The organism is Streptomyces sp. CNT372 (assembly GCF_000377145.1).
The window spans coordinates 1-99709 of sequence record NZ_KB897793.1 but is presented as its reverse complement, the minus strand read 5'-3'; the positions used below and the strand labels follow the sequence as shown (position 1 = coordinate 99709).

At 73.9% G+C, this 99709-nt stretch carries 91 protein-coding genes and 1 pseudogene; 38 read left to right on the top strand and 54 right to left on the bottom strand.

Annotated elements, in window-relative coordinates; translation table 11 throughout:
• Positions 1 to 854 precede the first annotated feature (854 nt).
• Positions 855 to 1853, top strand: a complete 999-nt coding sequence (gene trpS / locus C593_RS0127340) for a tryptophan--tRNA ligase (protein ID WP_018850514.1) — start codon at positions 855 to 857, stop codon at positions 1851 to 1853.
• Positions 1854 to 1908: 55 nt separating this feature from the next.
• Here the strand turns inward: trpS and proC are convergent, their stop codons facing one another.
• The 5 genes from proC to C593_RS0127315 form a co-directional block, all read right to left on the bottom strand.
• Positions 1909 to 2718, bottom strand: coding sequence for a pyrroline-5-carboxylate reductase (proC, locus tag C593_RS0127335; RefSeq protein ID WP_018850513.1), 810 nt, complete (start codon positions 2716 to 2718; stop codon positions 1909 to 1911).
• A gap of 148 nt (positions 2719 to 2866) precedes the next feature.
• Positions 2867 to 3604: an ABC transporter permease gene (locus C593_RS0127330; RefSeq protein WP_018850512.1), complete on the bottom strand. Its 738-nt coding sequence runs from the start codon at positions 3602 to 3604 to the stop codon at positions 2867 to 2869.
• Positions 3601 to 4419 carry an ABC transporter ATP-binding protein gene (locus C593_RS0127325; RefSeq protein WP_018850511.1) on the bottom strand — a complete coding sequence of 273 codons (819 nt, stop codon included), beginning with the start codon at positions 4417 to 4419 and terminating at the stop codon, positions 3601 to 3603. The genes C593_RS0127330 and C593_RS0127325 overlap by 4 nt, the downstream gene beginning before the upstream one ends.
• 417 nt (positions 4420 to 4836) lie before the next feature.
• Positions 4837 to 5388 (bottom strand): hypothetical protein, encoded by a 552-nt coding sequence (locus tag C593_RS0127320; protein WP_018850510.1) that lies wholly within the window; start codon positions 5386 to 5388, stop codon positions 4837 to 4839.
• 105 nt (positions 5389 to 5493) lie between these two features.
• Positions 5494 to 5877, bottom strand: a complete 384-nt coding sequence (locus C593_RS0127315; RefSeq protein ID WP_018850509.1) for a hypothetical protein — start codon at positions 5875 to 5877, stop codon at positions 5494 to 5496.
• A 134-nt stretch (positions 5878 to 6011) separates the two neighbouring features.
• Here C593_RS0127315 and C593_RS0127310 point away from each other — a divergent pair, with 134 nt between their 5' ends.
• Complete coding sequence (locus tag C593_RS0127310; protein ID WP_026278124.1) at positions 6012 to 8408, top strand: serine/threonine-protein kinase; 2397 nt, start codon at positions 6012 to 6014, stop codon at positions 8406 to 8408.
• A 67-nt stretch (positions 8409 to 8475) separates the two neighbouring features.
• Here C593_RS0127310 and ilvD read toward each other — a convergent pair whose 3' ends face one another.
• The 4 genes from ilvD to C593_RS0127290 all read right to left on the bottom strand — a co-directional run bounded on the left by ilvD (position 8476) and on the right by C593_RS0127290 (position 13064).
• Positions 8476 to 10326, bottom strand: coding sequence for a dihydroxy-acid dehydratase (ilvD, locus tag C593_RS0127305; RefSeq protein WP_018850507.1), 1851 nt, complete (start codon positions 10324 to 10326; stop codon positions 8476 to 8478).
• 96 nt (positions 10327 to 10422) lie between these two features.
• On the bottom strand, positions 10423 to 11124 hold the full coding sequence (locus C593_RS0127300; RefSeq protein WP_018850506.1) for a TetR/AcrR family transcriptional regulator: 702 nt from the start codon (positions 11122 to 11124) through the stop codon (positions 10423 to 10425).
• Between the two features lie 37 nt (positions 11125 to 11161).
• Positions 11162 to 12016: a sugar phosphate isomerase/epimerase family protein gene (locus tag C593_RS0127295; protein WP_486591195.1), complete on the bottom strand. Its 855-nt coding sequence runs from the start codon at positions 12014 to 12016 to the stop codon at positions 11162 to 11164.
• A 118-nt stretch (positions 12017 to 12134) separates the two neighbouring features.
• Entirely contained in the window at positions 12135 to 13064 is a 930-nt protein-coding gene (locus tag C593_RS0127290) for a Ppx/GppA phosphatase family protein (protein ID WP_018850504.1), read from the bottom strand.
• Positions 13065 to 13103: 39 nt separating this feature from the next.
• Between C593_RS0127290 and C593_RS0127285 the strand changes: the two genes are divergently transcribed.
• A complete protein-coding gene (locus C593_RS0127285; RefSeq protein ID WP_026278123.1) occupies positions 13104 to 13997 on the top strand; it encodes a DUF3109 family protein in 894 nt (297 codons plus the stop codon).
• Between the two features lie 58 nt (positions 13998 to 14055).
• Here the strand turns inward: C593_RS0127285 and C593_RS0127280 are convergent, their stop codons facing one another.
• The gene (locus tag C593_RS0127280; protein ID WP_018850502.1) at positions 14056 to 15789 is read right to left on the bottom strand and encodes a sigma-70 family RNA polymerase sigma factor; all 1734 of its coding nucleotides are present in this window, start codon (positions 15787 to 15789) and stop codon (positions 14056 to 14058) included.
• A gap of 808 nt (positions 15790 to 16597) precedes the next feature.
• On the opposite strand from C593_RS0127280, the gene radA reads away from it, so the two are divergent.
• Together radA and disA are read left to right on the top strand one after the other, a co-directional pair.
• Positions 16598 to 17992 (top strand): DNA repair protein RadA, encoded by a 1395-nt coding sequence (gene radA / locus C593_RS0127275; RefSeq protein ID WP_018850501.1) that lies wholly within the window; start codon positions 16598 to 16600, stop codon positions 17990 to 17992.
• 81 nt (positions 17993 to 18073) lie between these two features.
• Positions 18074 to 19198, top strand: coding sequence for a DNA integrity scanning diadenylate cyclase DisA (gene disA, locus C593_RS0127270; RefSeq protein ID WP_018850500.1), 1125 nt, complete (start codon positions 18074 to 18076; stop codon positions 19196 to 19198).
• 93 nt (positions 19199 to 19291) lie between these two features.
• Here the strand turns inward: disA and C593_RS33145 are convergent, their stop codons facing one another.
• Positions 19292 to 20122 carry a hypothetical protein gene (locus C593_RS33145; protein ID WP_078521939.1) on the bottom strand — a complete coding sequence of 277 codons (831 nt, stop codon included), beginning with the start codon at positions 20120 to 20122 and terminating at the stop codon, positions 19292 to 19294.
• 277 nt (positions 20123 to 20399) lie between these two features.
• On the opposite strand from C593_RS33145, the gene C593_RS0127260 reads away from it, so the two are divergent.
• The 6 genes from C593_RS0127260 to cseC all read left to right on the top strand — a co-directional run bounded on the left by C593_RS0127260 (position 20400) and on the right by cseC (position 25964).
• Positions 20400 to 21074 (top strand): phosphatase PAP2 family protein, encoded by a 675-nt coding sequence (locus C593_RS0127260; protein ID WP_018850498.1) that lies wholly within the window; start codon positions 20400 to 20402, stop codon positions 21072 to 21074.
• Between the two features lie 89 nt (positions 21075 to 21163).
• Positions 21164 to 22171 (top strand): adenine glycosylase, encoded by a 1008-nt coding sequence (locus C593_RS0127255; protein WP_018850497.1) that lies wholly within the window; start codon positions 21164 to 21166, stop codon positions 22169 to 22171.
• A gap of 496 nt (positions 22172 to 22667) precedes the next feature.
• Positions 22668 to 23258 carry a SigE family RNA polymerase sigma factor gene (locus tag C593_RS0127250; protein ID WP_018850496.1) on the top strand — a complete coding sequence of 197 codons (591 nt, stop codon included), beginning with the start codon at positions 22668 to 22670 and terminating at the stop codon, positions 23256 to 23258.
• Positions 23246 to 23935, top strand: a complete 690-nt coding sequence (locus C593_RS0127245; RefSeq protein WP_018850495.1) for a hypothetical protein — start codon at positions 23246 to 23248, stop codon at positions 23933 to 23935. The genes C593_RS0127250 and C593_RS0127245 overlap by 13 nt, the downstream gene beginning before the upstream one ends.
• 2 nt (positions 23936 to 23937) lie before the next feature.
• Positions 23938 to 24636, top strand: a complete 699-nt coding sequence (gene cseB, locus C593_RS0127240) for a two-component system response regulator CseB (RefSeq protein WP_018850494.1) — start codon at positions 23938 to 23940, stop codon at positions 24634 to 24636.
• Positions 24637 to 24647: 11 nt separating this feature from the next.
• Positions 24648 to 25964 carry a two-component system sensor histidine kinase CseC gene (gene cseC / locus C593_RS0127235; protein WP_018850493.1) on the top strand — a complete coding sequence of 439 codons (1317 nt, stop codon included), beginning with the start codon at positions 24648 to 24650 and terminating at the stop codon, positions 25962 to 25964.
• Between the two features lie 187 nt (positions 25965 to 26151).
• On the opposite strand, the gene C593_RS0127230 is transcribed toward cseC, so the two are convergent.
• Positions 26152 to 26829, bottom strand: a complete 678-nt coding sequence (locus C593_RS0127230) for a M23 family metallopeptidase (protein WP_018850492.1) — start codon at positions 26827 to 26829, stop codon at positions 26152 to 26154.
• 546 nt (positions 26830 to 27375) lie between these two features.
• Here C593_RS0127230 and dacB (C593_RS0127225) point away from each other — a divergent pair.
• Complete coding sequence (dacB, locus tag C593_RS0127225) at positions 27376 to 29040, top strand: D-alanyl-D-alanine carboxypeptidase/D-alanyl-D-alanine endopeptidase (RefSeq protein WP_018850491.1); 1665 nt, start codon at positions 27376 to 27378, stop codon at positions 29038 to 29040.
• A gap of 161 nt (positions 29041 to 29201) precedes the next feature.
• On the opposite strand, the gene C593_RS0127220 is transcribed toward dacB (C593_RS0127225), so the two are convergent.
• Positions 29202 to 31730, bottom strand: coding sequence for an ATP-dependent Clp protease ATP-binding subunit (locus C593_RS0127220; protein WP_018850490.1), 2529 nt, complete (start codon positions 31728 to 31730; stop codon positions 29202 to 29204).
• Positions 31731 to 32161: 431 nt separating this feature from the next.
• On the opposite strand from C593_RS0127220, the gene C593_RS0127215 reads away from it, so the two are divergent.
• Complete coding sequence (locus C593_RS0127215) at positions 32162 to 32770, top strand: SCO3374 family protein (protein ID WP_018850489.1); 609 nt, start codon at positions 32162 to 32164, stop codon at positions 32768 to 32770.
• On the opposite strand, the gene C593_RS0127210 is transcribed toward C593_RS0127215, so the two are convergent.
• From C593_RS0127210 to C593_RS0127165, 10 genes are all read right to left on the bottom strand, one after another.
• A complete protein-coding gene (locus tag C593_RS0127210) occupies positions 32701 to 33036 on the bottom strand; it encodes a histone-like nucleoid-structuring protein Lsr2 (protein WP_018850488.1) in 336 nt (111 codons plus the stop codon). The two genes, C593_RS0127215 and C593_RS0127210, sit on opposite strands and share 70 nt — an antisense overlap.
• 181 nt (positions 33037 to 33217) lie before the next feature.
• Entirely contained in the window at positions 33218 to 33745 is a 528-nt protein-coding gene (locus tag C593_RS0127205) for an amino-acid N-acetyltransferase (protein WP_051093813.1), read from the bottom strand.
• A gap of 9 nt (positions 33746 to 33754) precedes the next feature.
• On the bottom strand, positions 33755 to 34150 hold the full coding sequence (locus tag C593_RS0127200; protein ID WP_026278121.1) for a BlaI/MecI/CopY family transcriptional regulator: 396 nt from the start codon (positions 34148 to 34150) through the stop codon (positions 33755 to 33757).
• Between the two features lie 99 nt (positions 34151 to 34249).
• Positions 34250 to 34420 carry a hypothetical protein gene (locus C593_RS33475; protein WP_018850485.1) on the bottom strand — a complete coding sequence of 57 codons (171 nt, stop codon included), beginning with the start codon at positions 34418 to 34420 and terminating at the stop codon, positions 34250 to 34252.
• 14 nt (positions 34421 to 34434) lie between these two features.
• Complete coding sequence (locus tag C593_RS0127190; RefSeq protein ID WP_037747308.1) at positions 34435 to 35097, bottom strand: hypothetical protein; 663 nt, start codon at positions 35095 to 35097, stop codon at positions 34435 to 34437.
• Between the two features lie 175 nt (positions 35098 to 35272).
• The gene (locus C593_RS0127185; protein WP_018850483.1) at positions 35273 to 36070 is read right to left on the bottom strand and encodes a type III pantothenate kinase; all 798 of its coding nucleotides are present in this window, start codon (positions 36068 to 36070) and stop codon (positions 35273 to 35275) included.
• Positions 36070 to 37080, bottom strand: a complete 1011-nt coding sequence (nadC, locus tag C593_RS0127180) for a carboxylating nicotinate-nucleotide diphosphorylase (protein ID WP_037747305.1) — start codon at positions 37078 to 37080, stop codon at positions 36070 to 36072. The genes C593_RS0127185 and nadC overlap by 1 nt, the downstream gene beginning before the upstream one ends.
• Positions 37077 to 38744: an L-aspartate oxidase gene (locus C593_RS0127175; RefSeq protein WP_051093820.1), complete on the bottom strand. Its 1668-nt coding sequence runs from the start codon at positions 38742 to 38744 to the stop codon at positions 37077 to 37079. The genes nadC and C593_RS0127175 overlap by 4 nt, the downstream gene beginning before the upstream one ends.
• Before the next feature lie 125 nt (positions 38745 to 38869).
• The gene (gene panC / locus C593_RS30650) at positions 38870 to 39907 is read right to left on the bottom strand and encodes a pantoate--beta-alanine ligase (protein ID WP_486591196.1); all 1038 of its coding nucleotides are present in this window, start codon (positions 39905 to 39907) and stop codon (positions 38870 to 38872) included.
• Positions 39908 to 40131: 224 nt separating this feature from the next.
• Positions 40132 to 41052, bottom strand: coding sequence for a DUF2520 domain-containing protein (locus C593_RS0127165; RefSeq protein ID WP_018850479.1), 921 nt, complete (start codon positions 41050 to 41052; stop codon positions 40132 to 40134).
• 384 nt (positions 41053 to 41436) lie between these two features.
• Between C593_RS0127165 and C593_RS30645 the strand changes: the two genes are divergently transcribed.
• Together C593_RS30645 and C593_RS0127155 are read left to right on the top strand one after the other, a co-directional pair.
• Complete coding sequence (locus tag C593_RS30645; protein ID WP_078521943.1) at positions 41437 to 42765, top strand: beta-eliminating lyase-related protein; 1329 nt, start codon at positions 41437 to 41439, stop codon at positions 42763 to 42765.
• A gap of 344 nt (positions 42766 to 43109) precedes the next feature.
• Entirely contained in the window at positions 43110 to 44219 is a 1110-nt protein-coding gene (locus C593_RS0127155) for a DUF5937 family protein (protein WP_026278120.1), read from the top strand.
• A gap of 40 nt (positions 44220 to 44259) precedes the next feature.
• Here the strand turns inward: C593_RS0127155 and C593_RS0127150 are convergent, their stop codons facing one another.
• On the bottom strand, positions 44260 to 44937 hold the full coding sequence (locus tag C593_RS0127150) for a response regulator transcription factor (protein WP_018850476.1): 678 nt from the start codon (positions 44935 to 44937) through the stop codon (positions 44260 to 44262).
• An 88-nt stretch (positions 44938 to 45025) separates the two neighbouring features.
• Positions 45026 to 46228 carry a sensor histidine kinase gene (locus tag C593_RS0127145; protein WP_018850475.1) on the bottom strand — a complete coding sequence of 401 codons (1203 nt, stop codon included), beginning with the start codon at positions 46226 to 46228 and terminating at the stop codon, positions 45026 to 45028.
• A 98-nt stretch (positions 46229 to 46326) separates the two neighbouring features.
• Here C593_RS0127145 and C593_RS0127140 point away from each other — a divergent pair, with 98 nt between their 5' ends.
• Positions 46327 to 47313 (top strand): SAM-dependent methyltransferase, encoded by a 987-nt coding sequence (locus C593_RS0127140; protein WP_037747336.1) that lies wholly within the window; start codon positions 46327 to 46329, stop codon positions 47311 to 47313.
• Between the two features lie 180 nt (positions 47314 to 47493).
• A complete protein-coding gene (locus C593_RS0127135) occupies positions 47494 to 48636 on the top strand; it encodes an NADH-quinone oxidoreductase subunit D-related protein (RefSeq protein ID WP_018850473.1) in 1143 nt (380 codons plus the stop codon).
• Between the two features lie 116 nt (positions 48637 to 48752).
• Here C593_RS0127135 and C593_RS0127130 read toward each other — a convergent pair whose 3' ends face one another.
• From C593_RS0127130 to C593_RS0127115, 4 genes are all read right to left on the bottom strand, one after another.
• Complete coding sequence (locus C593_RS0127130; RefSeq protein ID WP_026278118.1) at positions 48753 to 49856, bottom strand: hypothetical protein; 1104 nt, start codon at positions 49854 to 49856, stop codon at positions 48753 to 48755.
• Between the two features lie 124 nt (positions 49857 to 49980).
• On the bottom strand, positions 49981 to 50961 hold the full coding sequence (locus tag C593_RS0127125) for an ABC transporter substrate-binding protein (RefSeq protein WP_018850471.1): 981 nt from the start codon (positions 50959 to 50961) through the stop codon (positions 49981 to 49983).
• 87 nt (positions 50962 to 51048) lie between these two features.
• On the bottom strand, positions 51049 to 51756 hold the full coding sequence (locus C593_RS0127120) for an ABC transporter permease (RefSeq protein WP_018850470.1): 708 nt from the start codon (positions 51754 to 51756) through the stop codon (positions 51049 to 51051).
• On the bottom strand, positions 51753 to 52454 hold the full coding sequence (locus C593_RS0127115) for an ABC transporter permease subunit (RefSeq protein ID WP_018850469.1): 702 nt from the start codon (positions 52452 to 52454) through the stop codon (positions 51753 to 51755). Before C593_RS0127115 ends, C593_RS0127120 begins: the two co-directional genes overlap by 4 nt.
• A 170-nt stretch (positions 52455 to 52624) precedes the next feature.
• Here C593_RS0127115 and C593_RS0127110 point away from each other — a divergent pair, with 170 nt between their 5' ends.
• The 7 genes from C593_RS0127110 (at position 52625) to C593_RS0127080 (ending at position 59293) form a co-directional block, all read left to right on the top strand.
• On the top strand, positions 52625 to 53770 hold the full coding sequence (locus tag C593_RS0127110) for a betaine/proline/choline family ABC transporter ATP-binding protein (RefSeq protein ID WP_018850468.1): 1146 nt from the start codon (positions 52625 to 52627) through the stop codon (positions 53768 to 53770).
• Between the two features lie 327 nt (positions 53771 to 54097).
• Positions 54098 to 56134, top strand: coding sequence for a phosphatidylglycerol lysyltransferase domain-containing protein (locus tag C593_RS0127105; RefSeq protein WP_018850467.1), 2037 nt, complete (start codon positions 54098 to 54100; stop codon positions 56132 to 56134).
• 46 nt (positions 56135 to 56180) lie between these two features.
• Complete coding sequence (gene folP, locus C593_RS0127100; RefSeq protein WP_018850466.1) at positions 56181 to 57038, top strand: dihydropteroate synthase; 858 nt, start codon at positions 56181 to 56183, stop codon at positions 57036 to 57038.
• The gene (locus C593_RS0127095) at positions 57035 to 57487 is read left to right on the top strand and encodes a nuclear transport factor 2 family protein (protein ID WP_018850465.1); all 453 of its coding nucleotides are present in this window, start codon (positions 57035 to 57037) and stop codon (positions 57485 to 57487) included. The genes folP and C593_RS0127095 overlap by 4 nt, the downstream gene beginning before the upstream one ends.
• A gap of 281 nt (positions 57488 to 57768) precedes the next feature.
• A complete protein-coding gene (gene folB / locus C593_RS0127090; protein ID WP_018850464.1) occupies positions 57769 to 58128 on the top strand; it encodes a dihydroneopterin aldolase in 360 nt (119 codons plus the stop codon).
• Positions 58125 to 58724 (top strand): 2-amino-4-hydroxy-6-hydroxymethyldihydropteridine diphosphokinase, encoded by a 600-nt coding sequence (gene folK, locus C593_RS0127085; protein ID WP_018850463.1) that lies wholly within the window; start codon positions 58125 to 58127, stop codon positions 58722 to 58724. The genes folB and folK overlap by 4 nt, the downstream gene beginning before the upstream one ends.
• A 77-nt stretch (positions 58725 to 58801) precedes the next feature.
• On the top strand, positions 58802 to 59293 hold the full coding sequence (locus C593_RS0127080) for a DUF3180 domain-containing protein (RefSeq protein WP_018850462.1): 492 nt from the start codon (positions 58802 to 58804) through the stop codon (positions 59291 to 59293).
• 24 nt (positions 59294 to 59317) lie between these two features.
• Here C593_RS0127080 and folE read toward each other — a convergent pair whose 3' ends face one another.
• The 6 genes from folE to dacB (C593_RS0127050) form a co-directional block, all read right to left on the bottom strand.
• Positions 59318 to 59923 (bottom strand): GTP cyclohydrolase I FolE, encoded by a 606-nt coding sequence (gene folE / locus C593_RS0127075; RefSeq protein WP_018850461.1) that lies wholly within the window; start codon positions 59921 to 59923, stop codon positions 59318 to 59320.
• Between the two features lie 120 nt (positions 59924 to 60043).
• Complete coding sequence (gene ftsH / locus C593_RS0127070; RefSeq protein WP_018850460.1) at positions 60044 to 62068, bottom strand: ATP-dependent zinc metalloprotease FtsH; 2025 nt, start codon at positions 62066 to 62068, stop codon at positions 60044 to 60046.
• A 198-nt stretch (positions 62069 to 62266) separates the two neighbouring features.
• On the bottom strand, positions 62267 to 62806 hold the full coding sequence (hpt, locus tag C593_RS0127065) for a hypoxanthine phosphoribosyltransferase (RefSeq protein ID WP_037747325.1): 540 nt from the start codon (positions 62804 to 62806) through the stop codon (positions 62267 to 62269).
• 40 nt (positions 62807 to 62846) lie between these two features.
• Complete coding sequence (gene tilS / locus C593_RS0127060) at positions 62847 to 63929, bottom strand: tRNA lysidine(34) synthetase TilS (protein ID WP_018850458.1); 1083 nt, start codon at positions 63927 to 63929, stop codon at positions 62847 to 62849.
• 296 nt (positions 63930 to 64225) lie between these two features.
• Positions 64226 to 65362 carry a zinc-dependent metalloprotease gene (locus C593_RS0127055; RefSeq protein ID WP_018850457.1) on the bottom strand — a complete coding sequence of 379 codons (1137 nt, stop codon included), beginning with the start codon at positions 65360 to 65362 and terminating at the stop codon, positions 64226 to 64228.
• A 96-nt stretch (positions 65363 to 65458) separates the two neighbouring features.
• Positions 65459 to 66862, bottom strand: a complete 1404-nt coding sequence (gene dacB, locus C593_RS0127050; protein WP_018850456.1) for a D-alanyl-D-alanine carboxypeptidase/D-alanyl-D-alanine endopeptidase — start codon at positions 66860 to 66862, stop codon at positions 65459 to 65461.
• A 96-nt stretch (positions 66863 to 66958) separates the two neighbouring features.
• On the opposite strand from dacB (C593_RS0127050), the gene C593_RS0127045 reads away from it, so the two are divergent.
• Positions 66959 to 67453 carry an inorganic diphosphatase gene (locus C593_RS0127045; protein ID WP_005314187.1) on the top strand — a complete coding sequence of 165 codons (495 nt, stop codon included), beginning with the start codon at positions 66959 to 66961 and terminating at the stop codon, positions 67451 to 67453.
• Between the two features lie 135 nt (positions 67454 to 67588).
• Positions 67589 to 69259 carry a threonine/serine exporter family protein gene (locus tag C593_RS0127040; protein ID WP_018850455.1) on the top strand — a complete coding sequence of 557 codons (1671 nt, stop codon included), beginning with the start codon at positions 67589 to 67591 and terminating at the stop codon, positions 69257 to 69259.
• A gap of 355 nt (positions 69260 to 69614) precedes the next feature.
• On the opposite strand, the gene C593_RS0127035 is transcribed toward C593_RS0127040, so the two are convergent.
• On the bottom strand, positions 69615 to 70325 hold the full coding sequence (locus C593_RS0127035) for a VTT domain-containing protein (protein ID WP_018850454.1): 711 nt from the start codon (positions 70323 to 70325) through the stop codon (positions 69615 to 69617).
• Positions 70326 to 70455: 130 nt separating this feature from the next.
• Here C593_RS0127035 and C593_RS0127030 point away from each other — a divergent pair, with 130 nt between their 5' ends.
• Positions 70456 to 70821 carry a YbjQ family protein gene (locus C593_RS0127030; protein WP_018850453.1) on the top strand — a complete coding sequence of 122 codons (366 nt, stop codon included), beginning with the start codon at positions 70456 to 70458 and terminating at the stop codon, positions 70819 to 70821.
• Between the two features lie 89 nt (positions 70822 to 70910).
• Positions 70911 to 72332 carry a glutamate decarboxylase gene (gene gad / locus C593_RS0127025; RefSeq protein ID WP_018850452.1) on the top strand — a complete coding sequence of 474 codons (1422 nt, stop codon included), beginning with the start codon at positions 70911 to 70913 and terminating at the stop codon, positions 72330 to 72332.
• A 22-nt stretch (positions 72333 to 72354) separates the two neighbouring features.
• On the opposite strand, the gene C593_RS0127020 is transcribed toward gad, so the two are convergent.
• The gene (locus C593_RS0127020; RefSeq protein WP_018850451.1) at positions 72355 to 72996 is read right to left on the bottom strand and encodes a PadR family transcriptional regulator; all 642 of its coding nucleotides are present in this window, start codon (positions 72994 to 72996) and stop codon (positions 72355 to 72357) included.
• Positions 72997 to 73040: 44 nt separating this feature from the next.
• On the opposite strand from C593_RS0127020, the gene C593_RS0127015 reads away from it, so the two are divergent.
• Positions 73041 to 73745, top strand: a complete 705-nt coding sequence (locus C593_RS0127015; protein ID WP_018850450.1) for a bleomycin resistance protein — start codon at positions 73041 to 73043, stop codon at positions 73743 to 73745.
• A 61-nt stretch (positions 73746 to 73806) separates the two neighbouring features.
• On the opposite strand, the gene C593_RS0127010 is transcribed toward C593_RS0127015, so the two are convergent.
• The 3 genes from C593_RS0127010 to C593_RS0127000 all read right to left on the bottom strand — a co-directional run bounded on the left by C593_RS0127010 (position 73807) and on the right by C593_RS0127000 (position 77060).
• Positions 73807 to 74391: a DinB family protein gene (locus C593_RS0127010; protein ID WP_018850449.1), complete on the bottom strand. Its 585-nt coding sequence runs from the start codon at positions 74389 to 74391 to the stop codon at positions 73807 to 73809.
• Positions 74392 to 74580: 189 nt separating this feature from the next.
• Entirely contained in the window at positions 74581 to 76038 is a 1458-nt protein-coding gene (locus C593_RS0127005) for an aldehyde dehydrogenase family protein (protein WP_018850448.1), read from the bottom strand.
• A gap of 80 nt (positions 76039 to 76118) precedes the next feature.
• A complete protein-coding gene (locus C593_RS0127000; RefSeq protein ID WP_037747298.1) occupies positions 76119 to 77060 on the bottom strand; it encodes a helix-turn-helix domain-containing protein in 942 nt (313 codons plus the stop codon).
• A gap of 303 nt (positions 77061 to 77363) precedes the next feature.
• Between C593_RS0127000 and C593_RS0126995 the strand changes: the two genes are divergently transcribed.
• Positions 77364 to 77882, top strand: coding sequence for an ATP-binding protein (locus tag C593_RS0126995; RefSeq protein WP_037747295.1), 519 nt, complete (start codon positions 77364 to 77366; stop codon positions 77880 to 77882).
• Positions 77883 to 77912: 30 nt separating this feature from the next.
• On the opposite strand, the gene C593_RS0126990 is transcribed toward C593_RS0126995, so the two are convergent.
• The 5 genes from C593_RS0126990 to rpmG form a co-directional block, all read right to left on the bottom strand.
• Positions 77913 to 78149, bottom strand: a complete 237-nt coding sequence (locus C593_RS0126990) for a DUF397 domain-containing protein (RefSeq protein WP_018850445.1) — start codon at positions 78147 to 78149, stop codon at positions 77913 to 77915.
• A gap of 145 nt (positions 78150 to 78294) precedes the next feature.
• On the bottom strand, positions 78295 to 78540 hold the full coding sequence (gene rpsR / locus C593_RS0126985) for a 30S ribosomal protein S18 (RefSeq protein WP_018850444.1): 246 nt from the start codon (positions 78538 to 78540) through the stop codon (positions 78295 to 78297).
• Between the two features lies 1 nt (position 78541).
• On the bottom strand, positions 78542 to 79708 hold the full coding sequence (locus C593_RS0126980; RefSeq protein WP_018850443.1) for a GTP-binding protein: 1167 nt from the start codon (positions 79706 to 79708) through the stop codon (positions 78542 to 78544).
• Positions 79705 to 79959, bottom strand: a complete 255-nt coding sequence (locus tag C593_RS0126975; RefSeq protein ID WP_018850442.1) for a type B 50S ribosomal protein L31 — start codon at positions 79957 to 79959, stop codon at positions 79705 to 79707. Before C593_RS0126975 ends, C593_RS0126980 begins: the two co-directional genes overlap by 4 nt.
• A gap of 3 nt (positions 79960 to 79962) precedes the next feature.
• Positions 79963 to 80127, bottom strand: a complete 165-nt coding sequence (rpmG, locus tag C593_RS0126970) for a 50S ribosomal protein L33 (RefSeq protein ID WP_018850441.1) — start codon at positions 80125 to 80127, stop codon at positions 79963 to 79965.
• Between the two features lie 78 nt (positions 80128 to 80205).
• Between rpmG and rpmB the strand changes: the two genes are divergently transcribed.
• From rpmB to C593_RS34000, 5 genes and pseudogenes are all read left to right on the top strand, one after another.
• Positions 80206 to 80427 (top strand): 50S ribosomal protein L28, encoded by a 222-nt coding sequence (gene rpmB, locus C593_RS0126965; RefSeq protein WP_018850440.1) that lies wholly within the window; start codon positions 80206 to 80208, stop codon positions 80425 to 80427.
• Positions 80427 to 80732, top strand: coding sequence for a 30S ribosomal protein S14 (rpsN, locus tag C593_RS0126960; RefSeq protein ID WP_018850439.1), 306 nt, complete (start codon positions 80427 to 80429; stop codon positions 80730 to 80732). Before rpmB ends, rpsN begins: the two co-directional genes overlap by 1 nt.
• Positions 80733 to 80770: 38 nt before the next feature.
• The gene (locus C593_RS0126955; protein WP_018850438.1) at positions 80771 to 81259 is read left to right on the top strand and encodes a hypothetical protein; all 489 of its coding nucleotides are present in this window, start codon (positions 80771 to 80773) and stop codon (positions 81257 to 81259) included.
• 263 nt (positions 81260 to 81522) lie between these two features.
• A complete protein-coding gene (locus tag C593_RS0126950) occupies positions 81523 to 81963 on the top strand; it encodes a VOC family protein (protein ID WP_026278117.1) in 441 nt (146 codons plus the stop codon).
• Between the two features lie 266 nt (positions 81964 to 82229).
• Positions 82230 to 82514 (top strand): annotated as a pseudogene (locus C593_RS34000) (eCIS core domain-containing protein); the annotation flags it as partial.
• A 576-nt stretch (positions 82515 to 83090) separates the two neighbouring features.
• Here the strand turns inward: C593_RS34000 and C593_RS0126940 are convergent.
• The 3 genes from C593_RS0126940 to C593_RS0126930 form a co-directional block, all read right to left on the bottom strand.
• The gene (locus C593_RS0126940) at positions 83091 to 84236 is read right to left on the bottom strand and encodes a DUF2786 domain-containing protein (RefSeq protein WP_018850435.1); all 1146 of its coding nucleotides are present in this window, start codon (positions 84234 to 84236) and stop codon (positions 83091 to 83093) included.
• 145 nt (positions 84237 to 84381) lie between these two features.
• A complete protein-coding gene (locus C593_RS0126935) occupies positions 84382 to 86175 on the bottom strand; it encodes a SpoIIE family protein phosphatase (protein ID WP_018850434.1) in 1794 nt (597 codons plus the stop codon).
• A 462-nt stretch (positions 86176 to 86637) separates the two neighbouring features.
• A complete protein-coding gene (locus tag C593_RS0126930; RefSeq protein WP_026278116.1) occupies positions 86638 to 87366 on the bottom strand; it encodes a lipoprotein in 729 nt (242 codons plus the stop codon).
• A 170-nt stretch (positions 87367 to 87536) separates the two neighbouring features.
• Between C593_RS0126930 and C593_RS0126925 the strand changes: the two genes are divergently transcribed.
• On the top strand, positions 87537 to 89207 hold the full coding sequence (locus C593_RS0126925) for a bifunctional 3'-5' exonuclease/DNA polymerase (RefSeq protein WP_018850432.1): 1671 nt from the start codon (positions 87537 to 87539) through the stop codon (positions 89205 to 89207).
• Positions 89208 to 89347: 140 nt separating this feature from the next.
• Here the strand turns inward: C593_RS0126925 and C593_RS0126920 are convergent, their stop codons facing one another.
• Both C593_RS0126920 and C593_RS0126915 read right to left on the bottom strand, forming a co-directional pair.
• Complete coding sequence (locus tag C593_RS0126920; RefSeq protein ID WP_026278115.1) at positions 89348 to 90247, bottom strand: AfsR/SARP family transcriptional regulator; 900 nt, start codon at positions 90245 to 90247, stop codon at positions 89348 to 89350.
• Between the two features lie 256 nt (positions 90248 to 90503).
• Positions 90504 to 92765 carry an excinuclease ABC subunit UvrA gene (locus C593_RS0126915; RefSeq protein WP_018850431.1) on the bottom strand — a complete coding sequence of 754 codons (2262 nt, stop codon included), beginning with the start codon at positions 92763 to 92765 and terminating at the stop codon, positions 90504 to 90506.
• A 1322-nt stretch (positions 92766 to 94087) separates the two neighbouring features.
• Between C593_RS0126915 and C593_RS33995 the strand changes: the two genes are divergently transcribed.
• On the top strand, positions 94088 to 94420 hold the full coding sequence (locus C593_RS33995; protein WP_486591194.1) for a hypothetical protein: 333 nt from the start codon (positions 94088 to 94090) through the stop codon (positions 94418 to 94420).
• Between the two features lie 163 nt (positions 94421 to 94583).
• Here the strand turns inward: C593_RS33995 and C593_RS0126905 are convergent, their stop codons facing one another.
• Positions 94584 to 95981, bottom strand: a complete 1398-nt coding sequence (locus tag C593_RS0126905) for a helix-turn-helix domain-containing protein (RefSeq protein ID WP_018850430.1) — start codon at positions 95979 to 95981, stop codon at positions 94584 to 94586.
• Between the two features lie 46 nt (positions 95982 to 96027).
• Positions 96028 to 96441: a hypothetical protein gene (locus C593_RS33140; RefSeq protein ID WP_158686877.1), complete on the bottom strand. Its 414-nt coding sequence runs from the start codon at positions 96439 to 96441 to the stop codon at positions 96028 to 96030.
• Between the two features lie 245 nt (positions 96442 to 96686).
• On the opposite strand from C593_RS33140, the gene C593_RS0126895 reads away from it, so the two are divergent.
• Complete coding sequence (locus C593_RS0126895; RefSeq protein ID WP_018850428.1) at positions 96687 to 97586, top strand: LuxR C-terminal-related transcriptional regulator; 900 nt, start codon at positions 96687 to 96689, stop codon at positions 97584 to 97586.
• A gap of 49 nt (positions 97587 to 97635) precedes the next feature.
• Here C593_RS0126895 and C593_RS30625 read toward each other — a convergent pair whose 3' ends face one another.
• Together C593_RS30625 and C593_RS30620 are read right to left on the bottom strand one after the other, a co-directional pair.
• Positions 97636 to 98538, bottom strand: a complete 903-nt coding sequence (locus C593_RS30625) for a thioesterase II family protein (RefSeq protein WP_018850427.1) — start codon at positions 98536 to 98538, stop codon at positions 97636 to 97638.
• A gap of 10 nt (positions 98539 to 98548) precedes the next feature.
• Positions 98549 to 99709, bottom strand: a 1161-nt coding sequence (locus tag C593_RS30620; RefSeq protein WP_037747290.1) for an AMP-binding protein, incomplete at its 5' end; no start/stop codon positions are given.

Below are 99709 nucleotides of genomic sequence, written 5' to 3'. Positions count from 1 at the left end.
CAGGGAGCGGAACCAGCCGGGCGGAAAATACCCGACGGTTCACAGCGTCCTCGCTGTTGTGTTTCTTCAAAGGAACCTCGACCAACCAACAACTCACGTCGGCTGGACGGGGTATCAACTAATCTGGCGTTGATTTTTGGCACGCTGTTGAGTTCTCAAGGAACGGACGCTTCCTTTGTACTCACCCCCAGAACTTCTGCGGGCTTTCCTCCGGGCGCTTCCCTTCGGTCTTGCGTTTCCGACTCTATCAGACCGTTTCCCGATCCGATTTCCTCGGTTTCACTCTCCGCTTTCCGGCCCTTTCGGCCTTCCGGCGGTTCCGACTCTATCAGACTCTTTCGGGCCTGATTCCCAGTCAGCGGGGTTCGCCTTCCCGGCCGTTGAGCCGTTCCGACGAGGTGAGACCTTAGCGGATTCCTTCGCCCCGAAGCCAATCGGGGCCGAATCCTCGGACAGTGCGCGAATCGAAATTCGAACGCGCCGACCGCATTTCGCAGGAGTGCACGAAAGGACGGGCGACAGTGAATGCCGCTCGTTCTCGGTGGTCTTGCGGAATGGCTGTCCGGGGCCGACCGGGGTCGGTGCTCACGTCGGACAACTCGGAGAACACTACGGATCTGGTCCGGCGGTGTCAAACCCGCACCTGGGAGCCGCGCGACGAGTAGCCTGAGGCGCATGACCTCGCGTACGTGCCGCACCCTCTGGTGGGCCGCCTGACGGCGGCCGGCGCTCACGTACGCACTCAACGGCCGCCGCCTCGGCGGCCGTTCGCGTTTCTCCCTCCCGAGGGGGCCGGCCGCCGGTGCGGCGGCTCCGACCAGGACGATCACCACGATCGGGAGACGGAGCCAGGAATGACGCGCATCTTCAGCGGGATCAAGCCGAGCGGGCACCTCACTCTGGGGAACTACCTCGGCGCGATGCGGCGGTGGGCCGAGGTCGACCAGCACGGGACGGACGCCCTGTTCAGCGTCGTGGACCTGCACGCCCTCACCGTCGAGCACGATCCGGCGCGGGTCCGCAGACTCACCCGCCAGTCGGCGACGCTGCTGCTGGCCGCCGGGCTCGACCCGGAGCTGTGCACCCTGTTCGTGCAGAGCCATGTCCATGAGCACACCCGGCTGTCGTACCTGCTGGAGTGCACGGCCACCGACGGCGAGCTGCGTCGCATGATCCAGTACAAGGAGAAGGGGGCGCGGGCGCAGAGCGCGGGGCAGGGGGTGCGGCTGTCGCTGCTCACCTATCCGGTGCTGATGGCGGCCGACATCCTGGCGTACCGGACGGACGAGGTGCCGGTCGGCGAGGACCAGACGCAGCACGTGGAGCTGACCAGGGATCTCGCGGTGCGCTTCAACCAGCGTTACGGGCACACCTTCACCGTGCCCCGGGCTACCCACCCGCCGGTCGCCGCGCGGGTCATGGACCTTCAGGACCCGACGTCCAAGATGGGCAAGTCCCATGAGCCGGGGACGGGGATCGTCTATCTGCTGGACGAGGCGGACCTGGTGCGGAAGAAGATCATGCGGGCGGTGACCGACAGCGGGACGGACGTGGTGTACGACCGGGCCGAGCGGCCGGGGCTCGCCAATCTGCTGGAGGTCCTGGCCGCGTGCACGGGCGCCGACCCTGCGGTCCTCGCGGGGGACTACAGCTCGTACGGGGACCTGAAGCGGGACACGGCCGAGGCGGTGGTGGAGCTGCTGGCGCCGATCCGGAAGCGGCACGCGGAGATCGCCGCGGACCACGGGTACGTCGACGCGGTGCTGCGTGAAGGTGCCGAGCGGGCCACCGCTCTCGCGCGTCCGCTGGTCGACGACGCGTACCGGGCGATCGGGCTGCTGCCGGCGGGCTGAGAGAGGCGGGCGGCGGGGCCGGGGGCCCGCCGCCCGGCCCCGCCGGACCCGCCGGTCAGCCGTTGCCGGAGGCCAGCTCGCGGCTGCGGTCGCGGGCCGCCTCCAGCGCGGCGATCAGGGCGGCCCGCACCCCGTGGTTCTCCAGCTCCCGGATGGCGCTGATGGTGGTGCCCGCCGGGGAGGTGACGGCCTCGCGGAGCTTGACGGGGTGCTCGCCGCTGTCGCGGAGCATCACCGCGGCGCCGATGGCGGCCTGCACGATCAGGTCGTGCGCCTGCGCGCGCGGCAGGCCGAGCAGGATGCCCGCGTCCGTCATCGCCTCGACGAGGAAGTAGAAGTACGCGGGGCCCGAGCCGGAGAGCGCGGTGGCCGCGTCCTGCTGGGACTCGGGGACGCGGAGCGTCTTGCCGACGCCGCCGAAGATCTCCTCGGCGTGGGCCACATGCGCGGTGGTCGCGTGACTGCCCGCGGAGATGACGGACATGCCCTCGTCGACGAGGACGGGAGTGTTGGGCATGACGCGGACGACGGGGGTGCCGGCTGCGAGGCGCTCCTCGATGAAGGCGGTGGTGATGCCGGCCGCGGCGCTGACGACGAGGCGGTCCGGGGCGACGTGGGGACCGAGCTCGTCGAGCAGTCGGCCCATGTCCTGGGGCTTGACGGCCAGGATGAGGGTGTCGGCGCGCTTGGCGGCCTCGGCGTTGGTGACGGGCTCGACGCCGTAGCGGGCGCGCAGTTCCTCGGCGCGGTCGGCGCGACGGGTGGTGACCAGCACGTCGGCGGGCCGCCAGCCGGCTCGGATCATGCCGCTGAGCAGGGCCTCGCCGATCTTCCCGGTACCGAGGACTGCGACTGTCTGGGTCATTGCTTCGTTCACCTCGCCGGTGGGGATGCGTCCACGCACATCCTTTCACCGGGGGCGGGCGGGCGGCGGGGCTGTCCGGACGGCGGACGGGCGGCAGGCGGACGGGCGGCAGGCGGACGGGCGGACGCGGGCCCGGGGCCGGGGCGTTTCAGGCGGTGCGCCGGCGGAGGGTCGCGGCGCCGAGGACGAGGACCAGGGCCGCGCAGCCCGCCACCACGAGGACGTCCCGCACGAAGACGCCTGTGGGGTCGGCGTTGCGCAGGACCTCGTTCATCGCGTCCACCGCGTAGGACATGGGCAGCACGTTGGAGATCGCTTCGAGGACGGGCTGCATGGTGTCGCGCGGGGCGAACAGGCCGCAGAGCAGCAGTTGGGGGAAGATCACGGCCGGCATGAACTGGACCGCCTGGAACTCGGAGGCGGCGAACGCGGAGACGAACAGCCCGAGGGCGGTGCCGAGGAGCGCGTCGAGCAGGGCGACGAGGAGGAGCAGCCAGGGCGAGCCGATGACGTCGAGGCCGAGGGCCCAGAGGGCGAGGCCGGTGGCGAGGAGGGACTGGAGGGCGGCGACCAGGCCGAAGGCGAGGGCGTAGCCGGCGATGAGGTCGCCCTTGGCGAGGGGCATGGCGAGCAGGCGTTCCAGGGTGCCGGAGGTGCGTTCGCGCAGGGTGGCGATGGAGGTCACCAGGAACATGGTGATCAGGGGGAAGATCCCGAGCAGCGAGGCGCCGACCGAGTCGAAGGTGCGGGGGTCGGCGTCGAAGACGTAGCGGAGCAGGAAGAGCATCACGCACGGCACGAGCAGCATCAGGGCGATGGAGCGCGGGTCGTGGCGGAGCTGGCGCAGTACGCGGGCGGCTGTGGTGAGGGTGCGGGAGACGCTCATCGGGCGCTCTCCTTCGGGGTGTCGGCGGGGGCCGGGGCGGGACGGGTGCCGTCTTCGCCGCCGGGGGCGGCCGCGGCCTCGTCGACGAGGCGGAGGAACGCTTCCTCGACGGTGGCGCTGCGGGTGCGGGTGCGCAGGTCCCCGGGGGTGTCCTCGGCGAGGATCGTGCCCTCGCGCATGAGGATCAGCCGGTGGCAGCGCTCGGCCTCGTCCATGACGTGGGAGGACACCAGGATCGTGGTGCCGCGCTCGTCGGCCAGGCGGTGGAAGAGGTTCCACAGGTCCCGGCGGAGGACGGGGTCGAGGCCGACGGTCGGTTCGTCGAGGACCAGGACCTCGGGGGTGCCGAGGAGGGCGACGGCGAGCGAGACCCGGCTGCGCTGGCCTCCGGAGAGCCGGCCGGCCAGGGCGTCGGCGTGTGCGGTGAGGGCCACGTCCTCGATGGCGCGGGCCACGGTCTCGCGGCGGGCGTCCCGGGCGGCGCGGCCGGGGAGCAGCACGGCGGCGAAGTAGTCGAGGTTCTGCCGGACGGTGAGGTCGTCGTAGACGGACGGGGCCTGGGTGACGTAGCCGATGCGGGCGCGCAGCCCGGCGTCGCCGGCGGGGCGGCCGAGGACCTCCAGCGTGCCGGTGACCTTGGCCTGGGAGCCGACGACGGCGCGCATCAGGGTGGACTTGCCGCAGCCGGAGGGCCCGAGGAGGCCGGTGATGCGGCCGGGGTGGACGGTGAAGTCGAGTCCGCGCAGGACGGTGCGGTCTCCCCGGGCGACGGTGAGGCCGCGGGCGAGGACGGCGACGCGGGAAGAATTCATCATGTGATGAATACTGCTCCTGCGTGTGCCGTGCGTCAAGGGACGCGCCCGGGCCGAGCTCGGCCAGGGGAGGGCCAGGGGGGCGGTGGAAAGGGGTGGTGCAGGGGATCGGTGGCCGCAGGGGGTTCGGAGGTCGCAGGGGCTGGGGTCAGTCCGCCGGGCGGCGGGTGGCCATCAGCTCCACCGCGTAGACCTCCTCGACCGTGTCGTCCGGAAAGTCGCGCAGCAGCAGTTCGCGGGCGAGGGCGCGGGCACGGAAGGCCGGGGCGCAGCTGACGAGGTCGAGGCTCGACGAGGCGAGGGGCGGTGCGTCACCGAGGCCGCCGGTGACGGGGATACCGGGGGTGGCGCGCCGGAGCTGCGCGGCCGTCCCGGCGCCCGGTTTCCCAGGCCGCCGGGGTCCGCACCGCCCGGGGGTTCTCAGGACTGCTTGCGACGGGCCCTGCCCGGCGGCCGGTCGCGGTTGGCCGGGTTGCCGGAGCGGGTGGTGCGGCGCTTCTCGTACTGGCGCAGGGCCGCCTCGTACTCGGTGCGGCGCAGCTGCTCGCCGGGGGCCTCCTTGAGGCAGCGCAGGGCGTAGGCGATGAGGGAGCCGATGAAGCCGATCGCCTTCAGGCTGCGCAGCGCGTCCTCCGAGGTGGAACCGGAGGGGCGGCGGGTGTAGCTCTCCCAGGTCTTGCGGAAGGCGATGGCGCTGCACACCGCGAACATGACCACGACGATCGCGTTGACGAAGCCGCCGACCTGCGCGATGGACAGCCCGTCGTAGGCAAGGCGCAGGATCAGGGCGGCCGCGAAGGCGGTGACGAGCGAGCCCGTGAAGACGGCGGCGCGGCGCAGGGCGTAGTGGCCGTCGTGGTCGACCCAGGTGGTACCGAAGTAGCGGATCGGCTCGGGCTGCGGACCGGTCGGCGCGGTGGTGGCGCCGGGCTTGTCGTAGGCGCCTGAGGTGTTCCGGGAGTGCTCGCTCACGGAATCGATTATCCCCGGTCCGCTCCCCCGGCCGGCCGCGCGGCACACGGCGGCGGTCGGCGAGCGGACCCGGGAGCGGGCCGGGGAGGGGAAGCGGGTGGCCGGTCAGGCGCAGCGGATCGCCACGTAGCCGTCGCTGCCCGTGCGTACGTACGCGTCGGAGACGAACTCGCCGTTGCCGATGTTGTCCCAGATGTTGGAGGTGCCGTAGGTGCCGGTGACGCGCTCCCCCGGGCACTGGCAGTTGATCGGGACGGAGGCGCCCAGGGGCAGTACCCGGACCAGCGCGTACTGCGTCCCCGGTCCGGAACGCACATTGAGCCGCACGCCCGGGGCGACCGGGTAGCGGCGCACGCCGGAGGCGGCGGCCGTCTCCGCGGCGGGCCCGACTCCCGTGTGCGCGGACGCTGTTGCCGCGGTCCGCGTCCCGTCCTGCACCGCGTCCCGTGTCCCGTCCTGTACCGCGTCCCGTGTCTCTTCCACGGCCACTGGCCGACCCCCGTCACTACACAGGGCGGGCCGGTGTGCCCGCCGCGCGCAGGCTAGCAAGCGGTGGCTGGATCGCACGCATCATCGACTAGGCTCCGAGCGTCGCGAGTGGGCACCATCGGACGGGGGTGGAGATGCCACCGCTGCGGAGCGCCGGGCCCTTCCCGGAAGCGGAACATCCGGAACAGGCCGGGCAGTACCGGCTGGAGGGCTGTCTCGGCACCGGGGGCATGGGCGTCGTCCACCTCGCCACGTCCGCCTCGGGCCTGCGGCTCGCGGTCAAGGTCATTCACGCGGAGCACGCCTCGGACCCCGAGTTCAGGGCGCGTTTCCGGCAGGAGGTGGCGGCGGCGCGGCAGGTGAGCGGGGCGTTCACCGCGCCGGTCGTGGACGCGGACCCGGACGCCGGGCGGCCCTGGATGGCGACCCTGTTCATCGACGGCCCGACGCTGGCCGACGAGGTGAAACGGAACGGGCCGCTGGACCCGGTGCGGCTGCGCCGGGTCGGCGCGGGGCTCGCGGAGGCGCTGCGGGACATCCACCGGGCCGGTGTGGTGCACCGGGATCTCAAACCCGGCAACGTCATGCTGGCCCAGGACGGGCCGAAAGTCATCGACTTCGGGATCTCCCGGCCGCGCGACAGCGATCTCCGCACGGAGACGGGCAAGTTGATCGGCACACCACCGTTCATGGCGCCCGAGCAGTTCCAGCGGCCGCGTGAAGTGGGGCCGGAGGCCGACGTGTTCGCGCTGGGCGCGGTGCTGGTCCACGCGGCGACGGGGCGGGGGCCGTTCGACTCGGACAGCCCGTACATCGTGGCGTACCAGATCGTCCACGACGAGCCGGACCTCACGGGGGTGCCGGACGACCTGGTGCCGCTGCTGTCCCGCTGCCTGGCGAAGGATCCGGCGGACCGGCCGGCGCCGTACGACCTGATGGTCGCGCTGCGGGCGGCCTCCCCCTCGGCGGTCTGCGACACGGAGGCGCACATTCCCGCGCAGCGGGAGGCGGTGGGGGACGGAGTTCCGGGCCCCGGCGAGGCCCCGGGCCGCCCGGAGGGCCCGGGCCGGACGTGGCCCGGCGCCGACGGGGGCGCGGGCCCGCGGGGCCGGGACGCCTACGGGACGGGCACGGGCCGGGGGGTCTCCGGACGCAGGCCCGGTTCGGCCGGGGGCCGCGGGACCGAGAGCCGCGGGGCCGGGAGTGCCGCCCGGGTGGGCGCGGACCCGGCACGGCGTGATCCGGGCGGAACCGGCCACCCCGGACCGGCTGCGGACGCGGGCCCTCGGGGCTTGGCGTCCGGGGCACCCGGCGGAGGGCGTACCCGGCGGCGACGCGTCGCCGTGCTCGGGGTGCTCGGGGTGGCGGTCGCGCTCGCCGCCGCGGGCACCGTCACCGCCGTGACGATGACGGGCGGGGACGAGGGGCGGGCCGCGGCTCCCCGCTCGGCGGCCTCCGAGCCTCCCACCGCCTGGGACGTACCGCTCGGCGACCGGGAGGCGAACCGCGTTCCCGTGTGCACAGCCGCGGACAAGGCGGTCTACTGCGCGGCCCCCGGGGTCGCGGCCGCCCGGCTGGACCCCGGCACGGGTGCCGTGCACTGGTCCGTCCCGTGGCGGGCCGGCGCCGCGGGGCCCCGGGACGCCGACGGCTCCGCCCCCGTGCTCGCGGGCGGGCTGCTCCAGGTGACGACCCCGGGCGGGGCCCGCCACGAGGCGCGGGACCCTGCCACCGGCGCGGTGCGCTGGCACCGGGACGTGTCGGGGCGGGCCGTAGCGGTCCGGCAGGACGGCGGCACCGTGCTGCTGGCCTCCGCCGACGGCCGCGTCCGCGCACTGGACGCGGCGACCGGCGCCCAGCGGTGGACGCGCCCCGGCCCGCCCGGTGCCCAGTGGATGCTCCCGCCGGGCCCGGACGAGCCCGCGCTCGCGGTCGCGCCGTCCGCCGACGGAACCTCCACCGTGCTGCGCGCCCTCGCGCCCGACAGCGGGCGGACGCTGTGGGAACGCCGGCTCCCGGGGCTGCTCACGCCGGTGGAGAGCACGGGCGAGGGGCTGTACCTGCTGGCCTCGGACCACGAGGGCTACACGACCGCCGTCGTCCGGGTCGGCACCCGCGGCGCCGGTGGCACGGTCCGGCGTGTCCTCCTGGACGCGCCCGTGGACCAGGCGCAGGCCGCCGTCGTCGGCGGCACCGCCTATGTGACGGGGCGCGGCGGCTCGCTGCTCGCCGTGGACACCGGCACCGGCGGCGGACGGGGCGCCGAGCGCTGGCGGCTGGAGACCTCGGTCGCCCAGCTGTCCCGTCCGGTGGCGGACGCGCGCACGGTGTACGTCTCCGCGGGCGACGGACGCCTGCTGGCCGTGGACGCGGTGGACGGGAAGCTCGTCGGCCAGAGCCGGCCGCGCATGGGCGACGGGCGCTACCCGCCGCTGCTGCCCGCGCCCTCGCTGACCCCGGGCCGGGTCCACGCGGCCGCGCCGGACGGCACGGTCTTCTCCCTGAGCACCGCGGCGCCCGCCGCCTGGTGACGCCGCCCGCGCGACAACGGCCGGGCGACAACGGCCGCGGGCCCGGAGGCCGGAGCGAAGCGGCGGCTCAGCCCAGCTTGGAGACGTCCCGCACCGCGCCCTTGTCCGCGCTCGTCGCCATCGCCGCGTAGGCGCGCAGCGCGGCCGAGACCTTGCGCTCCCGCTGCTTCGGCGCGTACACCCCGCCCAGCGCCTCGCGGCGGGCGGCGAGCGTCGGCTCGTCGACGAGCAGGTCGATCGAGCGGTTCGGGATGTCGATGCGGATGCGGTCGCCGTCCTCGACGAGGGCGATCGTGCCGCCGGACGCCGCCTCCGGTGAGGCGTGGCCGATGGAGAGGCCCGAGGTGCCGCCGGAGAACCGCCCGTCGGTGACGAGCGCGCACGCCTTGCCCAGGCCCCGGCCCTTCAGGAAGGAGGTCGGGTAGAGCATCTCCTGCATACCCGGTCCGCCGCGCGGGCCCTCGTAGCGGATGACGACGACGTCGCCCTCCTTCACCTCCTTGCGGAGGATCTTGTCCACGGCCTCGTCCTGGGACTCGCAGACCACGGCCGGGCCCTCGAAGGTCCAGATCGACTCGTCGACGCCCGCCGTCTTCACCACGCAGCCGTCCTCGGCGAGGTTGCCCTTGAGCACCGCCAGGCCGCCGTCCTTGGAGTACGCGTGCTCCACGTCCCGGATGCAGCCGCCGGCCGCGTCCAGGTCGAGGGAGTCCCAGCGCTCGGACTGGGAGAACGCCTCCGCGGAGCGCCTGCAGCCGGGGGCCGCGTGCCACAGCTCGACGGCCTCCTCGGAGGGGGAGCCGCCGCGCAGGTCCCAGGTGTCCAGCCACTCCTTGATGGAGGGCGAGTGGACGGTGTGCACGTCCTCGTTGAGCATCCCGCCGCGGTACAGCTCGCCCAGGATCGCGGGGATGCCGCCGGCCCGGTGCACGTCCTCCATGTAGTACGTGCCGCCGGGGGCGACGTTCGGCGCGACCTTGGCCAGGCAGGGGACGCGGCGCGACACGGCGTCGATGTCGGTCAGGTCGTAGTCCAGCTCGGCCTCCTGCGCGGCGGCGAGCAGGTGCAGGATCGTGTTGGTGGAGCCGCCCATGGCGATGTCGAGGGCCATGGCGTTCTCGAAGGCGGCACGGGTCGCGACCGAGCGGGGCAGGACCGAGGCGTCGTCGTCCTGGTAGTACCGGCGGGTGATGTCGACGACGGTGCGGGCCGCGTTCTCGTAGAGGGCGCGGCGGGCGGTGTGGGTGGCGAGGACGGAGCCGTTGCCCGGGAGGGAGAGGCCGATCGCCTCGGTCAGGCAGTTCATCGAGTTGGCGGTGAACATGCCGGAACAGGAGCCGCACGTGGGGCAGGCGTTCTCCTCGATGCGGAGGATGTCCTCGTCCGAGACGTTCTCGTCGACCGCGTCCGCGATGGCGTTGATCAGGTCGAGCTTGCGGACGGTGCCGTCGACCAGGGTCGCCCGGCCGGCCTCCATCGGGCCGCCGGAGACGAAGACGGTCGGGATGTTGAGGCGCATCGCGGCCATCAGCATGCCCGGGGTGATCTTGTCGCAGTTGGAGATGCAGATCAGGGCGTCGGCGCAGTGCGCCTCCACCATGTACTCCACGGAGTCGGCGATCAGGTCCCGCGAGGGCAGGGAGTAGAGCATGCCGCCGTGGCCCATGGCGATGCCGTCGTCCACGGCGATGGTGTTGAACTCGCGCGGCACCGCGCCCGCCGCCTTGATCGCCTCGGAGACGATCCGGCCGACCGGCGCGAGATGGGTGTGGCCGGGCACGAACTCGGTGAAGGAGTTGGCGACGGCGACGATCGGCTTGCCGATGTCCTCACTGGCTACGCCCGATGCCCGCATAAGGGCGCGCGCGCCCGCCATGTTGCGGCCGTGGGTGACAGTGCGGGACCTCAGCTCGGGCATCGTCGCTCGCTCCTCGTCGTGATGGGTGTACCTGCATCGAGCGTACGCCGCCACTCCAAGATCTGGACACCTCGTCCGGAATGCGGGACGCGCTGCTCAGTCGGCGGTCGCTTCGCCGGACCCGGGGTCCGGGCCCGGGGGCGCCCCGGGGGCGGGTGTCGGGTCCGGCGCCGGGCCCCGTGCCGGGTCCGGCTCGGTCAGGTAGCGCTGGAGGGTCGGCGCGACGGTCCGCACGATGTCCTCCGGGTCCTTCGACGCCAGCGGCTCGACCTTCAGCACGTACCGCAGCAGCGCGATGCCCAGCATGTGCGAGGCCGCCAGCTCGGCCCGGAACCGCGGGTCCGGCACGTCCAGCTCACCGGCCACCCGCTCCAGGAGCCGGCGGAGCACGAAGCCGCTCAGCACCTTGGCCGCCGCCTCGTTGGTGAGCGCGGAGCGCAGCACGGCCAGCAGCGGGGCCCGGGTGGACGGGTTCTCCCAGATGCCGATGAAGAAGCGGGCCAGCCGCTCGCCGATGCCCTCCGGTCCCCCGCCGATGATCTGCGGGACGACGAGGGCGGGCTCGAAGGACAGCTCGATGGCCGCCGCGAAGACCTCGTCCTTGGTGCCGAAGTAGTGGTGCACCAGGGCCGCGTCGACGCCCGCCGCCCGGGCGATCCCGCGCATGGTGGCCTTGTCGTAGCCCCGGTCGGCGAACTCCGCGCGGGCGGCCAGCAGGATCCGCTCCCGGGCGCCCGGCCCCTCGGCCGCTGCCCCGCGGGCGGGACGGCCGCGCCGCTTCGGCTCGCCGCCGGTCACCGGAGGCACCTCCGGACGGCCCTGCTCCGTGCGCGGGTCACCGGACGCGGCCGGCGGAGGCCAGATGGAGCCGGGTGAAGGCGAGCGCCTCGGCGAGGTCGGCCTCGCGTTCGGCGGCGGACATCGCACGGCGGGTGTTGACCTCGATCACGACATGGCCGTCGAAGCCGGTGCGTGCCAGGCGCTCCAGCAGCTCGGCGCAGGGCTGGTCGCCGCGGCCGGGCACCAGGTGCTCGTCCTTGGCGGAGCCCTTGCCGTCGGCGAGGTGGACATGCCCCAGCCGGTCGCCCATCCGGTCCACCATGGCGAGGGTGTCGGTGCGGGCGGTCGCGGTGTGGGACAGGTCGATCGTGAAGTGGCGGTAGTCGTCCTTGGTGACGTCCCAGTCGGGGGCGTACGCGAGCATCTCGCGGTCCCGGTAGCGCCACGGGTACATGTTCTCCACGGCGAAGCGCACCTCGGTCTCGTTCGCCATCCGCCAGATGCCGCTGACGAAGTCCCGCGCGTACTGGCGCTGCCAGCGGAACGGCGGGTGGACGACGACGGTGGAGGCGCCCAGCTTCTCGGCGGCGGCCCGGGCGCGCTGGAGCTTGGCCCACGGGTCGGTCGACCAGACCCGCTGGGTGATCAGCAGGCAGGGGGCGTGCACGGCGTGGACCGGAACCTGGTGGTGGTCGGAGAGCCGGCGCAGCGCCTCGATGTCCTGGCTGACAGGGTCCGTCCAGACCATGACCTCGACCCCGTCGTAGCCGAGACGCGCCGCGATCTCGAAGGCCGTCGCCGTGGACTCCGGGTAGACGGAGGCCGTGGACAGGAGGACCTTCGCGTCGGGGATGCGCACCAGGGGGTCGGCCGCCGTGCCTGCCGCTGGGTCTGCCGATGGATCTGACACGCACCACAGCCTACGGGGCCGAACTGGCCGGTAGGGAGGCGATCGCGGGCCCGGGGGCCCCGTCCGCCTCCCGGGGTGGGAGGCGGGCCACCAGGCCGGGGTCGCCTGAGCTGGGCGACTAGGCCGGGAGGTGGTCGAGGCGGCGCAGGATGACGCCCTCACGCAGCGCCCAGGGGCAGATCTCCAGCTCGTCGGCGCCGAAGAGGTCCATCGCCGCCTCCGCGACCAGCGCTCCCGCCAGGAGTTGCGCGGCCCGGCCCGGGGAGACGCCGGGCAGCGCCGCGCGCTCCTCGACGGTCATCGCGGTGAGCCTCGGCACCCAGTCGGCGAGTGACGAACGACTCAGCTCCCGCTGCACGTACAGGCCCTCGGCGGAGCGGGCGGCGCCGGTGATCCGGGCGAGCTGCTTGAAGGTCTTGGAGGTGGCGACCATGTGGTCCGGCCGCCCGAGGCGGCTGAACTCGCCGACCGTACGGGCGATCTCGGCGCGGATGTAGCGGCGCAGGGCGCGTACGTCCTGCGGGTCCGGCGGGTCGCCGGGCAGCAGGCTCGCGGTGAGCCGCCCGGCGCCCAGCGGCAGGGAGACGGCCGCGTCGGGGTCCTCGTCCTGGCCGTAGGCGATCTCCAGGGAGCCGCCGCCGATGTCGAGGACCAGGAGCTTTCCGGCCGACCAGCCGAACCAGCGGCGGGCGGCGAGGAAGGTGAGCCGGGCCTCGTCCTCGCCGGAGAGGACGGTCAGGTCCACCCCGGTCTCCTCCTTCACCCGGGCCAGGACCTGGTCCGCGTTGCCCGCCTCGCGCACGGCGGAGGTCGCGAAGGCGATGACCTCCTCGCAGCCCTTGTCCTCGGCGGCCTGGACCGCCTCGGCGATGGTCTTCGACAACAGGTCGACCCCGGCGCAGGAGATGGCGCCCTCGTCGTCGAGCAGCTCCGCGAGGCGCAGTTCGGCCTTGTGGGAGTGGGCGGGCAGGGGACGGGCGCCGGGGTGCGCGTCCACCGCCAGGAGATGCACCGTGTTCGAACCGACGTCGAGGACTCCGAGTCTCATGGACGGAACGCTACTGCGATTGGCGCATACGCTGGAGTCGTGCCTAAGACGAAAAAGACGAAGCCGGGCAAAGCAGCACCCGAGGCGAAGCCGGCCGTGCCCGGGGCGGCCCCGGCGGCCGTCCCGGACGGGAAGGGCCCGGACCACAAGGGGCCGGACGGGACGGGCCCCGACGAGAAGGGCCTGGACTTCGCCCGCGCCTGGGTCGAGTTCCCGGACCCGGCCGACGAGGAGCAGGTCTTCCGCTGCGACCTGACCTGGCTCACCTCCCGCTGGACCTGCATCTTCGGCAGCGGCTGCCAGGGCATCCAGGCGGGCCGCGCGGACGACGGCTGCTGCACCCTGGGCGCGCACTTCTCCGACGAGGAGGACGAGGAGCGCGTGGCGGGCCATGTCGCGCGCCTCACCCCGGACCTGTGGCAGTTCCACGGCGTCGGCACCAAGTCCGGCTGGGTGGAGGAGGACGAGGACGGCGAGCGCCAGACGCGGCGCTGGCAGGGGTCCTGCATCTTCCAGAACCGCCCGGGGTTCGCGGGCGGCGCGGGCTGCTCGCTGCACATCCTGGCGCTGCGGGAGGGCCGGGAGCCGCTGGAGACGAAGCCGGACGTGTGCTGGCAGCTCCCGGTACGGCGGACGTACGACTGGATCGACCGGCCGGACGACACACGGGTGCTCCAGATCTCGATCGGCGAGTACGACCGCCGGGGCTGGGGCCCGGGCGGCCACGACCTGCACTGGTGGTGCACCTCGGCGACCTCGGCGCACGGCGCGGGCGAGCCGGTGTACGTGACGTACCGGCCCGAGCTGACGGAGCTGATGGGCAAGGCGGCGTACGACGTGCTGGTGGAGCTGTGCGAGGCGCGCCTCGCCTCCGCCCTGCCGCTTCTCGCCCCGCACCCGGCGGACCCGCCGGCCCACCCCACGGCGCGCTGAGGCGCGCCCCGGCCCCGGTGCGCGGGCACCCGGCCCCCGGCCCGCGTCATGGCCCGCGTCATTCCGGTGGCGGCGGGGAGCCCGGGCCGGACGGCGGCTCCGAGCCGGACGGGCCCGGGTCCCCGGACGCGGGCGGCGGCTCGGACGGCGGGGGCTGCGAGGACGGCGGCGGCTCGGACGGGTCCGGGTCGCCCGACGAGGGCGGCGGGCTGGTCGGCGGCGGCGTGGGGTCCGGGTCCTGGGAGGACGGCGGCGGGCTCGACGGCGGGGGCGTGGTCCCGGGGCGGGTGGGCCGCGGCGGGCGGTCCGTCGGCGGGGGCGGCGGACCGCCGTTCCCCCGGATGACGACGGCCTCGCCCGAGGGGTCGACGCCCACGGTGGCCCGCCAGGGCCCGGCCGGCTCTAGGGAGGTGTCGACCCGCACGTACAGAGTGATCGTTTCGCCGGGTTCCAGGGTGCCCGAGGAGAGGCTCGGGACCAGCCAGTACGCGTCCGTCCACAGCGTCCAGGTGACCGGTGCGTCACCGGAGGCGGTGAGGGTGAGCAGGGTGGTGTCCCCGGCGGACCGCGCCGCCACCGCGAGGCGGCCCGCGCCGAGGCCGGAAGGGGAGTCGGGGCGCGGGGAGCCGGTGCTGATCACCTCGACGGAGACGGCCGGCGCGTGCCGCCCGGCCGTGAAGCGGGGGTCGGGCTCGGCGCTCGCGTTGCCGGCGTTCTCGTAGCGGCCGTAGGGGCCGCTCTCGCCGGCCGCTTCTCCGTCGGCGGCGTCGGCGGCGCTCACCGAGGGGCCGCGCTCCGCCTCGCCGGTGAGCGGCGCCCCCCGGTAGGCGGCCCAGAGGGCGAGGACGGGCGCCGCGACGACCGTGGCGACCACGGTGGTGGTCACCGCGCGGGCCCGCAGCCGGTCACGCCGCGCCGCGTGGTCCTTCGGGTCGAGCGGGAAGCCGTCCGCGCCGAAGCGCGGGCCGCCGGAGCGGGCGCGCGGGAGGTGCTGCTGGGCGAGGCGGACGGCGGAGCGCGGCGCGGGGACCACCGGGAGGGCGGCGGGGGTGACGCCGGTACCGGGCCAGGGCCCGCCCGCGCCCTCCCGTTCGGCGGCGCGGCGGCAGCGGGGGCAGTCGTCGACGTGGCGGACGAGTTCCCGGCGCAGGGCGGCCGAGAGCAGGACGCGGTTGTCCCCGGTGAGCCGGGCCACGGCCGGGCAGGTGCCCCGGTCGACGACGGCGAGCGCGGCGCGGGTGCGCTCCACCTCGCACGTGGCGGCGGCCAGCAGTTCACGCGCGGCGGCCGGGCCGAGACCGAGGACGGCGGCCACGCCGGCCGAGTCCAGCCCGTGGCGGACGGACAGTTCCAGGGCCTCGCGCTGCTCGGGGGTGGTGCCGGCGGCCTCCGGCCAGGCGAGCCGGGCCAGTTCGGCGCGGCGGTTCTCGTCGCCGGGGGTGGCGGGCGGGGCGGCCGGGGCGCGGCCGGTGTGGGCGCCGGGGCGGCGGCGGCGGTCCTCGGCCATACGGCGCAGGCAGGCCCAGCGCGCGAGGGCGTAGAGCCAGGCCTTCTGCTCCCCCTCGCCCTCGGGGTGGCGGCCGCGCTGTCGCTCGGCGACGGCGAGGACGTCCCCGAGGACGGCGGTGGCCGCCTCGTGGTCGCAGAGCACGGAGAGGCAGTAGGTGAACAGGCCGTCGAGATAGGGCTCGTAGCGCCCGGGCCGGCGCTCCGACGGCGCCCGGACCGGGCGTCGGCGCGCCCGGTGTGCGCCGGTGGTGTGGGTCGAGGATTCCAGCCTGCTGCTCGTCACTCCGTGACCGTAGGCGGAAACGAGAACCCGGTTCGCACCACTTGAACACTTTCCATCCCTACGAGTGAAGAGCCGCCCCGAGGAGGTACGGGAGAGACAGATTCCACGCGACTTCCGATCACCGGTGCACACCGGGGCGCACGGGGGCGCGACGGAGTGCGCCGAAGCTTCCCGCCCGGTCCGGCCGGGGCCGCCGCGCCCCGGGCGCGGGGCGGGCGCCGTGCGCCCCGGTGCGGAGGGGCCGCCGGGCGCGGGGGCGGGGGCGCGGGGCGCGAGGCGCGGGGGCGGAACCGGACCGAGCCCGCCACGCACCGCACCGCACCCCGGAACCGGACCGGGACGTACCCCGGAACCGGACCGGGACGTACCCCGGAACCGGACCGGACCGCCACGCACCGCACCCCGGAACCGGACCGGGACGCCACGCGCCGGACCGCCACGCACCGGCCCGCCCCGGCGCGAGCACCGCGTCCGGCGGACCTGCCGCCGGGGTCCGGGACCCGGCCCGCGTCCGGCGGCCCGGCAGCCTCGCCGGCCGGCGGCCGGGACTCGGGCCGGTGCACACGGCGGACGGCTGCCGGCCGCGGGCCGTGCCCGGCCCACGGGCAGCCGGCTCGTGGCACCCGGTTCGTGGCACCCGGTTCGGGCTCGGCCCCCGGGCCGGACCCCATGCCCGAACCGGAGCCCGAGCCCCGAACCGGAGCCCGCACGCACGCCGCACGCCGCACGCCGCACGCCGCACGCCACCCGGACCGTGACGTACCCGCCGCCCGGCCGCGTTGTCGGCGGCCCCCGCTACGGTTTGCGCATGGCTGCCCGTACGAAATCCGCGAAGGACCGGCCGTCCTACCGCTGCACCGAATGCGGCTGGACCACCGCGAAGTGGCTCGGCCGCTGCCCCGAGTGCCAGGCCTGGGGCACGGTCGAGGAGTACGGCGCGCCCGCCGTCCGCACCACGGCCGCGGGCCGGGTCTCCACCGCCGCCCTGCCCATCGGCCAGGTCGACGGGCGCCAGGCCACCGCCCGGCCGACCGGGGTCGACGAGCTGGACCGGGTCCTCGGCGGCGGCCTGGTGCCCGGTGCCGTCGTCCTCCTCGCGGGCGAGCCCGGCGTCGGCAAGTCCACCCTGCTGCTCGACGTGGCCGCCAAGTCGGCGAGCGAGGCGCACCCCACGCTGTACGTCACGGGCGAGGAGTCGGCGAGCCAGGTCCGGCTGCGGGCCGACCGGATCGGCGCCCTCCACGACCACCTCTACCTCGCGGCGGAGACCGACCTCTCCGCCGTCCTCGGCCATCTCGACGCGGTCAAACCGTCGTTGCTCGTGCTGGACTCCGTGCAGACCGTGGCCTCCCCCGAGATCGACGGCGCGCCCGGCGGGATGGCGCAGGTCCGCGAGGTGGCGGGGGCGCTGATTCGGGCGTCCAAGGAGCGAGGCATGTCCACGCTGCTGGTCGGCCATGTGACGAAGGACGGCGCCATCGCGGGCCCCCGGCTGCTGGAGCACCTGGTCGACGTGGTCCTCCACTTCGAGGGCGACCGCCACGCCCGGCTGCGTCTGGTCCGCGGCGTCAAGAACCGCTACGGCGCCACCGACGAGGTCGGCTGCTTCGAGCTGCACGACGAGGGGATCACCGGGCTCGCGGACCCCTCCGGCCTCTTCCTGACCCGGCGCGCCGAACCGGTGCCCGGCACCTGCCTGACGGTGACCCTGGAGGGCCGCCGTCCGCTCGTCGCCGAGGTGCAGGCCCTCACCGTCGACTCGCAGATCCCCTCCCCGCGCCGGACCACCTCCGGGCTGGAGACCTCCCGGGTGTCGATGATGCTCGCGGTGCTGGAGCAGCGTGGCCGGATCTCGGCCCTCGGCAAGCGGGACATCTACAGCGCCACGGTCGGCGGGGTGAAGCTCTCCGAGCCCGCGGCGGACCTCGCCGTCGCCCTCGCGCTCGCCTCGGCAGCCAGCGACACGCCCCTGCCGAAGAACCTGGTCGCGATCGGCGAGGTGGGCCTCGCGGGCGAGGTCAGACGGGTCACGGGCGTGCAGCGGCGGCTCGCCGAGGCGCACCGCCTCGGCTTCACCCAAGCGCTGGTGCCCACCGATCCGGGCCGGGTCCCGGCCGGGATGAAGGTCACCGAGGTGGCCGACATGGGCGATGCCCTGCGGGTCCTGCCGCGTGGCCGAAGGAGGGCCACCGAGGGCGCCTGACACGTACTCCCCACGGGACGAGGAGCCTCGCCGGTAGACTTTGCCCTGGTCTCGCCCACCCGTACGAGCCGGAGGAGTGCAGTGGCAGCCAAGGACGGGGCAGCAGCACCCGGAAAGTCCGGCCAAGGCACGGGCAACGAAGCGCAGATCCGGGCCGCCCTCAGCGCGGTCGCCCCGGGCACCGCGCTGCGCGACGGCCTGGAGCGCATCCTGCGCGGCAACACCGGAGGACTGATCGTCCTCGGGATGGACAAAACGGTCGAATCGATGTGCACCGGCGGCTTCGTGCTGGACGTGGAGTTCGCCGCCACCCGGCTGCGCGAGCTGTGCAAGCTGGACGGCGCGCTCATCCTCGACAGGGACATCACCAAGATCCACCGGGCCGGTGTGCAGCTCGTCCCGGACGCCTCCATCCCGACGGAGGAGACCGGCACCCGGCACCGCACCGCGGACCGGGTCTCCCGGCAGTGCGGCTTCCCCGTCGTCTCGGTGTCCCAGTCGATGCGCCTGATCGCCCTGTACGTGGGCGGCGAGCGGCGCGTCCTGGAGGAGTCGGCGGCGATCCTGTCCCGCGCCAACCAGGCCCTGGCCACCCTGGAGCGCTACAAGCTCCGTCTCGACGAGGTCGCCGGCACCCTCTCCGCCCTGGAGATCGAGGACCTGGTGACCGTCCGGGACGTCACGGCGGTCGCCCAGCGCCTGGAGATGGTCCGCCGGATCGCCACCGAGATCGCCGAGTACGTGGTGGAGCTGGGCACCGACGGCCGGCTGCTCTCCCTCCAGCTCGACGAGCTGATCGCGGGCGTGGAGCCGGAGCGCGAACTCGTGGTCCGCGACTATGTGCCCGAGCCCACGGCGAAGCGCGCGCGCACGGTCCACGAGGCACTGGCCGAGCTGGACGCGCTCAGCCACACCGAGCTGCTGGAACTCCCTGTGGTCGCACGGGCCCTGGGCTACAGCGGCTCCCCCGAGACCCTCGACTCGGCGGTCTCGCCGCGCGGTTACCGCCTGCTGGCGAAGGTCCCCCGGCTGCCGGGCGCGATCATCGAGCGGCTGGTGGAGCACTTCGGCGGTCTCCAGAAGCTCCTCGCGGCCAGTGTGGACGACCTGCAGGCGGTCGACGGCGTGGGCGAGGCCCGGGCGCGCAGCGTCCGCGAGGGCCTGTCCCGGCTGGCCGAGTCCTCCATCCTGGAGCGCTACGTCTGACACCCCCGGCTCCGGCGCCCCGGCCCGTCAACGGGCCGCCGGCGGGCGGCGGGCCGGGCCCGGTCCCGCCGGCCCGGGTCCCGTCTTCCCGGTTCAGTCCTTCTCGATGCGGAAGGTCGCCGGCAGCACCTTCACCCCGGGGAAGACGGCCTCGACGAGGTAGGTGCCCGCACCCGCGCTGCCCGCGTCGGGGGTCGCGCACCGTTCGGTGCTGCGCTTGCGGTCCCAGTCGACGGTGTGCGTGATGGTCCCGTTCGCCGGGACGCGCAGCAGCCGGGGCGGTGCGCTGCGGGGGCAGTCGCGGGAGGACCAGACGTCCTCGTCCTCGGCGTCCACGACGGTGATCACGGCGGCCTTCGGCCCGAAGTCCGCCTTGCAGGTGGTGGCCGAGGAGTTGGTGACGACGAGCCGGAACGAGGGCTTCTCGCCCGGTCCGTAGGAGACCTTGGACGTCTTCAGTGTCAGCTTCAGCGCGCCCGGGGCGCAGTTCGGCAGCGAGGATCCCGCCGGGACCTGCTGGCCGGCTCCACCCGTGGCCCCGCCCGCGCCACCCGTACCGCCGCCCGCTCCGGCGCCGCCGGGGGCGCCGTCACCGTCGCCGCCGGTGGAACCACCCGCTCCGGTGCCGCCGGAACCCGTGCCGCCACCGGAGCCGTTGCCTCCGTCGCCGGTGCCGCCCGCGTCGTCGCGGCCGCCTGGCTGCTCGCTGATCGCGGGGCCGGAGGGGTCGGGGCCGGCGGAGATGGTGGGCGCCGGGTCCGGGTTCTTGCCCTCCGACCGGCCCTGGGAACCGTCGCCGCCGCCCGAGGTGACCGCCCACACGACCAGCACCACCAGCAGGGCGACCAGGGACAGCGCGACTGCCCTCCGTCGCCAGTAGATGGAGGAGGGAAGCGGCCCGATCGGATTGCGCAGAGATCCCACGCACCGAACTCTACGAGAGATCCGGCCCAACTCCCGCCCCACCCGCCGCCGGAGAGCGAAGTTCTGCCGATCATCCTTCTGCTGATGATCATTTCGGCGCGCCCGGACGTGACCCGGCAGCCCCGGGCAGTGTCCCGGGCTCAGCCCCGGCCCTGACCCGGCGGCGCTCCCGTGACGCTCCGGAGGCCGCATCCCAGCACCCCGGAACAGCCTTCGGCGAACGCCGGGTGGACCGCGCGGAACGGCCGGATGACGGCGCAGGGTACCGTCCGTGCCCATGGACAGCAGCATCACCCGCGGCCTCTACCGCGACATCACCGAATTCGCCCACGGCACCCCCGAGTGGGTGCACCTCCTCGCCCAAGTGTGGACGGAGGCAGGGCTGTTGATCTTCGGTGCCCTGTTCGTCGTGGGCTGGTGGCAGGGCCGCACCCGGGACGCCCGGTTCATAGCGGTCGCCGTGCTGGCCCCGCTGGCGACGGCCGCGGGCTACCTGTTCAGCGAGACCTTCAAGTCCGTGGTGGACGAGGAACGCCCCTGCCGCACCGTCACCGAGGCCGCGCCCTCGATCGTGACCTGCCCGCCCACCGGGGACTGGTCCTTCCCGAGCAACCACTCGGCGATCGCCGGGGCGGCCGCGCTCGCCCTCGTCCTGGTCTGGCCGCGGATCTGGCTGCTCACCGTGCCGATGGCCGTGCTCATGGCCTTCTCCCGGGTCTTCGTCGGCGTGCACTACCCGCACGACGTCGCGGTGGGCCTGGTCGTCGGCGCGCTGGTCGCCTGGGTCTTCGTGCTGCTGCTGCGCCGGCCCGCCGAGCGGCTGCTGACCACGATGCGCACCAGTCGCAACGGGCTCGTCCTCTGGTTCGCCGGACCCGGGCCGCTGACCGCGGCGGGCCCCGTCCCGCCCCAGTCCCCCGCACCGGGCCGCCACCGGGCGCACCGCGGCTGACCCACCCGGCGGGCAGCCGGCACCTGGCGCACCGGGCCCGACCCAGCCTGCGGCACACGCCCGCCGGAACGTGCCAGGATCGGAAGGCCATGACTGCCACTCACGCATCCCAGACGTCCGACACCCCCTCCGCCCCCGCCGCCGACGCGTCCGCCGCCGGCACCTCCGCCGCCGTCGATCCGGCGGCTCTGCACACCCCGGTCATCGCCTGGTTCGAGCAGCACGCCCGCGACCTGCCCTGGCGCCGGCCCGAGGCCGGTGCCTGGGGGGTGATGGTCAGCGAGTTCATGCTCCAGCAGACACCGGTGTCCCGGGTCCTGCCGGTGTACGAGCAGTGGATGGCCCGCTGGCCCCGCCCCGCGGACCTGGCGGCCGAGGCGCCCGGCGAGGCCGTGCGCGCCTGGGGCCGGCTCGGCTATCCGCGCCGCGCGCTGCGGCTGCACGGCGCGGCCCAGGCCATAGCGGAACGGCACGGCGGCGAGGTGCCGAGCGAGCACGCGCAGCTGCTCGCGCTGCCGGGCATCGGCGAGTACACGGCGGCCGCGGTGGCCTCCTTCGCGTACGGCAGGCGGCACGCGGTCCTGGACACCAACGTCCGCCGGGTCTTCGCCCGGGCCGCCGGCGGCGTCCAGTACCCGCCCAACGCGACCACCGCGGCCGAGCGCCGGCTGGCGCGGGCGCTGCTTCCCGAGGACGAGGCGACGGCGGCCCGCTGGGCGGCGGCCTCGATGGAGCTCGGGGCGCTGGTGTGCACCGCCCGCAACGAGGACTGCGGGCGGTGCCCGATCGCGGAGCGCTGCGCCTGGCGGCTCGCGGGCAAGCCCGCCCACGACGGGCCCGCGCGCCGGGGCCAGACGTACGCGGGGACGGACCGCCAGGTCCGGGGCCGGCTGCTGGCGGTCCTCCGGGAGGCGGCCGGGCCGGTGCCGCAGTCGGCGCTGGACGCCGTGTGGGAGGAGCCGGTGCAGCGGGCCCGGGCCCTGGACGGGCTGGTCGCGGACGGGCTGGTCGAACCTCTCGACGGCGCCCGCTACCGGCTCCCGGCGGGCCGGCCGGTCACCGGACCGGGCAGCGGCCCCGTCGCCGGCCGGCCCTGACCCGGGCGGGGCCCCGGCCCCGCCCGCGCACCACGCCGCCGGCCGGCGCACACCCCGCCCGCGGACCACACCCGTCCCGCCCGTGAACGCCCGCACGGCACCACCGCACCACGCCGCCCCACCCGCGCACCCGCGCACCCGCGCACCGGCGCCCCCCCAGCCGTCCCGCGCACCCCCCGCCCGCGGACCACACCCGTCCCGCCCGTGAACGCCCGCACGGCACCACCGCACCACGCCGCCCCACCCGCGCACCCGCGCACCCGCGCACCCGCGCACCACCAGCCGTCCGCCCCACCGCCTCCCGCCCGCACCGCCTCCGCACACCCGCGGCCCCCGCCGGACACGGACCGTGGCCGGTGCGGGACGCCCCCGTTACACAACCGATGGATGCCCGTGCGTCCGCCGACGGCTGCCCCGCACAACGCCGTGACAACGCCTCCGTAGCGTCCTGTTCCGCACGACCACACGGGGATTCACGGGGACGGAGGCGGTACGCATGGCGCACGGAGAGGTGCTCGAGTTCGAGGAGTACGTACGGACCCGGCAGGAGGCCCTGCTGCGCAGCGCGCGCCGCCTCGTGCCCGACCCGGTCGACGCGCAGGATCTGCTCCAGACCGCGCTGGTGCGCACATACGGCCGCTGGGACGGGATCGCGGACAAGTCCCTCGCCGACGCCTACCTCCGCCGCGTCATGATCAACACCCGGACCGAGTGGTGGCGTGCCCGCAAGCTGGAGGAGGTCCCGACCGAGCAGCTTCCCGACGCGAGCGTGGAGGACGGCGCCGAGCAGCGCGCCGACCGCGCGCTCCTGATCGAGCTGCTGGACGTCCTCGCGCCCAAGCAGCGCAGTGTGGTGGTGCTCCGCCACTGGGAGCAGATGAGCACCGATGAGACCGCCGCCGCGCTGGGGATGTCTGCGGGTACGGTGAAGAGCACGCTGCACCGGGCACTCGCCAGGCTCCGCCAGGAGCTCCAGTCGCGCGACCTGGACGGCCGCGCCGGCGAGCGCGAGGCGTCGCGGCGTATCCAGGAACCGCGGCGCGTCCCGCGGCAGGGCGGACGGGAGCGGGAGCGGTGCGCGGCCTGAGAGGCAGAGGCACGGACAACGGCGGCGACAGCGGCCTCAGCGGCAGGGCGGGTGGTACGGCGGCGGCCGTGCTGGCCGCCCTGGCCGTGTTCTCCGCCGCCTGCTCCACGGGTGGTTCCGGGGTGCAGGACGAGGGAGCGGCGCCCTCCGACACGGCCGCGAAGGCCACCCCGTCCGCCGCGCCGTCCCCGGACGCCAGCCGCTTCACCGAGGCCGTGGACGCGGTCCGGCTGCTGAAGAGCGACCCGAAGGTCAGCGACCGGGTCAAGGCGGACCTGCGGCCGTGCGCCCGGGACTCCTACCCCGTGGACACCTCCTACGGCACCCTGACCGGCGCGGGCGCCCCCGATGTCGTGGTCAACGTGATGACCTGCGGGGACGCCGTCGGCATGGGCACGTACGTGTACCGCGAGGACGGCGACGGCTACAAGAACGTCTTCACCGCCGAGGAGCCCTCCGTGTACGCGGCGATCGACCGGGGCGACCTGGTGGTGACCCGGCCGGTGTACGCATCGGGCGATCCGGTGGCCGAGCCCTCGGGCGAGGAGGTCACCACGTACCGCTGGTCGGGCGACCGCTTCGCCCAGCAGTACTGGGTGCGCAACGAGTACAGCCGTTCCGTGGGCGAGGGCGAGGCCCTCCCCACGGAGGCCCCCGACCCGGCGGACGAGAGCTGACGATGGCCGAGACCCATGTGCTGTTCGTCGAGGACGACGACGTCATCCGCGAGGCCACCCAGCTCGCCCTGGAGCGGGTCGGCTTCACGGTCACCGCGGTGCCCGACGGGCTGCTGGGCCTGGAGGCGTTCCGGGCCGACCGGCCGGACATCGCCCTGCTGGACGTGATGGTGCCGGGCCTGGACGGCGTGAGCCTGTGCCGCAGGATCCGGGACGAGTCCACGGTCCCGGTGATCATGCTCTCGGCGCGCGCGGACGCGATCGACGTGGTCCTCGGCCTGGAGGCGGGCGCGGACGACTACGTCACCAAGCCCTTCGACGGCGCGGTCCTGGTCGCCCGGATCCGCGCGGTCCTGCGGCGCTTCGGGCACGCGACCGGAGCGGCCGGCGAGACGGGGGACGAGGGGGAGCGGGACGGCGCCCTGGTCTTCGGGGACGTGGAGATCGACACCGAGGGGATGGAGGTGCGCCGTGCCGGGGAGCCGGTCGGGCTCACCCCGACCGAGATGCGGCTGCTGCTGGAGTTCTCGGCCGCCCCGGGCACCGTCCTCTCCCGCGACAAGCTGCTGGAGCGTGTGTGGGAGTACGGGTGGGGCGGCGACACACGCGTCGTGGACGTGCACGTGCAGCGGCTGCGCACCAAGATCGGCCAGGACCGGATCGAGACGGTCCGGGGCTTCGGCTACAAGCTCAAGGCGTGAGTGCACGGCTCATGAGACGACCCGACCTGCGCACCGGGGTCCGCTGGAAGATCAGCGCCGCCATCGCGGCCGTGGGCGCGCTGATCGCGGCGGCGCTCAGCCTGGTGGTGCACAACGCGGCCCGTGTCTCGATGCTGGACAACGCGCGCGATGTGCAGATGGACCGGATCCTGCTCGCCCAGCGCTGGTACGAGTCGTCCAAGAACCGCGACCCGCGCTTCAGCAGCAAGGTCAACGACCCGGCGCTCCCCGCGGAGCTGCAGAAGCTGATGCGTGAGAACCGGCGCGGCACCTATGTGGACGACAGCGGGCGGACCCCGGAGATCTGGGCGGCGGTGCCGCTGGCCGACGGGGACGTCCTCTCGCTGCGCACCGAGTTCGCCGGCCGCAGCGCCACCGTGATCAAGGACCTGGACCGGGCGCTGGTGATCGGCTCGGTGTCGGTGGTCTTCGCCGGCTCGGCACTCGGCGTCCTGATCGGCGGGCAGCTCTCCCGCCGGCTGCGGAAGGCGGCCGCGGCCGCCCGGCATGTGGCGGCGGGCGACACCGAGGTCCGGGTCAAGGACGCGATCGGCGGTGTGGTGCGGGACGAGACCGACGATCTGGCCCGCGCGGTGGACGGTCTGACCGACGCCCTCCAGGCCCGGATCGAGGCCGAGCGCCGGGTGACGGCGGACATCGCGCACGAGCTGCGGACGCCGGTGACCGGTCTGCTGACGGCCGCCGAGCTGCTGCCGCCGGGCCGGCCGACCGAGCTCGTGCGCGACCGGGCGCAGGCCCTGCGCACCCTGGTCGAGGACGTGCTGGAGGTGGCCCGGCTGGACAGCGCGTCGGAGCGGGCAGAGCTCCAGGAGATCCAGCTCGGCGAGTTCGTCGCCCGGCGGGTGCGCGTGCTGCACCCGGACGCCTCGGTGAACATCGTCCACGAGTCGTGGGTGAACACCGACCCGCGGCGGCTGGAGCGCATCCTCGGCAATCTGCTCACCAACGCGGTGAAGTACGGGCGGGACCCGGTCGAGGTCACGGTCGAGGGCCGGGTCGTCCGCGTGCGGGATCACGGCCCCGGCTTCCCGGAGGCGCTGCTGCGCGAGGGCCCGTCCCGCTTCCGTACGGGCGCGAGCGACCGGGCCGGGACCGGGCACGGCCTGGGCCTGACCATCGCGGCGGGCCAGGCCCGGGTCCTCGGCGCGCGGCTGACCTTCCGGAACGCGGCTCCCCGGGGGGCGACGCCGCCGGGCGCGACGGGCGGGGCGATCGCCGTCCTGTGGCTGCCGGAGCACGCGCCGACGACGACCGGCAGCTTCCCGGTCCTCTCGCTGGGCGACTGACGGGCGCGGCCCCGCGCCGGACGCCGGGTCCGCTGCTGCCCGGCCCTCCTCACCGCGCACGCCCCGGTGGACGCGACGAGAGACGTCGGGGGCGACCCCGGGGAGCGGCGTGAAGCCGTCCTCGAAGTCGCCCTCGATCCGGTCACCCGGGCACATCACGCCCGGGGGTGAGCCGCTGACATCAGCGTCAGATGGTGACGCCGACACCCCGCAGGAAGCTGGCCGGGTTGAGCGCCGAGCCGTAGTTCGGGGTGGTGCGGATCTCGAAGTGCAGGTGCGGGCCGGACGAGTTGCCGGTGTTGCCGGACTTCGCGATGAGCTGGCCGGTCTTCACCTTGGAGCCCACGGAGACGTTGATCTTCGACAGGTGGGCGTACTGCGAGTACTTGCCGTTGGCGTGCTTGATCACGATCGCGTTGCCGTACGCCGGGCCGTCGCCGCCGCCGTTCGGGCCGGCCTTGACGACGGTGCCGCCGTTGACCGCCTTCACCGGGGTGCCGGTCGGCACGGCGAAGTCCTGGCCGGAGTGCTTGGCCGACCACATCGCGCCACCCTGGGCGAAGCTGGCGGTCAGCGTGTACTTGCTGACCGGCTTGACCCAGGACGGGGCCTTCTTGGCCTTCTTCTTCGCGGCCTTCTTGGCGTCCGCCTTCTTGGCGGCGGCCTTGGCCTGCGCGTCGGCCTGGGCGGCGACGGCGGAGGCGGCGTTCGCGGCAACCGGCTTGGCCGCCTTGCCCGCATCGGCGGAGGCGACACCCGCACCGGCTCCGACGACCATCACGGCGCCCATTCCGGCGGCCACGACAGCCCCACGGGTACGGAGCACGGACGGGCGGAGACGGTGGATCATGGTGCGCTTCGACATACGGGAGAACCTCCGGGCATGAATGGACCCGGCGTGCTCGCCGGGCTGGCTCCACATTGGTAACCCGCCACCCCAACTCGCCCAAAACGCCCTATCTACGACATCGCCTCGTAGGACGAACCGGGGGAATCGGACTTCCGGCGCCCCGGGCACCCCCCGCTCATGGGCTTGGGAATGATGCCGACATGTCCACCTTGAGACAGGTTTAGGCGCACGTCGGGGCCCGACGGAGCCAGGAACGACCGGGCGCGCGCCCTCCCGGCCGGCCCGGGGGCCGACGATCCCGCTCCGCCCGGGGCCACGGCCCGGGCAGAACCCCGCGCGGCCGCACTATTCCGCGTAGTAGGTCCGTTTTGCCCTGTGCGCCTTGTCACGGCGACCTCTGCCCCGGAGGCCCGAAAAGGTGACCCGGGCCACCCGGAAGACCCGTTCGAGTGAACCCAACCCCTGTCCGTTTTGGGCGATTTGAGGGTGACCGGGGCCACATGACACGACTGTCCTCGGCGTCCTTCCGACGGGTGCCGGGGTGCGGGATCCTCCCGTGCCATGAGGAGACCCCTGAATCCCCCGCTCCCCCACCCCCCGTCACCCCGTCCCGGCGCCCCCGAACCCCGTCCCCGCGCCGTCCTGCCCCACCGGCCGCGGGCCGTCCCGCGCCGCGCCTGGGGCTGGACCGCGGCGGCTCTGGCCTGCACCCTCCTGTGGAGCTCGCCGGCAGGCGCGGGCCCCTCCGGCACCGGGCTGAAGAAGGAGATCGACGCGATCCTCGCCGACGCCCGGCTGGACGGCGGGGCCGCGGGCGTCGTGATCGCCGACGCCACCACCGGTGAACGCCTCTACCGGCGCGACGGCGGCGACCGGCTGATGCCCGCCTCCAACACCAAGATCGCCACCTCGGTGGCCGCGATGGACCTGCTCGGACCGGACCACCGCTGGACCACCGACGTCCTCTCCACCGGCAGCCGCCAGGGATCCACCCTCAAGGGCGACCTGTACCTGCGCGGCAGCGGCGACCCGACCCTGCTGGCCACCGACTACGCACGGCTGGCCGCGCGGGTCGCCGCCACCGGGGTCAAGCGGGTCACCGGCCGCCTGCTCGCCGACGACACGGCCTTCGACGCCCAACGGCTCGGCCGCTCCTGGGCCGCGGACGACGAGTCCGCGTACTACTCCGCCGGGATCTCCGCGCTGACCCTCGCCCCGGACACCGACTACGACGCCGGAACGGTGATCGTCGAGGTCACCCCGGCGGACCGGCCCGGCGCCCGGCCACGGGTGCGGACCGTCCCCGCCACCGGCGGCGTCCGGGTGGACGTACGCGCCACCACCGTCCCCGAGGGTTCGCCGGACACCCTCTCCGTCGGCCGTGAGCACGGCTCGGCGACCGTCACGGTCGCCGGGGGCGTGCCCGTGGGTGCCGCGACCGCCAAGGAATGGATCGCCGTCCAGGACCCGACCGGCTACGCGACCGCCGTCTTCGCCGACGCCCTCGCCGCCCACGGTGTCCGGATCGCGGGGACGCCCCGCCTCGGCGTCCCCGCCCCGCCCGGCGCGCGCGTCCTGGCGGAGCACCGCTCGATGCCGCTCAAGGAGGTGATGCACCCCTTCATGAAGCTCTCCAACAACATGCACGCCGAGGCCCTGGTGAAGACGATCGGCCGCGAGGAGTCGGGCCGGGGCACCTGGGCCGCGGGCCTGGCGGCCGTGCAGGGAGCCCTCGCGGAACACGGGGTGCGCACGGGGGCCCTGCGGCAGACGGACGGTTCCGGCCTCTCCCGGATGAACCTCTTCCCGGCCGAGGAGCTGACCGGCCTGCTCCTCTCCGTCCGCGACGCCCCCTGGTACGCGGACTGGCACGCCTCCCTGCCGGTGGCCTGCGCCCCGGACCGGGCGGTGGGCGGCACCCTGCGCACCCGGATGTGCGGTACCCCGGCGGCCCTGAACGCCGGCGCCAAGACGGGCTCCCTCACCGGCGCCTCCGCCCTGTCCGGCTATGTCACGGACGCGGCGGGCCGGGAACTCGTCTTCTCGATCGTGCTCAACAACTATCTGGCGTCCTCCGTGAAGAGCGTCGAGGACGCGGTCGTGGTGACCCTGGCCTCCTCGGACACCGCCGGGGGCGTCATCCGGGCCGCCGCCCCGCCCGCGGCCCGCACGGCGGAGCCCGGCACCACCGTCGAATGCTCCTGGCGCAAGCCCGCCCCCTGCTGACACCCGCCGCGGCACACGCCCGCCCGGGCGCGCGGACCGTCGCGGTACGGCGGCCCGTGCCGGTACGGCGGCCCGTGCCGGCAGTGGCACACGGAAAAGGGTCGGCCCCGGATCCTCTCGGATCCGGGGCCGACCCTCACGTCAGCCGGCCTGCGGGGCCGTCACGCGTCCTTCGACAGGTTGGGCCCGGTGCTGCCACCGGCCGCCTGCTCGATCGGCGGGACGTCGGGCAGCGCCGCCTTCTCCTCGCCGCGGAAGGTGAACTTCTTCTCCTCACCCTCGCCCTCGGTGTCCACGACCACGATGTGACCGGGGCGCAGCTCGCCGAAGAGGATCTTCTCCGACAGCACGTCCTCGATCTCGCGCTGGATCGTCCGGCGCAGCGGCCGGGCGCCCAGGACCGGGTCGTAGCCCTTCTTGGCGAGGAGCGACTTGGCCGTGGAGCTGAGCTCGATGCCCATGTCCCGGTCCTTAAGCCGCTCGTCCACCTTGGCGATCATCAGGTCGACGATCTGGATGATGTCTTCCTCGGTGAGCTGGTGGAAGACGACCGTGTCGTCGACACGGTTGAGGAACTCGGGCCGGAAGTGCTGCTTGAGCTCTTCGTTGACCTTCGCCTTCATCCGCTCGTAGCCCGTCTTGACGTCGCCCTGCGCCGCGAAGCCCAGGTTGAAGCCCTTGGAGATGTCCCGGGTCCCGAGGTTGGTCGTCATGATGATGACCGTGTTCTTGAAGTCCACGACGCGGCCCTGGGAGTCGGTCAGACGACCGTCCTCCAGGATCTGCAGAAGGGAATTGAAGATATCGGGGTGGGCCTTCTCGACCTCGTCGAAGAGGACGACGGAGAACGGCTTCCGGCGGACCTTCTCGGTGAGCTGGCCGCCCTCCTCGTAACCCACGTATCCGGGCGGGGAACCGAAGAGACGGGAAACCGTGTGCTTCTCGCTGAACTCCGACATGTCGAGGGAGATCAGCGCGTCCTCGTCGCCGAAGAGGAATTCGGCGAGCGTCTTGGAGAGCTCGGTCTTACCGACACCGGACGGGCCGGCGAAGATGAACGAGCCACCGGGGCGCTTCGGGTCCTTCAGACCGGCCCGCGTACGGCGGATGGCCTGGGAAAGGGCCTTGATGGCGTCCTTCTGACCGATGACGCGCTTGTGGAGCTCGTCCTCCATGCGGAGCAGACGCGAGGACTCCTCCTCGGTCAGCTTGAAGACCGGGATACCGGTGGCCGTGGCCAGGACCTCGGCGATCAGCTCGCCGTCGACCTCGGCGACGACGTCCATGTCGCCGGCCTTCCACTCCTTCTCCCGCTTGGCCTTCGCCGCCAGCAGCTGCTTCTCCTTGTCACGGAGGGAAGCCGCCTTCTCGAAGTCCTGGGAGTCGATCGCCGACTCCTTGTCCCGGCGGACACCGGCGATCTTCTCGTCGAACTCGCGCAGGTCCGGCGGCGCGGTCATCCGGCGGATGCGCATCCGGGAACCGGCCTCGTCGATCAGGTCGATCGCCTTGTCCGGCAGGAAGCGGTCCGAGATGTACCGGTCGGCCAGCGTGGCGGCCTGGACCAGCGCCTCGTCCGTGATGGAGACCCGGTGGTGCGCCTCGTAGCGGTCGCGCAGACCCTTGAGGATCTCGATGGTGTGCGGCAGCGACGGCTCCGCGACCTGGATGGGCTGGAAGCGGCGCTCCAGGGCCGCGTCCTTCTCCAGGTGCTTGCGGTACTCGTCGAGCGTGGTGGCGCCGATGGTCTGCAGCTCACCACGGGCCAGCATCGGCTTCAGGATGGACGCCGCGTCGATCGCGCCCTCGGCGGCACCCGCACCCACGAGGGTGTGGAGCTCGTCGATGAACAGGATGATGTCGCCGCGGGTGCGGATCTCCTTGAGCACCTTCTTCAGGCGCTCCTCGAAGTCACCGCGGTACCGGGAGCCGGCGACCAGGGCGCCCAGGTCGAGGGTGTAGAGGTGCTTGTCCTTGAGGGTCTCGGGCACCTCGCCCTTGACGATGGCCTGCGCCAGGCCCTCGACGACCGCCGTCTTGCCGACGCCGGGCTCGCCGATGAGCACGGGGTTGTTCTTCGTGCGGCGGGACAGCACCTGCATGACCCGCTCGATCTCCTTCTCGCGCCCGATGACCGGGTCGAGCTTGGACTCGCGGGCGGCCTGGGTGAGGTTCCGGCCGAACTGGTCGAGGACGAGGGAGGTCGAGGGCGTGCCCTCGGCCGGGCCGCCCGCCGTGGCGGCCTCCTTGCCCTGGTATCCGGAGAGCAGCTGGATGACCTGCTGCCGCACCCGGTTGAGATCGGCGCCCAGCTTCACGAGGACCTGGGCGGCGACGCCCTCGCCCTCGCGGATCAGGCCGAGCAGGATGTGCTCGGTGCCGATGTAGTTGTGGCCGAGCTGGAGGGCCTCGCGGAGCGACAGCTCCAGGACCTTCTTGGCACGGGGCGTGAAGGGGATGTGCCCGGACGGGGCCTGCTGGCCCTGGCCGATGATCTCCTCCACCTGCTGGCGGACCGCCTCGAGCGAAATCCCGAGGCTCTCCAGGGCCTTAGCGGCGACACCCTCACCCTCGTGGATAAGGCCCAGGAGGATGTGCTCGGTGCCGATGTAGTTGTGGTTGAGCATCCGGGCTTCTTCCTGAGCCAGGACGACAACCCGCCGCGCGCGGTCGGTGAACCTCTCGAACATCGTTAATCGCTCCTCAGAGCGGTCAGGCAGTAAGGGGTCGGTCCCCTCCCTGTCCTTCCGCAGCTTAGTCCCGCAAGCGGGGACCGCTCATTCCAACTGCCGACACCCGTCTGTGGCCTCCTGACCCCTGAACGCCGACAACTGCTCCAACCCGATGGTGCGAGACGATGTTCCCGCAGGCCAGGCAGTTACCCCCACCATCAGTACGCCGATGGCGAACGCGAGACGGCCCGGCGAGCGTGTCGCCCCTCCCCACTAGGAATGTCTTACCCGCCGCCACCGACAGTCCATGCCGCGCACACCCCTTCCCTCAGCTACGGGCGAACAACCTTGCGCCGCTCCGCACGCCGGGACACTCCCGCCTCCGGCACAACGGGCGACGCCTCCCACACCCTGCGTAACCATCGGGCGCCCGGGAGAGTTCCCGGGGCATGGCCCTCACCGTCCCGCACCCCCGGTCGTCCCCCGAGGGGGACGCCGCGCACTGGTACCGCACGGCGCTCGGCTGGGAAACGGCCGAGGGGCCTCCCCTTCAGCTGCCGACCGGGGAGGCCTTCGACGTGCTGGAACTGCCCGCGGACGCGGGAGCGGCCGTCCTGGCGCGCGTACCGGCGACCGGGCCGGTGGCGCTGGAGGGGGCCGTGATGCGCCTGCTGGTGGCCGCGGGGGGCGCCGAGGAGCTGCCGGGGCTGCTCCAGTGGCTCGACTGGGACGGTGTGGCCCTGGACCTCGCCGCGATCGGCGCGGGCGGGCGGATCACCGCCCCGCCGCCGCCCGGGAGCGTCCGCCCCGCCGCCGCCCGCTGGCTGCGCCCGCCCCGGCGGGATGCGCGGCTGCCAGCTCTCGCCGGCCCCGGGGGCGGCGGCGAGACGGCCCCCGATCTGGTGCGTCTGGTGGCCACCGCGGCCGGCGAGTGCCACCGCTTCCGGCTGCTGCGCGCTCGGCGCGCACCCGCCGGAAAGCCGCGGAATCAGCCGTTGGCCTTCTCGTACGCCTCACGGATGTCCGCCGGGACACGGCCGCGGTCGTTCACGTTGTAGCCGTTCTCCTTGGCCCACTTGCGGATCTCGGCGGTGTCCTTGTTCCCGCCCGCCGCCGCACGGCCCTTGCCGCGGCCGGCCGAGGCGCGGCCGCCGGTGCGGCGTCCGTTCTTGGCGTAAGGCTCGAGCAGACTCCGGAGCTTGTCGGCATTGGCGGTGGTGAGGTCGATCTCATAGGTCTTGCCGTCCAGCGCGAACGTCACCGTCTCGTCCGCCTCGCCGCCGTCGAGGTCGTCGACAAGAAGGACCTGAACCTTCTGTGCCACCGGATTTCCTTTCATCGAAAAATGCGGTACGCGGAAAGGAAACCGCTTTTCCCCGGAAAACACAAACCCCTGGCAGAGGTTCAGAACCCCGAGAACACGGGAAACGTGCGCGATTCGGACATAGGGATCCCGGCTTCACGCGATCCCCGCACAGGACCCGGGGCTCCCCGTACTGCCGGCCTCACAGGTGCAGAAGCATCCGGCTGTTGCCCAAGGTGTTCGGCTTCACTCGTTCGAGACCCAGGAACTCCGCGACTCCCTCGTCATAGGAACGCAGCAGCTCCGCGTAGACATCGGTGTCCACGGGAGTATGGGACTCCCCGATCTCGGTGAAGCCGTGCTTCTCGAAGAAGTCCACCTCGAAGGTGAGGCAGAAAACCCGGCGCACCCCGAGCCAGCGCGCGGTCCGCAGCAGCTCGCCGAGCACGAGGTGTCCCACCCCGTGGCCGCGGAACTCGGGATCCACCGCGAGTGTGCGGACTTCCGCGAGGTCTTCCCACATGACATGGAGAGCGCCGCATCCGACAACCCGGCCGTCCGCGTCGTGTTCCGCGACCCAGAACTCCTGGATGGCCTCGTAAAGGGTGACGGTGGCTTTGTCGAGCAGGATGCCTTCACTCACGTACGGATCGACGAGGCGGCGGACATCGGGAACATCGCTGGTCCGGGCCCGCCGCACGGTGACGGCATTTGCTGCGGGATAAGGCATGGGGTGACGCTATCGCCCCGGGCCGTCCGCCCGGTCCCCGCCCTCGGCGCCCTGGACGATGCGCACCGCGGCTTGCAGGGAGTCCCGCTGTTCCGGCGACATCATGCCGAAGAAGGCGACGAGTGCCGCCGCGGGGTTGTCACTCTTGGACCAGGCGTCGTTCATCAGTGCGGCGGCGTAGGCGGCGCGGGTGGACACCGCGGTATACCGATAGGCGCGCCCGTCGACTTCCCGGCGCACCCAGCCCTTCTGATGGAGATTGTCCATTACCGTCATGACGGTCGTGTAGGCGATGGAGCGTTCCTGCTGGAGGTCTTCCAGGACTTCCCGCACCGTGACCGGCCGGTTCCATTGCCAGACCCGGGTCATGACGGCGTCTTCGAGCTCTCCCAATTGACGGGGCACACGGCCACCATAGTGGGAGAAAGCGCCCAGGAAGCCCATTGACGTAACACGAAGGACGTACGGCACGAAGCGTGCCGTACGTCCTCGGTGGTCGTGCGCTCAGGCGTCGGTGGCCTGCCGCGTCGCTTCGGCCCGGCTCAGCGCGGCGTCGACGGCCGCGTCCTCCTTGGCCTTGTTCGGACCGCCCTGGCTCTTGACGATCGTCACCACGAGGGTGATGAAGAAGGCGGCCATCACCACGGGGGGCAGAAGCGCGGAAACGTAGTCCATGCCGACCAGGGTAGCTATCCGGCGGCGCGGCGCTCCGGCGGGGGCGCCGGTTTCCGGCGCGGCGGGAAGACCTCCGAGGGCTTCGGCACCGGCTTCTCCTCGGGGGCCGGCGGCCGGGGCCGGGGCTGCTGCGGGGCGGGCTTCGGCTCGTCGTCCGCGCGGCCGCCGGGCAGGGCGTGGAGCCGGACGCGGCGCACGGCCGGCGAGGCGGCGGCCATGTCCGCCGTGGGGGCCGGTTCCGCCGCCGGGGCGGGGACGCGCGCGGTGGCGGGCACCTGCTGTCCCAGACGGGCCCGGACGGACTGCCCGGTGACGTCCAGGCAGCGCCGCAGCACGGCGGCGGCGACCGGGTTGCCGCTCAGCGCCCGCAGGGCGGCGAGGTCGTCGGCACGCGGTTCGTAACCGGCCCCCAGGGCCTCCTGGAGGAGTTCCAGATAGCCGGCGGCCGAGCCGGGCAGAGCGCGTCGGTAGCGACCGAGATCGCTGACGAGGAAGGCACGCAGCCGGCCGGCCTCGTGCACCGCCTCGTCCACGGAGTCGGCCAGTCGCAGGCACTCCCGGACGTCCTCGTCGGCGAGCGGGACGGGATGGAGGGCGGCGGCCAGGGCGCGTCGGAGCACACGCAGCTCGTCCGCGCCGAAGGTCATGCCGCCGTGGGGTCCGTATGGCGTGGGCATGGGCCGACCATACGAGCCGACCGACCAAATGTCGCTTAATGGTACGAAAGGGGGCGTTGCGTGCACGGGCCGGACCCGCGCGCACCCCGGAGACCGCCGTACGGGAACGGCCCCGGCCGGGACCGGGGCCGTGGGGCGGCGGGCACGCCCGACGGGCGGCGACCGGCGCGCCGGGTCACATGCGCGCGATGTTGCGCTCGTAGACCAGGCGCAGGCCGATCAGGGTGAGCCACGGCTCGTGCTCGTCGATCGCGGAGGACTCGCCCAGCACCATGGGCGCCAGCCCGCCGGTCGCGATCACCGTCACGTCGTCCGGGTCGTCCGCGAGTTCGCGCTTCATCCGCTGGACCACGCCGTCGACCTGGCCGGCGAAGCCGTAGACGATGCCGGCCTGCATCGCCTCCACGGTGTTCTTGCCGATCACGCTGCGCGGGCGGACCACCTCGATCTTGCGGAGCTGGGCGCCCTTGACGCCCAGCGCCTCCACCGAGATCTCGATACCGGGGGCGATCACCCCGCCCACGTACTCCCCGCGCGCGCTGACCGCGTCGAAGGTGGTCGCGGTGCCGAAGTCGACGACCACGGCCGGGCCTCCGTACAGCTCGACGGCGGCCGCCGCGTTGATGATCCGGTCGGCGCCGACCTCCTTGGGGTGGTCGGTGAGGACCGGGACGCCGGTCTTGATGCCGGGCTCCACCAGGACGGCCGGGACGTCGCCGTAGTAGCGGCGGGTCACCTCGCGCAGCTCGTGCAGGACCGAGGGGACGGTCGAGCAGATGGCGATGCCCTCGATGCCGTCGCCCAGCTCGACCCCGAGGAGCGGGTGCATGCCCATCAGCCCCTGGAGGAGGACCGCCAGCTCGTCGGCCGTGCGGCGGGCGTCCGTGGAGATGCGCCAGTGCTCGACGATCTCCTCGCCGTCGAAGAGTCCCAGGACGGTGTGCGTGTTGCCGACGTCGATGGTGAGCAGCATCAGGACCCGACCTCCCGCAGGTCGAGACCGATGTCCAGGATCGGCGAGGAGTGGGTCAGCCCGCCGACCGCGAGGTAGTCCACGCCCGTCTGCGCGTACGCCCGCGCGTTCTCCAGGGTGAGGCGGCCGGAGGACTCCAGGATCGCGCGGCCGGCGGTGAGGGTGACCGCCTCCGCCGTCTCGGCCGGGGTGAAGTTGTCCAGCAGGATCAGGTCGGCGCCCGCGTCCAGGACCTCGCGGACCTGGTGCAGGGTGTCCACCTCGACCTCGACCGGCAGGTCCGGGAAGCGGTCGCGCACGGCCTTGAACGCCTCGGCCACACCGCCCGCCGCCACCACGTGGTTGTCCTTCACCAGGGCCGCGTCGGAGAGGGACATCCGGTGGTTGACGCCACCGCCGCAGCGGACCGCGTACTTCTCCAGGGCCCGCAGGCCGACGGTCGTCTTGCGGGTGTCGCGGACCCGGGCGCCGGTGCCCTCCAGGGCGTCCGCCCAGGCCCGGGTGGCGGTCGCGATGCCCGAGAGGCGGCAGAGCAGGTTCAGGGCGCTGCGCTCGCCGGTAAGCAGCTCCCGGGTGCCGGCGGTGACGGAGAGCAGCTTCTGGCCCGCCGCCACCCGGTCGCCGTCCTCGACGTGCCGCTCCACCTCGAACGCGGACGTGCACACGATCGACAGGATCGCCTCGGCGACCCGCAGGCCCGCGACCGTACCCGCCTCGCGGGCGGTGAAGTCGCCGGTGGCGACGGCGTCCTGGGGGACGGTCGCCACGCTGGTCACGTCCACACCGCCGTCGAGGTCCTCCTCGATGGCGAGGTGGGCGATGTCCTCGACCTGGACGGGGTCGAGACCGGCGGCGGCCAGCAGCTCGGCGAGGGCCGGGTCGAGGCCGCTCTCGTAGGTCTCGTCGCCGCCGCAGCCGCAGCCGTCGCCGCAGCCCGTCCCGGCGGCGGGGGCGCCGATCTGGATGAGCGGGACGTCCACGGGCTCCGGACGTTCTTCTGGCGTGGTCACGGTTGCGGCTCCCTGGGGGCGTCGGTCGGTGTGCGGGTGGTGGGCGTCACGGGCGGGAACGCGGCGGAGGCGGTGCGGCGGACGACGAGCCTGCGGTCAGGGGTGAGCCGGGCGACCAGATGACGGCGCCAGGCGGCGTCGTCGCGGTCGGGGTGGTCCTCGCGCCAGTGGCAGCCGCGGGTCTCGGTCCGCTCCCGGGCCGCGTCGACCAGGACCCGGGACACGAGGAGGAGGTTGGTGGCCTCCCAGGAGTGGACGCCGGGCTCGGCGGGCTTGGCCTCGCCGGCGTCGTGCGCCGCGTCGAGCGAGAGGGCTTCGAGGGCGTCTGCCGCGTCGTCCAGGCTGGTGGCCGTGCGGATCACCCCGGCGCCGTGCGTCATGATCCGCTGGATCTCGCGGCGGGCCTCGGGGGCGAGCAGGGGGACGCGCTCGCCGCCCTCCACGGGCGGGCCGCTCGCCGGGCGCTCGGCCACGTCGGCCGCGATCCGCTCGGCGAAGACCAGGCCCTCCAGCAGGGAGTTGGAGGCGAGCCGGTTGGCGCCGTGCACGCCGGTGCAGGCGACTTCGCCGCAGGCGTAGAGGCCGGGGACGGTGGTACGGCCGTGCAGGTCGGTGCGGACGCCGCCGGAGGCGTAGTGGGCGGCCGGGGCGACCGGGATCGGCTCGGTTACCGGGTCGATGCCGTGCGCCCGGCAGGCGGCGAGGATCGTCGGGAAACGCTGCTCCCACATCGCCGCGCCGAAGTGCCGCGCGTCCAGGTACATGTGCTCGGTGCCCTGCTCCCGCATCCGGCGCGTGATCGCCTTGGCGACGATGTCGCGCGGGGCGAGTTCGGCGAGCTCGTGCTGCCCGAGCATGAAGCGGACGCCGTCGGCGTCGACCAGATGGGCGCCCTCGCCGCGGACCGCCTCGGAGACCAGGGGCTGCTGGCCCTCGCTGCCCGCGCCGAGGAACAGCACGGTGGGGTGGAACTGGACGAACTCCAGGTCGGAGACCTCGGCCCCGGCGCGCAGGGCGAGGGCCACGCCGTCGCCGGTGGAGACCGGGGGGTTGGTGGTGGCGGAGAAGACCTGGCCCATGCCGCCGGTGGCGAGGACCACCACGGGGGCGTGGACGGCGCCGACGCCGTCGTGCTGGCCCTCGCCCATCACGTGCAGGGTCAGGCCCGCGGTGCGGCCCTCGGCGTCGGTCAGCAGATCCAGCACCAGGGCGTTCTCGACGGTGCGCAGGCCCTGGGAGCGGACCGCGTCGACCAGGGCCCGGGAGATCTCGGCACCCGTCGCGTCGCCGCCCGCGTGGGCGATGCGACGGCGGTGGTGGCCGCCCTCCCGGGTCAGTTCTATCTCGCCGGAGGCGGGGTCGGTGTCGAAGCGGGCGCCCGTCCCGATCAGCCGGTGGACCGCTCCGGGGCCCTCGGTGACCAGGGCGTCCACCGCCTCCTCGTCGCAGAGGCCGGCGCCGGCGACGAGGGTGTCGTCCAGGTGCTGGGCGGGGGTGTCGCCCTCACCGAGGGCGGCGGCGATACCGCCCTGCGCCCAGCGGGTGGAGCCGTCGTCGAGACGGGCCTTGGTCACCACCACGGTGCTCAGGCCGCGGGCGGCGCAGCGCAGCGCGGCGGTCAGACCGGCGACGCCGGAGCCGACCACCACGACGTCGGCCTCGATCGCCCAGCCGGGGGCGGGCGCGGTGAGGCGGGCGGCGGGCCCGGTGGAGCCCGGGGCGGGCCCGTCGGCAGCACGGGCGGCGGACGCGGGCGGGCCGCCGGCGGGCGCGGTGGGCCGTATACCGGTCACTGCCGGCCTCCGAAGGTCAGGGGGACGTTGTCGATCAGGCGGGTGGTGCCGACCCGGGCGGCGACGGCGAGGACCGCCTCACCGGCGTGGTCGTCGGCCACCTCGGTGAAGGTGGCGGGGTCGACGAGGGCGAGGTAGTCCAGCTCCAGGGGCGGGGCCGCGGCGGCGGCCTCGGCGAGGACGGCGCGAGCGGCGTCGCGCACCGCGTGGGCGCCGCCGCGCGGGACGGAGCGGGCCAGAGCGTGGGCGTCGGCCGCGGCACGGGCCTCGCCCATGGCGGACAGGGCGGCGGCCCGGGAGGGGGCGGCCGGGACGGCCTCGGCGCGGGCGTGCAGCGCGTGCTGGGCCGCGAGGCGGTCGCGGGCGGCGAACAGGGCCCGGGAGAGCGCGAGGGCGGTGGTGCGCTCGGCCGGGGAGAGGTACTGGTTGCGGCTGGAGAGGGCGAGGCCGCTCTCCTCGCGCACGGTGGGGACGCCGACGATCTCCACGGGGAAGTTCAGGTCGCGGACCATACGGCGGATCAGGGCGAGCTGCTGGGCGTCCTTCTGGCCGAAGAGGGCCACGTCGGGCGCGGTGAGATGGAGCAGCTTGGCGACCACGGTGAGCATCCCGTCGAAGTGGCCGGGCCGGGTCCGGCCCTCCAGCAGGGTGCCCATTGGGCCCGCGGTGATGCGCACCTGCGGGTCCCCGCCCGGGTAGACCTCGTCGGCGGACGGGGCGAAGACGGCGTCGGCGCCGGCCGCGGCGGCGGTGCGCAGATCGGCGTCGAGGGTGCGGGGGTAGCGGTCCAGGTCCTCGCCGGCGCCGAACTGGAGCGGATTGACGAAGATGGTGACGACGACGAAGCCGTCCGCGCCGACGCGGGCGCGGGCGGCGCGGACCAGGCCGGCGTGGCCGTCGTGCAGGGCGCCCATGGTCATCACGACGGCGGTCCGGCCGGGGGCCGGGGCCCCGGGTGCCCGGTCGGTGCGGGTGGTGCGTGTGGTGCGCTCGGCGAGGGCGCGGCGCAGGTCCTCGCGGGTGGGGAGGAGCAGGATGCCGTGGGCGTCGGACGCGGACCGGCCGGGGGCGGCCTCGGGGGCGGGCGCGCCGGTGGGGCCGGGGGCGCCGCCGTCCGGGGCCGGCGCGGCCTCATGGGCGCGGCCGGAGGCGGGGTCCGGGGTGGGGCCGGAGGCGGGGTCCGGGGTGGGGCCGGAGGCGGGGTCCGGGGTGGGGCCGGAGGCGGGGTCCGGGGTGAGGTCGGGCTCGGTGGTGCGGCTCATCTCTGGTCCCCCTCCGCGAGGACGCCCAGCAGGTCTTCGGCGAGCTCCGGCTTGAGCAGGCCGTGGGCCAGCGCCCGGTCCGCGGTGGTCCGCGCCATGGCCAGGTATCCGGCGACGGCGCCGGGCGCGTGGGTGCGCAACTCGGCGACGTGCGCGGCGACCGTGCCCGCGTCGCCCCGGGCCACCGGGCCGGTGAGGGCCGCGTCGCCCGAACGCAGGGCGTTGTCCAGGGCCGCGCCGAGCAGGGGGCCGAGCATCCGGTCGGGGGCGGACACCCCTGCCGTACGCAGCAGCTCCATCGACTGCGCGACCAGCGTGACCAGGTGGTTCGCGCCGAGGGCCAGCGCCGCGTGGTACAGCGGGCGGGCCTCCTCCTCGATCCACTCGGGCTCGCCGCCCATCTCGATGACCAGCGCCTCGGCGGCGAGACGCAGTTCCTCGGGCGCGGTCACGCCGAAGGAGCAGCCCGCGAGCCGCTGCACGTCCACGGCCGTACCGGTGAAGGTCATCGCCGGGTGCAGCGCGAGCGGCAGCGCGCCGGCCCGCGTCGCCGGGTCGAGCACCCGCGCGCCGAAACGGCCGGAGGTGTGCGCCAGCAGATGTCCGGGCCGCACGGACCCGGCCTTGACCAGCCCCTCGACGAGAGCCGGGAGGGCGTCGTCGGGCACGGTCAGCAGCACCAGCTCCGCCCGGTCGAGGACCTCGGCCGGCGGCAGCAGCGGAACGTCGGGCAGCAGGGCGGCGGCCCGCCGGCGGGAGGCGTCCGACACCCCGGAGACGGCGACCGGGCGGTGCCCGGCCAGCGCGAGGGAGGCGGCCAGGGCGGGCCCGACGCGCCCGGCGCCGACCACGCCCACGGCGAGCCGGGCGGGGCGGTCCCGTGGGTCGAGCGGTTCCTGTGGTGGTGTGGCGTTCACGCGCGGGTGCCTTCCGTTCCAGTCCGCGACGGGTACCGGACGATTTCTCGTGCACGATGCTACGCCAGCGGCCGCCGCGCCCCGGAAAGTTGTCCACAGGCTGTGGGCGATGATCGGACCGTGACGGATACGAAGCAGCAGCAGACAGCCCACGGGCCGGACCACCGGCCGGACGCGCACGGCGAGGGGCCGGGCGGCCGCGCCGGGGGCGGCGGTTCCGGAGTCAGGGGCGGCGGTTCCGGGGCCGGGGCCGGGGGCGGAGTCGGGGCGGGGCCGCGTGACGGGGGCGGCGGCGCCACGTCGGACGACGAGGACGGGACCGCGCCGGAGGGCCACCCGGAAGAACCTCCCGCCGCGGAACCGGACGAACCGGCGGCGGGGGCGGTGTCCCGATCGACCCCCGGCCGGGACACCGCCCCCGATCCCGACGCGGGCCCCGGCCCCGGCCCGGGTACCGCCACTGACACCGACCCCGACGCGGCCCCCGGCTCCAGCACCGGCCCGGACCCGGACACCGGCCCCGGCTCCCGCACCGACCCGGACCCGGGCACCGACTCCGGCCTCGGCACCCGCCCGGACACCGACCCCGACGCCGACCGGCGGCGCCGGACCGCCGCCTGGCGGGGCTCCCACCGCGTCCTGTGCCGCACCTCCGCCGAACGCACCGTCCGCCAGGGCCTGGCCGTCCTCACCGAGGCCGCCGACGCCGTCTGCGCCCCGGACGAGCCGGTGGACCTCTACGGCGACGGCCTGGTGGCCGAGCTGGAACGGCGTACCGCCGAGCTGCTCGGCTTCCCCGCCGCGGTCTGGTTCCCCACCGGGACCATGGCGCAGCAGGTCGCGCTCCGCTGCTGGGCCGGCCGGACCGGCGATCCGGCGGTGGCCCTGCACCCGCTGGCCCACCCGGAGGTGCATGAGCGCTCCGCCCTGTCCGCGCTGAGCGGCCTGCGTACCGTCCACCCCACCGACGCGCCCCGCCTCCCGACCGCCGGGGAAGTACGCGACTGCGAGGAGCCGTTCGGCACGCTGATGCTGGAACTCCCCCTGCGCGACGCCGGGTTCGTCCTGCCGGAGTGGGACGAGCTGGTCGACGTCGTGGCGGCGGCCCGGGAGCGGGACGCGGTGGTGCACTTCGACGGCGCGCGGCTGTGGGAGTGCACCGCGCACTTCGGCCGCCCCCTCGCCGAGATCGCGGGCCTCGCGGACAGCGTGTACGTCTCCTTCTACAAGTCCCTCGGCGGCCTCTCCGGCGCGGCCCTGGCCGGTCCGCCGTCCCTGGTGGATGAGGCACGGGCCTGGCGGCACCGGTACGGCGGCCAGCTCTTCCAGCAGTACCCGGCAGTGCTGTCGGCACTGGTCGGGCTGGAGCGCGAACTGCCCCGGCTGCCGTCGTACGTGGCGCACGCGCGCATGGTCGCGTCCGCGATGGAGGAGGGTCTGCGGGAGGCGGGCGTGCCGTGGTCCCGCGTCCATCCGCGGGTTCCGGCGACCCACCAGTTCCAGGTGTGGCTCCCGTACGACAGCGAGGTGCTGGACGCGGCGGCCCTGGCGCAGTCGGAGGAGACGGGTATCACCCTCTTCCGCCGCTGGCTCTCGGACGGCAGGCCGCCGGGGGTCTCCGCGACCGAGGTGACGGTGGCGGCGGAGGGCCTGGAGTGGACGTCCCGGGACGTCCACGAGGCCGTCGCGGACTTCGTCCGCCGCCTCCCCTGACCCCCGCCCGCGCCCTGCCCGCGGGCGTCGTGGAGCGGCTGCGCGGCCCGGCGGGGCGCGGACGCCGCCACCGCGGGCGCGAGCCGTGCTCCCGGGCAGCGCGCGGACGCGCCCCGCGCGCCGCGGACCGCAGGTCCCGCAGGGTCCGCGCGTCGTGGCGGCCCGGGGGCGGGGGCGGCGGGGCGCCCGTGCGGGTCGCGCGGTAGGTGTCGAGGAGGTGCTGCTGCGTCGCGCTCATGACCCTCACGCTGCGCCCGCCCGCCCCGCCCGTCGTCCCGATTGACGGGCATCGTCAAACGACGCCCGGCCGCCTCGCCGCGACCCGCACCATGGACGGCGTGAGTGTGAACATCGAGATCGCGGGGCTGCCTCCCGAGCGGATCGTCTTCGACGTGTCCCCCCTGGCCGAACTGGGCGTCGCGCTGCACGCGCTGGACGAGGCAGGGCACCACCCCGGGCTGCACGGCTGGGCCACGGCCACCGCCGCCGCGCTCAAGCCGGACCTCGCCGACCGGATGCGCGAGGCGGACTTCCTGTGGCGGACCACGTTCTCGGACGTGTTCCTGCCCTTCGCGGGGCTCGCGGGCGCCGACCGCCCCGGGGCCACCCTCGCCGAGGACCTGGACCTGCTGGACCGGCTCGACGACGAGCGCTTCGTCTCCGCCGCGCTGGAGTTCACCTGCGCCGCCGCGTACGCGAACGGGGGACCGTCGCCGCTCAGCGACCCGGTGCGCAGGGACCGGGCGCTGGACCTGGCCGCGACCCGGGGGCCGCGCCAGGTGGACTTCACCCGGCGGCTCCTGGACGACCCGACGGCCGTCCGCGCCTGGGTCCGCCGTCTGTGCGAGGACTGCGACGAGGCGTTCTTCGCCGACACCTGGCGGCGCGTCTCGCCCCAGCTCACCGCCGACGCCCGCCACAAGACCGAGCTGCTGCGCCGCAAGGGCCTCACCGAGACCCTGCACGCCGTCTCCCCCGCGCTCACCGTGGACGAGGCTCGCACCGTGGTCAGCGTGGACAAGCTGTCCCAGGCCCGGGCCACGGCCGTGGACCCCGCCGCCGGGCCCGGTCTCACCCTCGTCCCGTCCGCGTTCGGCTGGCCGCATCTGATGGTGCTGCACGCCCCGGGGTGGCGGCCGGTGATCCACTACCCGGTCGCCTCGCCGGGGGTGCCGGAGCCCGGCCGGGTGGAACTGCTCCAGCTGCGGATGGAGGCGCTGGCGCACCCGATGCGGATGCGGCTCTGCCGCCACCTCGCCCGCGCCGCGTACACCACCAGCGAGCTGGCGGAGACCTGCGGCATCACCGCGCCCGAGGTGTCCCGGCATCTGTCCGTGCTGAAGAGGGCCTGCCTGGTGACCACCCGCCGCCGGGGCCGCTACGTGCTCCACCAGCTGGACGTGACCGCGGTCGCGCGGATCGGCAGCGACTTCCTGGAGACCGTCCTGCGCTGAGACACCCCCGTCGGGGTCTCAGCGCGCCCCCGGCGGGGCCTCAGCGCGCCCCGCCGCCGCCCGCCCGGACCAGCCCGGTCTCGTAGGCGAGGACGACCACCTGGACGCGGTCGCGCAGGGAGAGCTTGGTGAGGATGCGCCCCACATGCGTCTTGACCGTGGCCTCGGAGAGCACCAGCCGGGCCGCGATCTCGCCGTTCGACAGGCCCTGGGCGACGAGCAGCATCACCTCGCGCTCCCGCTCGGTCAGCCGGCTCAGTTCCTTGTGCTGCGGCTCCTGGCCCGAGCTGGGCAGCATCGGCGAGAAGCGGTCCAGCAGCCGGCGAGTCGTGGACGGCGCGACGACCGCGTCCCCGCTGTGCACGGACCGGATCGCGCCGAGCAGCTCGCCCGGCGGCACGTCCTTGAGCATGAACCCGCTGGCGCCCGCCTTGAGCCCGGAGAACGCGTACTCGTCGAGGTCGAAGGTGGTGAGGATGAGGACCTTCGGCGGATTGGACGCGGCACAGATCCGGCGGGTGGCCTCCACCCCGTCGAGCCGGGGCATGCGGACGTCCATCAGCACCACGTCCACCGCGGTGGAGCGCAGGATCTCGATGGCCTCGGCGCCGTCACCGGCCTCGGCGACGACCTCCATGTCCGGCTGGGCGGCGAGCACCATGCGGAAGCCGGTGCGCAGCAGCACCTGGTCGTCGACGAGCATCACACGGATGGACATCACGGTCGGTCCTCGTTCTCTCGGTTCGGAGCGAGCGGTGCCCGGTTCGGTCGGTTCGGGCGAGGGGTGCCCGCGCGGCCGGGCGGGGTCAGTTCGCCGGTTTCAGGGGCAGCAGGGCGCTGATACGGAAGCCTCCGCCCGGCCGCGGCCCCGCGTCCAGGGTGCCGCCGACCATACCCACCCGCTCCCGCATGCCGATGAGACCGTGCCCGCGGCCGTCCGCGCCGCCGTCCTCGTACAGCTCGTGCGAGGAGCCCCGCCCGTCGTCCTCGACCAGCAGCCCCAGCCCGTCGTCGAAGTAGACGAGCCGGACGCTGGCGCCCGCCTCCGGGCCGCCGTGCTTGCGGGTGTTCGTCAGCGCCTCCTGCACGATGCGGTACGCGGTGAGCTCCACCCCGCTCGGCAGCGGGCGCGGCGTCCCCTCGACCCGGAAGTCGACCGCGAGACCGGCCTCGCGTACCTTCTCGACCAGGTCCTCGATCTGCCGTACGTCGGGCTGCGGGACGTACTCCCCGCTCTCCGGCCCGTCGCCGGTGCGCAGCACGCCCAGCAGGCGGCGCATCTCGGCGAGGGCCTGGCGGCCGGTGCCGGAGATGGTCTCCAGGGCCTGCTTGGCCTGGTCGGGCGCGGCGTCGAGGACGTAGGCGGCGCCGTCGGCCTGGACGACCATGACCGACACGTTGTGCGCGACGACGTCGTGCAGCTCCCGGGCGATCCGGGCGCGCTCGGCCGCCACCGCGACCTTCGCCTGCGCCTCGCGCTCCTTCTCCAGCCGGGTGGCGCGCTCCTCCAGCTGCGCGAAGTAGGCCCGCCGGGTGCGTATCGAGTCGCCGAGGACCCAGGCGAGCACGAACGGCACGCTCATCACGATGGTGAAGAACACCTGGCCCCCGCGGCCGGTCTCCTCCAGCGGCCAGCGGATCTGCGCCAGCGGCGCCGCGCAGATGCCGCCGACCAGGGCCAGCCGGGAGGCCCAGCGGGGCCCGCCGTGCGCCGCCACGGTGTAGATGATCACCAGCATCGCGAAGTCGGCGGGCATCACCTCGATGTCCAGCACCAGTTGGGCCACGCCCAGCACGGCGGTGAGCACCAGCATCCGCTCCGGCATCCGGCGGCGCAGGGCCACCACGGTGCACAGCAGCGCGGCGATTGCGGCCGCGGCCCACCGCTCGCCGGCGGTCGCGTCCGGCCCCCCGACCACCGACAGCAGGGTGAACCCGAAGAGCGCGACGGCCCAGAAGGTGTCGGTGCCCGTCGGGTGTCTGCGGATGAAGTCGTAGAGGCGCTGCACGCAACCAAGCGTAGGGACAGCGGATAGGTGCCGGAGTCAACCGGAGGGGCGATCCGTCTCCCGGACGCGTACTCCCCAAGGTGGAGACTGTGTGCGTGATGCATGCGACGGACGGGACGGTTGGCTGGCGGGACGCGGCGGAGGCCGCGCTGTACGGGCCGGGAGGCTTCTACCACCGGCCCGAAGGGCCCGCCGGACACTTCCGGACCTCCGTCCATGTCTCGCGGCAGGGTTCCGGACTCTTCGCCTCCGCCGTCGCCCGGCTGCTGGTCGCGACCGCAGGGGAGCACGGCCTCGACGAGCCCGCCCTGATCGACGTCGGCGCCGGGCGGGGTGAACTGCTCACCGGCGTCCTCGCCGCGCTGCCGCCCGGTTTCCGGGTGCGCGCCCACGCGGTGGAACGGGCCGCCCGCCCCGACGGGCTGGACGGCAGGATCGCGTGGCACACCGAGATCCCCCGGGGCGAGAGCGGGCTGCTCTTCGCGAACGAGTGGCTGGACAACGTGCCCGTGGACGTCGCCGAGACGGACGAGGACGGCCGGCGCCGGCGCGTGCTGGTGGACCGGTCCGGCGGGGAGCGCCTGGGCGGGGAGGTCGACGGCGCGGACGCGGTCTGGCTGGACCGCTGGTGGCCGTCGGCCGGTCCGGGGTCGCGGGCGGAGATCGGCCGGCCGCGCGACGAGGCGTGGGCCCGGGCGGCCGGGTCCCTTGCGGCCGGGCTGGCGGTGGCCGTGGACTACGCCCACACCGCCGCCGCGCGGCCCCCGTTCGGCACGCTGACCGGGTTCCGGGACGGCCGCGAGGTGCGCCCGGTCCCGGACGGGACGTGCGACCTCACGGCGCATGTCGCCCTGGACTCCTGCGCGGGCCCGGGGTCGCGGCTGATCACCCAGCGGGAGGCGCTGCGGGAACTGGGGGTGACGGGCGAGCGGCCGCCGCTCTCCCTCGCCTCGGCCGACCCGGCGGGATACGTCCGGGCGCTGGCCCGCGCGGGCGAGGCCGCGGAGCTGACGGCCCGGGGCGGTCTCGGCGACTTCCTGTGGCTGATGCAGCCGGTGGGCCCCGGTTCCGGTCCGGTCGGCTGACCCGGCCGATGGGCCCCCGGTCCGGTCCGGTCTCGGCCCCGGCTGCGGCTCCGGCTCCGGTGGCGGCCCCGGCCCCGGTCCCGGTGGCGGCGGTTGACGGTGGCTGACGCTCCCGTGGCACCCGGCGGCGGCCTCCGGCCGGAAGACGGGCGGGGGCGGCGCTCTGACAGACTGGGCCGCATGACGGAGACCACGGTCGGCATCGGCGGTGCGGCGGAGAGCACGGACATGGTGCTCAACATCGGCCCCCAGCACCCCTCCACGCACGGGGTGCTGCGCCTGCGGCTCGTCCTGGACGGCGAGCGGATCCGGCACGCCGAACCGGTCGTCGGCTACATGCACCGCGGCGCCGAGAAGCTCTTCGAGGCGCGCGACTACCGCCAGATCGTGATGCTGGCCAACCGCCACGACTGGCTGTCCGCGTTCTCCAACGAGCTGGGCGTGGTCATGGCCGTCGAGCGGATGCTCGGCATGGAGGTCCCGGAGCGGGCGGTGTGGACGCGCACCCTCCTCGCCGAGCTGAACCGCGTGCTCAACCACCTGATGTTCCTGGGGTCCTACCCCCTCGAACTCGGCGGTATCACCCCGGTGTTCCACGCCTTCCGGGAAAGGGAGGAGCTCCAGCACGTCATGGAGGAGATCTCCGGCGGGCGGATGCACTACATGTTCAACCGGGTCGGGGGCCTCAAGGAGGACCTGCCGGCCGGCTGGCTCGGCCGCACCCGCGCCGCCGTCGCCGACGTCCGCTCGCGGATGGACGTCTACGACCGGCTGGTCCTCGGGAACGAGATCTTCCGGGGCCGCACCCGGGGGGTCGGCGTGCTGTCGCCGGAGGCGGTGCACGCGTACGGAGTGAGCGGGCCGGTGGCACGCGCCTCGGGCGTCGACTTCGATCTGCGGCGGGACGAGCCGTACCTCGCGTACGGGGAGCTGCGCAACACCCTGAAGGTCGTCACCCGGGCCGAAGGGGACTGCCTGGCCCGGTTCGAGGTGCTGCTGGAGCAGACGCACAACGCCCTGGACCTGGCGGACGCCTGCCTGGACCGGATCGCCTCGCTGCCGCCCGGCCCGGTCAACCAGCGGCTGCCCAAGGTGCTGAAGGCGCCCGAGGGGCACACCTACGCGTGGACCGAGAACCCGCTGGGGATCAACGGCTACTACCTGGTCTCCAAGGGCGAGAAGACCCCGTACCGGCTGAAGCTGCGCTCGGCCTCGTACAACAACATCCAGGCGCTGACGGTGCTGCTGCCGGGGACCCTGGTCGCCGACATGGTGGCCATCCTGGGGTCGCTCTTCTTCGTCGTCGGCGACATCGACAAGTGAGGCGGGCGCCCCGCGGGGCGCCCGTCCGGTGATCCGTCCACGTCTGCCGCGGGCCGGTGCCGCGGGCCGGGCGGTGGCACGAGGCCGGCTGCTGCCCGCCCGGACCGCAGCTGCCGCTACGAGACCGCGTTGCGCAGCCGGGCCACGTCCAGCTGCTCCGTCTCGTCGTGCGCGGTCAGGTCGATGACCTTGCCGACCGCGCGGGAGTCCTTGGCGCGCACCGCGGCGAGGGTCTCCTCGCCCACCACGTCGGCCAGGTCCTCGTCCTGCACCGCCTCGATGGCCTTCGGCCCGGGGCGCGCGGCGGGCAGGGCCTCCGGGGCACGGCGGGCCCGGGTGGCCTGCTCCGCGGGCGCCGCGTCCGCGGCCTCCGCCGGGGTGCCGGACGCGGCACCGGCCGTACCGGCCGCCGCGCCGTCCGCGCCGCCCGTGCCGAAGAAGTCGAAGCCGCCCTCGGGGCGCTTCACCCGGGAACGCTGCGCGCCGTAGGGGACGATGGCCGAGGCCGCCGGGACGGTCCGGCGGGCGGGGAGGGCGGACGCCGGGCGGACGCGCTCCTCGGCCCCGGTGCCCGCCGCGTGCTTCCCCTGGGGCTCCTCCGCCTCCCGGGACCGCTCGGCGAGGTCGCGGGCGCGCGCCTCGTCGACGGTGCGCCGGGCCTCCTGGGCCGCGGCGTTGCGCGGGAGGTCCCGCAGGGCCTCGGCCGCACGGGCGAACAGGGACGCCGTCGGCGCGGAGCCGGCGGTCAGCTCCCGGGCGGGCGCGGCGGCCTCGATCGCGAGCTGCCGGCGGCCCTCCAGCGCGCTGGCCCGCTCGGTCTCGGCGGTCGCGTACCGGCGGAGCAGGGCGGCGTGCTCCCCCCGCAGCCCGGCGAGTTCGACGCGCTTGGCCCGCAGCTTGGCGTCCAGCTTCATGCGCAGCTCGCGCGACTCGTCGATGTCCGCCTCGAGTTCGGCTATGCGCTCCTCGGTCTTCCACTGGTCGCTGGCCCGGGCGCGGGTGAGTTCGGCGACGCGGCGGCCCGCGCTCCGGTCCCAGCTGCGCATCAGGACCGCGCCGGTGACGGCGGCCCCGGCGGCGGCCGCGACCAGGAGGCGCAGCACCACCGCGTCCCCGGCCAGCCACGCGCCGGCAGCGCACAGCACCGAGGCTCCGGCGACCGCCGAGGGCGGCAGCAGCTTGTGCAAGGGCGGGGAATGGCGGTGGCGTCCTCGTGGCATGGCCCGAAATTTACCGTGCGTAGGCGCGGAATGGGGTGTCGGCCCGGCAAATCATTGGACGCGAACGGGACACCGTCTCCGGGTCCGCCGGGCCGCCTGTCCCCTTCCTTGTCGAACGGCCCCTTTACTTCTTGATCAGCCCCTTGGCGACGAGATACTCCCGCGCCGCGTCCTGCGGCTTGGCGCGCTCGGCGTCGACCTTGCGGTTCAGACCTGCCAGGTCCTCGGTGGTCAGGACCTCGGTGAGGCCCCCGAGGACCTCGGCTATCTCCTTGTCCCCGGCGTCCTTCGCATTGACGACGGGCAGGATGTTGTCCGCGTTCTGGAGCTTCTTGTCGTCCTCCAGCAGAACGAGGTCGAAGCTCTCCAGGGTGGCGTCGGTCGTGGTGGTCAGGACGAGCTGGTCCTCCCCGTCCTGCACTGCCTGCTTGGCCTGCGGGGTGCCCACGCCCTTGGGGTCGATGCCCGCGACGTCGATTCCGTACGTCTTCTTCAGGCCGGGCGCGCAGAACGGCCGCACCTCGCACTCGTCGCCCGCCGCGATCTTCACCGAGATCTTCGACTTCCCGAGATCGGAAAGGGTCTTGAGCTTGTTCTTCTCGGCGAACTCCCGGGAGGTGGCGAAGGCGTTCTGGTCGACGGCGCGGCCCGCGTCCAGCACCTTCAGACCGAGCGGCTCGGCGAGCGCGGTCAGACCCTCGACCGTGGCGTCCACATCACTGGAGGCGACGGGCTTCTCCTCGGGGGCCTTCGGGCCGTTCACCTTCGCGTTGAGGAATTCGGCGAGTGTCGCCGCGTATTCCGGGACGATGTCTATCTCACCCTTCTCCAGGGCCGGTTCGTACAGTTCGCGGTTCTTCACCGTGGTGACCGAGGTCTTCCAGCCGGCGTCGTCCAGGAGCTGGGCGTACAGCTCGGCGAGCACCTTGGACTCCGTGAAGGCCGCGGCGCCGACCACCAGGGTGCCCTTGCCACCGCCCGAATCGCCCGAGCCGGAACCGCCGCCCTCCTGCTGCTCCAGGCTGTCGCCGCCGCACGCGGCGAGAGAACCCGCGAGGGCCACCACACCGAGTACCGCGCCCGCGATGCGCGAGGTCTTGCTCATCAGGTTCTCCGTCCATGTGATCGATACAGCCGTGCAACCGGAACAGCCGCGCGGCCGGCCGTGCGGCCGAATACAGCGAACAGTCCGTCAGCGGGCCGCGGCGGGCGCCCGCCCCGCCCGGCCCCCGGGGGCCCGCCGGCGCAGCGGGCTGAAGGCCCGGTCCGCGGCGATCAGCACCCCCTCCACCAGCAGCGCGAGCAGCGCCGCCAGCAGCGCGCCCGCCACGACCTGGGGGGTGTCGTAGGTGTTGAACCCGGCCGTGATGATCCGGCCGAGGCCCCCCTGCCCCACCATCGAGGCGATCGTCGCCGTGGCGACCACCTGCACGGCGGCCGACCGCAGCCCGGTCATCAGCAGCGGGTACGCCAGCGGCAGTTCGACGCGCCGGAAGACCTGGCCCCCCGACATGCCCATCCCCCGCGCGGCCTCCACCACCGCCCGGTCCACCTCCCGCATCCCGGTGTACGCGTTGGTCAGCAGTGGCGGCACGGCGAAGAGGACCAGGGCGATGATCGTCGGCAGATAGCCCGCGCTGCGCAGCGGTGTGAGCATGAACAGGGCGAGCACCGCGAACACCGGGATCGCCCGGCCCGCGTTGGAGATGTTGACCGCGAGCGCGCCGCCCTTCCCCAGGTGGCCGAGCCACAGGGCGACCGGCAGCGCGACGGCGCAGGCCAGCACGAGGGAGACCCCGCTGACGAAGACGTGCTCCCCCAGCCGCTGCCAGGCCCCGCCGTCCCCGGACCAGTTGGAGCCCGTGGTCAGCCAGGTCCACGCATCGGCCGGAACGCTCATCGGGCCTTCGCCTCCACCGCGCGTATTCGGGTCCAGGGGGTGAGCAGCCGCTGCGCACCGAGGAGCAGCAGGTCCGCGACGGCGGCCAGCAGCACGCACAGCACGGACGCGGTCAGCACCTGCGCCTTGAACGTGGTCTGGAGCCCGTCGTCGATGAGGTTGCCGAGCCCGCCCTTGCCCACCAGGGCGCCGACCGTGGTGAGCGCGATCGTCGACACCGTCGCGATCCGCACGCCGGCCATCAGCGCGGGCAGCGCCAGCGGCAGTTCGACCTCGACGAGCAGCCGCACCGGGCCGTATCCCATGCCGCGGGCGGCCTCCCTCGCCTCGGCGGGCACCGCCTCAAGACCGGCCAGGATGTTCCGCACCAGGATGGTGAGGGAGTAGAGCACCAGCCCGGTGACCACCAGCGCCGCCGACAGTCCGAACAGCGGCAGCAGCAGCGAGAACATGGCCAGCGACGGGATCGTGTAGAGCAGGGTCGTCAGCCCGAGCACCGGGCCGGAGAACCCCGGCCGGGCCCGCACCAGCAGAGCGAGGGGCAGCGCGACGGCGAGACCGATCAGCACCGAGACCACCGTGATCCAGACGTGCTGGACCGTCGCCTCGGTCAGTTCCTCGCTCCGGCTGCGGAGATACTCGCCGCAGATCCAGTCGTTCGCCACGAGACAGCCGTCCGCGGCCCGTCGCAGTGCCACCCTCCCCGCCTCCCCCGGAATTCCCGACGCATGCCGAACACCTGTCCGGCGATCTCCTGCGACCCTAACCCCGGCCACTGACAATCGCCGAAGGCCACCACGGTCCGGCAACACGGCCTTCACGCGCCCGCCGGTCCAGCAGCGCCGCACTGCCGTCAGAATGGGGAGTCATGATCCGGTTCGAGCACGTCACCAAGCGGTACGCGGACGGCACCACGGCTGTCGACGACCTGTCCTTCGAAGTCGCCGAGGGCGAACTGGTCACGCTCGTCGGCCCCTCGGGCTGCGGCAAGACCACCACCATGAAGATGGTCAACCGCCTCATAGAACCGACGAGCGGGCGCATCCTCGTCGACGGACGCGACATCGCCGACGCCGACCCGGTGAAACTCCGCCGCGGCATCGGCTACGTCATCCAGCAGGTCGGCCTCTTCCCGCACAGGACGGTCCTCGACAACACCGCCACCGTCCCGCACCTCCTCGGCACCGGCCGCGCCAAGGCCCGGGCCCGCGCCGCCGAGCTCCTCGAACTCGTGGGCCTCGACCCGTCCGTGTACGGCGACCGCTACCCCGACCAGCTCTCCGGCGGCCAGCGCCAGCGCGTCGGCGTCGCCCGCGCCCTCGCCGCGGACCCGCCCGTGCTGCTGATGGACGAACCCTTCGGCGCGGTCGACCCGGTGGTGCGCGAGCACCTGCAGAACGAGTTCCTCAAACTCCAGTCCCAGGTGCGCAAGACCATCCTCTTCGTCACCCACGACATCGAGGAGGCCGTCCGGCTCGGCGACCGGATCGCCGTCTACGGCGAGGGCCGCATCGAGCAGTTCGACGCCCCCGCCACCGTCCTCGGCGCCCCCGCCACCGACTACGTGGCCGACTTCGTCGGCGCGGACCGCGGCCTCAAGCGGCTCTCGGTCACCCCCGTCGAGGAGGGCGACCTCGAACAGCCCCCGGTCCTGCGCCTGGACGACCCGCTGCCGCGCTCGCTCGACGCCCGCTGGGCCGTGGTCCTCGACACAGGTGGCGCGCTGCACGGCTGGATCTCCGCCGAACAGGCCGGCGGCACCGGCACGGTGCGCGACCGCGCCCGCCGCATGGACGCCCGGCTCCCGGTCGGCGCCTCCCTCAAGCAGGCGTTCGCCACGATGCTCCAGCACGACGCGGGCTGGGTCGCCGTGGTCGACCCGGAGGCGGAGGACCGTTTCCTCGGAGTGCTGACCCCCGCCCGTCTGCACACGGCACTGCGCCGGTCCATCGACGCGGACGCGCAGGACGTGGCGCGGGCGGATGTGCGGCTGGAGTCCGTCGCCAAGGACTGACCCGGGCCGGGCCCGCCCGCGGACCGGGCCGAACCCGCCGGAGACCCGGCCCGGACCCGCCGCCGACCCGGCCCGGACCCGCCGCCGACCCGGCCCGGACCAGGAGCGTGAACCGGAACCGGGCCCGCGCACGCGGACCCGGCCCGCCCCTCCGAACCACGCCCGGAGGGCGAAGCGGAACCGGAGCCGCCTCGTCGCCTTCGCCGAGAATTTCCCGGTTGCGGATGAACCGGCCCCCTCCAAGCCCCGTCATAGAGGGCGCACATCGCCCGGACCGCACGATCCGAGGGACCGGGCGCACAATCTCATCCACGGTCACGGGAAGCGATGTCAGCGACGCCAGGCGGGGACACCACACCATCGAAGAAGCCGGACCCGGCGAAGCCGGCGTCGCGCCGCCCGCCCGCGCACCCGGGCGGCGCCCCGGAACCCGGCACCCCCGGACCCGCTGCCCCAGAACCCCGCGCCCAGCGTGCGGGCACACCGCGGCGCTTCCCCGCCGCCCTGCGCCGCCTGCTGCGCGGCCCCCGCCCCGAGGCGGTCCCGGCCCTCGTCGGCACCGCCTGCACCTTCGTCGGCCTGCTCGACATCGCCGCGGGCGTCTTCCCGCGCTTCCGGTACAGCCGGATGCACACCGTCGCCGAGGTGCTGCCCGGGGCGCTCGGTCCCTTCGCCGCCGCCCTCTCCCTCAGCGCCGGCGTCCTGCTGCTCCTCCTCGCGCACGGCATCAAACGCCGCAAGCGCCGCGCCTGGCGGGCCGCCGTGCTCCTGCTGCCCGCGGGCGCCGTCGCCCAGTTCGCCTACCGGCACTCGGCCCTCGGCGTCCTGTTCTCCCTTGCCCTGCTCTGGCTGCTGCTGCGCCACCGCGACCAGTTCGCCGCCCTGCCCGACCCGCGCAGCCGCTGGCGGGCGCTGGCCAACTTCGTCTCGATGGGCGCCGGTTCACTCGGCCTCGGCCTGCTGCTCGTCAGCACCCACCCCGACCGGGTCGTGGGCAGCCCCGGCCTCACCGACCGCCTCGAACACGTCCTGCTGGGCCTCTTCGGCTTCGAGGGGCCGCTGCGCTGGACCGGCAACGTCTCCTGGACCGTGGCCTACTCCCTCGGCGCGCTCGGCCTGCTGACCGCCGTCACCACCATCCACCTCGCCTTCCGCCCCGAACACCCCGCCGCCCGCCTCACCGGGGACGACGAGCGCCGGCTGCGGGAACTCCTCGCCGCGCACGGCGGCCGTGACTCCCTCGGCCACTTCGCCCTCCGCCGCGACAAGGCCGTCGTCTTCTCGCCCAGCGGCAAGGCCGCCGTCTGCTACCGCGTGGTGTCCGGGGTGATGCTCGCGAGCGGCGACCCCATCGGGGACGTCGAGGCGTGGCCCGGCGCGATCGAACGCTTCATGGACGAGGCCCGCGCCCACTCCTGGACCCCCGCGGTGATGGGCTGCTCCGAGACCGGCGGTGAGGTCTGGACCCGCGAGACCGGGCTCGACGCGCTGGAACTGGGCGACGAGGCGGTGGTGGACGTCGCGGATTTCTCCCTGTCCGGGCGCGCGATGCGCAACGTGCGGCAGATGGTCGGCCGCATCGAGCGAGGCGGGTACTCCACCCGCGTCCGCCGCGCCCGGGACGTGCCCGCTGAGGAACTGGACCGCATCCGCCGCGCCGCCGCCGACTGGCGGGGCACCGACACCGAACGCGGCTTCTCCATGGCCCTCGGCCGGATCGGCGACCCGGCCGACGGAGACGCGGTCATCGCCACCGCGCACCGGGCCTGCGACGCCGGCCCGCAGGACCCGCACCGCCCGCAGGGCTCCCAGGGCCCCCACGGCCCCTACGGCCCTCACGGCGACCTGAAGGCGGTCATCCACTTCGTCCCCTGGGGCCCCGACGGCATGTCCCTGGAGCTGATGCGCCGGGACCGCTCCGCCGACCCCGGTATGAACGAACTCCTGATCACCGCGGCCCTGAAGGCCGCCCCCGCCCTCGGCGTCACCCGCGTCTCGCTGAACTTCGCCATGTTCCGCTCCGCCCTCGCCCGCGGCGAACGACTCGGCGCCGGACCGGTGCTGCGGCTCTGGCGGGGCCTGCTGGTCTTCCTCTCCCGCTGGTTCCAGATCGAGTCGCTCTACCGCTTCAACGCCAAGTTCCGGCCCCGCTGGGAGCCCCGTTTCGTCGTCTTCCGCAGCACCCGGGACCTGCCCCGCATCGGCCTGGCCGCGATGCGCGCCGAGGGCTTCGTGAACGTCTCCCTCCCGAGGCCGTTCGCCCACCGCCGGCCGCCCCGGCCGGCCCGCCCCTGTGCCCACCTCACCCCCCTCGACGACCCGGCGGGGCCCGGCCCCGGCCCCCACCGCACCCGCGCGGCCTGAGACACCTCGCGCCTCCCGCGCACCCCGCACCACCTAGGCTGGAGACATGAAGACCTTGCGCGGACGGGGCACGGCCAGCGGCCTGCCGGAGTGGGACCGCTGTGCGGTCATGGGCGTGGTCAATGTGACGCCCGACTCCTTCTCCGACGGAGGCCGCTGGTTCGACACCGGCGCGGCGGTCAAGCGCGGGCTGGACCTGGTCGCCCAGGGCGCCGACCTCGTCGACGTCGGCGGCGAGTCCACCCGGCCCGGCGCCACCCGCGTCGACGAGGCCGAGGAGCTCCGCCGCGTCGTCCCCGTCGTACGCGGCCTCGCCGCCGAGGGGGTCGTCGTCTCGGTGGACACCATGCGGGCCTCCGTCGCCGAGCAGGCCGTCGCCGCCGGGGCCGGCCTCGTCAACGACGTCAGCGGCGGCCTCGCCGACCCCCGGATGGTGCCCGCGGTCGCCGGCTGCGGGGCCCCGTTCGTCGTGATGCACTGGCGCGGCTTCAGCGCGGACATGAACAGCCGCGCCGTGTACGAGGACGTCCTCGCCGAGGTCACGGCCGAACTGCGCGACCGGATCGACGCGGTCGTGGCCGGCGGCATCGCCCCCGAACGGATCGTGGTCGACCCCGGCCTCGGCTTCGCCAAGAACGCCGAGCACGACCTCGCCCTCCTCGCCGGCCTCGGCGAGCTGCGCGCCCTGGGCCGCCCGCTGCTCGTCGCCGCCTCCCGCAAGCGCTTCCTCGGCCACGTCCTCGCCAAGGAGGGCACCGCGCCCCCCGCCCGGGAGCGGGACGCCGCCACCGCCGCGGTCTCCGCCATCGCCGCCCACGAGGGCGCCTGGGCCGTCCGCGTCCACGAGGTCCGGGCCACCGCGGACGCGGTCCGCGTCGCCCGCGCCGTCGAGGGCGCCCGGTGACCGCCGGCGCGAGCGACGCCGAAGAGGTCGAGAAAGCCAACACCGCCTTCTACGAGGCGATGGAACGCGGGGACTTCGACCGCCTCTCCGACCTGTGGCTCGACGAGGACATCTCCTGCGTCCACCCGGGCTGGCCCGTCCTCAGCGGCCGCGGCGAGGTGCTGCGCAGCTATGCCCTGATCATGGCGAACACCGAGTACATCCAGTTCTTCCTCACCGACGTCAAGGTGTCCGTCACCGGTGACACCGCGCTCGTCACCTGCACCGAGAACATCCTCAGCGGCGGCCCCGCCGAGGAGGCGGGCGAGCTGGGGCCCCTGGTGGGCCAGCTCGTGGTGGCCACCAACGTGTTCCGGCGCACACCCGGCGGCTGGCGGGTCTGGTCCCACCACGGCTCCCCCGTACTGGCCGAGACCGGCCCCGACGAGGACGAGGACACCCCCGCGTAGCCCTCGCCCAGCACCCGGCACGAACCCCGCGCGGCCCCTGGGCAGGCCCCGGCCGCGGCCTCCCCGTGTCCTCGTAAGTCCCCCCGTAAGTGGGTATGGGCCCAGCGGGAGGTTCGCCCGGCCCTCCCCCCGGGTATGCGCGGATTCCACCGCACGGAGCCATGCCGAGCACCCCGTGCGCAGGGGCCACCGGCACCCGCGGGTAGATTCGCCTGCGGGTCCGCGCCACCCGCACGTGGCGGGCGACCCGTCCGCCAGCAGAGAAAGCAGGAGTGATTCGCGTGGATCGTGTCGCGCTGCGCGGCCTCAAGGCCCGTGGGCACCATGGCGTCTTCCCCCGGGAGCGGGAGGAGGGCCAGACGTTCATCGTCGACCTGGTGCTGGGGCTGGACACCCGCCCGGCGGCGGCCGACGACGACCTGGCGAAGACCGTGCACTACGGGGTGGTGGCGGAAGAGGTCGTCGCGGTCGTCGAGGGCGAACCGGTCGACCTCATCGAGACGCTGGCCGAGCGGATCGCCCGGCAGTGCCTCAAGCACGACGGCGTCGAGGAGGTCGAGGTGGTGGTGCACAAGCCGGACGCCCCGATCACGGTGCCCTTCGACGACGTGACCATCACGATCACCCGGAGCCGAGTATGAACCAGGCAGCCAGCGACCCGACCGTGCAGCCGGTGCCCACCTCCGTCGTGGCCCAGGTGGACGCCGCCGACAGCACGCTCTCCAACCCGAAGCAGGCCGTGATCTCCCTCGGCTCGAACCTCGGCAACCGCCTGGAGACCCTCCAGGGCGCCGTTGACCTCCTGGAGGACACCCCCGGCCTGCGGGTCAAGGCCGTCTCCCCCGTCTACGAGACCCGCCCCTGGGGCGTCGACCCGGACAGCCAGCCCTCGTACTTCAACGCGGTGGTCGTGATCCGGACGACGCTGCCGCCCTCCTCCCTGCTGGAGCGCGGGCAGGCCATCGAGGAGGCGTTCGAGCGCGTCCGCGAGGAGCGCTGGGGACCGCGCACCATCGACGTGGACATCGTCTCCTACGCGGACGTGGTCTCCGACGACCCCGCCCTCACCCTGCCCCACCCGCGCGCCCACGAGCGGGCCTTCGTCCTCGCCCCCTGGCACGACGTGCAGCCGGAGGCCCGGCTCCCCGGCCGCGGCCCGGTGGCCGACCTGCTGGCCGGCGTCGGCGCCGAGGGCGTCGAGGCCCGGGGCGACCTGGAACTGCGACTGCCCGAGTAGTCGTTAGTCTCGTACGGAACGATCACCGGGGCGCCCGGCCCCGGTGCCATCCGATCGACGAAGGGCGGCTCGCCGCGGTGAAGCAACTACGGCTCGGGGTCCTGGCCGGTCTGTTCGCCGCGGCGGGCGTCCTGTCCTGGGGCGGCGCCCGCCTGTGGGACTCCTTCGGGACGCTGCCGAGCGTCCCGCTGGCCGCGCCCGTCGTCCTCGGCGCGATCGCCGCCGTCCTCGCGGCCACCGCCCTCTCCCTGCGCAACCGCCTCAAGGCCCAGCGCGAACGACGCCCGGGCGCCAAGGGCGTCGAGCCCCTGATGGCCGCGCGCGCCGTGGTCTTCGGCCAGGCCAGCGCCCTGGTCGCGGCCCTGGTCAGCGGCATGTACGGCGGCACCGGCGTCTTCCTGCTCGGCTCCCTGGACATCCCGGCCCGCCGCGACCAGGCCATCTACGCCGGCTTCGCCGTCCTCGCCGGCATCGCGGTCGTCGCCGCCGCCCTCTACCTGGAGCGCGTCCTCAAGCTCCCCGACGACGGCGACGACGACACCCCGGGCCCCACGGCTCCGACCACCTGACCCGACGGGGTGCCGGCGCGCCCGTCAGCGCGCCATGATCAGGCTCATCGCCTCGTTGCGGGTCGCCACATCCCGGAGCTGGCCGCGGACCGCCGAGGTGAGGGTCTTGGCGCCGGGCTTGCGGATGCCCCGCATCGACATGCACATGTGCTCGCACTCCACGACGACGATCACCCCGCGCGGCTCCAGGATCTCCATCAGCGAGTCGGCGATCTGCGTGGTGAGCCGCTCCTGGACCTGCGGGCGGCGGGCGTAGACGTCCACCAGCCGGGCCAGCTTCGACAGCCCGGTGATCTTGCCGGTGGTGGACGGGATGTACCCGACGTGCGCCACGCCCCGGAAGGGGACCAGATGATGCTCACACGTGCTGTAGACCTCGATGTCCTTCACGAGCACCATCTCGTCGTGCCCGAGGTCGAAGGTGGTGGTCAGCACGTCCTCCGGCTGCTGCCACAGGCCCGCGAAGATCTCCCGGTACGCCCGCGCCACCCTCGCCGGGGTCTCGCGGAGGCCCTCGCGGTCGGGGTCCTCGCCGACGGCCAGGAGGAGTTCGCGTACCGCGTTCTCGGCCCGCTTCTCGTCGAACTCGGCGATCGAGCGCTCGCCGTCCAGCGTCACCGGGTCGGTCATCTGTGCCTCGTTCCTCTGTGCTCCGGCCGTGGTCATATGAGGTCATATGAAAAGCCGCGTCCCCCAGGCTAGAACCTGGGGGACGCGGCAGTCATTCCGGGGCGGCCTCGCGACCTGGGATCACGCCTCGGGGCGCTCCTCCGCGACGGGCTCGGCCGGGGTCTTGGTGATGTCGGTCACCGAGGGGGCGGAGCCGTTCGCCGCGCCGTTCGTCAGGGCGAGCTCCTTGGGGGAGAGCACCGGCGGACGGGTGGAGGGGGTGCGGCGGGAGGAACCGGTCCACGCCGGGCGGGCCGGGCGCTTCACGATCGGGGCGAAGATCTCCGCGATCTCCTCCTTGCCGAGCGTCTCCTTCTCCAGGAGCTGGAGAACGAGGTTGTCGAGGACGTCGCGGTTCTCGACGAGGATCTCCCACGCCTCGTTGTGCGCGGCCTCGATGAGCTTCTTGACCTCCTCGTCGACCAGCGCGGCGACCTCTTCCGAGTAGTCGCGCTGGTGCGCCATCTCGCGGCCGAGGAAGGGCTCGCTGTTGTCGCCGCCGAACTTGATGGCGCCGAGGCGCTCGGTCATGCCGTACTGCGTGACCATGGCGCGGGCCGTCGCCGTCGCCTTCTCGATGTCGTTCGCCGCGCCGGTGGTCGGATCGTGGAAGACGAGCTCCTCCGCGGCCCGGCCGCCCAGCATGTAGGCGAGCTGGTCGAGCATCTCGTTGCGGGTGGTCGAGTACTTGTCCTCGTCCGGGAGCACCATCGTGTAGCCCAGCGCCCGGCCGCGGGAGAGAATCGTGATCTTGTGGACCGGGTCGGAGTTCGGTGAGGCCGCCGCGACCAGGGCGTGTCCGCCCTCGTGGTACGCGGTGATCTTCTTCTCCTTGTCGGACATGATCCGGGTCCGCTTCTGCGGGCCCGCCACGACGCGGTCGATCGCCTCGTCCAGCGAGTGGTTGTCGATGAGCTTCTTGTCGGTGCGCGCCGTCAGGAGCGCGGCCTCGTTCAGCACGTTCGACAGGTCGGCACCGGTGAAGCCGGGGGTCCGGCGGGCGACGGCGCCGAGGTCGACGTCCGGGGCGACCGGCTTCCCCTTCTGGTGGACCTTGAGGATCTCCAGCCGGCCCTGCATGTCGGGACGGTCGACGGCGATCTGCCGGTCGAAACGGCCCGGGCGCAGCAGCGCGGGGTCGAGGATGTCCGGGCGGTTGGTGGCGGCGATCAGGATGACGCCGCCCTTCACGTCGAACCCGTCCATCTCGACGAGGAGCTGGTTGAGGGTCTGCTCGCGCTCGTCGTGCCCGCCGCCGAGGCCCGCGCCGCGGTGCCGGCCGACGGCGTCGATCTCGTCGACGAAGACGATCGCCGGGGCGTTCGCCTTGGCCTGCTCGAAGAGGTCCCGGACACGGGAGGCGCCGACGCCGACGAACATCTCGACGAAGTCGGAGCCGGAGATCGAGTAGAACGGCACGCCGGCCTCGCCCGCGACGGCGCGCGCGAGGAGGGTCTTGCCGGTGCCGGGCGGGCCGTAGAGCAGCACGCCCTTGGGGATCTTGGCCCCGACGGCCTGGAACTTCGCCGGCTCCTGGAGGAACTCCTTGATCTCGTGGAGTTCCTCGACCGCCTCGTCCGACCCGGCCACGTCGGCGAAGGTCGTCTTGGGGGTGTCCTTGGTGATGAGCTTGGCCTTGGACTTCCCGAAGTTCATGACCCGGGAGCCGCCGCCCTGCATCTGGTTCATCAGGAAGAGGAACACCACAACGATGAGGACGAAGGGCAGCAGGGAGAGGAGCACCGAGAGGAACGGACTCTGCCGCTCGGGCGAGACCGTGTAGCCCTCCTCGATCTCACCGGCCTCGAACTTCTCCTGCAGCCTGTCGGCCAGATCGACGCCCTGGGTGCCGATGTAGCTGGCCTGCACCTTGGTGCCGCCGTCTACCTTCTGGCCCTCTTTGAGCTCGATCTTGATGATCTGCTCGTCGCCAGTGGTCAGCTTTGCCTGCTTGACCTGGTTCCTGTCGATCGCCTGGACGACCTCGCCGGTGTCCACCGTCTTGTAGCCGCCGGACGAGCCGACGACCTGCATCAGCACGACCACGGCGAGGACGGCCAGCACGATCCACATGACCGGCCCACGGAAGTATCGCTTCACGTCCATCCATACGGAGCGAGAACGCCCCGTCCCTCCTGCCCGTAGGTTTGCCGCTGAGTGGGACTTCTTGTGTGACTGCTTATGTGACTGCTATGAGAAAAGACAACTGTTCCTCGGACGGTACCCCAGCATTGTCACAGGCGACCGCCTTCCCTTGCACCAACGGCGGAAAGGCGGGCTGGGTTCCCCAGCGTGCCTGTGGCGTCAGCCTCCGTAGACGTGCGGCGCGAGCGTGCCGACGAACGGGAGGTTGCGGTACTTCTCGGCGTAGTCGAGGCCGTAGCCGACGACGAACTCGTTCGGGATGTCGAAGCCGACCCACTTCACGTCGATCGCGACCTTGGCCGCGTCCGGCTTGCGCAGCAGGGTGCAGACCTCCAGGGACGCGGGTTCGCGCGATCCCAGGTTGGCCAGCAGCCACGACAGCGTCAGCCCGGAGTCGATGATGTCCTCGACGATCAGGACGTGCCGGCCCTTGATGTCGGTGTCGAGGTCCTTGAGGATCCGCACGACACCCGAGGACTGCGTGCCCGCTCCGTAGGAGGAGACGGCCATCCAGTCCATCGTGACGGGGGTGGCGAGCGCACGCGCCAGGTCCGCCATCACCATCACGGCGCCCTTGAGGACTCCGACGATGAGCAGGTCCTTGCCCGCGTACTCCGCGTCGATCTTCGCGGCCAGCTCTGCCAGCTTGGCGTCGATCTCTTCCTTGGTGATGAGCACCGACTGGAGGTCGTCGCCCATGTCCTTCTCGTTCACCCGCGTCGCTTTCTGTCTCGGCGGTTCACCCTTGCCGAATGACCAGTCTGCCACCCTGCCGGTGGACCTGGACCCGGCCGGGCAGATTGATGGCCCGCTGGCCGCGCCAGCCGGTGATCAGCCGGTCGACCTCCTCGACGTGGCGGGCGAAGAGGGAACCGGCCGGTGAGCCGGCGTCGATGACGGCCCGGCGCAGCACCCGGCGGCGTACGGCGGGCGGCAGCGCGAAGAGTTTGGCGCACTCCAGGCCGCCGTTCTCGTCGCGCACGGTGGCGGCGGCCTCGGCGGCCCAGCCGTCGAGGGCGTCGGCGTCGTCGCGGGAGAGCTGGGCGGTGCGGGCGAGGGCCTCGACGACCCCCTTGCCGAGCGCCTTCTCCAGGGCGGGCAGGCCCTCGTGGCGGAGCCGGGAGCGGGTGTAGGCGGGGTCGGAGTTGTGCGGGTCGTCCCAGACGGGGAGGGACTGGACCATGCACGCCTTGCGCGCGGTCTGGCGGTCGAGCTGGAGGAAGGGGCGGCGGTAGCGGCCGGCCGCCCCCGAGACGGCGGCCATCCCGGACAGGGAGCGGATGCCGGAGCCGCGGGCGAGGCCGAGGAGGACGGTCTCGGCCTGGTCGTCGCGGGTGTGGCCGAGCAGGACGGCGGCGGCGCCGAGGCGTTCGGCGGCCTCGTCGAGCGCTGCGTACCGGGCGTCGCGGGCGGCGGCCTCGGGGCCGCCCTCGCGGCCGACGCGCACGGCGGCGGACTCGACGGGGTCGAGGCCCATGGCGGCGAGGCGGGCGACGACCTCGGCGGCGCGCAGGTCGGAGCCGTGCTGGAGGCCGTGGTCGACGGTGACGCCACCGGCACGGACGGCGAGTTTGGGGGCCTCGAAGGCGAGGGCGGAGGCGAGGGCCATGGAGTCGGCGCCGCCGGAGCAGGCGACGAGGACGAGCGGGGCGCCGTCGCCGGGGGGCGCGGTGGCCGGGGCGGCGGGGCGGGGGGCGCCGGCGGGGGCGCCCTGCACGGCCCGCCCGGCGTGCTGGGCGTGCTGGGCGTGCTGGGTGAGGACTTCGTGGAGTACGCGGCGGACCGCCAGGCGTATCGCCGCGACCGCAGGATGGGGACCCATGTCCGGTGCCCTTCGTGGAGTTCGGGAGGGGGGTGTCTCGGCCGAGGCGGAAGGCGGCCGGCCGTGGGGCCGGCCGCTCGCATCGGTCACTCAGAGTGCGTCGATGGTGACAGAACCGAGCCAATACCCGAGCATTGCACGCCTATCCAGTGCCCACGGTCCCTCGGACGGGTGATTGGAGGGGCGCTCCTGTGCCATCGGCGGCCCGCCGTTTCCGGCACTGCTCTACGGTGCGCCCCCGTGCCCCGCCCCGTGCGCCGCCCGCCCCCCGGACAGCACACCCAGGAGGTGTCCGGCTAACCCGTGCGGTGCACCCGGGCGACCCAGTCCGCCGGCGACGCGATCTCCGCCTTGGTCGGCAGGGTGTTCGGGGACGTCCAGACCCGGTTGAAGCCGTCCATGCCCACCTCCTCCACCACGGCCCGGACGAAGCGCTCGCCGTCGCGGTACTGGCGCAGCTTGGCGTCCAGGCCGAGGAGCTTGCGCAGCGCCAGGTCCAGCCGGCTCGCGCCGCGGGCCCTGCGCTGCTGGAACTTCTCCCGGATCTCCGCCACCGAGGGGACGACGTCGGGGCCGACGCCGTCCATCACGAAGTCCGCGTGCCCCTCCAGCAGGGACATCACGGCGGTGAGCCGGCCGAGGATCTCACGCTGGGCGGGGGTCTGGACGACCTCGACGAAAGAGCGGCCCTCGTCGTCCTCACCCTCGGGGCGGGCCCCGGCGAGGGACTGGGCGGCCTCCCGCAGGCGCTCCAGGACGGTCATCGGGTCGACGTCGGTCTCCGCGAGGAAGGCCTGGATCTCGCTCTCCAGGTGGTCGCGCAGCCAGGGCACACCGGTGAACTGGGTGCGGTGGGTCTCCTCGTGGAGGCAGACCCAGAGCCGGAAGTCGTGCGGGTCGACCTCCAGTTCGCGTTCCACGTGCACGATGTTGGGGGCCACCAGCAGCAGCCGGCCGCCGCCCCTGCCGTCCGGGCCGGGGTCGCCCGCGGGCAGGTCGCGGGTGTCCGGGGCGAAGGTCTCGTACTGGCCGAGGACCCGGGAGGCGAGGAACGACAGCAGCATGCCGAGTTCGACGCCGGTGACCTTGCCGCCCACCGCGCCCAGCACCGCGCCGCCCGGTGCTCCCGAGCGGCGCTCCTGCATCTTGTCGAGCAGGGGGCGCAGCAGTTCGCGGAAGCCCGCGACGTTCGCCCTGACCCAGCCGGCGCGGTCGACGACGAGGACCGGGGTGTCCCGGGGCCGTACGTCGTCGGGGATCATCCGGGTGAAGGCGCGCACATGTTCCTCGGACGCCTTGGCGTGCCGGCGCAGCTCGGCGACGACGGCGCGCGCCTCGTCCCGGCTCACGTCGGGACCGGGCCGCACGAAGCGGGTCGCGGTCGCCACGGCGAGGTTCCAGTCGACCATCTCGGCACCACCGATGCTCGTCATGCGTCAACCGTACGTTCTCGACCGGCGACGCACAGCGGTGCGGGCGTACCCGGGTGCGGGCGGGGCCGGGCCCGGGGGACGCCCCGGGGCGGGTGCTCAGCCGGCGAGGGCGGCGGCGAGGCGGTCGAGGGCGGGGCGGGCCTCGGCGGCCGATCCGGTGCCGTTGGCGAGGAAGGCGAAGCCGATCAGGCGGCCGTCGGGGGTGGCGACCGTGCCCGCGAGGGAGTCGACGCCGCTGAGGGTGCCGGTCTTGGCGCGGACCAGGCCGGAGCCGGGGGACGTCTCGTCGTAGCGGGTGCCGAGGGTGCCGGTGAAGCCGGCGACGGGCAGGCCGGTGAGGACCGGGCGGAGCTCGGGGCGGTCGGGGTCGGCCGAGCGGGCGAGGAGGGCGGTGAGAAGTCCGGCGGAGACGCGGTCGCGGCGGTCGAGTCCGCTGCCGTCCGCGAAGCGGGCGCCCTCCAGCGGGAGGCCGAGGCGGCGGAGCCGGTCGGTGACGGCCTTCCCGGCGCCCGCGAAGTCGGCCCGGCGGCCGGCCGCGACGGCGGTCTGGCGGGCGAGGGACTCGGCGATGTCGTTGTCGCTGCTGGTCAGCATGCGCTCGACGACGGCGGAGAGCGGGGCGGAGAGCACCTGGGCGAGGGGGACGGCCTCCTCGGGGGCGCGGCCGGGGGCGGGGCTGCCGGTGACCCGCACACCGCGTTCGCTGAGCAGGTCGGCGAAGACGCGGGCGGTCTCGCCGGCGGGGTCCTTGGCGCGGGTGGCGTCGCCGGTTGTCCGGGGGTCGTTGCGGCCCTGGTCGACCATGAGGGCGCTGACGGGGGCGAGGTTGCCGTTGGGGCCGATGGAGTGGAGGAGGGGGCCCGCGTAGAGGGAGCTGTCGTGGGTCAGACGGACGGCGGCGGTGCCGCGCTCGCGCAGGGCGGCGGCGGTGCGGTCGGCGAGGGTGGCGAGGCGGGCCCGGTCCAGGGTGGCGTCCCCGCCCCCGACGAGGGTGACGCGGTCGCCCTCGGGGGGCGCGACGACGGTGGTGGGGATGCGGTGGTCGGGCCCGAGGGCGGAGAGGGCGGCGGCGGCCGTGGCGATCTTGATGGTGGACGCGGGCGTCATCGGCGTGGCCGGGCCCCTGGCCCAGAGGCGTTCGCCGGTGGCGAGGTCGATGACGCTGGCGGTCGGCGCGGGGCCGAGGGCGGCGTCGCCGAGGAGGGGGCCGAGGGTCCCGGCGAGGCCGGCGGGGGGCCGGGCGGGGGCGTCGGCGGTACGGGGGCCCGTGGTGCCGAGGGCGGCCAGCACGGGAGGCGCGCTGGGGGCGGCGGGCGGGCGCTCGCGGGCGGAGGACTCGTGATGTGCGCCACCCGTCGGGTCCTGGGCCGCCGCCCACTGGCGCTCGGCCTTACGCTGACCGGTGTCCCAGGGTCCCGCCGCGGCCACCGCCCCGGCGGAGACGACGAGGCCGAGCGCCGCGGCACCCGTCGCGAGCTGCCACGTCCTGACCTTCGGCACCCCGCACCAGCCCCTTTCGCGATCACACCTCTGCGTGAGGGACACTTAACCACCAGATTCGCGTCTTGCTATGTCTTGATCATGGAGGAGCCACCCGTGGAGTTCGACGTCACCATCGAGATCCCGAAGGGTTCGCGGAACAAGTACGAGGTGGACCACGAGACCGGTCGGATCCGCCTGGACCGTCGACTCTTCACCTCGACCAGCTACCCGGCGGACTACGGCTTCGTCGAGAACACCCTCGGCGAGGACGGCGACCCGCTGGACGCGCTGGTCATCCTCGACGAGCCGACCTTCCCGGGCTGCCTCATCAAGTGCCGGGCCATCGGCATGTTCCGGATGACCGACGAGGCCGGCGGCGACGACAAGCTGCTCTGCGTCCCCGCCTCGGACCCGCGCGTGGAGCACCTGCGCGACATCCACCACGTCTCCGAGTTCGACCGCCTGGAGATCCAGCACTTCTTCGAGGTCTACAAGGACCTGGAGCCCGGCAAGTCCGTCGAGGGCGCCGACTGGGTCGGCCGCGCCGAGGCCGAGGCCGAGATCGAGGCCAGCTTCAAGCGCCTGGAGGCGCAGGGCGGCGCGCACTGACGCCCCCCGGAAGGCCCTGACGCGGGCGGGACACCGGTGGTGTCCCGCCCGCGTCGCGTCTCCCCCCATGTCCGTGCCCATACTGGGCAGAAGCGCCGGGCAGAGGGCAGGTGCGACAGGGAGCGAGGACGGCGAGTGGTGGCGGAACCCGAGGGTCCGGAAGACCGGAAGCCTCAGTCCGACGAGGCGCACAGCGCGTTCACCCCACCCCTGGGGGTGGAGCAGCCGGAAGCCCCCGAAGAGGACCACCCGAGTTCGGAGTTCGCCGTTCCGCAGGGGCTGGTGCCGGAGGCGCCGGCCGAGCCGGAGGGCTCCGCGTTCGCCCCGCCGTCCACCTACAGCGCCCGGAACTCGCCGCCCGCGTTCACCCCGGCGCACGGCATCCCGGCGGTGCGGCTGACGAAGGGCGCGCCGTGGCAGGACCGGATGCGGGCGATGCTGCGGATGCCGGTGGGCGAGCGCCCGGTGCCGGAGACACAACAGCGGCAGGACGACGCCGGGCCGGCCGTACCGCGCGTGCTCGACCTGACGCTGCGTATCGGGGAGCTGCTGCTCGCGGGCGGCGAGGGGGCCGAGGACGTCGAGGCGGCGATGTTCGCCATCTCGCGCTCGTACGGCCTGGACCGGTGCGAGCCGACCGTCACCTTCACGCTGCTGTCGATCACCTATCAGCCGTCCCTGGTGGACGACCCGGTGACGGCCAACCGCACGGTGCGGCGGCGCGGCACCGACTACAACCGGCTGGCGGCGGTCTACCGGCTGGTGCACGACATCAGCGCGGACGAGTCCGAGGTGACGCTGGAGGAGGCGTACCGGCGGCTCGCGGAGATCCGGCGGAACCGGCACCCGTACCCCGGCTGGGCGCTGACGGTGGCCGGCGGGCTGCTGGCGGGTTCGGCGTCCGTGCTGGTCGGCGGTGATGTGCTGGTGTTCATCGCGGCGGCGGTGAGCGCGATGCTCGGCGACCGGCTCGCGTGGCTGGCGGCGGGGCGGGAGCTGCCGGAGTTCTACCAGTTCGTGGCGGCGGCGATGCCCCCGGCCGCGGTCGGGGTGGCGCTGACGCTGTCGCCGCTGGACATCCGGGCCTCGGCGGTGATCACCGGTGGGCTGTTCGCGCTGATCCCGGGGCGGGCGCTGGTGGCGGGCGTCCAGGACGGGCTGACCGGCTTCTACATCACGGCGGCGGCGCGGCTGCTGGAGGTCGGCTATCTGGTCGTCGGCATCGTGGTGGGCGTGCTGAGCGTCCTCTATCTGGGCTTCGCCCTGGACGCGGGGCTCCGGCCGGAGACCGCGATCCACAGCGTGGAGCGGCCGGTGACGCAGACGCTTGCGGCGATGACGCTGTCGCTGTGCTTCGCGGTCATGCTCCAGCAGGAGCGCTCCACGGTGTGGCTCGTCACGCTGAACGGCGGCGTCGCGTGGGTGGTGTACGGGGCGCTGGCGGACACCGCCGGGGTGTCGCCGGTGGCGGCGACGGCGGCGGCGGCGGGGCTGGTGGGTCTGTTCGGGCAGACTCTGGCGCGGTACCAGTTCGCGTCCGCGCTGCCGTATGTCACGGCGGCGATCGGGCCGCTGCTTCCGGGTAGCGCGACGTACTTCGGGCTGCTGTCGATCGCCCGCGGCGACCTGAACCCGGGGCTGGCCTCGCTCAGCAAGGCGGCGGCGCTGGCGCTGGCGATCGCGATCGGGGTGAACCTCGGTGCGGAGATGACGCGGCTGTTCCTGCGGGTGCCGGGGGTTGCGGGGGTGCCGGGGGAGCAGCCGCCGGGTGGGCGCCGCGCGGCGAAGCGCACGCGCGGCTTCTAGCGGGCCCGGGCCGCGCTTCGGGCCCCGGCGCGGGGCTGGGCCGGGGTCGGCCCGGGCCCGGCTGCCCGGGCGCCCGGTCGCCGCCGCTTCGGGCTCGGGCCGGGCCCGACTGCTCAGCCCTGCCGGCGATCGAGGCGCGGAGTCCGGGGCGGAGCCCGACGCACCCGGCCGGCGGCCGGTGGTCGCCGCACGGCCTACGGCCGTGTCCTCAAACGCCGGACGGGCCGAAACAGCGCACCCAGCCCGACAGGCTGGAACGACGGGACCGGACGGACAGAAAACAGCACGCCCCAGCCGGGCAGGCTGGGGCGGCGGGCCGGGCCCGGACACGGGCCGGAGGGACGCGCGCGAGGAGTCAGCGCTTCGCGTGGCGGCCGCGCGAAGCGGGCGGCGGGGGCGGCGGGGTCTCGCCATCGTCCACCGCGTCCCCCACCGCCGCGGACTTCTTGTTCTGGGAGCGCGCGCGCAGGACCTCGATCACGATGGGGAGGACCGAGATCAGCACGATCAGGATCAGGATCTTCTCGATGTGCTCGTGTACGAAGTCGATCTTGCCGAGGGCCGCCCCCAGCAGCGTCACCCCCGCACCCCACAGCACACCGCCGAGGATGTTGAAGGTCACGAAGGAGCGGTAGTTCATCCGGCTGACGCCCGCGATGATCGGCGTGAACGTGCGCACGATCGGCACGAAGCGGGCCAGGACCAGGGACTTCGGGCCGTACTTCTCGAAGAAGACGTGCGCCTTCTCCACGTTCTCCTGCTTGAAGAAGCGGGAGTCGGGGCGCTTGAAGAGGGCCGGCCCGACCTTGCGGCCGAAGAGGTAGCCGACCTGGTCGCCGACGACCGCCGCGATGACGATCAGCGTGCACACCAGCCACAGCGGCACGTCGATCTTGCCGGTGGTCACCAGCAGCCCCGTGGTGAACAGCAGGGAGTCGCCCGGCAGGAAGAAGCCGATCAGCAGACCGGATTCCGCGAAGACGATGACCAGCACGCCGATGAGCCCGAAGGTGGTGATCAGATAGTCCGGATCGAGCCAGCTCGGTCCGAGCGCAAGGGTGTTCACGGGGTCCGGACTCCTGTTGGTGTGGTCGATCGGGACGGTCGGCTGACCAAAGCTATCAACGCACATTCCGGGGGCCCGGTTCCACCGCCTCGGGGATGCGTTCCGGGCGCTCCGCGAGCACGCTGTGACCATGGGTATCGAGGAGTACGGCGGCGGCCAGGGCCCGGAGACCGATGTGCTGGTCGTCACGACCAACGACATCCCGGGCCACCGCGTGGAACAGGTGATCGGCGAGGTGTTCGGCCTCACCGTGCGCTCCCGGCATCTGGGCAGCCAGATCGGCGCGGGACTGAAGTCGATGATCGGCGGCGAGCTGCGGGGGCTGACCAAGACCCTCGTCGAGACGCGGAACCAGGCCATGGAGCGTCTGGTGGAGCAGGCCCGCTCGCGCGGCGCCAACGCCGTGCTCGCCTTCCGCTTCGACGTGACGGAGGCGGCGGACGTGGGCACCGAGATCTGCGCGTACGGGACGGCCGTGGTGGTCTCCCGCGTCTGACACCGGTCCGGTCCCCCCGTGCCCCGGGCGGGCGCGGGAGGGGCGCTTTCGCGTTGCGGCGGGTGGGGGCCGGGGCGAGCCTGAGTCCCATGGCACTCCACCAGGGCACGAACAGGGACGACGACGGCGCGGAGCGTTCCCGCCTCTCGCTCAACCCCTTCTACGGCGTCGCCGACCCGGTGGCCGGTATGACGTCCGCACCGCCGGCCCACCGGATGCCGGACGGCCCCACCCCGCCGATGACCGCCTACCAGCTGGTCCACGACGAGCTGATGCTCGACGGGAACTCGCGGCTCAACCTGGCGACCTTCGTCACCACCTGGATGGAGCCGCAGGCGGGCGTCCTGATGGGCGAGTGCCGCGACAAGAACATGATCGACAAGGACGAGTACCCGCGCACGGCCGAGCTGGAGCGCCGGTGCGTGTCGATGCTCGCGGACCTCTGGCACGCCCCGGACCCATCGGCGGCGGTCGGCTGCTCCACCACCGGCTCCAGCGAGGCGTGCATGCTCGCGGGCATGGCCCTCAAGCGCCGGTGGACGACGAGGAACACCGACCGGTATCCCGCGAAGGCCCGGCCCAATCTGGTGATGGGCGTGAACGTCCAGGTCTGCTGGGACAAGTTCTGCAACTTCTGGGAGGTGGAGGCCCGGCTGGTGCCGATGGAGGGGAACCGCTTCCACCTGGACCCGAAGGCCGCCGTGGACCTCTGCGACGAGAACACCATCGGTGTGGTCGGGGTGCTCGGATCCACCTTCGACGGCTCCTACGAGCCGATCGCCGAGCTGTGCGCGGAGCTGGACGCCCTCCAGGAGCGCACCGGTCTCGATGTGCCGGTGCATGTGGACGGGGCGTCCGGGGCGATGGTCGCGCCCTTCCTGGACGAGGACCTGGTCTGGGACTTCCGGCTGCCGCGGGTGTCCTCGATCAACACCTCGGGGCACAAGTACGGTCTGGTCTACCCGGGCGTCGGCTGGGCGCTGTGGCGCTCCCCCGAGTGCCTGCCCGAGGAGCTGGTCTTCCGGGTGAACTACCTGGGCGGGGACATGCCGACCTTCGCGCTGAACTTCTCCCGCCCGGGCGCGCAAGTGGTCGCGCAGTACTACACCTTCCTGCGGCTGGGCCGGGACGGCTACCGCGCGGTGCAGCAGACGGCGCGGGACGTGGCGACCGGGCTGGCCCGGCGGATCGGGGCGATGGACGAGTTCCGGCTGCTGACGCACGGCGACCAGCTGCCGGTGTTCGCGTTCACCACGGCCGACCACATCACCGCCTTCGACGTGTTCGACGTCTCGCGGCGGCTGCGTGAGCGGGGCTGGCTGGTTCCCGCGTACAGCTTCCCGGCGAACCGGCAGGACCTGTCGGTGCTGCGGGTGGTCTGCCGCAACGGCTTCTCCGCCGACCTGGCGGACCTGCTGCTGCGGGACCTGGAGCAGTTGCTGCCCGAGCTGCGGGAGCAGCCGGGCCCCCTGGGCAGGGACGAGGCCGCGGCGACGGCGTTCCACCACTGAGACCCCGCGTGCGGGTCACGGCTCAGCGGGTGTCGCCCTCGTGGGGGATGCCGGTGGCGTAGGGGTTCTCCTCCCCCTCGGCGAGAACGGCGGTGAACGGCTCGCCCTCGCCCGCGAAGGTGTACGCGCCGGCCTCGATGCGGGCGATCAGGCCGAGGGTCCACTCCGCGCCGAAGTCCGCGGAGGCGACCCAGAAGTTCATGATCTCGCCGATGTGGCCGATGGACTCGGGGCCCTCCTCGGGCGTGTAGTACTCGGTGACGGAGCGGCGCCACTCGCGCATGCCGCGCACCCGCTCCCGCAGCAGCTCCACCGCCTCGGCACGCGGCAGGTCCACGATGAAGCCGATCGCGGCGGAGAGGACGTCGGTGCCCTCGTCGTAGGCGGTGAGGGCCTTGCGCAGCAGGGCGAGGTACTCCTCGGTGCCCTCGGGGGTCACCTCGTACTCGGTGCGCGGGGGGCCGCCGGCCGTGGAGGGGGCCGTCTCGTGGGCGCGCAGAAGTCCCTGCTTCGCCATCTGCTTGAGGGCGTGGTAGATCGAGCCGGGCTTGGCGTTCGACCACTCGTGCGCGCCCCAGTACTCCAGGTCGTTGCGGACCTGGTAGCCGTGGGCGCGGCCGTGCTGGCGGACGGCGCCGAGCACCAGCAGGCGGATCGCTGACATCGACCGGGACCCCTTCCTATTCAAGTTTGACTAGACTACCGGCCATGACCGAGAAGACCATCCCGCTCCTCCCGTGCCGGACGATTCAGCCGGTGGTCGATTTCTACACTGCCCTGGGCTTCGGGACGACGTACCTCCAGAAGAGCCCCTACGCCTACGCCGTCGTCGAGCGCGGGGAGGTAGAACTGCAGTTCTTCGGCATGAAGGCCCATGACCCCGCCGCCTCGGTGGCCGGCTGCTATGTGCTCACCGACGACGTGGACGGCCTCTACACCGCCTTCCGTACCGGCCTGAAGGAGGCGTACGGGCGGATACCGCAGCGGGGCCTGCCCCGCATCGGCCCCCTGAAGGACATGTCCTACGGGATGCGCCAGTTCCTGATGACCGACCCGGCGGGCAACTCCATCCGGGTCGGTCAGCGGATCGGCGAGGACCAGAGCATGCGGCCGGTCCCCAGGGAGCCGTACGCCAGGGCCCTGCATCTGGCGGATCTCTACGCGGACTCCAAGGAGGACCTGCCCGGCGCGGCCCGGATCCTGGACCGGGCGCTCGACGGGCGCACACCCGGGGAACCGACGCCCGTGCAGTCGTTGCGTCTTCTGGTGCTCCGCGCGGACCTGGCCCGGCGGCTCGGCGAGGACGCGCTCGTGGCGGAGCTGACCGCGCGGGCGGTCGCGGTCGAACTCGGGCCAGACGAACGGGAGTCGGCGGGCGACGCGCTGCGGCGGCTGGCGGAACTGAGGGACTGAGGAGCCGGGGGGCGGCCGTCCCGGGCCCGGATCGGCGTGCCGGGCCCGAGGCGGCGGGGCCTCACCCGCCGCCGCTCTCGCCGCTCTCCAGGGCGATGAGGTCGAAGGCGCCCTTGCCGTCCAGGGATTCGCGGATGATGTCCGCGTGGCCCGCGTGCCGGGCGATCTCCTCGATCAGGTGCAGCACCAGCCAGCGCACGGACACCCGCTCGCCGTCCGGGTACCAGGGGGCGTCGGGCAGCGGGAAGGTGTCGTCCAGACTGGGCACCGAGCGGACGAACTCCTCCGTCTCCTTGGCCACTTCGTCCCAGCGGGCCAGCATTCCGGCCGTGGTCTCCCCCGCGACCAGGCGGAAGCCGTCCTCCCCGTTCGCCTCCTCCTCCTGCCCGCCGCCCTCCTCGGCGGAGCCCTGGCCGTAGGAGGCGCCCACCCCGCGCCTCGCCAGCACGACCCAGCCGCGCTCGGTCTCGGTGACGTGCTTGAGCAGCCCGGAGAGGGAGAGTTCGCTGGCGCTGGGGCGGCTCGCCGCCTGTTCCTCGGTCAGGCCGAGGAGGGAGCGCCGGATACCGCCGCGCTGGGCCTCCACGAAGGCCAGCAGCGCGCCGCGCTCGTCGCCGCGGGACTCGGGGGAAACGTGGGTGGGCATGGTGTCCGCCTTCCGTCCTGGAAGGGGTCGTTCTCCCTTCCGGCGCTCCTCACGCTACGACCCCTCGTGGACGGCTTCTGTCCGCGAGGGGTCGCGCGTAAGGGTGGCGAAAGCGCCGTTTCCCGGGGAGGTCCGGCCGATTCCCCGGGAGGGCCGTTTCCCCGGGAGGGCCGTTTCCCCGCAGGGTCGTCAGAACGGGAAGCGGGAGCGGCCGTGCTGGACCGAGATCCACTTCTGGGTGGTGAAGGCGTCGAGCATGGCGTCGCCGTTGAGCCGGCCGATACCGGAGTGCTTCTCGCCGCCGAAGGGGACGATGGGCTCGTCGTGGACGGTGCCGTCGTTGATGTGGATCATGCCCGTGTGCACCCGCTTGGCGAGCCGCACCCCGCGCTCGACGTCCGCCGTGTGTACCGCGCCGCTGAGGCCGTACGGCGTGTCGTTGGCGATCCGGACCGCCTCGTCCTCGCCGTCGAAGGGGATGATCAGGGCGACCGGGCCGAAGATCTCCTGGGTGAGCACGGGCGAGCCCTCGGGGAGGTCGGTGAGGACCGAGGGGGACACCAGGTTGCCGTCGGCTTCGCCCCGGATCAGGGCGGTGGCGCCCGCCTCCACCGTCCGCTCGACGACCGAGGTGACCGCCTCGGCCTGGGAGGAGTTGATCAGCGGGCCGATGTGGGTGGCCGGGTCGGCCGGGTCGCCCACCTTCAGGGTGGCGACCTTGGCGGTGAACTTCTCGGTGAACTCGGCGAGCAGGGAGCGGTCGACCAGGATGCGGTTGGCGGCCATGCAGACCTGGCCCTGGTGCACGAAGCGGCTGAAGACCGCCGCGTCGACCGCGTAGTCCACGTCCGCGTCGTCGAGGACGATCAGGGCGCTGTTGCCGCCGAGTTCGAGGATCGCGTGCTTGAAGTTGGCGGCGCAGACGGTGGCGACATGGCGGCCCACCTTGTCGGAGCCGGTGAAGGAGATCGCCTTGGGGACGGGGTGCTCCAGGAGGGCGTCACCGATCTCGGCGATGTCGGTGATCACCACGTTCAGCAGGCCGGCCGGCAGGCCCGCGTCCTCGAAGATCCTCGCGACCAGGGAACCGCCGCAGACCGGCGTGTTCTGGTGCGGCTTGAGGACGACGGCGTTGCCCAGGGCGAGGGCCGGGGCGACGGACTTGAGGGAGAGGAGGAAGGGGAAGTTGAACGGGCTGATCACCCCGACCACGCCGACCGGGACGCGGTAGACCCGGTTCTCCTTGCCGTCCACCGGGGAGGGAATGATACGGCCCTCGGGGCGGAGCGCCAGGTGGACGGCCTCCCGCAGGAACTCCTTGGCGAGGTGCAGTTCGAACGCGGCCTTCAGCCGGGTGCCGCCCAGTTCGGCGACGATCGCCTCGGCGATCTCCTCCTCGCGGTCCTCGACGATCCGCAGGGCCTTCTCGAACACGCCCCGGCGGGCGTAGGGGTTGGTCTCCGCCCACGCCTGCTGCGCGCGCTCCGCCGCCCGGTACGCCTGGTCGACCTCGTCGGCGGTGGCCACGGCGATGGAGGCCAGCTTCTCGCCGTCGTACGGGTTGAAGTCGATGATGTCCCAGGAGCCGCTGCCGGGCTTCCACTCGCCGTCTATGTACTGAAGTGCCAGTTCGGTGAAGAAGGACATGCGATCACTGCTCCAGGGGCGGATGCGGCGGTGGCCGGCGCGAGCACAGGTATCTGATGTTCCGTCATCGTACTGGTGTGTCAAATGAGTTGGAGGAGTCCTCGGAGCAGGTCGCGGGTGCTCGACTGGTCCGGGCTGTCCTCGCTCAGGCGGGTCATCACCCGGTCGTACTGGGCGACCTCCTCGCGCTTGTCCAGGTAGAGGGCACTGGTCAGCTGCTCCAGGTAGACCACGTCGGAGAGGTCGGACTCGGGGAAGCTCAGCATGGTGAACGCGCCGCTCTCCCCCGCGTGGCCGCCGAAGGAGAAGGGCATGACCTGGAGCGTGATGTTCGGGTGCTCGGAGACCTCGATCAGATGGCTCAGCTGGGCCCGCATCACGGCCCGGTCGCCGTACGGGCGGCGCAGTGCCGCCTCGTCGAGGATCACATGGAGCAGGGGCGCGTTCTCCGAGACCAGGGCCTTCTGGCGCTCCAGGCGCAGGGCGACCCGCTTGTCGATCTCGGCCGCCGGGGCGTCGGGCATACCGCGCGCGACCACGGCGTGCGCGTACGACTCGGTCTGGAGCAGCCCGTGCACGAACTGCACCTCGTAGATGCGGATGACGGAGGCGGCGCCCTCCAGTCCGATGTACGTCTGGAACCAGCCGGGGAGCACATCGCCGAAGCTGTGCCACCAGCCGGCCACGTTCGCCTGCTTGACGAGGCCGAGGAGGGCGGACCGCTCGGTGTCGTCGGTGACCCCGTAGAGGGTGAGCAGGTCCTCCACGTCACGTGCCTTGAAGCTCACCCGGCCCAGTTCCATGCGGCTGATCTTCGACTCCGAGGCGCGGATCGAGTACCCGGCGGCCTCACGGGTGATGCCGCGGGACTCCCGCAGCCGCCGCAGCTGCGAACCGAGCAGGATGCGCCGGACGACCGACCCTCCGCCCGGACCGTCGGAACGGGGGTACCCCCACGAGGACGCGGACGCCCCTGCCGATGCCGCCGACTCTCCTGCCGTCACGACCCGAACCCTCCCCATGCCGCACCACTTGCCGGACTCCGATCCTCGCCGAGGGTCCCCCCGAACCCCAAGAGCCGGATTCTGCCACCAAAGCACTTCGCGCCGTACTCGTTCGACTACGGAAAGGGGAAGGCGGCGCGCGGGGGGCGCGGCGGATCGCGGGAAGATATGAGCAAGAACCGTCACGGGGCGGACAGGTCCGGCGCGTGCACGTGCATCTGCCCTTGCATCTGCGTCTCGCTTTGGGAACGATGGGCCCCGCGCACCTGCGTGCTCGTTCGTGTTGTAGCGTCACAGCCGCGATTCCCGGGAGTGCCTCGCATGGGGACCAATGGATCGACCATGCTCGCGCCGTTAAGGCAGGGCCTTCCGCCGATCGACCCCTCGGCCGTCTCCGGATCCGTCTCCTGCGCACTGCCCGCCCGCCACGAGGCGGTGCGCGGCGCACGGCAGTTCACCCGGACGACGCTCGGCCAGTGGGACCTCGGACACCGCTTCGACGATGTCGCCCTGGTCGTCTCCGAACTCGTGACGAACGCCCTGCGGCACGCTCTGGCGCCCGAGTCCCCGTCCCGGGCCGAGACCACGGCCGACCCGTACGCGCAGTCTCCTGAGTGCCCGGTGCGGCTGCATCTGATGCACTGGACGGGCCGGCTGGTCTGCGCGGTGCGCGATCCGAGCCATGACGGCCCCACGGCACGGGAGTCCGAGGAGGACTACTCGGCCGAGTCCGGCCGGGGGCTGCTGCTCGTGGACTCCTTCAGCGACGGCTGGGGCTGGCACCCCCTGGCCGGGTCGCTGCGGGGGAAGGTCGTCTGGGCCCTCTTCCGGCTCGGCTGAGCCGGCAACCCGGCCCCGGAAGGACTGCGTTCAGGCCACCAGGTGGTCGAATTCGCCGTCCTTGACGCCGAGAAGCAACGCTTCTATCTCCGCGGGCGTGTACACGAGTGCGGGGCCTTCGGGGTGCCGCGAGTTGCGCATGGCCACGTCGCCGCCGGGCAGTTTGGCGAACTCGACGCAGGAGCCCTGGGAGTTGCTGTGTCTGCTCTTCTGCCAGACGACCCCCTGAAGCTCCGTGGCCGTCATGCCGTTGTACACGTGGTGCACAAGTCGCTCCCGGGGTGCAAGTTGCTGGCGTCAACCATCCCGGATCATAGCTGTGTTCATGTGCCGACGCATGGGCACATGCACCGGCGGATGCACGTGCACACGCGGTGTTCCCCCGGTTACAGGACGGCCCGGAGCCTCCCGTTCAGCGCCCCGGCGGGCCGTACGGCAGCAGGGCCATCTCGCGCGCGTTCTTGATCGCGCGGGCGAGCAGCCGCTGCTGCTGCGCGGTCACGCGGGTCACCCGGCGGCTGCGGATCTTGCCCCGGTCGGAGATGAACTTCCGCAGCAGGTCGGTGTCCTTGTAGTCGATGTAGGTGATCCCCGCGCGGTCCAGGGGGTTGGGCCTGGGTGCGGCGGGCTTGCGGGCGGTGGTGCGTCGGGGGGACAACTCAGACCTCCAGAAGGGAGTCGAAGGCGGGCGGGAGCCGCTTCCAGCCTTCGCGGCCGGCGGCGTACTCGGTATCGGTCAGCAGGCAGGACGAGAGCAGTCGGGCCAGTCCGTCCCGGTCGAGGCCGGGTGAGGTGAAGACGAGGTGCTGGCAGCGGTCGCCGTGCTCCGGGTGCCAGTCCAGGGCGGCCGCGGCACGGCGCACGGGCGGCACCAGCTCCCAGGCCGCGTCCGGAAGAGAGGCGAGCCAGGGGCCCGCGCTCTCCACGCAGAGGGCTCCGCCGGCCGCGTCCCAGGCGAGCAGGGTGTCGGGGTGGTCGGCCAGCCAGAACCGGCCGCGGCTGCGGGCCGCGGCGCAGGTCAGGTCCTCCAGGGCCGCGTAGAGGCGGCCGGGGTGGAAGGGCCGGACGCTGTGCCAGACGAGGGTCGACACCCCGCAGGCGTCGGCCTCCTGCGGCAGCAGCGCACAGGCCGGGTGCTGGGCCGCGGCGGCGGCCTCCACGTCGAAGCCGGCCAGAGCGGCGGCGACCAGTTCGGCCGAGCCGACGGGGAACCGCCGCGCGGTCGGGTGCAGTTGGGCCAGCAGTGCCCGGTCGGCCTCGTCCGCCTCCTCACTGTCCACGACGGCGAGGACGGGCGCGTACTCCAGCTGGCGCGCCCAGGTGTCGGCGACGGTGCGCTGGTCGGTGGCGGCGGCCGCGAGCCCGGCCTCGGCGAGGTCGTCGCCGTTGCCGAGGTACGGGAGCAGCAGGGCGGGGTCGACCGCGCACATCACCGAGGTGATCGCGAGGCGTCCGTCGCCGTGCCCGGCGACGACCTCCGCCATGGCCTTGGGCTCGACGGAGTCCCACAGTTCGACGACCGCGAGCCGGGTGGCGCCCTCCTCGGCGAGCCGCAGGAGTTCGGGCACCAGGTCCTCGCGCAGGGCGCAGCAGGCGCAGTCGTTGACGAGCGGGGTCTCCCCGGTGCCGCGCACCCCGCCGGCGTCGCGGACCGTGCGCAGGACGGTGCCGCGCTCGGCCGCGGTGGACAGGTCGTGGTGGAGGGCGAGGCTGCCGGGGACGGCGGAGAGCAGGGCGTCGACGGCCTCGCGCCGTGCGTCAGTGTGCAGACCGGCGACGATCACCACGGGGAGGGCGGGGCCGACGGGGGGCGTGGGGGGCGTCATGTCCGGCCTCCCCGGCCGCCGTAGCGGCGCTCGAAGCGCTCGACCCGGCCGGCGGTGTCCAGGACGCGGGTCTGGCCCGTGTAGAAGGGATGGCTCGCCGAGGAGATCTCGACGTCGATCACCGGGTAGGTGTTGCCGTCCTCCCATTCCACGGTCCGGTCGCTGGTCGCCGTGGAGCGGGTGAGGAAGGCGAAACCGCCGGCCTTGTCCCGGAAGACGACGGGCTCGTAGGGCGGGTGGATGGGCCGCATCGCTCAGCGCTCCTCTCGGAAGTCGACATGGCGCCCGACGACGGGGTCGTACTTGCGCAGGGTGAGGCGGTCGGGGTCGTTCCGCCGGTTCTTGCGGGTGACGTAGGTGTAGCCGGTGCCCGCCGTGGAGCGGAGCTTCACCACCGGGCGGAGTTCGTTGCGAGGCATGGGGGTAGAGTAGATGGAAATGATTTCCATTACCAAGCTCGCTCCGCGAGAGGTGCATCACCCGCGTCCGCCCACTGCATGCTGACCGGCGCGAAGCCCGGTTTCGGCAACCGGATCTCCCACTCCCACCGGCGCACCCCCCGCCGCTTCGACCCCAACATCCAGCGCAAGCGGTACTGGCTGCCCAGCGAGGGACGGCATGTCCGCCTCACCCTCAGCGCCCGCGCGGTGAAGACCGTCGACGCCATCGGCATCGAGGCCGCCGTCCTGCGCATCCGCGCCCGGGGGGTGAAGGTCTGATGGCGAAGCGGAGCAAGATCGCACGCAATGAGCACCGAAAGGCCGTGGTCGAGCGATACGCGGAGCGCCGGGCGGAGTTGAAGGAGATCGTCCGCCGCCCGTCGAGCACGGACGCCGAACGGGCCGCCGCCCAGGCGGAACTGCGGCGTCAGCCGCGGGACGCCGGCGCCACCCGGGTGCGCAACCGGGACGGTGTGGACGGCCGGCCCCGTGGCCATCTGCGGAAGTTCGGGCTGTCCCGGGTCCGGGTGCGCGAGCAGGCGCACGCCGGATTCCTGCCCGGGGTGCGCAAGTCCTCCTGGTAGCTTGGCGCGGTCGTGACACCGATCGGGGGGACAGCACCATGCGCAAGCTCGTACGCACCTCGGCCGCGGCGGCGGGCATCGCCGCCGTACTCGCGCTGACCGGCTGCGGCAGCGCCGACGACAAGGGCGGTGACGCCAAGCCCACCGCCTCGTCCACCGCCGACGGCGGGGAGCCGGGCACGGGCGGCGACGAGGCCGCGAAGCCGGCCGACGTCGAGGGCACCTGGGCCGGTATGACCGACGCCAAGCCGGTCGTGCTCTCGGTGACCCGGGGCAAGGCCGCCCTGCTCGCCGACGGACACGCCTGCACGGGCGAGGTCGAGGAGATGGGCGGCGCGCCGATGCTCGCGCTCACCTGCGCGGACGGGAACACGGACCGCACGATGGGCTCCTTCGAGTCCGGCGACGGCGGGAGCCTGATCGTCTCCTGGGAGAGCGGCAAGAAGGACACCCTGAAGAAGAGCGAGGGCGGCAAGCTCCCGGAGGGCCTGCCGACCGGGCTGCCCACGGAGGTGCCGGCGCCCTGACGCGACGGTCTCCGCCGCGCGGGGCCGCGTTCCCCCGGGGGCGCGGCCCGGCGGCGTTCGCCGGACGGGCGCCCGGTCCGGCGGCGTTGCGGGACGCGCGGACGGGCGGGTGGCGTTGCCGGACGGGCGCGCGAGCCGGACAGGTACGTTGCGGGACGCGCGGCCCGGGCAGGTACGTTGACGGACGGGCGGACCGGGCGGGCGTGCGGGCCGGGGGCGCGGCCCGGCGGGCCGTGTCGGCGGGCGCCGGTAGCGTCCGGGGCATGAGCGTCCGATTCGATCTCACCCTGGACTGCGCCGACGCCCCGCGCCTGGCCGCCTTCTGGAAGACCGCGCTGGGTTACGTGGACGAGCCCCCGCCCCCGCCGTACGCCACCCGCGAGGAGTGGCTCGCCCAGTTCGACCTGCCCGAGGACGACGACGGCGGCGGGGAGTGGCTCTGCGACCCGGCCGGCATCGGGCCCCGGCTGTCCGTCCTGGAGGTGCCCGAGCCCAAGACGGCGAAGAACCGGCTGCACATCGACATCCGGGTACCCGGGCACGGCACCCCCGCGGAGCGCTGGGCCCGGATCACGGCCGAGGCGGACCGGCTCACCGGCGCGGGCGGGCGGGTCCTGGAGACCTTCGACGGTCACCATGTGGTGATGGCCGACCCGGAGGGCAACGAGTTCTGTGTGGCGGCCGGTCCGGCGGACCGGGCCTGAGCCGGGGGCAACGCGGAGGGACCCCGGACTGCCCCCGCGTACATGGCCGGAGGCCGGACCGCCCGGTTACACCGGGAAGGCACGCACACCGGCGCCGGGAGGGGACCGCCTTGTACGACCACGCCAACAGCCGGGCAGCGAAGGGGCGGGCGGCCTCGACCGGGGCCCCGGCAGCCGCCCGCGCGTCCGGGTCACGGGCCGTGGCGACGCCGGCCGAGGCGCTGCTCGCACTCCAGCGCTCCGCCGGGAACGCGGCGGTGGTGCAGATGGTGCGCCGGGCCGGGACGTCGACGGAGCGGGACGCGCACCGGCACGGCCCGGGCTGCGGCCATGCGGAGGACCCGCAACCCGTGCAGCGCTCCGCCGTGCACGCCGTCCTGCGCGGCGGCGGCCGGCCGCTGGACGAGCGCAGCCGCACCGACATGGAGGCGCGCTTGGGCGCCGACTTCTCCGACGTCCGGGTGCACACCGACGCCGCCGCCCGGGCCTCGGCGGCCCGACTCGGGGCCGCGGCCTACACCTCCGGCAGCCATATCGTCGCCGGGCCCGCCGGTATCGACCGGCACACCCTCGCCCATGAGCTGACCCATGTCCTCCAGCAGCGCTCGGGCCCGGTGGCCGGCACCGACCGGGGCGACGGAGTGCGTGTCCGCGACCCCTCGGACCGCTTCGAACGGGAGGCGGAGGCCACCGCCCGGCGGGTGCTCAGCGGGCCCCCGAAGTCCGCCGCCCCGGCAGCGGCCTCCCTCGCCGGGGGCCCCTCGGCGGGCGCCGGGGACGTGCAGATCGTCACCAGCCTGGGGCAGCGGATCGAGGCCATGCTCATCGCCGGGCAGCTCACCGCGTCCAACTTCTGGGACGAGATCGAGAAGCTGGGCGACAGCGCTCTCTGGGACACCGCCAAGGCGCCGGAGGACGGCGGGCCGCAGGCGATGCTGGGGCACGAGATCCTCCAGCTCATCGAGTCCGGCTACCGCTTCCACGGCCGGGACAGCGCCTTCGCCCGGGGCAGCCGGCTGATCGCCGTCCACCCGGCCCGGCAGTCCGCCTGCCCGGCAGTCCGCCGACCCGGGCGACAAGCAGATCCCGCTCACCTGACCGCCGGCCCCGGGGGCGTTACCGTCCGGTCAGCGGCCCCGGCCCTCCCCCGGGAGGGGCCGGCGGGGCGGGCGCGGGTGGGCACGGTCCGCCGCCGAGGTGCCGTCCCGCCAGCCGGCCTCGTCCGTCGCCCCGCGCACCCGGGTGGTGGTCGTCTCGGGGAACATCCGCTCCGCCCGGTCGGCGACCGCGAGGTCCCGGGTGGCCAGCACGGGCAGCAGGTCCCGGGTGACCAACTCCTCGGCCACCGCGCTCAGATGCTCACCGAGGCGGGCCGCGTACGCCGTCCAGAAGGACTGCCGGAAGGTCTTGGTCCGCTTGCGTCCGCCGGCTCGCTGGGCGGACTCCGCGGCGGTCATCGCCGTGGTGCCCTGCACCAGGAGGGAGGTGTACAGCAGCTCGACCGCGTCGAGGTCGCTCTCGAACCCGACCACCGTGGAGAAGCCGAACGCGCCGTTCCACACCGCCCGGCAGCGGTTCGCCGAGGCGACGGCGTCGAGGAGGACCGCCTTCGCGGTCTCGTAGGGCGCGTCCACGCCGATACGGCAGGCGGACGGGGCGTCGGCGGCGGGCGCGCCGTGCGCGAGGACCGCCTCGTCGATGCGGTGGCGGGCCATCAGCTCCTGCGCCTTGGCCGTCAGCGCCTCGGCCTCCTCCGGAAAGCCCGTCGCCTCCGCCTTGGCGAGCAGGGCGCGGACCCGGCCCAGCGTCCGGGGCTCGTGCGCGGACGGGACGACGGCGGCCGGGGGCGCGCCCGGCGGCGGGGCGACCGGTTCGATCCGCGGCAACCGCACCAGCAGCCGGTACAGCTCCAGCACCGTCGTCGCGTGCGCGAACCGGTCCGCGCGCACCGGCTCGACGCCCTCCAGGGCGGCGAGCTGCGCCCGCCAGCGCGGCGCGAGCCGGGAGCCGTACCGCGCGGACTCGCCGGTGACCAGCGAGGCGAACAGCCGCTCGTGCGGTTCGGCGAGGTCGCGGCGGACCAGGCGGTGGACGTCGGCCGGCTGCCAGCCGCGCTCCCAGGCCCGGCGCAGCAGCTCCTCGCCCCGGCGGCGCAGCTCCCCGTCGGCGGCCCGGTCGGCGGCCAGCAGGGAGGCGGCGGTGTCGAGGGAGTCGTCGCCCTGTGCGTACAGCGCGGCCGCCAGTGCCGTCTCGACCGTGTTCCGGGTGCTCACACCCGCGATGGTGTCACGCGGGAGCGCGCCCCCCGCAGGGTGCCGGGGCCGGGGTGCGCGCACGGGGGGGGTGCCCGGGGTCAGGGGCGCCGGGCCGGGGCGCGCGGCCCCGGGCGCAGGGCGCCGGTGCAGGGTGCCGGGGGCCTCAAGGGGCGATGTTCTGCTCCGCCCACACCACCTTGCCGGTGACCGTGCGGCACGATCCCCAGCGCCGGCAGAGCATGTTGATCAACTGGAGACCCCGGCCGCCCTCGTCGCTGACGTCCGCGTGCTGGATCTGCGGCAGGTCGGGACCGGTGTCGGAGACTTCGATGGTGAGGCGTTCGCCGCGCAGCATGCGCAGCTCGCCCGGCCCGTTGCCGTAGCGCTGCGCGTTGCCGACCAGTTCGCTGACCACGAGTTCGCTGACGTCCACCAGGTCCGCGAGGCCCCACTCCGCGAGCTGCCCGCTGACCAGCCCCCGGGCGGCGGAGGCGACGTTGCCCTCCCGGGGGAGCCGCCACACCCGCAGGTCACCGGCCGCCTCGGCGGTGCGTTCGGCGACGAGGAGGACGACCTCGTCGAACCGGGCCGTGTCCGGCGCCTCGGCCAGCAGACCGGCCGCGGCCTGCGCTCCCGGGCCGGCCGCCAGCGCCTTGGTCCGCAGCCGCTCCAGCTGCACATCGACGTCGTCGGTGCGGTTCTTCACCAGTCCGTCCGTGAAGAGGACCAGCCGGCTGCCCTCCGCCACCGACACCCTTAGCGGGTCGTACGGGATGACGCCCGCGCCCAGCGGCGCCCCCGTGGGCACGTCCAGGTACTCGGCGCCGCCGAGCCCGTCGAGCAGGAGCGGTGGCAGATGCCCGGCGCTGGCGAGCGTGACACTGCCGTCGGCCGGGTCGTGGACGGCGCAGAGACAGGTGGCGACCTGCTCGTCCTCCAGGTCGCGGGTGGCGAGGTCGAGCCGGGCGAGGACGCGTTCGGGGGCCGTGTCCAGGGTCATCAGGGTGCGGCCCACCGCGCGCAGCCGCCCCATGGTGACGGCCGCCGGGAGCCCGTGGCCCATCACGTCGCCGACCAGCAGCGCGGTCCGCCCGCCGGGCAGGGCCATCACGTCGTACCAGTCGCCGCCTACGCCCCGGGCCGCGGCGGACGGCGCGTACTCCGTCCGCAGGGTCAGCCCCGGGGTGAGGGGGGTGACGCGGGGCAGCAGGCTGCGCTGGAGGGAGACCACGTGCTCCCGCTCACGTCCGTACAGCCGCGCGTTGTCCATGAAGACGGCGGCGCGCGAGGCGAGCTGCTCGGCGAGGGCCAGGTCGGTCGTGGAGAAGGGGCGGCTGCCGCCGGCCCGGACGAAGTCGGCGGTGCCGAGGAGTACCCCGCGGGCGATCAGCGGCACCGCGAGGTAGCTGTGCACTCCGGTGCGGCGCATCTTCTCGGCGGCGCTGGCGGTGGGCGCGACGCGCAGGAAGTCCTCCTCGCCCATGCGGCCGACCAGGACCGGCTTGCCCTGCCGCAGGCAGTAGCGGTGCAGCAGGGTCTCGTGGGACAGCTCGGAGCGGACCACGGTCATGCCGACCGGTGTCGGTTCCAGGGTGGCCAGCTCGTCGATGGCGCAGACCGCCATGGCCCGGCTCGCGGGGATGCCGTCCCCCGTCCAGCGGGCTCCCTCCTCGCCGCGCAGGACGCCTTCCAGGATGTCGACGGCCGCCGCGTCCGCGAACCGGGGGACGGTGAACTCGGCGAGTTCCTGGGCGGTCCGCTCCAGGTCGAGGGTGGTGCCGATGCGCGTGCTCGCGGAGTTCAGCCAGGCGAGCCGGGAGCGGGTGGTGGACTGGTCGGAGGGGAGCCGGCCCCGGCCGCGCCGGTAGCGCAGCCCCCGGACGCCGGGTGACTGTGCCGCCGCGCCGCCCGCCGACAGCCGACTCGTCAGGCGTCGTCTGCGACTGCCCCCGTTCACCGTACGGCCTCCCAGTCACCGCTCGCGCGTGCCTCGGTCCCCAAGTCTGCCCCCGCGGTGGCGGGCACGCCCGCCGGACGGTGTGTCCGCACCGGTCGGGACCGTCTGGATCAGAGCGTACGGCGCGGGGACGCCGTGCGGCAGGCGTCTGCGCCGAGCAACCGCGATCACCTCCCGCCGCGGGCGCGCCGGGAAGGCGCCGGGGCCGGATCCGGCACGACGGGAGGGTCCGTTGGGGCGGGAGGTGTCGGCGGGGCGAGAGGTGCATGGCGCGGCAGGAGGCGTCGCCGCGACAGAAGGTGCCGGCACGGCAGGAGGTTCCGGCGCGACAGAAGGTGTCGGCGCGGCGGGAGGTGCCGACGGGGCGGGAGGTGTCGGTGCGGCAGCCGGTGTGTCGCCCGGTGACCGGCCGGGCGGAACGGGCGGGTCGCCGGTGACCGGCCCCGGCGGGGCGCCCGGTGCTCAGCCCGTACGCAGGGTCCCCCGGGCCAGCTCATAGGCGGGGAGCATCGCTTCGTGCTCCTCGTCGTCCATGCCGCCGAGGTCGACGACCGTGACGCCGCCCGGCACCGGCACGGCGAAGGCGCGCTGCTTCTTGGACTCCTCCAGCAGCTCGCTGTAGCCGGTGTACGCCACCTCGACACCGGTGAGCGAACCGGTCGTGAACGTGGACCACTTCTCGTCCTCGATCCCCTCACCGCCCGACTCCAGGAACGCCCTCAGCACGGCGCGGGGCTCCTCGCCGGCCTTGCCGCTCGCCCACACCCGCAGGAACCCGACATGGCCCGCGGGCTTGGCGTCGATCTCGCAGAGGAGGGTGACCGGACCGCGCCGGTACAGCTCGGCGAAGTCGCCGTTCGGATCGGACTCGGCCGGGTCGAGGGGCTTGGGCCGCCAGCCCTCGGCGGCGTCGAAGGTGACGGGCATCGGGCAGTCGGAGCCCTTCGGCCCGACGGGGTCGCCCTTCGCCGCGAGGGGCCGGCCGGCCTCGGCGTCCTGATTGCCCTCGGCGGCGTCCTTACTGTTGTCCGCGCCGTCGTCCTTGCCGTCTCCGGCACCGGCGGCCTGCTCGGCGGCGGTACCGGTCGCCGTGGCCGGTGCGGCGTCCGGGGTCGTGGCGCAGCCGCCCAGCGCCCCCAGCACCAGCACCGCCGCCACCGCTCGCGCACGCGCGCGCGTCCCTGCTCTCATCGAAGGATCCCCACCCTGTGCGAGACCGGCCGTGCCCCGCACGACCGCGTCGAAGGACCGATCCTACGGATGGCCCCGGCCGGCGCGGACGCGGGTGGGAGGGGCTCTCGCCGGGCGGCGCTCCAGTGGTGCCCGAGGCCGTTGTCGGACCCCGGTGGCAGACTCGGACGGTGGGCGAACGCTGGGCTCTGACCGCGGCCGACGGGGACGGGGCGCGGCTCGTCCCCCTCGGCCCCGACCATCTGCCCGCCGGACCGGTGCGCACCGAGCCCGATCTCGTCGCGGCCGTGCGCTCCCGCCCCGAGGTGGACCGCTGGGTGTGGCGCTCGACGGCGGAGGTCTACCCCCGGCTGCTCGCCGCCGGGGTCCGCGTCGAACGCTGCTACGACATCGAGGACGCCGAACTGCTGCTCCTCGGCCACGAGGGACGGCTCGGCGAGCCCCGGTCGGCCGCCGCGGCGCACGCCCGGCTGCGGAACGCGCCGGTCCCGCCCGACCTGCCGGCCCGCGCAGCCGTCCCCGGGGCGCAGTCCTCCCTCTTCGAACCCCAGCGGGCGGACGTCCCCCTGGAAGCGCTGCTGGAGGTCTACGCCGAGCAGCAGCGCCGGCACGGGGCGACGGCCCACCCCGGCCGGATGCGGTTGCTCACGGCGGCCGAGTCGGCGGGAATGCTGGTCGCCGCCGAGATGAACCGCTCCGGGCTGCCCTGGCGGACGGATGTGCACCGGGCCGTCCTGCACGAACTCCTCGGTGAGCGGTACGCGGGCGGGGGCGAGCCGCGCCGCCTCGCGGAGCTGGCCGAGCAGGTGTCGCGGGCGTTCGGCCACCGGGTCCGGCCCGACCTCCCGGCGGACGTCGTCCGGGCGTTCACCCGCGCCGGGATCTCGGTGCGCTCCACCCGCCGCTGGGAGCTGGAGGGCATCGACCACCCGGCGGTGGAGCCGCTGATCGCCTACAAGAAGCTGTACCGGATCTGGACGGCGCACGGCTGGGGCTGGCTGCAGGACTGGGTGCGCGACGGACGCTTCCGGCCGGAGTACGTCCCGGGCGGCACGGTCTCCGGCCGCTGGACGACGAACGGCGGCGGCGCGCTCCAGATCCCCAAGGTGATCCGGCGGGCGGTGGTCGCGGACGAGGGCTGGCAGCTGGTGGTCGCCGACGCGGACCAGATGGAGCCCCGGGTGCTGGCCGCGATCTCCCGCGACCCGGGCCTGATGGAGGTCGCGGGCCACGAGGGCGACCTCTACACGGCCCTCTCCGACCGGGCCTTCTCCGGCGACCGGGAGCACGCCAAGATCGCCCTGCTGGGCGCGGTCTACGGGCAGACCTCGGGCGACGGGCTGAAGAACCTGGCCGCGCTGCGCCGCCGCTTCCCGCTCGCCGTGGCGTACGTGGACGAGGCGGCGAAGGCGGGCGAGGAGGGGCGGCTGGTGCGCACCTGGCTCGGGCGGACCAGCCCCCGCGCGCCGGGCGAGGAGGAGTCCGGGGAGGCCGGCCTACCCCAGGACCTGGTGGACGACACCGGGCCGGGGCGCTCCGGGGGCGCGGACGCGCGTGCCTGGGGGCGCTTCACCCGGAACTTCGTGGTGCAGGGCAGCGCGGCGGACTGGGCGCTGCTGATGCTGGCGGCCCTGCGGCGGGCGACCGCGTCGATGCGCGCCGAGCTGGTGTTCTTCCAGCACGACGAGGTGGTGGTGCACTGCCCGGCCGAGGAGGCGGCGGCGGTCGCCGAGGCGATCCGGGAGGCGGGGGCGCTCGCGGGCCGCCTCACTTTCGGGGAGACCCCGGTCCGCTTCCCGTTCACCATCGCGGTGGTGGAGTGCTACGGGGACGCGAAGTAGGCGCGCGGCGCGCGGCGGGGCGTTCCGGCGGGGCGCGGCGGGCGGCCGGGTCCGGGACGCGCGGCGGGGCCGGTTGCCCAGGGGCGCGGGGCGCCGGTGGCCGACCCGGGCCGGGGTGCGCGGCGGGACGTCACGGCGGGTCAGGCGCCGTCCGCGAAACGGTGGTCGTCGGCGAAGCGGTGGTCGTCCGGCAGGGTGTACGCGCCTGCCGGCGGGGCACCGGCGTCCGAGGCGCGCAGGATCTCGTCGTGGACGCGGCGGACGGCCGGGCCCGGGTCGGCGCCGAGGTCGTCCGCGAGGGTGCGGCTCAGGGAGCGGTAGGCGTCCAGGGCCTCCGCATGGCGGCCCGCGCGGTGCAGGGCCAGCATCAGCTGCCGGTGGAACGCTTCGTGGAGCGGGAACTCGGCTGCGAGCGCGGCCAGTTCGGGCGCGCAGGCGTCGTGCGCGCCGAGTTCCAGGGCCGCGTCGTAGCGCCGTTCCAGCAGTTCCAGGCGGGCCTCGTGCAGCCGGCGGACCAGGGCGGGCGGGGACTCGCCCGCCCCGAAGACGCCGTCCAGGGGGCTGCCGCGCCAGAGCGCGAGGGCGTCCTCGGCGGCCCGGGCGACGGCGGCCCAGTCGCCGCGTCCGGTGCCCTCGGCGTCCGGGCGGCCCGGCCCGGTGTCGTCGCACGCGCGGCCCGGCCCGGTGCCGTCGGCCGCCCGCGCGTGGGCGGCCCGGACGGCCGCGACCCGCTCCTGGAAGAGATCCGTGTCCAGTTCGCCGGGCTCCACCCGGAGCAGATAGCCGGGGGCCACCGCCCGCAGCCGCCCCTCCTCGGCGATCAGCCGCCGTAGCCGGGTCACATGGTTGTGCAGCGAGGCATGGGCGGAGGCGGGCGGGTCGTCGCCCCACAGGGCGGCCTTCAGCTCGTGGACGGGCACCACCCGGTTGGGGCGCAGCAGCAGGGTGACGAGCAGGACGCGCAGCTTGGCGCTGCCGAGGTGGTGCGGCTGTCCCTCGGCGTCGTGGACGACGGGTACGCCGAGCAGGCCGAAGCGCATCCCGGTCCCCCTCTGAGTCGTCCCGCGCCCTCCTCCGCGTAAGCCCGCGCGCCCGCGTGAGCGTTGGCCACATGTTAGCGATCCGTTGGCGGGGGCTGTTTGGATGACGGGACGGATCCGGCGCGCTGGTGCTCGGCGTGGAACAGCCACACTCGGGGGAGTGTCGCCGCCGCGACCGGCTCCGTGCACGGAAGTGCCCCGGTCACCTCGGTGCCGGGGCCTTCGTGCGTCACGGCCGGGGAGCGCGGCCCGGTGGTCAGCCGCCGACGTACTCCCGCAGATGCCGGGCCGTGAGCGTGTCCCCGTGGGCGATCAGATCGGCCGGGGTCCCCTCGAAGACGATCCGGCCGCCGTCGTGGCCGGCCCCGGGGCCGAGGTCGATCAGCCAGTCCGCGTGGGCCATCACCGCCTGGTGGTGCTCGATGACCACGACCGTGTTCCCCGCCTCCACCAGCCGGTCGAGCAGGCCGAGGAGCTGGTCGACGTCGGCCAGGTGGAGCCCGGTTGTGGGCTCGTCCAGGACGTAGGTCGCGGCCTTCTCCGCCATGTGGATCGCCAGCTTGATCCGCTGCCGCTCGCCGCCGGAGAGGGTGTTCAGCGGCTGGCCGAGCCGCAGATAGCCCAGGCCCACGTCGTTCAGGCGGCCCAGGATGGTGCGGGGCTGGCCCGTGGTGAAGAACTCGTGCGCCTCGGCCACAGACATGCCGAGGACCTCGCTGATGTTCCGGCCGCGCAGGGTGTAGGTGAGGACCTCGGGGGTGAAGCGGCGGCCCTCGCACTCCTCGCACACGGAGGAGACCCCGGCCATCATCCCGAGGTCCGTCCAGACCAGGCCCAGGCCGTTGCACTTGGGGCAGGCGCCCTCGGAGTTGGCGCTGAAGAGGGCCGGCTTGACCCCGTTCTCCTTGGCGAAGGCCTTGCGGATCGGGTCGAGCAGACCGGTGTAGGTCGCGGGGTTGGAGCGCCGGGAGCCCTTGATCGGGGACTGGTCGGCGACCACGACGCCCTCCCGGCCGGGCAGGCTGCCGTGGATCAGGGAGCTCTTCCCGGAACCGGCGACCCCGGTGACCACGGTGAGCACCCCGAGCGGGATGTCCACGCTCACGTCCCGGAGGTTGTGCAGCCCGGCGCCCTCGATGGCGATATGACCACGCGGGGTGCGCACCACGTCCCGCACCTTGGCCCGGTGGCCGAGGTGGCGGCCGGTGAGGGTGTCCGAGTCCCGCAGCGCGGCCACGTCGCCGCTGAAGCAGATCCGGCCACCGCCGGTGCCCGCGCCGGGGCCGAGGTCCACCACATGGTCGGCGATCGCGACGACCTCGGGCTTGTGCTCCACGACCAGGACCGTGTTGCCCTTGTCCCGCAGCCGCAGCAGCAGGTCGTTCATCCGCCGGATGTCGTGCGGGTGCAGACCGACCGTGGGCTCGTCGAAGACATAGGTGACGTCGGTGAGGCTGGAGCCCAGGTGCCGGACCATCTTCACGCGCTGCGCCTCGCCACCGGAGAGGGTGCCCGTGGACCGGTCCAGGCTGAGGTAGCCGAGGCCGATCTCGACGAGGGAGTCCAGGACTCCGCGCAGATTGGCCAGCAGCGGGGCGACGCCCGGGTCCTCGATGCGGCGGACGAACGCGGCCAGGTCGCTGATCTGCATGGCGGAGCAGTCGGCGATGTTCACGCCCTCGATCCGCGAGGAGAGGGCGGCGGCGTTCAGACGGGTGCCCCCGCAGTCGGGGCAGTCGCGGAAGACCACGGCCCGGTCGACGAAGGCCCGGATGTGGGACTGCATCGCCTCCCGGTCCTTGTTGAGCATGGTCCGCTGGACCTTCACGTACAGGCCCTCGTAGGTGAGGTTGTTGCTGCCGACCTTCACCTTGACCGACGGCTTGTGCAGGAAGTCCTCCCACTCCTGCTCGGTGAAGTCGCGCAGCTTCTTGTCGGGGTCGAAGAAGCCCGAGGCGGCCATGATCTGCCAGAAGTAGCTGTCCACCCCGAAGTTGGGGGCGGTGATCGCTCCCTCGTTGAAGGACTTGTCCCGGTCGACCAGCTGGTCGAGGTCGAACTCGGAGACCTGGCCCGCCCCTTCGCAGCGCGGGCACATCCCCTCGGGCAGGTTGAAGCTGAACGCCGCCGAGGTGCCGACGTGCGGGGTGCCGAGCCGGGAGAAGACGATCCGCAACATGGTGTACGCGTCGGTCGCGGTGCCCACGGTGGAGCGGGAGTTGGCGCCCATCCGCTCCTGGTCCACCACGATCGCGGCGCTGAGGTTGTGCAGCGCGTCCACGTCCGGGCGGCCGACGCTGGGCATGAAGCCCTGCACGAAGGCGCTGTAGGTCTCGTTGATCAGCCGCTGGGACTCGGCGGCGATCGTGCCGAACACCAGCGAGGACTTGCCGGAACCGGAGACACCGGTGAACACGGTGAGCCGGCGCTTGGGTATGTCGACCGAGACGTCCGCCAGGTTGTTCTCGCGGGCGCCGCGGACCTGGATGACGTGGTGGCCGTCGGCAGGGGTGGTCATGGGCCGACGGTAACGGACCCCCGGGGGCGCGAGGGGGCCTTCGGGCACCGCCCCGAGCGGGCCTCCACCACGGCTCCACCGGGGCTCCGGGCCGCGTCGGACGGCGGCTCCACCAGGGTGCCCGGCGGGGGTGGTTGACACCCTCCGGGTGCGTTGCTTCGCCGGCGGCACCGCTCCGCCGGCCCGCGCGGGGGCGGGGTACCCGCCTGGGTGCCGGCGGACCGCTGCGGGTGCTGGTCGACTCCACGCGGGCGCAGGCCCTTTGGCACGACCGGCTCGCCCTGCGGGGGGGGCAACACCTCCACGGCGGGTGCGCACCGGGTCCGCGCACCCGGCACGGCCGGGCCCGGTCTCACGGTCGACGGCCCGGCCTCGGTTCTGGTGCGGCGCACCCCGGACGGCCTGCTCTCCCTCGCCCTCGCGGACCCGACGACGGGCGGCACCCCCGCCGCCCGCGCCCGCCGGTCCGCCACCGACGGCGGACCCCGCTCCGGCACAGGCTCCGTCACCGGGTCCGTCAACGGAACCCGAACCCGGGCCGGAACGCGCCTCGGCGTCCGTCCCGAAGCGCCCGCCGTGCCCGTCGCGCCACCGCCACCGTCACCGTCACCGCCACCGCCACCGCCCGGAGCGACGCATGCGCCCCCGCCACCGCCACCGCCCGGAGCGACGCATGCGCCCCCGCCGCGCGCGGACGGAACGCCCGCGGTGGCCGCCCAGGCACCGGCGCCGCCGCCCCCGCCTGTGCAAGCGCCCCCGCCCGTGCTCCCGGCGCCCCGACCGGCCCCGGCCACCCCCGCGCCCCGCGTACCCGAGGCACCGGCACGCGCTCCCGGCCGCGGCCCCGGCCAGGAGTCGACCTCGGTACCCGACCCGGTCCTGCCCGTGAAGCCCGCCAAGGCGGTCGCGCCACGGCCCGTCGTCCGCCCCTCGACCGTCGCGGACGAGGAAGCGGCGGGCACGCCCTGTCCTTCCTGCGGCACGCCCAACCCGCCCGGCCGGCGCTTCTGCCGCCGCTGCGCCGCCCGGCTCGACCCGGCCGCCGCGCAGGCCGCGCTGCCCTGGTGGCGCACGGTGTGGCCGTTCCGCCGCCGCGCCCGCGCGGGCTCGGGCCGGGGCACCCGCCTCGTCGTGACCCTCGCCGTCCTCGTCGCCCTGTGCGCCGCCGGGCTGCTTCTCCTGCCCGCCGGGCGCGTCCTGTTCGAGGACACCCTCGACAAGCTCGGCAAGGCCAAGGCGGTCACCCCCGCGAGCACCGAGGCGAGCGCCGAACTGCCCCGGCACCCGGCCGCCAACACCACCGACGGCCTGAGCAACCGCTATTGGGGCACGCCCGCTCCGGACCCCTCGGTCACCTACACCTTCGCCAAGCCCTCCGTCTGGTCGCCGTCATCCTCACCAACGGCCCGTCCAAGTCCCCGGAGACCTACCCGTCCCAGGCCCGAGCCCTCCGCGTCACGATGGACGTCACCACCCCGGACGGCGACACCCACCGCAAGACCTTCACCCTCAGCGACAAACCGGGCCCGCAGACCTTCCCCACCGGCATCAGCGAGCCGAAGACCGTCCGCCTCACCCTCCAGGATCCGGCGGGCCTGGAACCGGGCCGCCATCTCGCCCTCGCCGAGGTCGAGTTCTTCCAGCGCACCCGCTGAACGGGCGCGCCCGGGGCCCGGCCCACGACGTGGTCCCCCGGGCACGGCCCCGGGCGGGTGGCGGCCCGGGGCGGCCGACGGCCCGGGTGCGATCGACGGCCCGGGGCACCGAGGGCTCGCGTGCGGCCACCGCTCAGGTGCGGCCGAGGCTCACGGCCACCGCTCAGGTGCGGCCGACGGCCGTCAGCGGTGCCGGTTCACAGGCGGGACGCAGCACATGCCGGACCAGGTTGAGGACGGACACCGCGGTGCCGCCCTCCGGCAGCCGCTCCTCACGGATGAGGCCGCGCAGCAGCAGGCCGCGGAGTGACCTGGTGACCTCGCCCGGCGACCCGCCGGCCAGGCTCAGCACCTCGTCCGTCGGACAGGCGCCGTTCCGGCGCGCCAGCACGGCCAGCAGCCGGGCCGGGCCCGGGCGCAGGCCGCTCACCGTCCCCCGGATGAGCATGCCGAGATCCGGCTCCCCCATCGGCCCGGCGCAGGACTCGCCGGGGAAGAAGTCCCCGGAGAAGACTGGCTCCACCAGATGGAGGGGATTGTCCCGGGCGACCGCGAGCAGTTGCTCGGGGGCGTACATCGGCAGCCAGCCCGCCGCCGTGTTGAGGGCCAGCGGAACGCCGTCCAGTTGCCGGCAGAGTCCGGCGATCGCCTCGGTGACGGCGGCCGTCTGCCGCAGCGCAGGCCGCGTGTAGCGGACATGGGACGCCATCAGCCGGACCGCCGCCCCGGCCGCACGTTCCCCGCCCCCGTCCGGCCCCCCGGCAAAGAACCCGACGGGCAGCGCCGCGAGGGGCACGGCCCGGACGCCGAGGACCGGCAGCGGCGCCCGGGCCGTGACGAGCACCTGGAGTCCGTCGCAGCCCGCGAGCAGCCTCAGCAGGCTGTCGCGGTCGACGGCGGCGTCCTCGTACCCGTCGAGGACCAGTAGGGTCCGCCGGCCGCCGATGAGCCGGACCAGGTCCTCCAGCGGTCCGCGTCCCGCCAGCCGGTCGAGCGTCCAGGAGGTGAGCAGCGCCTGGGCGCGGTCCGGTTCCGGGGCCGGTCCCGACGGCGGGAGGCCGGTAGGAGAGGAGGAGACGGGCAGCCACAGGACGCGGGCCTCCCGCTCCGCCTCGTAGCGGCGGGCCACCGCCAGGGCGAGCCGCGACTTGCCCACCCCGGGCAGGCCCACCAGGGAGAGCAGCCGTTCCTGCCCGGTGAGCAGGGCCCCGGCGACCACGTCCAGCTCCCGCTCCCGCCCGATCAGTGGCGAGGTCGCCGCCGGGGGCGAGGCGAGCTGCTCCTCGTACATCTGCCGCACGGTGCTGTCCACGGCGTCGTGACCGGAGCCGCTCTCCAGCAGGACGCGGTGGGAGCCGGAGAGGCCGAGCGCGTCGGCCAGCAGGCGGATCGTCTCCCGGCGCGGGCGGTGGGCCCGGCCGAGTTCGAGGTCACGGATCGCCCTGACGCTGATCCCCGACGCGGTGGAGAGCTGTTCCTGGGTGAGCCCGGCCCGGCGGCGGGCGGTCTGGAGAGTGACACCGAATCGCGGGAACTCGATGCCCGTGTGCACCTGGCGCATGCCCCTCACCTGCCTTCGCTGCGTGTACCCACGTCCGGATGCACCGTCATACGGCGACTCCGTGTCCGGCGTCGCCCGCGCCGGCCGCGTTCCACCCGAGGTCGGACCGGGGCGCGACCGGCTCGTGGCGGTGCCGGCCGAGGTCGTCCCGCGCACCGGCGGGCTGCGTGTTCCAGCCCAGATCCCCCTTCACGCCGGCCGGGTGGGCGTTCCAGCCCAGGTCCGTCCTGGGCGCGACCGGCTTGGGGCCGTTCCAGCCCAGGTCGGAGGCGACCGCGTAGGTGGGCGCCGCCCCCTGCCCCCGGCCGGACGCCTCCCCCTGCACGGTGAGCAGGACGCCCGCCGCCGCACCCAGCAGCACCGCCGCCAGCGCGACTTCGCGTGCCCCCCGGCACACACGGCGCACCGCTCCGTTCGTCTCCCGGCCTCTTGCCGAACCCGTCACAGAAATCTCGGTCATGGCTGTTCCCCCCACAGTAGTGACATGGCTGAATCGGTTTGCTTCGGTGATCTGGAGGCTAGATCGCGGCGAACTAGGATCACCACGATGCAGGGGGGCCAGATCCCTGCATCGCAGAGATCTGAGGGGGGCAAATGGGGGAAGAGCAGGACCAAATACTGCCGGAGTTGCCGAAAGAAGCACTCGCCGCATACGAGCTGGCACTCAGAAGCACGGAACTTGAGCTGAACGCGGACGTTCCAGGGGTGGACGCTCTTGTCCGAATAGGGCTGCTGGAGCCGACCGCCGACGGCACCCGGCTGAAGCCGGTCGATCCCCGTCTGGTGGAGGCCCGGCTGTCCGCCCAATGGCGCGCCCGGGCATGGCAGATGGAGTTGCAGGCGGCCGAGGTGGAGCACCGGCTGGCGCCCACCCTCCAGCTCTTCATGGACCGGGCCCGGCCCGAGGGGTCCGCACCGGCCGTCGAGTACGTGCACGGCATGCCGGCCATCCGCGACTTCGTCGACCGCGTCACGCGCGGGGCCACGGAGGAGATCCTCACGGCCCAGCCCGGGGGCGGCCGTCCCGCCCCCGTGCTGAAGGACGCGCTACCGCTCGCCCTGGAGCACCTGGGCCGCGGAGTGCGGATGCGGACCCTCTACCAGCACCCGGCGCGCTTCAACGCCCCGGTCAAGGCGTACGTGGCAGCCGTCGTCAAGGAGGGGGCCGAAGTGCGGACCCTCGACGAGTTCTTCGAGCGGCTCTTCGTCATCGACCGCTCGATCGCCATTCTGCCGACGGGCGAGGACCGCACCTCCGCCGCGGTGATCCACGACGGGGCGCTCGTACGGTTCCTGACCGACGTCTTCGAACGGAACTGGCAGCGCGCCGCGCCCTTCGAACCCGGCACGGCGACACAGGCGTCCGCGGAAGTCCTCCCCGACATCCACAACATGATCAAGCGCCTTCTCGTGGAGGGGCTCACCGACTCGGTGATCGCGCGGAGGATCGGCATCAGCGAGCGCACCTACCACACCCACCTGGCGCGCATCCGGGAGAGCATGGGTGCGCGGAGCCGCCTCCAACTCGGCTATCTCCTCGCGAAGGAGGAGCTGAGCAGGGGGGAGACGGCTCCGCCACCGGAGACGGCCTCGGACAGCGCCTGAGGCAGGACCCGGCCTCAGGCGTGTCCGGCCAAGGCCTGTCTGACGAGCCTTAGCGCAGACAGTGCGGCAGCCGGTGGGCCGGGCCGGCCGGCGGCACGTCCGCGCAGGCCGTCCGGACCGTGGCGAGCACGTCGTCGAGGTGGTCGTTCAGGTAGAAGTGCCCGCCGGGGAAGACGCGCATGGTGTACGCGCCTGTGGTCAGGCCGCGCCACGCGGCGAGGCCGGTGACCGGAGCGCCCCGGTCGCCCGCCCCGCCGAGGACGGTGAGGGGCATGTCGAGCGGCGGTCCGGGGACGAACCGGTAGTCGTCACACACCCGGAAGTCCGCGCGGAAGACGGGCAGCAGCAGCTCCATCAGCTCCGCGGACCGCAGGACCTCGTCCGGCGTGCCGCCCAGGCCGTGTATACGCGCGGACAGTTCGGCGTCCGAGAGCTCCCGGACCGGGCGCCGGCGGCCGGGGCGGTCCACCAGGGGCGGAGCCGTCATCCCGGACACCACCAGATGCCCGGGGGCCCGGTCCAGCTCGGTCATCCGGCAGGCGACCTCGTAGGCCAGCAGGGCGCCCATGCTGTGGCCGAACAGGGCCCAGCGCTGGTCGGCACGCTCCACGAGCGCGGCGCACAGCCCGTCGGCGATCTCGGCGGCGGTCGTGGCCGCCGGCTCGGCGAAGCGGGACTCCCGCCCCGGCAGCTGCACCGGGACGATCTCGACGTCGGTTCCCAGGCGTCCGGCCCAGGCGCGGTAGGCGGAGGCTCCCCCACCGGCGTGCGGCAGGCAGTAGAGGCGCAGCCGGGAGGGGTCCGGGGCCGTGTTCCCACCGGTGAACCAGCGCCCGGCGGCGGGACGCCGGCCGGGGGCGGCCGGGGCGGCCGGGGCGGCCGCCGTAGTCGCGGTGAACGTGGTGGCCGCCGTGGTCGCGGTGGACATGGTGCTCGTGGTGGTCGTCGTCATGGGGCTCTCCTCATCGCCGGCCGGTGGGCCGGGTCTCGGTCGCGGATACCGGTGCGGGCGCGTGCACCGCGCGGCCCGGGTCCGCGGAGTGCTGTGTTCCCGGCCCGACCGTGGGCTCTTCGTCCAGGCCGGCGAGGAGGGCGGCCACTTCCTCGTCCGACAGGTCCTCGATCTCCGAGAGCAGCGCCTCGACACCCTCGGTCCGGCCCTCGTCCCCGCGCTGCGCCGCGAGCGCGGCGATCTCCGAAGCCAGGCTTCCCACCTCGGGGTTCTCGAAGAGGGTGCGCAGCGGGAGCTGGACGCCGAAGTCCGAGCGGATGCGTGCGGCGAGCCGGGTGGCGAGGAGGGAGTGGCCGCCGAGGGCGAAGAAGTCGTCGTCCAGACCGACCTGTTCGACCCCCAGGACCTCGGCGAACAGCTCGGCGAGCAGGCGCTCGTCCAGCGTGACCGGTGCGCGGTAGGGGGCGCGTTCGGTGGTGAGGTCGGCCTCGGGCAGGGCGGCGCGGTCGACCTTGCCGTTCGCGGTCAGCGGCATCGCGTCCAGGGGCACGATCACGGCCGGGACCATGGCCTCGGGCAGGAGGCGGCCGAGTGCGGTCCGCAGGGCGGCGGGGTCAGCCGCGGTGACCGCGTAGCCGACCAGGACGGTGGCGCCGGCCGTGTCCGGGCGGGCGAGGACGACCGCGTCCATCACCCCGTCCAGACCCCGCAGCGCGTTCTCGACCTCGCCCAGCTCGATCCGCTGACCACGGACCTTCACCTGGTGGTCCCGACGGCCCAGGAACTCCAGCTCCCCGTCCGGCAGATAGCGCACCAGGTCACCCGTCCGGTACAGCCGACCACCCGGCACCGACCCGAACGGATCCGGGACGAAGGCCCCCGCCGTGCGCACCGCGTCGTCCAGGTAACCGCGCCCGACACCCGCACCCCCGACGAACAACTCGCCGGGCACACCCACCGGCACGGGCCGGAGGGAGGGATCGAGCACATAGAGCCGCGTGTTGCGGACGGCGCGTCCGATGGGGATGTGCGGCCGCTCCACGGGTGTGGTCGCGGTGAGGTGGGCGTGCGTGACATCGTCGGAGCACTCGGTCGGGCCGTAGGCGTTGACGATGTCGATGCCCGGGAAGCGGGCGAACCACCGCGTGCACAGGTCCGGCGGAAGCGTTTC

Excerpts from the sequence above, each read along its gene's own strand:
- C593_RS33140 (WP_158686877.1), bottom strand. The coding sequence starts at position 96,441 with ATGACCGAGATTTCTGTGACGGGTTCGGCAAGAGGCCGGGAGACGAAC.
- C593_RS0126905 (WP_018850430.1), bottom strand. The coding sequence starts at position 95,981 with ATGCGCCAGGTGCACACGGGCATCGAGTTCCCGCGATTCGGTGTCACT.
- C593_RS0127190 (WP_037747308.1), bottom strand. The coding sequence starts at position 35,097 with ATGCCCACGCCATACGGACCCCACGGCGGCATGACCTTCGGCGCGGAC.
- C593_RS0126950 (WP_026278117.1), top strand. The coding sequence starts at position 81,523 with ATGAGCGTCCGATTCGATCTCACCCTGGACTGCGCCGACGCCCCGCGC.
- C593_RS0126980 (WP_018850443.1), bottom strand. The coding sequence starts at position 79,708 with ATGACGCCCCCCACGCCCCCCGTCGGCCCCGCCCTCCCCGTGGTGATC.
- C593_RS0126975 (WP_018850442.1), bottom strand. The coding sequence starts at position 79,959 with ATGCGGCCCATCCACCCGCCCTACGAGCCCGTCGTCTTCCGGGACAAG.
- C593_RS0127250 (WP_018850496.1), top strand. The coding sequence starts at position 22,668 with ATGGCGCACGGAGAGGTGCTCGAGTTCGAGGAGTACGTACGGACCCGG.
- C593_RS0127325 (WP_018850511.1), bottom strand. The coding sequence starts at position 4,419 with ATGATGAATTCTTCCCGCGTCGCCGTCCTCGCCCGCGGCCTCACCGTC.
- ftsH (WP_018850460.1), bottom strand. The coding sequence starts at position 62,068 with ATGGACGTGAAGCGATACTTCCGTGGGCCGGTCATGTGGATCGTGCTG.
- C593_RS0127010 (WP_018850449.1), bottom strand. The coding sequence starts at position 74,391 with ATGCCCACCCACGTTTCCCCCGAGTCCCGCGGCGACGAGCGCGGCGCG.
- C593_RS0127205 (WP_051093813.1), bottom strand. The coding sequence starts at position 33,745 with ATGCCTTATCCCGCAGCAAATGCCGTCACCGTGCGGCGGGCCCGGACC.
- C593_RS0127330 (WP_018850512.1), bottom strand. The coding sequence starts at position 3,604 with ATGAGCGTCTCCCGCACCCTCACCACAGCCGCCCGCGTACTGCGCCAG.
- folP (WP_018850466.1), top strand. The coding sequence starts at position 56,181 with ATGAAGACCTTGCGCGGACGGGGCACGGCCAGCGGCCTGCCGGAGTGG.
- tilS (WP_018850458.1), bottom strand. The coding sequence starts at position 63,929 with ATGGGTCCCCATCCTGCGGTCGCGGCGATACGCCTGGCGGTCCGCCGC.
- C593_RS0127140 (WP_037747336.1), top strand. The coding sequence starts at position 46,327 with ATGCATGCGACGGACGGGACGGTTGGCTGGCGGGACGCGGCGGAGGCC.
- C593_RS0127310 (WP_026278124.1), top strand. The coding sequence starts at position 6,012 with ATGCCACCGCTGCGGAGCGCCGGGCCCTTCCCGGAAGCGGAACATCCG.
- ilvD (WP_018850507.1), bottom strand. The coding sequence starts at position 10,326 with ATGCCCGAGCTGAGGTCCCGCACTGTCACCCACGGCCGCAACATGGCG.
- C593_RS0127135 (WP_018850473.1), top strand. The coding sequence starts at position 47,494 with ATGACGGAGACCACGGTCGGCATCGGCGGTGCGGCGGAGAGCACGGAC.
- rpmB (WP_018850440.1), top strand. The coding sequence starts at position 80,206 with ATGCTGACCGGCGCGAAGCCCGGTTTCGGCAACCGGATCTCCCACTCC.
- C593_RS0127120 (WP_018850470.1), bottom strand. The coding sequence starts at position 51,756 with ATGAGCGTTCCGGCCGATGCGTGGACCTGGCTGACCACGGGCTCCAAC.
- C593_RS0126955 (WP_018850438.1), top strand. The coding sequence starts at position 80,771 with ATGCGCAAGCTCGTACGCACCTCGGCCGCGGCGGCGGGCATCGCCGCC.
- C593_RS0127055 (WP_018850457.1), bottom strand. The coding sequence starts at position 65,362 with ATGACGAGCATCGGTGGTGCCGAGATGGTCGACTGGAACCTCGCCGTG.
- C593_RS0127125 (WP_018850471.1), bottom strand. The coding sequence starts at position 50,961 with ATGAGCAAGACCTCGCGCATCGCGGGCGCGGTACTCGGTGTGGTGGCC.
- C593_RS30625 (WP_018850427.1), bottom strand. The coding sequence starts at position 98,538 with ATGACGACGACCACCACGAGCACCATGTCCACCGCGACCACGGCGGCC.
- C593_RS0126930 (WP_026278116.1), bottom strand. The coding sequence starts at position 87,366 with ATGAGAGCAGGGACGCGCGCGCGTGCGCGAGCGGTGGCGGCGGTGCTG.
- C593_RS0127220 (WP_018850490.1), bottom strand. The coding sequence starts at position 31,730 with ATGTTCGAGAGGTTCACCGACCGCGCGCGGCGGGTTGTCGTCCTGGCT.
- folK (WP_018850463.1), top strand. The coding sequence starts at position 58,125 with ATGAACCAGGCAGCCAGCGACCCGACCGTGCAGCCGGTGCCCACCTCC.
- rpmG (WP_018850441.1), bottom strand. The coding sequence starts at position 80,127 with ATGCCTCGCAACGAACTCCGCCCGGTGGTGAAGCTCCGCTCCACGGCG.
- C593_RS0127150 (WP_018850476.1), bottom strand. The coding sequence starts at position 44,937 with ATGTCCATCCGTGTGATGCTCGTCGACGACCAGGTGCTGCTGCGCACC.
- C593_RS0127020 (WP_018850451.1), bottom strand. The coding sequence starts at position 72,996 with ATGTCAGCGATCCGCCTGCTGGTGCTCGGCGCCGTCCGCCAGCACGGC.
- C593_RS0126915 (WP_018850431.1), bottom strand. The coding sequence starts at position 92,765 with ATGACCACCCCTGCCGACGGCCACCACGTCATCCAGGTCCGCGGCGCC.
- C593_RS0127230 (WP_018850492.1), bottom strand. The coding sequence starts at position 26,829 with ATGTCGAAGCGCACCATGATCCACCGTCTCCGCCCGTCCGTGCTCCGT.
- C593_RS0127255 (WP_018850497.1), top strand. The coding sequence starts at position 21,164 with ATGACTGCCACTCACGCATCCCAGACGTCCGACACCCCCTCCGCCCCC.
- C593_RS0127290 (WP_018850504.1), bottom strand. The coding sequence starts at position 13,064 with ATGAGACTCGGAGTCCTCGACGTCGGTTCGAACACGGTGCATCTCCTG.
- dacB (WP_018850491.1), top strand. The coding sequence starts at position 27,376 with ATGAGGAGACCCCTGAATCCCCCGCTCCCCCACCCCCCGTCACCCCGT.
- C593_RS0127030 (WP_018850453.1), top strand. The coding sequence starts at position 70,456 with ATGGGTATCGAGGAGTACGGCGGCGGCCAGGGCCCGGAGACCGATGTG.
- C593_RS0127185 (WP_018850483.1), bottom strand. The coding sequence starts at position 36,070 with ATGCTGCTCACCATCGACGTCGGCAACACGCACACCGTCCTGGGACTC.
- hpt (WP_037747325.1), bottom strand. The coding sequence starts at position 62,806 with ATGGGCGACGACCTCCAGTCGGTGCTCATCACCAAGGAAGAGATCGAC.
- C593_RS0127260 (WP_018850498.1), top strand. The coding sequence starts at position 20,400 with ATGGACAGCAGCATCACCCGCGGCCTCTACCGCGACATCACCGAATTC.
- C593_RS0126995 (WP_037747295.1), top strand. The coding sequence starts at position 77,364 with ATGGGGACCAATGGATCGACCATGCTCGCGCCGTTAAGGCAGGGCCTT.
- radA (WP_018850501.1), top strand. The coding sequence starts at position 16,598 with ATGGCTGCCCGTACGAAATCCGCGAAGGACCGGCCGTCCTACCGCTGC.
- cseC (WP_018850493.1), top strand. The coding sequence starts at position 24,648 with ATGAGACGACCCGACCTGCGCACCGGGGTCCGCTGGAAGATCAGCGCC.
- C593_RS0127215 (WP_018850489.1), top strand. The coding sequence starts at position 32,162 with ATGGCCCTCACCGTCCCGCACCCCCGGTCGTCCCCCGAGGGGGACGCC.
- C593_RS0127015 (WP_018850450.1), top strand. The coding sequence starts at position 73,041 with ATGACCGAGAAGACCATCCCGCTCCTCCCGTGCCGGACGATTCAGCCG.
- C593_RS0127000 (WP_037747298.1), bottom strand. The coding sequence starts at position 77,060 with ATGGGGAGGGTTCGGGTCGTGACGGCAGGAGAGTCGGCGGCATCGGCA.
- C593_RS0127130 (WP_026278118.1), bottom strand. The coding sequence starts at position 49,856 with ATGCCACGAGGACGCCACCGCCATTCCCCGCCCTTGCACAAGCTGCTG.
- C593_RS33475 (WP_018850485.1), bottom strand. The coding sequence starts at position 34,420 with ATGGACTACGTTTCCGCGCTTCTGCCCCCCGTGGTGATGGCCGCCTTC.
- C593_RS0126920 (WP_026278115.1), bottom strand. The coding sequence starts at position 90,247 with ATGCGCTTCGGCCTGCTCGGCGTACCCGTCGTCCACGACGCCGAGGGA.
- rpsN (WP_018850439.1), top strand. The coding sequence starts at position 80,427 with ATGGCGAAGCGGAGCAAGATCGCACGCAATGAGCACCGAAAGGCCGTG.
- gad (WP_018850452.1), top strand. The coding sequence starts at position 70,911 with ATGGCACTCCACCAGGGCACGAACAGGGACGACGACGGCGCGGAGCGT.
- cseB (WP_018850494.1), top strand. The coding sequence starts at position 23,938 with ATGGCCGAGACCCATGTGCTGTTCGTCGAGGACGACGACGTCATCCGC.
- proC (WP_018850513.1), bottom strand. The coding sequence starts at position 2,718 with ATGACCCAGACAGTCGCAGTCCTCGGTACCGGGAAGATCGGCGAGGCC.
- C593_RS0127110 (WP_018850468.1), top strand. The coding sequence starts at position 52,625 with ATGATCCGGTTCGAGCACGTCACCAAGCGGTACGCGGACGGCACCACG.
- folE (WP_018850461.1), bottom strand. The coding sequence starts at position 59,923 with ATGACCGACCCGGTGACGCTGGACGGCGAGCGCTCGATCGCCGAGTTC.
- C593_RS0127005 (WP_018850448.1), bottom strand. The coding sequence starts at position 76,038 with ATGTCCTTCTTCACCGAACTGGCACTTCAGTACATAGACGGCGAGTGG.
- C593_RS0127105 (WP_018850467.1), top strand. The coding sequence starts at position 54,098 with ATGTCAGCGACGCCAGGCGGGGACACCACACCATCGAAGAAGCCGGAC.
- trpS (WP_018850514.1), top strand. The coding sequence starts at position 855 with ATGACGCGCATCTTCAGCGGGATCAAGCCGAGCGGGCACCTCACTCTG.